A 115,343-nucleotide genomic window follows, 5' to 3' on the forward strand; every position below is an offset into this window, starting at 1 on the left:
ACAGCATCGCTGGCATGACCAAAGGCGTTATTGTAGGTACTGACCACGGTGCTGAAGCGGTAACCGGATTCTTCACCAAATACGGCGATGGCGGCACCGATATCAACCCAATCTTCCGCCTTAACAAGCGCCAGGGAAAAGCACTGCTTAAAACACTGGGCTGCCCGGAACATTTATACCAGAAAGCGCCAACCGCTGATCTTGAAGATGACCGCCCTTCTCTGCCTGATGAAGCTGCCCTTGGCGTAACCTACGAGCAAATTGATGACTACCTGGAAGGCAAAACTCTGGACGATGCCACCAGCAAAATTATCGAAGGCTGGTATCTGAAAACCGAACACAAACGCCGCACGCCAATTACCGTGTTTGATGATTTCTGGAAATAAATAGCATCACGCCATCCGACCTGCTGCAGGTTTTCCAGGTCGGATAAGCGCAGCGTCATCCGACAATCCCTTTCTGGAAACACATGGACACCTCTGCAAAACGCGCCACGGCTTTTGGCCTGCTGGCGATCCTCCTCTGGAGCACCTCGGTCGGTTTACTGCGCAGTATCAGCGAGCATTTTGGCCCGGTGGGTGGCGCTGCGCTGATTTACACCGTCAGCGCATTTTGCCTGTGCATTGCGCGAGGATTACCGAAACTCCGTGAAATCCCTCCGCGCTATCTGTGGATTGGCGGTGCGCTATTCGTCACTTACGAAATTTTCCTCGCCTTAGCGATTGGGCTGGCGCACAGCCGCAGCCAGTCGCTTGAGCTGGGGATGATCAACTATTTGTGGCCAAGCCTGACCATCCTGCTGGCGCTGTTTATCAACCAACAACGCAGCAATTTGTGGCTCTGGCCGGGGCTGGCGCTTTCGCTAGCGGGCATCGTTCAGGTGATGAAAGGCGACGGTGACTGGTCACCGATTCAGATGTGGCACAACATTCTGGATAGCCCGCTGGCTTACGGCCTGGCGTTTGCCGCCGCGCTCATTTGGGCGCTGTACTGCAACATCACCCGCCGCTGGAGCGCAGGCAAAAATGGCGTGTCGCTGTTCTTCTGCGCCACCGCCACCGTGCTGTGGGTGAAATTCGCCTTTGTTAGCGAAGCGCCGATTCACTTCACGCTGCCTTCAACGCTGCAACTGCTATTTATGGGCGCTTCCACGGCGATAGCCTATTCAGCCTGGAACCACGGCATTCAGCGCGGGAATATGACGTTGCTGGCTACGGCATCGTATTTCACGCCGGTGCTTTCGGCGTTGATTGCGAGTTTGTGGTTGGGTTTACATCCGGGCTGGGGCTTCTGGCAGGGAGTGGCGATGGTAGTCGGCGGGTCGTTACTCTGTTGGCTCGCGACCCGACGTTATGGTTAACGCTTCATACTTCGAGCTGCAACTGCGTTGGCTGCTACCACAAACCCCAGTCACTTACTTTAGTAAGCTCCCGGGGATTTGCTCCTTTGCCGCCTTGCTGCAACCCGAATTATTTTGCGTTATGAATGGGTAGCATCGGTAGTTTCAGATCTTGCGCTTTCGCGCATTCAACAGCACTTTCATAACCCGCATCGGCGTGGCGCATCACGCCCGTTGCCGGGTCATTCCACAATACGCGACCCAAGCGCACCGCCGCTTCTGGCGTACCATCCGCCACAATCACCACGCCCGCGTGTTGTGAGAAGCCCATGCCGACGCCGCCGCCGTGATGCAAACTCACCCATGTCGCGCCGCCCGCGGTATTTAGCAGTGCATTCAGCAATGGCCAGTCGGAAACCGCATCAGAGCCATCCTTCATTGACTCCGTTTCACGATTTGGCGATGCTACCGAGCCGCAGTCCAGATGGTCACGGCCAATTACGATTGGTGCTTTCAGCTCGCCGTTACGCACCATTTCGTTAAACGCCAACCCGGCAAGATGACGTTCGCCAAGGCCTAACCAGCAAATGCGTGCCGGCAGCCCCTGGAAAGCAATGCGTTCCTGCGCCATATCCAACCAGCGATGCAGGTTCTGGTTATCCGGGAACAATTCTTTGAGTTTCGCATCAGTTTTCGCAATATCTTCAGGATCACCTGAAAGCGCTACCCAGCGGAACGGCCCTTTGCCTTCGCAGAACAGCGGGCGAATATAGGCGGGAACAAAGCCCGGGAAATCAAAGGCATTTTCCACTCCTTCATCAAACGCCACCTGGCGGATATTGTTACCGTAATCCACCGTCGGCACGCCCATCTCCCAGAAATCGAGCATCGCCTGAACATGTACGGCCATCGACGCACGAGCTGCTTTCTCAACCACTTTTGGCTGCGTGGAGCGCTCTTCCTGCCAACGATCCACATTCCAGCCCAGCGGCAAATAACCATTAACGGGATCGTGCGCTGAGGTTTGATCGGTCACAATATCGGGCTTAATGCCCCCCGCTTTCGCGCGTTTTACCAATTCTGGTAGCAGATCGGCGGCGTTGCCTAATAGACCGACGGAGATCGCTTTTTTCTCCGCGTTCGCTTTTTCGATCATTGCCAGCGCTTCATCAAGATTTGTCGCTTTATAATCGAGATAACGAGTACGCAGACGGAAATCAATGCGCGACTCCTGGCACTCGATGGCTAACACCGAAGCGCCTGCCAGCACGCCAGCCAGCGGCTGCGCGCCCCCCATACCGCCCAGTCCTGCAGTCAGGATCCATTTGCCACGCAAATCCCCACCGTAATGCTGACGACCAGCTTCGGCAAAGGTTTCAAAAGTGCCCTGCACGATGCCTTGCGCACCGATGTAAATCCACGAACCCGCGGTCATTTGCCCATACATCATCAACCCGGCTTTATCGAGCTCATGGAAATGATCCCAGTTTGCCCAATGCGGTACGAGGTTGGAGTTGGCAATTAGCACGCGCGGAGCATCAGCGTGAGTGCGGAAAATACCGACTGGTTTGCCCGATTGCACCAGTAATGTTTCATCGGCCTTGAGCGTACGCAGCGAGGCAAGGATCTGTTCAAAGCAATCCCAGTTACGAGCGGCTTTACCGATCCCGCCGTACACCACCAGATCTTCCGGACGCTCGGCGACATCAGGATCGAGGTTGTTTTGGATCATGCGGTAAGCTGCTTCAATCAACCAGTTTTCGCAGTGCAATGTCGTACCATGCGGTGCGCGTACCGTGCGGGCTACCGCCTGTTTTACAGATTCAGTCATTGTAGTGGCTCCCGGCATCAGGCCGACGTAGAAGGGAAAAGTTGTGTAATAACAGCAGGTAATTCGCCACTACAGCCCCACTGGCGCATGCTTTCGATATCCGGAGCCAGTAAGCGGTCTTTATCAAGGAAGGCAACACGTTCTCGCACGCCACTAAAGACCTGTTCCATGATTGGCGAACTGCGTAATGGGCGGGAAAACTCGATCCCCTGGGCAGCAGCCATCGCTTCAATCCCCACCACGGCGGCCGTGTTGAAACACATTTCCCCAAGGCGGCGCGCGGCATAAGTCGCCATTGAAACGTGGTCTTCCTGGTTTGCTGAAGTTGGCAGGCTGTCCACACTTCCCGGATGAGCCAATGACTTGTTTTCAGATGCCAGCGCGGCGGCTGTCACCTGGGCAATCATAAAGCCTGAGTTAATTCCGCCCTCTTTCACCAGGAATGGCGGTAAGCCAGAAAGACCGGTATCCAGCAGTAATGCCAGTCGACGTTCAGAAATCGCGCCAATTTCAGCAACTGCCAGCGCAATAATATCGGCGGCGAATGCCACAGGTTCAGCATGGAAATTCCCGCCGGAAATCACCTCTCCGGTTTCGCTAAATACCAGTGGGTTGTCCGACGCGGCGTTAGCTTCAATTTGCAATACGCGTGCTGCATGGCGCAGGTTATCGAGGCATGCTCCCATTACTTGCGGTACGCAACGGATGGAATACGGATCTTGTACACGCCCACAATGCTGATGAGAGTCAACAATTTCACTGTCGGCAAGCAATTCTCTGACAGCCGCCGCAACGTCGATTTGCCCGGTCTGCCCACGCGCTTCATGAATTCGTGCATCGAAAGGTTTCACTGAGCCTTTAATTGCTTCCAGTGATAACGCCCCGGCGACAAGGCCAGCACCAAACACTTTTTCGCCTTCAAACAGGCCGCGCAACGCCAGTGCAGTAGAAACTTGCGTACCGTTAAGTAACGCCAGCCCCTCTTTTGGCCCAAGCACCAGCGGCTCGACTCCGGCAATTTTCAACCCGGCGATAGCTGGAAGCTCTTCGCCATTGATACGCACATTACCTTCACCCAACAACATCAGCGAAAGATGCGCCAGCGGGGCTAAATCTCCCGATGCGCCAACTGAACCTTTTTCCGGGATAACCGGCATCACACCTGCGTTAAACAGGCGCAATAAACTGTCGATAACATCCATACGCACACCAGAGTGGCCTCGCGCGAGGCTAATAATTTTGCTCGCCATCACCAGACGTACCACATCATCTGGCAATGGTTGCCCAAGACCCACGCTATGCGAAAGCACCAGGTTGCGTTGCAATTCAGCCAGATGCTCTTTGGCAATGGTGGTTTGCGCCAGCTTGCCAAATCCCGTATTAATGCCGTAAACCACATCGCCATGATTGACGATAGCCTCAACGGTTTGCTGGGACTTAATGACCGCATCAATGGCCCTGGAATCAAGGCTCAAAGTCACGACCCCATGGTAGATTTCACGCAGTGTGGCGAGCGTTACGTGCCCCGGTGTAAGACAGCAAATCTTTTTTTGCAGCGACATAGCGACATCCTGATGGCATCAATTCATATGAACGTATAGAGTTGTATAGACAACCTAACTAATAAACCCAAATGACCGCCAGCGGGTCATAGGAAATTTTTATTGAACAGTGAGCGAGATCGCGCTTTCGCCGCAAAATGCAATTTTTAAGGAACCGTTGATGTCTGATATCCAACCTCTGGATCAATTGCGTGCCGCCATCAGTGATTTACCTGCGCCCATTTACCTACGGGTAAAACAAGGAATCATCAGCCAGATCCGCAGTGGGAACTGGCTCGCTCATCAGCGAGTGCCTTCGGAAACCGAACTGGTGAATGCGCTGAATGTCAGCAGAATGACTATCAACCGGGCGTTGCGAGAACTCACTGGCGAAGGCTGGCTGGTACGAATGCAAGGTGTGGGAACCTTTGTGGCAGAGCAAAAAGGCCATACTGCAATGCTTGAAGTGGGCAGCATTGCCGAAGAGATTACCGCGCGAGGTCATCACTACCGCAATCAGGTGGTAGCGCTTGAACAAGTTAAGGCAGATGAAAAACTGGCACATGCCTTTTCAGTCAACGTTGGCGAGCCGCTGTTTTATTCGCAGTTGGTTCACTACGACAACGATATGGCAGTACAGCTGGAAACGCGCCATGTGAACCCGGCGCTTGCCCCAGACTATCTACAACAAGATTTCCGCCTGGTAACGCCACACCATTATCTGAGCAAAGTCGCACCGCTAACTTCGGGTGAACATATTGTGGAAGCGGTGCTGGCAGATGAAACGCAGCAAGGATTGCTTGAAGTGACGGCCAACCAGCCTTGTTTATTGATTCAACGCCGCACCTGGCACCATTCACAGGTGGTGACTGTAGCCCGACTGCTGTATCCGGGCTCGCGTTATCAATTGGTCGGCAGTTTTACCGGGCAATGATCAGAGATAGGTAATTTCGCTAAACAGTAGCTTTCCTTCCGACTTCAGTAAGCGCAGGGTGTGGCGACCCTCTTGCCACCACGCACCTTGCTCTGGCGTCAGTAGTTTGTCACCCAGTTGCCACTCACCGCTGAGCACATAAACAATGCCGCCACGCGGAGCGAAGGTCGTAAACGTGCGGTCAGCGACACGCACTTTGGCGCGGCAACGGTCACGATGCGTCATGATATTGAAATCCATCGACATACCCTGCTTTAGCTCGGCTTTAACCGTGTAATCACCGGCAAAAGCAAAAGGCTGAAAGTGCTTTAGGGTATGACGAAACGCCTTTCCGGCATCCAGAACCACTTCCCCCCCTTCAAGCAAGGTGATGACACGGTCTACCTGAGGGAAAGCTGAAAACTCGCCGCTACTGGCGATTGACGCGATACTGGCGCGCCAGTTGAAATCGCGCGTAGCGGGCGGAAAACAGCAAATTTCGCGGGTTTCTCCGGCCCCGTTACGCCACAAGCTGACGGGCACTTTCCGTATATCAAAGAATTCCATCACCACTCCTGAAGAGTGCGCATCACCTGCGCAAACTGTGCATTACTTTGTTCATCGAGTGGGTGCTGCCTGTCGGTTATCACCTGTTTTCCAGCAACCCACACGTCTCGTATTTGTTCGCAGCGTCCACCAAACAACCAGCGGTTAAGAATCGCGTAATCTTCAACATGCGCAAGCCATGAGTCACGCTCGAGTACCAGCCAGTCCGCACGCTGCCCAGGAGCAATCATCCCCATCGTCACACCGCAGGCTTGTGCCCCGCCAACTGCAGCCTGCCGCCACAAAACCTCGCCGACCTGAGGCAATTCTGGCAACACAATGCGGTTGCGCCTTTTATCACGTAGGCGCTGCGCGTACTCAAGCCAGCGTAATTCTTCAAGCGCACTAACCGACACATGGCTGTCAGAACCCACTCCCCAATGGCCGCCCTGGGCGATGAAATTGGTTGCTGGGAAAATGCCATCGCCGAGATTTGCTTCGGTTGTTGGGCATAAACCTGCCACTGTGCGGCTTTCAACAATTTGGGTTAACTCTTCAGGCGACAGGTGCGTGGCATGAACCAGGCACCAGCGGTCGTCCACCGCAAAGCGGTTATATAGCCATTCCACCGGGCGCTCATTGCTCCAGGCAAGACAGTCGTCGACTTCTTTTTCCTGCTCAGCAATATGGATATGAACCGGCAAGCGGTAATCACTCGCTTCCAGAACATCTTCCATCTGCTCCTGTGTCACCGCGCGTAATGAGTGAAAACACAAACCGTGATTAATCAATGGATAACGACGTAATGCATTGCCCAACGCTTGTTGTTGGCGCAGATAACGATCGACATCCTGGATAAATCTTTTTTGCCCCGCGGCAGGTGGTTGTGCGCCAAAACCCGCGTGGCTGTACAACACTGGCAACAGCGTTTGCCCTATCCCACTGTTATCGGCAGCAAGCAGCAGTTGCTGTAGCATCAAATCACCTGACGCATACGGTTTTCCGTTAACGTCATGATGTAAATAGTGAAATTCAGCTACCTGAGTGTAACCACCCTTGAGCATATCAATGTACAAATGAGTGGCAATGGCACCGACTTGTTCGGGAGATAGTTTCTGCACCATGCGATACATCATGTCGCGCCACGTCCAGAAACTGTCCTGCGGATTGCCTGCCACTTCTGTCAACCCCGCCATCACCCGCTGAAACGCATGAGAGTGCAAGTTTGAGATAGAAGGAATCACTATGCCCGGTAGCAGTGTGGCATCTTCCCCTGAAGCACCAACTTCGACGTGAGTAATCGTTCCTTGTTCGTTGACGCTAATACGCACATTGTGCCCCCAACCTTGTGGGAGCATCACAACTGGAGCAAAAAATGCAGGCATGGATTTGATTCCTTCTTTTGCGATGCCAATGATTTAGCGATTAAATCAGACTAACGCAAACCAAATTTTAAACTTGTTTAACCCCGTCATAATTCGCATGACTGAAGTTGCCGAAAAGTACATGCTGCGCTAGCTTGTAGTCAATTGTCTATACAACCTGATGTGGAGAATGTCATGACTTACCCTCGCAGCATCGACAGCCTGTGGAGCGGTGCAACGCTTGTCACCATGGTGGATGGGCAATACCAGTTGATTGAAGATGGCGTTATCGCAGTGCATCAGGGGAAAATCGTTTGGCTGGGCGCTCGTGCTGATCTGCCCGACATTACAGCGCAAGCACATCACCACTTTGATGGCGGGATAATTACTCCGGGCTTTATTGATTGCCACACTCATTTGGTGTTTGGTGGCGATCGCAGTGCGGAATTTGAAATGCGGTTAACTGGCATGAGTTACGCAGAAATTGCCGCACGTGGTGGTGGCATTATTTCCACCGTTCGCAGTACGCGCGAAGCCGATGAAGATGAGTTGCTGCATTCTGCCCGCAAGCGTCTGCAACATCTTCTGCAAGAAGGTGTGACGACTGTCGAAATTAAGTCGGGATACGGGCTGGATATCGACAATGAAATCAAAATGCTGCGCGTTATTCGCCGACTGGGCGAAACCTTACCGGTTGAAGTTTACGCCACCTGCCTTGCGGCTCACGCCGTTCCTCCTGAATTTAGCGGTGATAGCGACAGATGGGTTGAAGTGGTTTGCGAACAGTTACTTCCGCGTGTAGCACAAGAAAAACTGGCTGATGCCGTAGACGCATTCTGTGAGCATCTGGCTTTTAGCCCGGCACAAACCGAGAAGGTTTTTAGCGCCGCCCGCACTCTGGGAATGCCTGTAAAACTCCACGCCGAACAACTTTCAGCACTCGCTGGCAGCACTCTTGCCGCTCGTTTTCAGGCGTTATCTGCCGACCACCTTGAATACGCAACCGAGGCTGACGCGCAAGCAATGGCTGAAGCCAATACCGTTGCCGTATTGCTACCAGGAGCGTTTTATCTGTTACGTGAAAAGCAACAACCGCCGGTTGCTGCATTCCGCAAACATGGTGTACCGATGGCGGTCGCAAGTGATGCCAACCCAGGTACCTCGCCTGCATTATCATTGCGTTTAATGCTCAATATGGCCTGTACTCTGTTTGGTTTAACGCCTGAAGAAGCGCTGGCAGGTGTCACGCTGCATGCCGCACAGGCATTAGGTATCCGTGAAAGCCACGGCAGCCTTGAGTGCGGAAAAGTTGCTAACTTTGTGCACTGGCCCGTGGCACGTCCCGCAGAACTGGTCTATTGGTTAGGGGGGCAATTGCCCTGCACCGTTATTTATCAGGGAGAGAAACGTGACAGCACCTTTTAATTTCAGTCGTGGGAAACTGCCCATCCTTATCAGCATTCCACACGCAGGCACCGCACTCACACCAGAAGTTGAGTCGGCCCTAAGCGATGCAGCAAAACCATTGCCTGATACCGACTGGCATATCCCGAAGCTTTATGATTTTGTTCACGCATTGGGTGCAAGCGTTATTACCGGTAATTATTCGCGTATGGTTATCGACCTCAACCGACCGGCGGACGATAAACCGCTCTACACCACTGCCACAACCGGTCTGTATCCTGAAACGCTATTTGATGGCACTCCGGTGTTTATTCCGGGCAAAGAACCGACTCCAGTTCAGCGCAAAGCCGCACTTGAGACAATTTGGCAGCCTTACCACCAGCAGTTACAAAGTGAGCTGGAGAGAATGAAAGCGGAGCATGGATACGCGCTGTTGTTCGACGCGCATTCTATCGCCAGCCATATTCCGCGTTTGTTTGAAGGTAAGCTTCCGGATCTTAATTTCGGTACTAACGGCGGTAAAAGCTGTGATGAGTTGATAGAAGAGCATCTGGTGGCTTGTGCGGCATCGCAAAAGCCATTTAGCTGGGTGGCGAACGGGCGCTTTAAAGGCGGGTATATCACGCGTGCTTATGGGCAACCATCACAGGGGATCCACGCGGTGCAGTTAGAGCTAGCCCAATGTAATTATATGGATGAGCAACCGCCGTTCGCATGGCGCTCCGATCGTGCCGCGCAGTTACAACCGCTGCTTGAGTTGCTTATCCGTTCAATGTTGAACAGCGCGCAGCAGATAGCCTGATCTGAAAAACTGGTGGATGACGCCTGCGGCTTATCCACCCTACAAAACCTGAACATCAAAAATTTACCCTAAATAATTCGAGTTGCAGGAAGGCGGCAAGTGAGCAAGTCCCCAGGAGCTTACAAAAGTAAGTGACTGAGGTTTGCGAGTGCAGCCAACACACCTGCAGCTTGAAGTATGAAGGGTAAAAAGAAAACCGCCGGTTCTGTCCGCAGCAATAACGCTATTATGGACAAAACCGGCGGTCTTAAGTCAGTCGATCAGTTATTCCTGATCAGCAGGCATTTTACCTTCATGTTGCGGACGTTCTGTCAGACGCTTCTCAAAATTGGCATTAAATTGTTTTTTCTGTTCCGGCGTCAGAATGTTGTAGATCTTATTCTGTGTTTCCATATGAGCCATCATGCGAGCTTTATTCTGCTCAGCCATTTTATCTACCTGAGCCTGCGCTTTAGCCTTATCGAAGCTGTCGCTGGCAATAATGCTGTGTGCCGCACGGCGCTCTTCTAATGAAGGACGCTCCATTTTACCGCGCTGCTCTTTCATGATGTCGCGCACTTGTTGTTTCTGCGCGTCAGTCAGGTTTAAATCCTTAAACATCATATCGTGGTGACCACCACGCATACCTTTATGGTGCGTCATGGTTGCATCAGTTTTTGCAGCGGTAGTGGTATCAGCCGCATGAGCCAGGTTCGCCGCGCCGAGAGCCAGAGTTGAAGCAACAAAGAGAGCTGTTAATTTACGCATATTGTTTATTCCTATTCTGATTTCTATTACGACAAGGTTTGCCGCGTTGACGAAATTAAGTTTACGGGGTTGTGCGTCAAGTAATAGTCCCCGTCGGTAAAGCATTGAAAGGGTAAAAAACAAAATTGCAGCAATTATGAAGAGAATAAGGATAAACAAAGGGGAATTGAAACAGAATACAACAAAGCAATGATTTTAAAGGAATTATGAAGAGAGTGTATAGCAATACGCAGAATGGATAAAGCCGCCAGCTAAGATTTATCTGTATATTGTTGTTTGCCCGTTGATTATTTATTGGCCCCACTACTGAGGCCAATACATATTAAATTTCGTGCAGCATTAATCCTGCACGTAATCCCAGCGCAACATTAGGATTAGGGAATAAAACAAACTCGACATCTTCTTTCACCACATATTGCGTGTCGCCATCTTCGGCCAGCAATGTGCCTTTCGGGAATGCGGTGAAGTTCTGTGTTTGCGCTGACATATGCAACACAAAGGCATCACTGTGTCGCGTGATTTGCTGCGCCACTTTATAGCGTAACGGTTTACCTTCAATGGGCTCTGGCGCCTCACCGCTTAGCAATGCCTGCAATGCCTGTTTTGTCACCTCAAACTGGCTGAGATCGTTTTCGCCAAACGGCTGTGCTTTACCCAACTCGAGTGTGCAACTGAGCGCATTGAAATGTTCGCTGCTGAAATGGGTAAAAGTGCCACCAGGTTCCTGATGAAACACCAGCGCCTGTAATCCCGCACAGCCCAGCCAGGAGAGAAATTCCTCATCATATGGCAATGGACGCGAAGGCAAGACGCCGAAACGCGGGTGATAAGAGCTGCGAATGGCAGTATGCATATCCAGATGCCAGCAGATGGTCTCTTCACATTCGGCCAAAAACAGATCCAATGCATGCTCCAGTCGGCAGGCACGTTGTGTTTCAATGCTTTCAGGGAATTGCTGCCAACCACCGCTAAACATACGATTCATATCGCTGTGCTGATAGCGCTGATTGCTGCGCAGTGCCGCAGGATTGCCCAGAATCACCAACAACCGCCACTGCAACGCTATTTCACCGGCAACCAGGCTATCCACCAGTTGCGCAAGTATTTCTACCGGCGCAGTCTCGTTTCCGTGGACTCCTGCCGACAACACCAGTGTCTTTTGCGTCGCCTGATGTGGGGCCAGTGTCAAAATACCTTCATCCCACCACTGCCAATGCAGATGGGCATTTTCTCCGGCGCTCGGAGTTGGCACTTTACCCGCCAGGGTTTGCGCCAAAAAATCCAACATTGTGCCTCCTGTTAGAGCCTGCCAGGCAGGCTCTTAATGTTGAAATGGATAAACAGAACCTAAGTCTAGTATACGGGTTAGTTCATCGAGTGCTTCGCGCCCTTCTCGCAACAACTGTGGGTCAGCTAAATCAGCCTGAGTCAGTTGGTCACGATACCAACGGTCCACCCAGTTATTGAGCGTGACAAACAACGTTTCGTTCATCATCACCGCTGGGTTTAACGCTTTTTGTTCCGCTTCGTTCAGTACAACTCGCAGGCGTAAACATGCCGGGCCGCCGCCATTTGCCATGCTTTCGCGTAGGTCAAACACTTTGAGTTCACTGATTGGGTTATCGGCTGCCAGCACTTCGTTGAGATAATGCCAGACGCCTGCATGCTGCCGGGACTCTTCAGGCAAAATCAGCGTCATGCTGCCATCGTCACGGCTTAATAACTGGCTGTTAAACAGATAAGTTGCGACCGCATCGGCCACTGAAACTTTATTTGCGGGAACTTCAATAGGCGTGAATCCGGGCACTTTAACACGCAACTGCTCGTATAACGCATGTTGATGAAGAAATGCCTGTTCGTGGCAGAACAATACCTGGCGGTTGGATACCGCGATTACGTCGTTATGGAACACGCCCTGATCGATAACCGTCGGGTTTTGTTGCGCGTAAACCACTAAGTCCGGGTTAACCTGGTTGAGTCTGACAACAGCCTGACTTGCTTCGAGCGTCTGGCGAGCCGGGTAGCGTGCAGGAACCAGCCCTGCTTTTGCCTCTTCGCGGCCATAGACAAAAAGCTGTGTCGATGGCTCGCCATACGCACCACCGAGGCGGTTATGGTTTGCCGCCCCTTCGTCACCAAACATCGCCACCTGTGGAAGTGCACCGTGAACAGAAAAATACTGTTCATTTCGGAAGATAGCCCGTAACACGTTTTCTGTGGTCGGCGCTTCACTGGCACGGTGGAACTTGTTGTTCAGGTTCGCCACGGTGAAGTGGACTTTGCCATCGAGGCTATCTGCTGATGGGCTGACTGTCGCGGCATTTGCTACCCACATTGAGGAAGCCGAACTCACCGCCGACAGCAGTTGTGGCGCTTGTTTTGCTACGCGTTTAACAATCTGTTCATCGCTGCCGCTAAAACCCAACTGGCGCAACAGCGGAATATTAGGTCGCTCTTGAGGAGGGATAACCCCTTGTGCAAACCCGGCATCCGCCAGCGCTTTCATCTTCAGCAAACCTTGCTTCGCGGCAAGCTTCGGGTTGGAAACGCGGAACTGATGCCTGGTTGATGCTTCATTCCCGAAAGAAAGCCCGGCGTAATGGTGGGTCAGACCCACCAGTCCATCAAAATTAACTTCACGCGCTTTCATGATTATTCCTCACCGCTAAAATCAAGTCCCGGACTCAGGGTGGCTGGCAGCGGGAATGACGGACTTTCCAGCGTCGCCATCGGCCATGCGCAGTAATCAGCCGCATACCAGGCACTGGCGCGGTGGTTGCCAGATGCGCCCACGCCACCAAACGGTGCAGCACTCGACGCGCCCGTTAACGGTTTATTCCAGTTAACAATCCCGGCGCGAGCTTCGAGTAATAACTGGTCAAACTGCTCGCGATGCGGAGATATCAGGCCGCTTGCCAGCCCATAACGTGTGTCATTCGCCATCGCGATAGCATCATCGAAATCGGCATAACGGTATACGGTCAGTAACGGCCCAAACACTTCTTCGTCTGGCACATTCGCCACGCCGGTTAATTCAACAATTCCTGGGGTGAGCAGCGATGTGCCTGCTTTTACCAGTTTCGGCTCGAGCAGTGATTTGCCGCCACGCGCGATATGTTCCTGCCAGCCAGTTAGCACGCGCTCTGCCGCCTGAACGGAGATAAGCCCGCCAATAAACGGCTGCGGTGTGGCATCCCACGCGTCCGGGCGAATACGCCCCGCTACTTCTACCAGACGTTGTAAGAATGCATCGCCCTGAGCACCCTGTTTTACCAGCAAACGACGCGCACAAGTGCAGCGTTGCCCGGCGGTAACAAACGCCGACTGAATGACCAGGTGAACTGCACCGTCGATATCTTGTGGATCTTCAACGATCAGCGGGTTGTTGCCACCCATTTCGAGGGCGAGAATTTTTTCTGGCTGCCCGGCAAACTGGCGATGAAGTTGGTAGCCGGTATTAGCGCTGCCGGTGAATAACAGGCCATCCAGCGTCGATTGCTGCGCCAGTGCCTGTCCGGTTTCGCGCCCGCCCTGCACCAGGTTCAGCACGCCATCCGGCACACCCGCCTGCTGCCACAGCTTCATCACTTGCTCACCAATCAGCGGCGTCAGTTCGCTAGGCTTGAATACGATGGTATTTCCCGCCAGCAGACCCGGCACGATATGGCCGTTCGGCAAATGGCCGGGGAAGTTGTACGGGCCAAAGACCGCCAGAACACCGTGTGGACGGTGGCGCAATGTCGCTGCACCATCTGGCATCGGAGTGTGCGTTTCTCCGGTGCGGGTGTGGTAAGCCTTAATCGAGATGGATATTTTATTCACCATCGCGGTAATTTCAGTCGCCGCTTCCCAGCGCGGCTTGCCAGTTTCCTGGGAAATAGTCACGGTCAGGGCTTCTTTGTTGGCTTCAAGCAGGCTTGCAAACTTTTCGACGATAGCCTGACGCTCGGCAAACGGGCGTTTTGCCCATGTCGGGAATGCGCTACGCGCAGCAATACACGCCTGTTCTACCTGCGATGCGTTAGCCGCAACCCCTTCCCACAGCAAATCACCGTTTACCGGGTTATGTTTTTGTAATGATTCGCCTTGCCCGGAAAGCCATTGTCCATTAATCCACTGAGTCATACTTTTTTCTCCTCGGGGCACAAACGCACCAGACGTACTTTATCGCCAGCACTACATTTCAGGGCATCTGCGGTAACGGCATCAATCACAAGCCGGTCACCTTTTGGATTTGCCTTAATCAGCATGGCGCGGAAATCGTTATATTTTTCATTGGCTACCAGGCACATCGGCAGCTCTTCGGTTGCTGGTTGGCCAATAGCAATTTCAACCAGACGGCTTTTGCGAATCGCCCTTACGCGGTCGATATCGCACTCAAGTGTTGGGCCACCGTCAAAAATATCCACGTAATTGCGATAACGGAAACCTTCGGCTTCCAGCACCGCCCGTGCAGGCGCAGTTTGCGGGTGGACTTTGCCTATCACTGCCTGCGCTTCAGGCGAGAGGAAATCGGTGTAAATCGGGTGTTTAGGCATTAATTCGGCGATAAACGCTTTTTGCCCGGTGCCACACAAGTAATCGGCACGGCTAAATTCCATAGAGAAGAAACGGTTGCCTAAGCTTTCCCAAAACGGTGAATGACCATGCTCGTCAATCACGCCACGCATCTCGGCCACCACTTTTTCGTTAAAGCGATCGCGAAACGCTGCCATAAACAGAAAGCGTGATTTGGATAGCAGGTAGCCATTGCCCTCTTTACGCCAGTCAGCGTCGAGGAATAGCGTGCAAAGCTCGCTGCTGCCGGTGTGATCGTGGCTGAGAAACAGCGTTGGTAATGCATTGTAAATATTCAGCTCTTTGGAAGCATGAACATGGGTACCCACGTGGTAGTTGTACCAGGGGTCGTTTAACCCAACCGCCACTTCGATGGCGCAAATCCCCACCACGCGTTCGATGGCGGTATCTTCCAACACGAAAACATAGCCCTGGTCGCCTTCTGGCAGGCCACCCTGCCAGGTATTCATTGAGCGTTCGATACGTTCAGACAGCGTTTTTTCATCCGCAGGCAGTGAAGTCAAGCCGCCGCCTGTTTTACCCGCCATCTCCAGCAGCCCGGATAAATCACCGCGCTCAACCGGACGGATAATCATCATGATTGCTCTCCCGCAATAAAGCGTTCACAGGCGCGCTCAAAACGATCCAGCCCTTTTTGCACTTCAGCTTCGCTGACTATCAACGCTGGTGCAAAACGTATGACGTTCGCCCCGGCGATAAGCATCATCAAGCCTTCGACGGCGGCGGCCTGTAAGATAAGTTTAGCCTTTCCGCTGTATTCCGGTTGCAGCACGCAGCCAATTAACAGCCCCAGACCGCGCACTTCACTAAATAGCTGATGTTTCTGGTTTATCTTGTTTAAACGCTCAACAAACCAGGCGTGACGCTGTTTAACACCGTTGAGTACTTCAGGTGTATTAATGATTTCCATTACCCGGCCTGCCACAGCACCTGCCAGCGGGTTGCCGCCATAAGTTGTGCCGTGCGTGCCTACTACCATCACTTTGGAGAATTTATCGGTGGTCAGCATCGCGCCAATCGGGAAGCCACCGCCCAATGCTTTAGCCGTAGAAAGCACATCCGGGGTGATGCCGTAATGCATATAAGCGTACAGCTCACCCGTACGGCCAACGCCGGTTTGCACTTCATCAAAAATCAGCACCGCGTTGTGGCGGTCACACAGTTCGCGCAAACCTTGCAGGAACGTTGGATCCGCAGGTACCACACCGCCTTCACCCTGAATTGGCTCCACAATCACCGCGCAGGTATTTTCGTTAATCAGTTCACTGGCAGATTGCAGGTCGTTATAAATGGCGTGGCTGATTTGCGGCGGCAATGGCGCAAAGTCTTGTGAGTAAGCAGGCTGTCCACCCGCCGAAACCGTAAACAGCGTGCGGCCATGGAAAGCATTTTTGAAAGCAACGATGCCGCTTTTCTGTGGGCCAAAATTATCGTGCGCATATTTACGCGCCAGTTTTAATGCCGCTTCGTTAGCTTCCGCCCCTGAGTTACAGAAGAACACTTTGTCGGCAAAAGTGGCATCAATCAGCTGTTTTGCCAGGCGCAGAATCGGCTCGTTGGTGTAGCCGTTGCCGGTATGCCAGAATTTTGATGCTTGTTCTTCCAGCGCTTTGCGCAGTTCCGGGTTAGCGTGACCCAGAGCGTTCACCGCAATCCCACCCGCAAAGTCGATATAATCTTTGCCTTGCTGATCCCACAACGTCGACCCTTCACCACGTACCGGAATAAAAGAAGCTGGGGCATAAACGGGCATCATCCATTCGTCGAAATTCTGGCGGGTAATTGACTGCGACATAGCGACCTCTTCCGGTAAATAAAAAGTTATTTATATGTTAATTAATTGGGTGTTTGCGCTGTAAATGTAGATTGCACGCTTCGTGCCAGCCAGCGATATAAATGAATAGCAGAGAGGCTGGATTGTTAAATCAATAGCTTACGCACCATGGCTATTCACATAAAGTGAATATATAGTGCATAGTTTTACGGTGCCGCTTGGATCGCCAGATAAAAACAAGAAAGATTATGCAGTGGGAAAATATAATACTGGATTTGTGATCGATGATGGGGTTTGCACGTTGTTTACGCCCCAAAACGGGGCGGCGTGGCGTATTTTGGTGCAGATTTTGCTCAGTTCAAATTCGCCCAGGGAAAAAATTGGCCATCAGTCTCACTTCCCCGCTTTTTCTGCTACCATCCTGCAACATTGTTAAGCAACCACGGCAGCGACTTATGAAATTCGTCTCTTTTAATATCAACGGCCTGCGCGCCCGCCCACATCAACTTCAAGCCATTGTGGAACAACATCAGCCTGATGTTATCGGTTTGCAGGAAACGAAAGTCCACGACGATATGTTCCCGCTCGAAGATGTCGCAAAACTGGGCTACAACGTCTTTTATCATGGTCAGAAAGGCCATTACGGTGTGGCGTTATTAACCAAAGAGACGCCGATTTCAGTACGCCGTGGCTTCCCGGGTGACGATGAAGAAGCACAGCGCCGCATCATTATGGCGGAGCTTCCAACGCCATTAGGCAACCTGACGGTGATTAACGGTTACTTCCCGCAGGGCGAAAGCCGCGACCACCCGACCAAATTCCCAGCCAAAGCGAAGTTCTACCAGGACCTGCAAAACTTCCTCGATAGCGAACTGAATAAAGACAACCCGGTGTTGATTATGGGTGATGTGAATATCAGCCCAACCGATCTGGATATCGGCATTGGCGAAGATAACCGCAAGCGTTGGTTACGTACCGGTAAATGCTCATTCCTGCCAGAAGAACGTGAATGGATGGATCGCCTGAAAAGCTGGGGCCTGGTTGATACTTTCCGCCACGCTAACCCGGAAACTAACGACAAGTTTTCATGGTTTGATTACCGCTCAAAAGGCTTTGATGACAACCGCGGTCTGCGTATCGATCTGCTTCTGGCAAGCCAACCGCTTGCCGAACGTTGTATCGCGACCGGCATTGATTACGATATTCGTAGTATGGAAAAACCTTCTGACCATGCACCAGTGTGGGCTGAATTTAAACTGTAAGGACGTTGTATGAACATCACCTGGCGCTACGGTTTCTTGCCCAATGCGTAAGTTACTTTTTGCCGCTCTGGTGGTTGTTTTTATCCTGCTAATTATCTTCCTGCCGCCGGGTAGCCTGGCGGCACTGCAACATTACCAGGCACAATTCTCTACCTGGCATCAGCTGCATCCGCTGCAAACGGCAATGGCATTTTTTGTAATTTATGTTGTGGTCACCACCCTTTCGATTCCCGGTGCCACACTATTAACGCTGCTGGCAGGTTCGCAATTTGGTTTGATTCAGGGAACCGTGCTGGTGGCGCTGGCTGCAACCTGTGGTGCAACACTCGCAATGCTCATCAGCCGCTATTTGTTACGTGACTGGGTACAGCTTCGTTTTGCTGCGCCGATGTCGTCGATTAACCGCGGCATGGAGCGCGAAGGGTTGTACTATCTTTTTGCGCTACGACTAACGCCTGTTTTCCCGTTCTTTCTGATAAATTTGTTGATGGGCCTGACGCCAATCAAAACGCTGCGCTATTTTGCCGTTAGCCTTGTCGGGATGCTGCCGGCGATCGTGGTTTATCTCAACGCTGGGCGCCAACTAAGCCAGTTGCGTACCCTTAGCGATATTCTTTCACCCGGCATGATCGTGATGTTTATTTTGTTGGGTTTGCTGCCGCTGGCGTCACGCCGGTTAGTCCGCATGCTCCGAAAATCATAAGGACCCCACTTTGCGCCTTTTAACGCTTTTGCTGTCGCTTGTTGCGTTCAGCTTCACAACCTTTGCACAACCCACCAACTGGAACACTCTGCGCGAGCAGGCGAACGGTCAGACCGTTTACTTCAACGCCTGGGGTGGCGACCCGGCGGTAAACAGTTATCTCGACTGGGTAGCAAGTGAAATGAAGCAGCAGTACGGCGTGACGGTAAAAGTGGTGCGCCTGGCTGATGCCGCTGATGCGGTAAAACGCATTCAGAGTGAAGCCGCCGCCGGACGCAAAGAAAATGGTTCGGTTGATTTACTGTGGGTCAACGGTGAAAACTTCCGCACATTGAAACAAGCGGGATTGTTGAAAGAAGGCTGGGCATGGGAATTACCCAACTGGCGTTATGTAGACCAGAAGAAACCGGTGCGCGAAGATTTCTCCCAGCCTACGGACGGTGCTGAAGCCCCCTGGGGCAGCGCACAGTTGATGTTGATTGGCAACGAACAACCTGATGTGAAATTCCCGCGTAGCGCAGCCGAACTACTGGTATTCGCCGAAAAAAACCCAGGTAAACTGAGCTATCCTCGCCCACCCGATTTTACCGGTACCGCATTTATCGAGCAGTTACTGATTGTGCTGACCCACGACACACAGGCGCTACGCCTGCCGCCGGATCCCGCGACCTTTAAGCAAGTCACTGCTCCACTGTGGGAGTACCTGGATAAACTGCATCCTCTATTGTGGCGCGAAGGTAAAGCTTTCCCACCAACACCCGCGCGTATGGACCGTATGCTGGCAGATGGTGAGTTGCTGTTTTCTGTGACATTCAATCCCGCACACGTCGATAACCTTATCGACCGCAAACGACTGCCGAAAACAGCACAAGCCTTTGGCTTTGAAAAAGGCATGTTGGGCAATGTCCATTTTGTGACTATTCCAGCCAATGCCCGCGCCCAGGCAGGAGCTCAGGTGCTGGCAAATTTCCTGATGTCGCCACAAGCGCAAATTCGCAAAGCTACCCCGGTAATCTGGGGTGATGCCACCATTCTGGATAGCGCAACGCTACCTGCGCCATTAAATGAACAGCTTGATGCGCAAAAACCAGGCCATCAGCAAGCGGTGCCATATCTGGCTGAACCTCATTCTGCCTGGGTTGATGCGCTAGAAAAAGAGTGGTTACAGCGCTACGGAGCGAAGTGAGTAACCGCTGGCTGCAACGCACATTAGCCTTGCTCGCAGTGGGGTGCGTTTTTGCTCCGCTGCTACCAGGCTTAGTGATGATGGCAAAACCAATGTTGATGCCCGATATCTGGCGTCAGCTTTGGGCCGACAACCAGTGGCCAGATGCGCTGCAGGCGACACTATATTCGACCATGATTAGTGTTATCGGCTCGTTGACTCTTTGCCTTGTACTGCTTTGCGGCTTATGGCCAGGCGCGCACTGGCAACGTTTGACCTCGCGACTGCCGCTACTTTTAGCGCTACCACACGTCGCTTTTGCCAGCGGTTTTTTATTCCTGCTTTCCGATAATGGCTGGCTGGCGCGTCTATGCGGCGTGTCGTTTCATCTTGATGAAAATGGTGTTGGGCTGGGTATCTTACTGGCGCTGAAAGAGTGCTGGTTCCTGCTATGGATTGCCAGCACACAGCTCAACCAACGGTCCCTTTCCCAACAGCTTACCGTGGCACAAAGCCTGGGCTATGGCCCATTGCAAAGCCGCATGCGGGTGCTGGTCGCACAGTTATTGCCGCGCCTGAAATGGGCGTTGTTAGCGGTGGTGGCTTACAGCCTGTCTGTCGTGGATGTGGCAATCATTCTGGGTCCATCCAATCCACCAACACTCGCCGTTCTGGCCTGGCAGTGGCTCAACGATGCCGATCCACAACGTGTGGCAATGGGCATGTTGACGTCAATGCTGCTGGTGGTGATGCTGGTAATTTTTACTACCGTTGGTTACGCCATATGGCGGTTCAGCCGCCGCTGCCTGGGACAATTTTCCGGGAAGCGCCATCAACTCAGCATTCAGCCTCTGGCATTAGGATCAGGTTTTATCATGACCCTCACAGGCGTTGCAGCGATAGCAATGCTGGTGATGTGGTCATTTGCAGACGGCTGGTTTTACCCGGCACTCTTGCCCGATGCCTTCGCCCTTTCCGGCTGGCAAGCGGCTGAACTGTCACCTTTAATCACCACGTTAGTGCTGGCGCTGGCAAGCAGCCTGACAGGTTTACTGGTGGTTGTTCTGTGGCTGGAAGGGGGAAGTTCACGCTTTGATCTCTGGCTTGCGCTCCCGCTTTTCTTACCCGCTCTACCGCTGGTTGCTGGGCAATATCAGATATTGCTGGTTATGGAGCAGGACGGTCGTTGGCTGGGCGTTATCTGGAGCCATTTGCTGTGGGTTGTCCCCTACATGCTTCTGGTCGCACGCCCCGCATGGCAACAGTTTGACTCGCGCCTGGCGATTACTGCGCAAACATTTGGCTGGTCACCGTGGAAGATTTTATGCTGGGTTAAGCTGCCATTGCTTACCCGACCGCTACTGGCAGCACTGGCTGTCGGGTTTTCGGTGAGCGTCGCGCAATATTTACCGACGCTGTACGCAGGTGCCGGGCGCTTTACCTCCGTCACAACAGAAACTGTGGCACTCAGTAGCGGCGGCGACCCGCAGCAGCAGGCCATTCAGGCGTTGCTACAAATGCTACTTCCGGCAATCATGTTTATTGTGATGCGACAGCTCAGCAGTTTGTTCACCCATTATCGACAAGGATTACGCTAATGCTGCGTGTTCAGGATTGTTCCATTTCTAATGCCACCCGCTCGTTGATTCAAAATATAAGCTTCACAGTCTCTCCCGGTGAAGTATTGACGCTGATGGGCCCCTCCGGGGCAGGAAAATCGACATTTCTGAGTTGGATGATTGGTGCGCTGCCTGTGGAATTTAGCGTTACAGGAGAGCTGTGGCTGAATCAGCAACGCCGCGATACGCTCCCAACCGCGCGGCGAAATATTGGCATTCTTTTTCAGGATGCCCTGCTGTTTGCGCATTTGAATGTTGGACAAAACCTGGCGATGGCCCTTCCCGCAACAATTAAAGGGCGCGAACAACGGCAGTATTATGTCGAACAAGCGCTGGCAAATGCGCAGCTAACCAATTTTTCTCGACGCGACCCTGCAACACTTTCCGGTGGTGAGCGCGCGCGCGTTAGCGTGTTGCGGGCATTACTGGCGAAACCCGAAGCGTTATTGCTCGATGAGCCGTTTTCACGATTGGATCAAACCTTACGCGAGCAGTTCCGTCAGTTCATCTGGCAGCAGGTTGAGCAACAAGCCATTCCGGTGGTACTGGTAACACACGATCCGCAAGATATTCCCACGGGCGGGCATATTATTACGGTCAATGATTCCGGCTATTAATTTGTCATACATAATTATGCGTTATCGCAAGGAATAGCCGCCGTTATTCGGCAAGAATAGCGGCTCTTTTTTTCTCTTCTTTTCAGGTTATAAGATGAAACGTGTTTCTCAACTAACCGCCGCCTTGATGTTATCCGGGTTGGCGCATATGGCTTTCGCCGCAGGTCAGCCTTCTCAGATGACTTTCTCCAATCTTCAGGCGCAAAAAGGCGTGGTAATTGATACACGTCCAAGTGCCTTTTATAACGGCTGGCCACAAACCGTTCATGGTGTGGGTGGGCATGAACCTGCTGCACTGAATTTGTCTGCCAGTTGGTTAGGTATGATGAACGATGAGCAACTGCAACTGTGGGCAAAGCAACACAGCATCGCACCAGACAGCCTGATTGCGCTGTATGGTCAAAGCGCTGAAACCCAAGCAGTTAAAGAGCGTCTGGCTAAGCTGGGCTACTCGCATATCGCGCTGCTCTCCGATGCTTTGCAACAGCCTTCGCGTTTGCAGAAAATGGCGCACTTCGAGCAGCTCGTTTACCCACAGTGGCTGCATAACCTGATGCAGAACAAACCCGTTGCGGCGAAGCCCGCGGGCGAAGTTAAAATCATCGAAGCCGCCTGGGGCGCGCCTAAGCAGTATTTGCTGAGCCATATTCCTGGCGCGGATTACATCGATACCAACGATATCGAAAGCGAGCCGTTGTGGAATAAAGTATCCGACGACAAGCTCAAGGCTTTGTTAGCCAAACACGGCATTCGCCATGACACCACCGTGGTGATGTACGGGCGTGATGTCTACGCTGCGGCACGCGTTGCGCAAATTCTGCTGTATGCAGGTGTGAAAGATGTGCGTTTGCTTGATGGCGGTTGGCAGAGCTGGTCTGACGCCAAACTGCCTGTGGAACGCGGCTTACCGAGTGACGTTAAACCTGCGGCAGACTTTGGAGCGCCAATCCCAGGCCAGCCACAGCTGATGCTTGATACAGAACAGGCTCGCGGGTTGCTCGGCCGTAAAGATGCTTCTTTGGTGAGTATTCGTTCATGGCCAGAATTTATCGGCACTACCAGCGGCTATAGCTATATCAAGCCAAAAGGTGAAATTGCCGGGGCGCGCTGGGGTCATGCAGGTTCAGACTCCACCCATATGGAAGATTTCCATAACCCAGACGGCACCATGCGTTCTGCTGATGACATCGCAGCAATGTGGAAAAGCTGGAACATTACGCCGGATCAGCACGTGGCGTTCTATTGCGGCACCGGCTGGCGCGCATCAGAAACCTTCATGTATGCCCGTGCGATGGGTTGGCAGAATGTGGGCGTGTACGACGGTGGCTGGTATGAGTGGAGCAGTAATCCGAAGAACCCGGTTGTGAGTGGGGAGCGGAAGCCGGAATAGGCTCCGTTTTTGCCCATATAGTAGGACGGTGATTTTCCGTTCACCTGTAAGTTATTCGCTCCCATAAATTCCAGTGCACGGTGAACGTGCCAAGGAGAGAACGCCCTCTCCTTGGCACGTTCACCGTTAACAACAGTTGTAGAGATAACCAGACGTTCGGGTGAACGGAAAAACCTCCCATCTTACAGATCCCTCTCAGGGGATAAGGTCGGGATGAGGGACCAGGTTATATCACCCTCCGCAACGTCTCATACCCACTCCACACCCGCGTAAACGTCGTCATCCAACACAGCGCACCAAACACCCACGCGAACCAGACAAACCACTGTGGAAACAGGCAACTCAACACAAATAATGCAATTGTCTCTGTGCCCTCGGTCAACCCGCCCAGATAGTAAAACGATTTATGCGCATAGCCTGGGTTATCAAGCTGGTGTTTTTGCGCCACCGCTGCAAAAGCCAGAAAACTACTGCCGGTGCCAATAAACGCGAACAGCAGCCAGCCGCCCGCCAGCGCATTTTGTGCAGGGTCGGCGAGAATAAAACCAAAGGGCACCAGCGCGTAAAACAGAAAATCCAGAGCGATATCGAGAAAACCACCAGCATCAGTCAAGCCGCGCCGTCTCGCCAGTGCGCCATCTAATCCATCGAACAGTCGATTGAGGACGATGGCAACGAGCGCTGCGCCATACCATTGCAGTGCAAGGAAAGGTAGAGCCAGTACTCCGATGGCAAAACCAAACATCGTCAGCCCATCCGGGGTGATGACACTTTTGTCCAGTTTGGCTGCCAGGCGTTCTAGTGAAGGTTTTATGCGCGGATGAAGGTAGCTATCAAACATTCGGCTTTTTCCCTGGTTCGCTCACACATAACCCTTGCGCCGGAATATCCAGCGCGGCATTAAAGCGTGCAGATAGGTTTTGAAAAGCAATTAGCGCGGTTAATTCTGTGATGGTTTTCTCATCGTAATGCGTTTTCAGTTCGGCTTTTAGCGCATCACTGATTTGCGGAGGTGTTGCGGTCATGGCGTCAGCATAGGCCAACGCAGCCTGCTCCTTGGCTGAAAACAATGTTTCTTCACGCCAGTTAGCCACCGCCAGCACTTTGTCCATCGAACCACTGCGCTCCGCCAGCCGTAAACTATTGGCATCAATACAGAATTCACAACAGCACTGCTGGGAAACACGGGTCATCACCAGCGAGCGCACCACCGGGTCGATACCAGAGCGGCGTCTTTCAAGAAACCCAACAAACAAAGCCACCAGCCAGAATAGATAAGGAAAACGCCCCCACCAACGTGTAGGGTTCAGCACCGCACCGAAGTGCTTTTCCTGCATTGAGATAATAGGCCGCAAACTGGCAGGCAATTTTTTAAGCGGCATCACCCATGGAGAGCTGTTTTTAATCATAATTCGGGTAGATCTTCAGATAATCTTTGGTGGCGCGTATTATGCCACGCCCATAGACAAAGAACGGATTGGTATCATGAAAACCATTGATGTTGTGGCGGCAATCATTGAGCACAACGATAAGATTCTACTCGCTCGTCGGCCGCAAGGCGGCGATCAGGCGGGTTTGTGGGAGTTTCCCGGTGGCAAAGTCGATGCGGGGGAATCTCAACCTCAGGCGTTGGTGCGGGAACTGAAAGAAGAGTTAATGATTGAAGCGTTAGTGGGCGATTATATTGCCAGCCATAAGCGTGAAGTATCAGGAAGGATCGTTCATTTACATGCGTGGCATGTAAGCGAATTTAGCGGGGAGCTAACAGCACTTTGCCATAGCGAACTGGCCTGGTGTTTACCTGCCGAGGCATTTGATTATGATCTCGCCCCGGCAGATATTCCGTTACTTGAAGCGTTTATGTCTTTACGCGACGCCAAACTAAAGGGTTAGTGCTAAGCGTTTTTTCATCTCGCTGGCATTGCAGCAATACGCCTCCATCAGCTTTCACCACAGCCCCTTCAGAATAGTTTTGATCCTGATAAATGCAGCATTGGTTACAGGGTGCAGCACGCTGCCCCTGAGGGCTGAACACTTCCGGCGGCACCGAGATATCTACCTGCGGATCAAGACGCTGCGCCATCACTGGCAGAGTCACCATCAGCGCTACGGCGGCGGCGAGCAGGCTTCTTAGTTGCATTATCACTTCCCTCTTTTTTCGCCCATTGCTTACGCGATTTTTTCTGCTCGTCAGGCGCTTTAACACCTTTGAAAGCATGATGAACCGGCCTGGTTCGAGCCTGGTGAATCAGGTCATACAGCGTTTGTACCAACGGTTGCATGAAGTCCTGATAACGGCACTGCTTTTCGCTGATTTGCGTCAGCGTCGATTCCCATTGCGCCGTCATATCCGGCCTTGCGGCCAGTTCCGGGAGTGAGTGAATTAACGCTCGTCCGGCATCCGATGAATGAATATAGCGGCCTTTTTTGACCAGAAACGTTCGCTTAAACAAAAGCTCAATGATCCCGGCGCGGGTCGCTTCAGTGCCCAGTCCGTCTGTGGCGCGCAGGATCTTTTTAAGATCTTTATCCTGCACAAAACGCGCAATCCCGGTCATCGCTGACAGCAGTGTCGCATCAGTGAAGTGGCGCGGTGGCTGGGTCTGGCGTTCAATCACCTCGCCTTTTTCACACAGCAGTTCATCACCTTTGGCCACCACCGGAAGCGGTGTACCATCGTTCTCTTCATCGCGTTCTTTGCCGCCAAGCAGCGTGCGCCAACCGGCTTCGGCGAGGAAACGCGCTTTGGCGTTGAACTTGCCGCCTGCGATATCGAGATCAATGGTGCATTTGCGGAACACTGCATCGGCACAGAACTGCATTAAGTATTGTCGGGCAATCAGGTTGTAAACTTTAGCTTCATTTTCAGAGAGCGAAATTTTGGAGCTACGTGCGGTAGGAATGATTGCGTGGTGAGCATCGACTTTTTTGTCATCCCAGCAGCGGTTACGCAGGTCGGTATTCAGCGCAGGCTGCGGGAATAGATCGGGCTGATGCACACTAATCGCATTCAGTACTGCGTGACGCCCGGCAAAATGCTCATCCGGTAAGTAGCGGCTATCCGAGCGCGGATAAGTAATCAGTTTGTGGGTTTCGTAGAGTTTCTGGCAGATATCCAGCACGTTCTGCGCACTTAGCCCAAAACGCTTTGCTGCCTCGATTTGTAGACTCGAGAGCGAGAACGGCAGCGGAGCGACTTCTGATTCCCGTTTATCATTATAGGCAGTGACAATAGCTGGTTGCCCGCCGATGCGGTTGACCACATGTTCGGCTAGCGGACGATGAAGCAAGCGCCCTTCTTCATCTTGATACGGTTCGCAAGATTCGCTGGGGATCCAGGTGGCGATAAAACGCTCATCGGCAGGCGTGACGATATGCGCTTTCACTTCAAAGAAATCTTTTGCGATGAAATTCTCGATTTCTTCATCGCGACGCACCACCAGCCCAAGCACCGGCGTTTGTACGCGCCCAACCGAAAGCACGCCCTGATAACCGGCGTTGCGCCCAAGAATGGTGTAGGCGCGGGTCATGTTAATGCCGTAAAGCCAGTCGGCACGCGCACGGGCGAGTGCGGAAACACACAAGGGTATAAATTCGCTGTTCGCACGCAGACGGCTGATAGCGCGTTCAACGGCTTGCGGGTTGAGATCGTTTATCAGGCAGCGTTGAACCTGCTGGCGCTTTGCCGGTGCAAGATCGAGATAGTCGAGAACTTCATCCACCAGCAACTGCCCTTCGCGATCCGGGTCACCCGCATGAACCACTTCGTCAGCCTGGACGAGTAGTTTTTTGATGGCGTTGAGCTGTTTGGTGACTGATGGACGCGGCTGCAACTGCCATTTTTCCGGCACGATTGGCAGGTCGGCAAGGTTCCAGCGCGCGTATTTCGCATCGTAAGCATCCGGCTGAGCCTGTTCCAGCAGGTGACCGATACACCAGGTCACCACTTGCCCATTCCCACACTCAATGAACCCATCGCCACGACGATGGGGTTTTGGGAGCACATCAGCAATAGCGCGAGCGAGGCTGGGTTTTTCGGCAATAAACAGACGCATCAGACTAACGAATCTCAATCATCGGGCGGCCTGCGCGGGCGGTTTTTAGCTCACCAATAGCAGTCAGTTTGATGCCATTTCTTTCGGCAACGGCGGCAACCGCGTCTTCTGCGTTGGCTTCAACAGCTAACAACAAACCGCCGGAGGTTTGCGGGTCGCAGAGTAGATCACGCTGTGCCTGGGTCATTTCGCCCATCAGATAACCGTAGCTTGCGAAGTTGCGCGAAGTACCACCAGGAACACAGCCCTGCGCGATGTAATCTTCAACATCAGGTAATTTCGGCACTTTATCAAACCACACTTCGGCCTGAACGCCTGCGCCCTGGCACATTTCGCTGAGGTGACCCAGCAGGCCAAAGCCGGTGACATCGGTCATGGCGGTAACGCCTTCGATGTCGGCAAATTCGGCACCCGGCTTATTCAGCTGGCACATCACTTCTGCCGCAAGGCCATAATGCTCAGGTTTTAGCAGGGATTTTTTCTCAGCAGTGGTCAACACGCCAATACCGAGCGGCTTGGTGAGGAACAGTTTGCAGCCTGCTGTGGCTGAGCTGTTTTTCTTCACGCGATCGGTCGGCACAATCCCGGTGACGGCAAGGCCAAAAATAGGTTCCGGTGCGTCGATGGAATGACCACCCGCCAGGGAAATACCGGCTTGCTGGCAAACAAAACGGCCGCCTTCAATCACTTTGCGGGCAATTTCTGGTGCGAGAGTGTTAATCGGCCAGCCGAGTATAGCGATAGCCATAATCGGTTTGCCGCCCATCGCGTAAACGTCGCTAATCGCGTTGGTGGCAGCAATGCGCCCAAAGTCGAACGGATCGTCGACGATCGGCATAAAGAAGTCGGTGGTGCTGATGACACAAGTGCCGTTGCCCAGATCGTAAACCGCAGCGTCATCACTGGTTTCGTTTCCGACCAGCAAGTTAGGGTCGACAAATTTAGCCTGCTCGGAATGCAGAATAGTTTGCAGGACTTTCGGGGAAATTTTGCAGCCGCAACCAGCTCCGTGGCTGTACTGCGTCAAACGAACGGTTTGCTCACTCATGGACTACTCCTGTCATTGGCAATGCCACTATGGTAACTCTTACGCCTGGGAGTAGTAAGTATCAGTGTCTGAATTGGGCCATTGCTGGTCACAATCCAGACAGCTTTTGCGTGATTGCTTAGAATCTGTGCACAAATGGCGTGATGTCTGGCACGCTAACGGTGGTAGACGCTTTAAGCTGCGGCGTTCCCAGATACAGGAAACCGACCACTTCATCTTGCTCACGACACTTGAGCGCGTCGCGCACGGCTTCACTTTCAGTCCAGATGCCAGTACGCCAGATCCCGTTGAATCCCTGCGCTACTGCAGCCATCTGCATTGCCATTACCGCACAACCGGCAGAAACAACCTGTTCCCAGACCGGAACCTTATGATTGTCATCACAATGCGCAACGACCGCTATAATCATAGGAGCACGGAACGGAGCGGTACGGGCTTTTTCGATACCCTTTTCGTCTTGCTCTTCAGCAATTGCAGCTTCTTCCATGACCTTACTGAAACGCTCACGGCCTTCGCCTTCAATGACAATGAAGCGCCATGGTTGCAAGGTTCCATGATCAGGGGCACGCATACCTGCACGAATGATATTTTCCAGCGTTTCACCTGCTGGAGCAGGTTCCGCCAGGCGGGAAGCGCTGCGACGGTTAAGAAGTAGTTCAAGTGCATCCATTTGATAACTCCTGCAATGAAATTTAGCGCCGAAATTAACACAGCCGTAGATTTTGTTACAGCGCGGGGCAGATTTCCTACTGACTTTTGCCCTGGGGGTATTTAGGATAGCGGTCACTTAAGCTGTTATATGCAGCTTGCCAGATATTACGGAGAATACATGCGCACCATTGGGCGATTTGTTGCCGGTTTTTTTAAGTGGACCTGGCGTCTGCTTAACTTTATTCGAGAATTTATTCTCAACCTATTTTTAGTGTTGCTGGTGCTGGTTGGCGTAGGGATCTGGATGCAGATTAACAGCGCGCCAGCAGAACCTGCACGCGGTGCGTTGTTGCTGGATATCACCGGCGTGGTGGTCGATAAGCCTTCTGTCAGCAATAAACTGGGTGTGATTGGCCGCCAGTTGCTTGGCGCAAGCTCAGACCGCCTGCAGGAAAATTCGTTGTTTGATGTGGTTGATACTATTCGACAGGCCAAAGATGACCGCAATATCACCGGGATTGTGCTGGACCTGAAAGAGTTTGCCGGTGGCGATCAGCCTTCTATGCAATATATCGGCAAAGCACTGCGTGAATTCCGTGACAGTGGTAAACCGGTTTATGCCGTGGGCGATAGCTACAACCAGGGGCAATATTACCTGGCAAGTTTTGCCAATAAAATTTGGCTCTCACCGCAAGGCGTGGTGGATCTTCACGGCTTTGCCACCAACTCGCTCTATTACAAAACGCTGCTCGATAAGCTGAAAGTCTCCACGCATATCTTCCGCGTCGGCACTTACAAGTCTGCCGTGGAACCGTTTATTCGTGATGATATGTCACCTGCTGCGCGTGAAGCGGATAGCCGCTGGATTGGCGAGCTATGGCAAAACTATCTCACCACCATTGCAGCTAACCGCCAGATTACGGCGCAGGAAGTGTTCCCGGGTGCGCAGGGTCTGCTTGATAACCTGCAAAAACTGGGGGGCGATACCGCGAAATATGCCCTGGATAACAAACTGGTTGATGAACTTGCCAGCAGCGCCACCATCGATAAAGCCATGGTGAAACAATTTGGCTGGAACAAAGAAAACAAAGATTTCAGCTACACCAGTATGTATGACTATGTAGTGAAAAAACCGGCTGATACCGGCGATGCGATTGCTGTCATTATCGCCAATGGCGCAATTATGGATGGCGAAGAAACGCCAGGCCAGGTTGGTGGTGACACCACTGCAATGCAAATTCGCGAGGCGCGCCTTGACCCGAAAGTGAAATCGATTGTTCTGCGCGTAAACAGCCCAGGCGGCAGCGTCTCCGCATCAGAAGTGATTCGTGATGAGCTGGAAGCGGCACGCGCGGCGGGTAAGCCAATTGTGGTTTCAATGGGCGGTATGGCGGCTTCCGGCGGTTACTGGATTTCAACTCCAGCCAATTACATCGTGGCAAGCCCGAATACGTTAACCGGATCAATTGGCATCTTTGGCGTCATCAATACCGTTGAAAACAGCCTCGATTCGATTGGTGTTCATACTGATGGAGTGGCGACTTCACCATTAGCCGATGTTGCGGTGACCAAATCACTGCCACCGGAAGTTCAACAGATGATGCAGTTGACCATCGAGAACGGTTATAAGCGCTTTGTGAACCTGGTTGCAGATTCCCGCAAGAAAACGCCGGAGCAAATTGATGCAATCGCTCAGGGTCATGTCTGGACAGGTCAGGATGCAAAAGCAAACGGCCTGGTAGACAGCCTGGGTGATTTCGATGATGCCGTAGCGAAAGCCGCTGAGCTTGCAAAACTTAAAAGTTGGCACCTGGTTTTCTGGCAGGATGAGCCAAGCGTGCTTGATATGGTATTCAACAGCGTGAGCGGCTCGGTACGTGCCATGCTGCCACAAGCATTACAGGCATATTTGCCAGCACCGTTGGCGGATGCGGCTTTGGCGGTAAAAGCGCAAAACGATAAGTTTGGCACGATGAATGACCCGCAAAACCGATACGCCTTCTGCCTCACCTGTGGTGACGTACGATAATCTAAATCCAGCCCGGTATTTACCGGGCTGATTTTTTTGCCCCATCCCATTATACTGCGGCCAATCACGCCAACTCTCTGAGTTTATTCATGCAAAAAAAATCCATTTACGTTGCCTATACCGGCGGTACTATCGGTATGCAGCGTTCAGAGCACGGTTACATTCCTGTTTCCGGCCATTTACAACGCCAGTTGGCTTTGATGCCAGAATTCCATCGCCAGGAAATGCCTGATTTCACGATTCACGAATATCAGCCATTGATGGACTCCTCCGACATGACGCCAGAAGACTGGCAGCACATTGCTGATGACATTAAAGCCAATTACGACAAGTACGACGGTTTTGTGATTCTGCATGGCACCGACACCATGGCGTTTACCGCCTCGGCGCTCTCCTTCATGCTGGAAAACCTCAGCAAGCCGGTGATTGTGACTGGTTCGCAGATTCCCCTGGCTGAGCTTCGTTCTGATGGGCAGATTAACCTGCTTAACTCTTTGTACATCGCTGCCAATTTCCCAATTAATGAAGTCACTCTATTCTTCAATAACCGTTTGTATCGCGGTAACCGCACCACCAAGGCGCATGCCGACGGTTTTGATGCCTTTGCCTCACCCAATCTGGCACCGTTGCTTGAAGCGGGTATCCACATTCGCCGCCTGAATACGCCAGCCGCGCCACACAGCGAAGGCGAGTTAATTGTTCACCCGATTACCCCACAGCCGATTGGTGTGGTGACGATTTACCCAGGGATTTCAGCAGACGTTGTCGGCAACTTTTTACGCCAGCCGGTAAAAGCGCTGATCCTGCGTTCTTATGGTGTGGGTAATGCTCCGCAGCACGGCGCATTCCTCAGAGAGTTACAAGAAGCCTGTTCACGCGGCATTATCGTTGTAAACCTGACGCAATGTATGTCCGGTAAAGTCAATATGGGTGGCTACGCGACGGGTAACGCACTGGCTCAGGCTGGTGTGGTTAGCGGCTATGATATGACTGTAGAAGCGACGTTGACTAAGCTTCACTATTTGCTCAGCCAGAATCTGGGTGTGCAGGCCATTCGCGAGGTCATGACGCGCAACTTGCGTGGTGAACTCACCCCAGACGAGTAAGGAGACGCCATGAAACGTGCTTTGTTGATGGTTGATATACAGAATGATTTTTGTGCCGGTGGTGCCCTTGCTGTCCCTGACGGGGATAGCATCGTAGATGTAGCAAATGCGCTGATTAGCTTTTGCAAAACGCGCGGGGATGCAGTTGTTGCCACACAAGACTGGCATCCAGCTAATCACGGAAGCTTTGCCAGCGTCCAAAAAACCGAGCCTTACACCCAGGGTAAACTTGACGGGTTGAGACAAACCTGGTGGCCTAATCACTGCGTACAACACAGCGAAGGTGCAGAACTTCACCCTTTGCTGAATACTCAGGAGATCGATGCTATTTTTCGCAAAGGCGAAAACACTCAAATTGATAGCTACAGTGGCTTTTTCGATAATGGGCATCGCCAGAAAACGGAGCTTGACAGCTGGCTATTTCGCAATGAGATCAAACAGCTAGTGGTGATGGGTTTAGCAACCGATTATTGCGTGAAGTTCACAGTACTCGACGCCCTGACATTGGGCTATGACGTGATAGTGATTACAGATGGTTGCCGGGGTGTGAATCTTCATCCTCAGGACAGCCTGAAGGCATTCCAGACTATGTCTGCAGCAGGTGCCACTTTAATGACGTTTGCTGATTTTACTTACTAAATTCCTCCAGGGCGCAATCGCGCCCCTCCCCTTTTCTCGATTCCGCTCTCATTCTGAACTTTTATTGCTCGCTCATTCTTGAGAGCGCTCTCATAATGAATTTGTTTATTAATGCAGCATGTTAGCTGTGTTTTTTACCTGACGCCCCGCTGGGTTACGTCAGGCTTTTAATCGATATTGCTCGTCAAAGAGGAACTACCCTATGGTCTTCACGCGTAAACTGCTGCCCTTGCTGGCAGTAATACAAATCGCTTGTGCCGGTGTGGCTCAAGCAAGCTCTTACCTCTCCGTCGGTTATTTCAATGGTGGCGGTGATGTTACTGCCGGGCCTGGTGGTGATATCAATAAACTTGATGTGCGCCAGATAACCCACCTCAACTACTCATTTGGCCTGATTTACAACGATGAGAAAGACGAAACCAACGCGGCACTGAAAGACGCATCAAAACTGCATCAAATTTGGCTCTCGCCAAAAGTCATCTCAGACCTTGAAAAGATCCCTGCTCTGCGGAAACAAAATCCGCAGTTGAAGGTTTTACTGTCGGTTGGCGGCTGGGGAGCACGTGGTTTTTCAGGCGTTGCCGCAACACCTGAAAATCGTGCAGTGTTCATCCGTTCGGCACAAGACGTTATTGCCAAATACGGGCTGGATGGTATTGATTTGGACTGGGAATATCCGGTCAACGGTGCGTGGGGTCTGGTAGCCAGCATGCCGGAAGATCGCGCTAACTTCACTTCGTTGCTCAATGAGTTACGTACTGCGCTGGGCAAACAAAAATTACTGACCATTGCAGTGGCTGCAAACGTGAAAGGCCCGACCGAATGGGTCGATATGAAAGCCATTGCGCCAGCGCTTGATTACATCAATCTGATGGCCTACGACATGGCGTACGGCACTCAGTATTTCAACTCGAATCTTTATGACTCGAAAGCTTGGCCAACAGTTGCGAAAGCGGATAAGTACAGCGCTGATTATGTGGTGAGTAACTACATTGCTGCGGGCATGAAACCGGCGCAGCTAAATCTGGGTATTGGTTTCTATGGCCGCGTACCTAAGCGCGCAGTGGAGCCAGGCATTGACTGGGATAAACCAGACGCAGCTAAAAACCCGGTCACCCAACCCTATTTTGGCGAACCGGAAAAAACCGTGTTTACATCGTTTGGGCTGGATCTGTCGAAAGACACTTATCTGAAATACAACGATATTGTCAGCAAAATGCTCAACGATCCGCAAAAACGTTTTACCGAGCACTGGGATAACGACGCGCAAGTGCCTTATCTGACAATGAAATCTGCCGAGGGCAAAGATCTCTTTGCTATCTCGTATGAGAACCCACGTTCAGTGGCAGCCAAAGCGGAGTACATCAAAGCTAAAGGATTGGGTGGCGCGATGTTCTGGGAGTATGGCGCAGATGACAATAATCAGTTGGCAAAAGAGTTAGCGAAAGATTTGGGTATTAAAACAGAGCATTAATTTTAAAATCAAACTGGGCGGCAACTATGCCACCCAGTTTTTTGAGTTTACAGCTTCACGGTCATAATCGGCGCAGGCTCAATGCCGAACTCAGCTTTAAGTTGCTGCTTACTCTTCATCACGATGTTGCCATCAGTCCCGATGGTCATATGCTGCGGGTCAGTGTTATGACGCGTCTGCCACATCATCACTAACTGCAAACTGTTCTCTTTTTGATCGGGCGTCAGTGCCACACCGTCTGGCCATTTTCCCAGCTCAACGGCGGTCACCAGACGTTGATAAACTTCCGGTGTCATTGCTTCTAACATCTCGTCCAGGTTCATCATGTGGCAAGTTCCTGTGGAATAATTTGCTGAATCGATTTTTCAACCTTCGATTTGCTCACCGTTTTGGTCGTCGGTGAAGTTTAATGAGGCTGAATTCACGCAGTAACGTTCACCTGTTGGCTGCGGGCCATCCGGGAAAACATGGCCTAAGTGGGCTTCACAATTGCCGCAGCGGATTTCAATCCGCTCCATACCATGTGAGAAGTCCTTGATGTAGTTAATAGCGCTGTCGCTTACTGGTTCATAGAAGCTAGGCCAGCCGCAGCCTGAGTCATACTTAGACTCTGACATAAACAACGGTGCGTCGCAGACCAGGCAGTGATACACCCCTTCCCGTTTGTTATGCAGCAGACGCCCGGAAAACGGTGGCTCAGTGCCATGCTTCTGGGTGACATAAAACTGCATCTCAGAAAGGTTTTTTTTCGATAAATCAGGAGGTAATTGGTTAGCCATATGCGTACATCTCGGGCAGTGGGAACTGTAACTGATAACAGCATGATTCTAACAAAAAATTAACAACGCCGTGCTGTTTTTTGTTCTAAACTTAGCCCTGAATTTCTGGCGCAGCGTCAATTGTGATCGCCGTCACATTCTTGTTGGAATGGTCCTTTAAAATTCCTCGCATCGTCCCCATTTGGATAAAGAGCCAAAAGGGAAGCGCGAGGCGGTTCAGTCGTTCAAATGATGTCCATAGGATTGATTTGTCGCAATGATTGACACGATTCCGCTTGACGCTGAGTAAGGTTTTTGTAATTTTACAGGCAACCTTTTATTCACTAACAAATAGCTGGTGGAATATATGACTATCAAAGTAGGTATCAACGGTTTTGGCCGTATCGGCCGTATTGTTTTCCGTGCTGCTCAGGAACGTTCTGACATCGAGATCGTTGCAATCAACGACCTGTTAGACGCTGAATACATGGCTTACATGCTGAAGTACGACTCAACTCACGGTCGTTTCAACGGCACTGTAGAAGTCAAAGACGGCCACCTGGTTGTTAACGGCAAAACTATCCGTGTTACCGCAGAACGTGACCCGGCTAACCTTAAGTGGAACGAAGTCAACGTAGACGTTGTTGCTGAAGCAACTGGTCTGTTCCTGACTGACGAAACTGCTCGTAAGCACATCACTGCTGGCGCTAAAAAGGTTGTTCTGACTGGTCCTTCTAAAGACAGCACTCCTATGTTCGTTAAAGGTGCTAACTTCGAGAAGTATGCTGGCCAGGATATCGTTTCTAACGCATCTTGCACCACTAACTGCCTGGCTCCACTGGCTAAAGTTATCAACGACAACTTCGGTATCGTTGAAGGCCTGATGACCACTGTTCACGCAACTACCGCTACTCAGAAAACTGTTGATGGCCCGTCTCACAAAGACTGGCGCGGCGGCCGCGGCGCAGCTCAGAACATCATCCCTTCTTCTACGGGTGCTGCTAAAGCTGTAGGCGTTGTACTGCCAGAGCTGAACGGCAAAATCACTGGTATGGCGTTCCGCGTTCCAACTCCAAACGTGTCTGTAGTTGACCTGACCGTTCGTCTGGAAAAAGCTGCGTCTTACGAAGAAATCAAGAAAGCAATCAAAGCGGCTTCTGAAGGCCCAATGAAAGGCGTTCTGGGTTACACCGAAGACGACGTTGTATCTACTGATTTCAACGGCGAAATCTGTACTTCTGTGTTCGATGCTAAAGCTGGTATCGCACTGAACGACCACTTTGTGAAACTGGTTTCCTGGTACGACAACGAAACTGGCTACTCAAACAAAGTACTGGATCTGATCGCTCACATCTCCAAATAAGTTGAGATGAGCTATTAGTCCTGAAGGCGACCCATGCGGTCGCCTTTTTTTTGCCTTCGATTGATAGGTGAGTCAATGATTAACAAAATTTTTGCCCTTCCAGTAGTTGAACAAATCACTCCTTCTATTTCCCGCCGTCAAATTGATGAGCTGGAAGTTATCGTGGTTGAACATCCACAAGCTCGTGGTGCTGTGACTTTGCAAGGCGCACACCTGTTGTCCTGGAAACCAGCAGGTGAAGAAGAAGTGCTTTGGCTTAGCGGCAATACACCGTTCAAACACGGCACCGCTATTCGTGGCGGCGTGCCAATCTGCTGGCCATGGTTTGGCCCTGGTGCACAAGCAGACCTGCCAGCACATGGTTTTGCCCGCAACCTGCCATGGACTCTGACTGCGCATAACGAAGATGAAAGTGGCATAGCCCTGACCTTCGAATTGCAAAGCAGCGATGCGACTCGCAAGTACTGGCCACATGACTTTACCCTGTATGCTCGTTACAAACTGGGTAAAACCTGTGAGATGGAACTGGAAGCGCACGGCGAGTTCGAAGTTAACTCCGCTCTGCATACTTATTTCAACGTTGGCGATATTGCTGATGTGAAAGTGAGTGGTCTGGGTAAAAAATATATCGATAAAGTGCTTAACGCTTCTGAAGGTCAGTTAACCGACGGCGTGCAGACCTTCCCGGATCGCACAGACCGTGTTTATCTGGAACCAGAAGAGTGCAGCGTCATTCATGATGCGAGCCTGAACCGCACCATCGACGTTGTTCACCACCACCACGTCAATGTGGTTGGCTGGAACCCAGGCCCGGCACTGTCTACTTCAATGGCAGATATGCCAGATGATGGTTACAAAACTTTCGTGTGTGTTGAAACCGCATGTGCAAGCGCAACGCAGAAAGCGACCGCTGATAAACCAGCTCGTTTAGCGACAACTATTCGTGTAGCGAAAAAAGCTTAAACCATATCTAAAGGCGTTTTGCGGCCCGGTGCCGGGAACGCCTTTTCCATCAGTGCTATTTCTTCCTGACTCAAGGCAATTTCGAGTGCCGCCGCATTTTCTTTCACATGCGCCACACTCCCCGCTTTCGGAATGGCCATCACACCATCATGGTGAATGACCCACGCCAGTAATAGCTGCGCGACGCTCACACCCTTACGGTTTGCCAACTCATTGAGCGCCGGATGGTTCATCAACCCACTACGCAAACGTCCAGCTTGAGCTAACGGGCAATAAGCCATAACAGGCATATGTTGTTGCTGGCACCATGGCAATAAATCATGTTCAATCCCACGAGATGCAAGGTGATAAAGCACCTGGTTGGTAGCACAACCACGCCCACCAGACGTACTCCATAACTCCTGCATATCTACATAGTCGAGATTCGAAACACCCCAGCGGCGAATTTTGCCTTGCTCAATCAGTTGCTGCATAACACTGACCGTATCCTGCAGGGGGATCTCACCACGCCAGTGCAGTAAATAGAGGTCGAGATAATCTGTTTTTAGCCGTTTCAGGCTCGCCTCGCAGGCGGCAATTGCCTGCTGCCCCGACGCATTCCATGGGTACACTTTTGAAACGAGGAAAACGTCATCGCGTCTGCCGCTAATAGCTTCACCCACCACTTTTTCCGCCTCGCCATCAGCATACATTTCAGCGGTGTCAATAAGCGTTAAGCCGAGATCAAGGCCCGTTTGGAGCGCACGCACTTCATCCGCACGTTGCGAGGTGTTTTCACCCATATACCAGGTACCCTGCCCGATACCAGGCAAAGGTTTTGATGCAGAAAAAGAAATTTGATTCGCCATGACAACTCTCCTTAAATCATTGCACCACCATAATGAAAACGGGGCGCAAGCGCCCCGTATTAATGCACAAATTGCACCATCAGAAACTGTAGGTCACGCCAGTCAGCAATACCCCAGTCCACTGCTTATCGATCATTGGGCTGTCAGTAACTTCGTCTGCCAGACGAACATAACGACCCATACCGAATACATTCCAGCTGTCTGTCAGCTTGTAATTCACTGACAGCTCAACATACGGTGACCAACTGCTTTCAGCTTCGTAAGAACTCAGGCCACTGCGGCTGGACTCTTTCTTGCTGACACCATAGTAGTAATCGTTCTGGTTATCGCTACTCCACTGCACACCGATACCTGGTGTCAGAGTCAATCTGTCGCTGTTGTAGCGATATAACCATGCGGTATCCCAGGTGATGCCATTACTGTTGTCCAGGGTATCACCTGCAAGCACGGTACGCAGGAAACCATAATCGGTGTAATGCACATAAGAAAGGCCAGCCATCAGCGTCGCGTGACGATTGTCCAACTGACGCATACTTTTTGAATCACTGTCTTTCGCACGGAAGAAGAGCGGTGAATAATACGCAGTCACAGACAATTTATCGGTCTTGTCATTCCACAGGTAGTAACCCGCATTTAAACCACGTAAGTAAAAACTATCACCTTCGTAACCCACCATCGGAACTGGATACACACGATCCTGATCGCCTTTATATGGGTTTGGGGTAACGAGGGCTGCAGCGCCTAAAGACCATGGGCCGTCAGCGGCATGCACAACAGAAAAAGATGAGGCAAGCAATGCCCCTAATGTCAGAATTTTGAATTTGCTCACAATCCATTAAGTCCTTTAATCAAATAATCAGCGGTAAGAGTGTAACCTCCGAAGCTCCTCACCCCAAATTTTTTACTCAAATTAAACCTAAAAGCAACTTATCAACATCTCGCATACAGGTTTCACCTTCTTTTCATTTTTATGAACGACATATGAACGCCGTAGCTTCCTTTAACAACAAAAGGAGAAATAAATGGATGAGTTATTGATATGTCATTGAAATTGGCTTGTGGCCGTATGCAAGTTTTGCAAATGCCATCTACGCTTTATTTTAGGAAGATGAAATACGCTGAACGCAGCAATAAAACTGCCACTAACGAAGTTGGCATAAGGGTTGCTCAAGATTCAGGAGACGTCTTCCGGGAGCCCCCATTACTATTACCTTCGGCTCTCTAACCTGTGCTAAAAACGAAAGGACGGCATGCCATGAATATATTCGATCACTATCGCCAGCGTTATGAAGCTGCCAAGGACGAAGAGTTCACACTGCAGGAGTTTCTTGCTGTATGTAAGCAAGATCGCAGTGCCTATGCTAACGCGGCAGAAAGGCTATTGATGGCCATTGGTGAGCCAGTGATGGTGGATACTGCCACTGAGCCACGGCTATCCCGTCTCTTTTCGAACCGTGTGATTTCCCGATATCCGGCGTTTGAAGAGTTCTATGGCATGGAAGAAGCCATCGAGCAGATTGTTGCCTATCTCAAACACGCAGCCCAAGGGCTGGAAGAGAAGAAACAGATACTCTATTTACTCGGGCCGGTCGGTGGTGGTAAGTCCTCACTCGCTGAACGTCTGAAAGCATTGATGCAGCGTGTGCCGATTTACACATTGAGTGCCAATGGCGAACGCAGCCCGGTGAATGACCACCCGCTGTGTCTGTTCAATCCGCAAGAAGATGCCTCGATTCTTGAAAAAGAGTACGGCGTCCCAAACCGCTATCTCGGCACGATTATGTCACCGTGGGCGGCAAAACGGCTGCATGAGTTTGGTGGCGACATCACCAAATTCCGCGTGGTAAAAGTCTGGCCGTCGATTCTGGCGCAAATTGCCATCGCCAAAACCGAACCGGGTGACGAAAACAACCAGGATATTTCGGCGCTGGTCGGTAAAGTGGATATCCGTAAACTGGAAAACCACGCGCAAAACGATCCTGATGCTTATGGTTATTCCGGTGCTTTGTGCCGCGCAAACCAGGGCATCATGGAATTCGTGGAGATGTTCAAAGCCCCAATTAAAGTGCTCCACCCGTTGCTGACTGCAACTCAGGAGGGGAACTATAACGGGACTGAAGGTATCTCCGCCCTGCCGTTTAACGGCATTATTCTGGCGCACTCCAACGAATCTGAGTGGGTGACGTTCCGTAATAACAAAAACAATGAGGCGTTCCTTGACCGTGTTTACATCGTCAAAGTGCCTTATTGCCTGCGGATTTCCGAAGAGATCAAAATCTACGAGAAACTGCTGACTCACTCTGAATTGATGCACGCGCCATGTGCCCCTGGCACGCTGGAAACGCTGTCACGCTTCTCGATTCTGTCGCGTTTGAAAGAACCGGAAAACTCCAGCATTTACTCCAAAATGCGGGTATATGACGGTGAAAGTCTGAAAGATACCGACCCGAAAGCGAAATCCTACCAGGAGTATCGTGATTACGCCGGTGTAGACGAAGGCATGAACGGGCTGTCGACACGTTTTGCGTTCAAAATCCTCTCCCGTGTGTTCAACTTTGACCACGTGGAAGTAGCTGCCAACCCGGTACACCTGTTCTACGTCCTGGAGCAGCAGATAGAGCGCGAGCAGTTCCCGCAGGATATTGCAGAGAAATATCTTGAGCACTTGAAAGGCTATCTGATCCCTAAATACGCTGAATTTATCGGTAAAGAGATTCAGACGGCATACCTCGAATCTTACTCAGAGTACGGGCAAAACATTTTCGACCGTTATGTAACCTACGCTGACTTCTGGATTCAGGATCAGGAGTACCGCGACCCGGATACCGGCCAGTTGTTTGACCGTGAATCCCTGAACGCGGAACTGGAAAAAATTGAAAAACCGGCTGGCATCAGCAACCCGAAAGATTTCCGTAATGAGATCGTTAACTTCGTCTTGCGTGCCCGAGCCAACAATAATGGTCGTAACCCTAACTGGACCAGCTACGAGAAACTGCGCACGGTTATCGAGAAGAAAATGTTCTCGAACACCGAAGAGCTGCTGCCCGTTATCTCGTTCAATGCCAAAACCTCGACCGACGAGCAGAAGAAACACGATGACTTTGTCGATCGTATGATGGAGAAAGGCTATACCCGCAAACAAGTCCGTCTGCTGTGCGAATGGTATCTGCGGGTGCGCAAATCTTCATAACGTCTAAGTCAAAATGGGTGCCACAACCGTGGCACCCCTGCGCAGTTGGCAAAGAAGTTTGGGGGAAATATGGCCTATTTTATTGACAGGCGACTGAACGGAAAAAATAAAAGCGCGGTAAATCGCCAGCGTTTTTTACGCCGTTATAAAGCACAGATTAAACAGTCGATTTCCGAGGCCATCAACAAGCGTTCGGTAACCGACGTGGACAGCGGCGAATCCGTCTCTATCCCAAGTGAAGATATTAGCGAACCGATGTTTCATCAGGGGCGTGGTGGACTGCGCCATCGTGTTCACCCAGGTAACGATCACTTTGTACAGAACGACCGTATCGAGCGCCCGCAAGGTGGTGGTGGCGGTTCAGGGGGTGGCCAGGGCCAGGCAAGTCAGGATGGTGAAGGCCAGGATGAGTTCGTCTTTCAAATCTCTAAAGATGAATATCTCGACTTATTGTTTGAAGACCTGGCATTGCCGAATCTGAAGAAGAATCAGCATCGCCAGATAACCGAGTTTAAATCACACCGTGCGGGTTATACATCGAATGGCGTACCGGCGAATATCAGCGTTGTTCGTTCATTGCAAAACTCACTGGCACGCCGCACTGCAATGACTGCCGGTAAACGGCGTCAGTTACACGAACTTGAAGACAGTCTTGAAACGGTGAGCAACAGCGAACCCGCCCAGTTGCTTGAAGAAGAACGCTTGCGCAAAGAGATTGCCGAACTGCGCGAGAAAATAGCCCGTGTGCCGTTTATCGATACCTTCGATTTACGCTACAAAAACTACGAAAAACGCCCTGAGCCTTCAAGCCAGGCGGTAATGTTCTGTTTGATGGACGTTTCCGGTTCGATGGATCAGGCAACCAAAGATATGGCAAAACGCTTTTATATTTTGCTCTATCTGTTCCTGAGTCGAACCTATAAAAACGTGGAAGTGGTTTATATTCGCCACCACACCCAGGCCAAAGAGGTCGATGAGCACGAGTTCTTTTACTCGCAGGAAACGGGGGGTACGATTGTCTCAAGCGCCCTGAAACTGATGGATGAAGTCATGAAGGAGCGCTACGACCCGGCACTGTGGAATATTTACGCCGCACAAGCTTCTGATGGTGATAACTGGGCTGATGATTCGCCGTTGTGTCATGAATTACTGGCGAAGAAATTACTGCCAATGGTGCGTTATTACAGCTATATCGAAATTACGCGCCGTGCACACCAAACCCTGTGGCGTGAATATGAGGATTTACAATCTACATTTGATAACTTCGCGATGCAGCATATTCGCGACCAGGATGATATCTACCCTGTATTCCGTGAGCTTTTCCAAAAGCAGGCGAGTAAAAGTTACAACTAACCCCAAAATCAGCCAGCCTTATACTGGCTGATTTTCTTTATATCCCTCAAATAAAGTCATTTGTTTTTTTATATTCCTCAGCAAAGACATAACCTGCGAAAAACCTGCAATATCAATAAACATCATGCATTTGCACAAAAGCACAGGGAATAACTTAAAAAGGCTGACGCCATAACCCTCGTGCGCGTAAAGTGGTTAATAACAATAAAAATAGTTTTCTCTTATTATATTTCGCAAGGAACAAAAATGATTTTCGACTCCACGTTATTAATCCTGCTGGCTCTCGCCGGGCTTGGGTTTGTCAGCCATAACACCACCGTTGCTGTATCAATTCTGGTACTGATTATTGTCCGCGTAACGCCTTTAAGTCATTTTTTCCCTTGGATTGAAAAGCAGGGTCTGACTGTGGGGATAATTATTCTGACTATCGGTGTGATGGCCCCGATTGCCAGTGGCACTCTGCCCGCCAGTACCCTTTTGCACTCTTTCACCAACTGGAAATCGCTGGTTGCTATCGCTGTGGGTGTATTTGTTTCATGGCTTGGCGGACGTGGCGTTACGCTCATGAGTAGCCAGCCGAGTTTAGTGGCGGGCCTATTAGTAGGCACTGTTCTTGGCGTAGCTCTATTCCGCGGTGTACCTGTAGGGCCGCTTATCGCAGCCGGACTGGTTTCACTAATCATAGGGAAACAGTAACAGCGCTACTGTGGTTCCAGTGATGCAAGGTAACGCCCTGGCGTGTTGCCAAGCGCTTTCTTAAACATGGTGATAAAGGCGTTGGTCGACTCATACCCGAGTTCGCTCGCTACCTGTTGCACAGACGAACCACTAATTAATAACCTCAGCGCGATGATTAATTGCAGCTGTTGCCGCCAGCGCCGAAAACTAAGCCCTGTCTCTTTCACCACCAGGCGGGCCAGATTGCGCTCACTCATCGCCAGTTGTGAAGCCCATTGTTGCAGAGTCTGACGCTGCTGCGGATGCTGCGCCAGTTGGTCAGCAATAAAGCGAATCTTCGGATGCCCTGACATCGGTAAATGCAGTGGCTCTACCGCCTGGCGCGGCAATTCATCAAACAACACCTGCACCAGTCTTTGAGTTGTGGGCTGCGATAAATCACCTTCATGTTGTTCAGTCAGATGCAGGATAAGCTCGCGGACCAACGGTGAAATTCTCAGTGTGCAGCATTGAGCGGGCATCTCTACCGCCCCCGGTTCAATAAACAGAAAACACAGGCGTGCATTAGCCGTAGCCCGGTTACTGTGAGGCATTTCTCCGGGGATCCAGACCGCATGCTGAGTTGGCACCATCCACAGCGCCTGTTCAACTTCGCAGGTAATCCCACCGTGCAAAGCCAGAATCAATTGCCCTTTTCTATGCTGATGGAAGGCAATTTCGTTCTCACTTTCTGACACCAGGATACGAAATGCCTGCGCAGGATGGCAATTGCTATCAGGGTCGAAACCTTCGAGGGCTAAACCGCGCTCCATAACCTTGTCCGAATTTAGGGATAAACTGGCATTTTACGTTGATTCCATCCATTCCTAAAGCGTGTATCTTGAGCGCTTCGTATTAAGGGATATTTCTATGACGTCAATTTCTTCCACAAGCGTGAAAAAACACGGCTTGTTGCTGCTCGGCATTTTAATGATTGCCACAACCCTTCGCGTTACGTTTACCGGTGCAGCACCATTGCTGGATATGATTCGCGATACTTTTGGGCTGACTACGGCACAAACGGGCATTCTTACCACTCTCCCGCTATTAGCGTTTGCGATAGTTTCTCCACTAGCTGCAGGTATTGCCCGCCGCTTCGGTATTGAACGCAGCCTGTTTGCTGCCATGGTGATTATCTGCGGGGGGATAGCACTTCGCTCTGCAGGAAATACTGCACTGTTATATATCGGTACCGCTGTTATTGGCTGCGGGATTGCGATGGGTAATGTGCTATTACCCGGCCTGATTAAGCGTGATTTTCCAGGTCAGGTCGCACGCCTGACTGGCGCGTACTCTCTGACCATGGGCGTTGCGGCGGCGATTGGCTCAATGATGGTGGTCCCGATCGCACAGCATGGTTACGGCTGGCCCGGTGCACTAATGGCGTTAATGATTTTCCCAATAGTCGCTTTGCTTATCTGGCTGCCACAGCTATCGAACCACACCAAAGCTGCGTTGAGTTCAAGTAACGCTCTCCATAGCCGTGGGATCTGGACATCCGCGCTGGCGTGGCAGGTCACGCTTTTCCTGGGTATTAACTCGCTAATTTATTATGTCGTGATTGGCTGGTTGCCTTCGATACTTATCAGCCACGGTTATAGCGAAGCGCAAGCCGGTTCACTCCACGGGCTGATGCAACTGGCGACCGCCGCACCGGGTCTGCTGATTGGTTTGATGCTAAGCCGCCTGAAAGATCAACGAGGGATCGCGATCCTGATGGCTTTGCTGTGTGCGGCCAGCGCCATCGGCTTACTGTTTATGCCAGCTCTTGCCAGCCTCTGGGTGGTGTTATTTGGTTTTGGCACGGGTGCGACGATGATCCTCGGCCTGACGTTTATCGGGTTGCGTGCTAACAGTGCGCACCAGGCGGCGGCGCTGTCTGGCATGGCACAATGCGTCGGTTATTTACTGGCGGCGTTCGGCCCGCCAGTCATGGGGAAAGTTCACGATATTACTGGCCAGTGGAGCCTGCCGTTACTTGGCTGCGCGGTGCTGGCATGCGTGATGGCGGTATTCGGTAGCCTTGCCGGGCGTGATGCAGAGATCAGCCCAGCTCGTTCTCATCACTCTTCCTGACTAACGCTGCGCCGCTATGAGCAACGCCTCAACCAGCGGCGCAGGTTTGTCCTTCAGGGCGTTACGCTCATGCTGGAAAAGCGTTGCGACGAAAAAGGGATGCCCGCTTAACTCAACGACACGAATATCACCTTGTCCATCCCACCCAGTAGCATGTAGTTGAGACTGATTCAGCTGTTCGGCAAAATTTTCGGCTATCCCATAATTACAATGGTAGCCTTCCTCAATTCTCCCCCTGCCATACGCTTTAGCAATTATTGAGTTGGCTTCGAGTTTTATAACGTCAGATTTCTCTACCAGCGAGCAGATGAGTGGCGTAATAACCAGTCGGCCCTGGCTTTCAGTTTCCGCATGACCAGCATCTTCCCAGCCCATTACGTTCCGTGCGTACTCGATAATTGCGTGCTGGAACCCACCGCAGGTTCCCAGGAATGGAATCTGGTTCTCTCGGGCAAAACGAATTGCCAAAAAAGCACCCTCCTCATTCTGATAAGGACTGGCTGGAACACACCAGATAGCGTCATACCCTATCAGGTCTTCCGGACTTGTGACTTCTGGAGTTGGCAACCAATCGTAGTCAACAGTGACGCCAACATATTCAGCAGCATTATCTAAAGCAAGAGGAATAGCCTGATGTGCAATGACCGACCGGTTATAGTCACCAACCAGCGCAACGCGAAGGGTTTGTTTCAAAGGTAATGGAGGCATTTAATTGATTATCCTTATGTTTAACAGCATCTACTACATAAGGAATGATAGAGTATGCCATTACCTTTTTCCCTGCAACGCCCAAAATTAGCAGGGTGGCGTAAGCACAACATACTGTAGTAACGTGCTCTGTCTCTCACTTCCGCGTGATGTAATGAAAACAAAAATACTGGTCAGTGCCTGCCTGATGGGCTTTAAAATTCGCTATAACGGTCAAGATAAGCCGCTGATTGCAGAGGTGTTAGCTCGCTGGCAGCAAGAGCAACGTCTGGTCGTTCATTGTCCTGAATTAGCCGCGGGGCTTGCAACGCCGCGACTCCCGGCAGAGTTGGTTGGCGGCGGCGGGCAGGAAGCACTAAAAGGCATGGCAACCATTCTGGAAAGTGATGGGACGGACGTTAGCCAGCACTATTTATTAGCCGCATGGCTTGCGTTAAAAACCGCACAAGATTCCGGGTGCCAGCTGGCTTTAATGACGGATGGCAGCCCTACCTGTGGCAGTCAGAAAATTTATGATGGTTCTTTTCAGGGGGTAACGCAGCCTGGAATGGGCGTTGCAGCCGCATTGTTGCGACAGCACGGTATCGAAGTTTATGCGGAAACTGAACTCGTCGAACTGATTGCCAGAGTCGACGAGCTAGATAAGGCTAACGGCTGATAGTCGTGAATGAAGGCAATAGTTGCGAGTAGCTCACCTCCTCTGCCTTCATACTCTTTAATAAACCACCTGCGCTTCATCAACCTCAGGCAATAATGTCTTATCCAGTGGCATCAAATATTCGCCGCGAACAAAGGTATAACCTTCGCGACCATCAAATGCCACGACATTGCCCGTGACCAGCCACAGCGGATAATTCGCATCATGTGGGAGTTGTGTCACCACACCGGTTACTGGGTTCAAAAAGCTTTCACCCGGCTCACACAGCCCAAAAAGCTCGACTGATTTGCCCACATTCACACGCCCGGCGGCAGTACGGGAACCGATGATTATTGCCAGCATTCCCGGTTTTAACTGAAACATAAAGTAACTCTGTAGCTCATTAAATAATTGGCTATATCAGAACATTCTTAGGCGAAAATGTAAACAGGGTGGTGAAGAGTGGTAATGGGAGGAACGCGGCAAGTGGGGTTACCGCTCGTACGTTACGCCACTTTATATAGTTTGCGTAACGTACGTAAAAAACTAGCCTGCGTGTTTTATTTTATTTATCGCGGCTTTGCACCCAGAACGCATGAATCAGGCCAGGGATGTAACCCAGTAGCGTTAGTACAATATTCAAAAGAAATGCCCAACCGAACCCTTTACCCAGCAAGACACCAAGCGGTGGTAAAATAATCGTAAAAACAATACGCCAAAAGCCCATAAAAAAACTCCAGTTATTAATGCATGCGAAGCTGAAATAAGTATATTTCACTGGAAGCATAGTCTACCTGGTGTAAACCTACTGAGGGTGCAGCGTTATTTAATGTAAATAATTGAGTAACCACAGAAGATATATGGCATTGATAATAAGGAAAAAAGGTGGGATTCAGGAAAATCAGACAACAAAAAACCCGCACCAGGCGGGTTTATTCACTTCGACTTAACGGCTCGGGTTATTCACCGTCTTCGCATGCGTCAGTCTTAGTATGCGTTAGCAGTCTTACAGAGCAACAACGTTAGTTGCTGATGGACCTTTAGCGCCGTTCTCAACAGAGAACTCAACTTTCTGGCCTTCGTCCAGAGTTTTGAAATCATTGCTCTGAATGGCAGAGAAGTGAACGAACACATCTTTGCTACCATTGTCAGGAGTGATGAAGCCGAAACCTTTTTCTGGGTTAAACCATTTTACTAAACCAGTCATTTTAGACATAGATACTTCCTCGATATTTTATAGCCATTTAATATGGCGAACGTGGTCTGTATTGCAGAACGTTTCTTATTTAGGCACTTAGGAGGAGACTCACGAAGAAGGGTATCTGATGACTTGATAGCGCTTGAACTGAGGACTGCTTTACTAAAACTGCTTTCATAAGGTCTGTCTTCCAAACCGATGACGCATTTACTCATAGACGCTCATTGGAAGCAAGAATTATTTTCAAATAATAATTTTCTCATCCAGGCGGCAGACCGTTCTCTGTGACTCTCACTCCAATCATAAATCGTGCATTTATTAATCAAGCCATCATTGTGCAAGCTATAGTTAAACAGTACCCGGCTGGAAGGCTTAGATGGTGTAGCCATGATCCGCTTGCTGTTGGTAGTACTATTGATCACCACGTTTTTGCCGATGACGCACGCAGCCACCGAAGACCCCCCTTTGAAATTCGAAACCAAAGTTAATACCGTTCTGGGCGACTTTGATGTGATGCAAAAAAGGCGCGTCGTGCGCGTATTGATTCCATACAGTAAAACTTTCTACTTTATTGATAACGGCGGCACACAACGCGGCATCATGGTCGAACTGATGCAAGAGTTTGATAAACAGATTAATAAGGGCTTAAAACCCTCTCAGAAAACACATCTTCTATTTATTCCGACCGCACGCGATCAACTTATCCCTCAACTTGTCGCCGGGCGTGGCGATATAATTGCGGCTAATATGACGATTACAGAGGAGCGCGAAAAACTCGTCGACTTCAGCGCGCCATTGGCGCAAAACGTCCGTGAAGTCGTTATTGCCAGTAGCAAAGCGCCTGAATTAAAGAATGTTGAATCCCTGTCGGGTAAGTCTCTGTTTGTGAATCCTTCGACCAGTTACATTTCCAGTATTGATGCACTGAATAAAAGCTTAGTAGCGAAGAAACTCCCTCCAGCGGTCATCACTAAAGCCCCTGGTAATTTTGAACCAGAAGATATTCTTGAGATGGTGAATGCGAACCTTGCGGATTACACCGTTGTCGACAGGTACCTGGCACTATTATGGAAGCAAATTTATCCCAATCTAGTGGTATATGAAGACATTACTCTTCGTGATGATGGTTCTATCGCGTTGGCAATGCGCAAAAACTCCCCTCTCCTTCGTAAACAATTAGATAAATTCACCACCGCACATAAAATTGGTACTTCATTCGGAAATCAACAAGTTTATAAATATTTGCGTAATACAAAATGGGTGAAAGACTCCCGTTCACAAGAGGAGTTAGATAAGTTTTACCAGGTAACCGAAATTTTCCGCAAATATGGCGAACAATATAATGTCGACTGGCTATTGATGGCAGCGCAAGGCTATCAGGAGTCTCGCCTTGACCAGAAGGTGCGCAGTAAAAGCGGTGCGATTGGCGTAATGCAAGTGCTCCCCACGACCGGGAAAGAGTTAAAAGTCGGTGATATACGGTTAATCGACCCAAACATTAACGCGGGTGTGAAATATATCCGCTTTATGTGCGACCGCTATTTTGCAGACCAGCCCATGACCGAAATGAACAAACTGCTGTTCACCTTTGCTTCCTATAATGCAGGGCCAGCTAAAATTGCCCGGCTACGTAAAGAAGCCGAGGCCAAAGGTCTTGATCCCAACGTCTGGTTTGATAATGTCGAACGCATCGCACAACTGCGCATTGGCAATGAAACAGTGCAATACGTGAGCAATATCTTCAAGTATTACATTGCTTATCAATTAATCATGGAACAGATGAAAGCACGTGAACATGAGACTCCGCTAACAGGAGTTAAAGCAGAATAACCCTCACCTCACCTCTGCACACACTGTGTTTTTTGGGAACAGGCTTGCCTTAAATACCGATATTTATTACTGTATATAAATACAGCTTTAGAAGGAGCATTTTAATGTTCGTTGAATTGGTTTACGACAAACGAAATGTAGCGGGCCTTCCCGGTGCAAATGAAAAAATTCTTAATGAACTGACTCGAAGGGTTCAGGTCATTTTCCCCGATGCCGATGTCAGGGTAAAACCGATGCAGACTAATGCAGTTCACAGCGACTGCACCAAGAATGAAAAAGAAAAGATTAACCGTCTGGTTGAAGAGATGTTCGACGAAGCCGATTTTTGGTTGGTTTGCGAAGAGTAAAACCAAACCTATTCAGTAAACAACGTTAGGTTTTCCGTCTTCAACTCCTGATATCATCCTCGCCACTCATCATCAGTTGTTTTAAACGGGTTTCGCAGTTATGAGAAAAACAACCATCGTATTAATAGTGGTAGCAATTCTTGTATGGCTTGCAAGCCAGCAGGGTTGGATCTAGGAAATAAGAAGGAAGTGCTATCAACAGCTAGCCTTCCTTTTTCACTAAAATACAGACGAAAAAAAACCACCTAAAAGGTGGCTTTTTTAATGTATGGTGCCGACTACCGGAATCGAACTGGTGACCTACTGATTACAAGTCAGTTGCTCTACCTACTGAGCTAAGTCGGCGTGGAAAACATATTATACAAAGCCGAGGCGCTATGCAAACCCCTGTGAATCGTTCGCTCAAAAATTCAACTTATTGATTTTAAATGAACCATTTCAGGCATAAAAAAGCAGCAAAGCATTTAAAAAGGGCTAAATTATTCAAAACCAAAGCACCATTTGCAGATTAATATCTCATGATGCGAGTAACCCGTGAAGTTAAACTCCATAGCGAAACGTGTTATCTTATTATTACAATGCATTACAAATAAGACGTTTTATGAAACTCATTCTCTTAATTACCCTTCTGGGTTTTGCTCAATCTTCCGCTTTTGCTGCTACAGCGACCCAGCTTTCATGCCCCCAACGCGAAAATGTAGTGATATCACGGTTTAGCCACAATCTTTCGACAATGAAATGGGACGATCACTTTATGGTTGCGTCTGGCATCAGGGTAACCAAAACAAAAAATGACATTCCCTTTCGCGTAACTAGTTTCCAGAATGGAGATGATCTGGTTTTCTTCCCGGAGAAACAGCAGTATTTTTTGTTTTATTCAGGAATACCGACGCCGGACAGATGCACCATCGAAAGCACGAAAGTTTATCAAGTCACCCAATTGCCACGTTACGAAAAACCTGAAGTATAAATTTGCCCATAAAAAACGGGAGCACCAGGCTCCCGTTTTAGCATTAGCAAACTTTACTAATTACATATGTTCGATCATTGCATCGCCAAACTCTGAACATTTCAGCAGCTTAGCGCCTTCCATCAGGCGTTCGAAATCGTAAGTTACGGTTTTCGCGTTAATCGCGCCTTCCATACCTTTAACAATTAAGTCAGCAGCTTCGAACCATTCCATATGACGCAACATCATCTCAGCGGACAGAATAATAGAACCTGGGTTCACTTTATCCTGGCCAGCATATTTTGGTGCGGTGCCGTGGGTGGCTTCGAACAGGGCACATTCATCACCGATGTTCGCGCCTGGTGCGATACCGATACCACCAACCTGAGCGGCCAGAGCGTCGGAGATGTAGTCACCGTTCAGGTTCATACAAGCGATAACGTCGTATTCAGCCGGACGCAGTAGAATCTGTTGCAGGAATGCATCAGCAATCACGTCTTTAACGATAATCTCTTTGCCGGTGTTAGGGTTTTTCAGTTTCACCCATGGGCCGCCGTCGATCAGCTCGCCGCCGAACTCTTCACGCGCCAGTTGGTAGCCCCAATCTTTGAAAGCACCTTCGGTGAATTTCATGATGTTGCCTTTGTGAACCAGGGTCACGGAATCACGGTCGTTGGTGATTGCGTATTCGATGGCTGCACGAACCAGGCGTTTGGTGCCTTCTTCTGAGCAAGGCTTGATGCCGATACCGCAATGTTCCGGGAAACGAATTTTCGTCACACCCATTTCATCACGCAGGAATTTGATGACTTTTTCAGCTTCAGCGCTGTCAGCCTTCCACTCGATGCCCGCATAAATATCTTCTGAGTTTTCACGGAAGATAACCATGTTGGTCAGCTCTGGGTGTTTAACCGGGCTTGGTGTGCCCTGGTAGTAACGCACCGGACGCAGGCACACGTACAGGTCAAGTTGCTGACGCAAAGCAACGTTCAGAGAACGAATGCCGCCGCCAACTGGCGTGGTCAGTGGCCCTTTAATCGCCACACGGTAATCACGAATCAGGTCCAGAGTTTCTTCTGGCAGCCAGACGTCCTGGCCATAAAGTTGGGTAGATTTTTCGCCGGTATAGATTTCCATCCAGGAAATTTTCCGCTCGCCTTTGTAGGCCTTCTGCACGGCGGCATCAACCACTTTAATCATAGCTGGCGTCACGTCCACACCGATACCATCACCTTCAATGAAAGGAATGATTGGGTTGTGAGGAACATTCAGTTTGCCATCTTGCAGGGTGATCTTTTTACCTTCCGCCGGAACAACTACTTTGCTTTCCATTAACCTTCTCCTTCGAGCGCTTCTTTTTGTTAATGATTTGTAATGTGCGTGTCAATACTACTTGAATATCAGGCCCGCGCCAATCACTGGTGATTTCCGTTATAATGCGTTAATACCTAACGTCTGAAAACACTATGAATAAAACTTCTTTTAGAAACCAGCAAGTTAAACGATTCAGCACACAACGACCTGCCAAAAAACCACAGCATGGCGGACCGAAGCGGCTGGTTATCTTCAATAAACCCTATGATGTGCTACCGCAATTTACCGACGAATCCGGGCGCAGCACGCTGAAAGATTACATACCGTTACAAGGAATTTACGCGGCGGGCCGTCTGGACAGAGATAGCGAAGGTTTGCTGGTGTTAACCAATGACGGCGTATTACAGGCAAAACTGACTGAGCCAGGTAAACGCACCGGTAAAGTTTATTTCGTGCAGGTTGAAGGCGTACCGACGGAAGAGGCGCTGGAATCGTTGCGAAATGGCGTGACGCTCAACGATGGTCCGACTCTGCCAGCAGGCGCTGAGTTAGTTGATGAGCCAACATGGATATGGGCACGTAATCCTCCAATTCGTGAGCGTAAAGCCATTCCAACCAGTTGGTTAAAGATAACGTTGTATGAAGGCCGTAATCGCCAGGTTCGGCGGATGACGGCGCATGTCGGTTACCCGACTCTGCGCCTGGTGCGTTATGCAATGGGGACGCTGGAACTGGCAGATTTAGCGCCGGGTGAATGGCGCGAAATCCCCATCGACACGCTATAAAAGGTGTTGAGTATTCACGCCGTGTTGAGTGACATGCGAAACGCGGCTACTGAGGAAAGCATCGCCATCAGGCACGGTGATTTCCAATGCCTGCTCAAAAAGCGACGAGTGAATCAAAAAGTTAGCGCTACACGCGTTGCTGGCAATCGGGATATTCCAGGCCGTTGCCAGCCGCATCAAAGCTTTGACATCAGAATGATGTGGCACCGCGCTGAGCGGGTCCCAGAAGAAAATCAGCACATCTATCTGGCCTGATGCAATCAGATATCCTAGCTGTTGGTCGCCCCCTATCGAACCACTCATCAGCGCCAGAACGGATAACCGAGTGTGCGCCTGCAATAAGTTTCCGGTGGTGCCAGTTGCGTAAATGATATGTTGGCTAAGAGCCGTCTGGTTATCAACCGCCCAGTTCAGCAAGTCGGGTTTACAAGGATCGTGAGCTACTAAAGCGATACGTTTCTGTTGCGGCATAATACGCGTGGTAAGCTGCATGATGGTACCCTCGTGGGATTTTTGAAATCCAACAGAGTATAGGTCACAGAAAAAATATGTGATCCAGATCACTTTCTAATGATCGCACTAACGAATTTGAGACAGGAAGAATAACGATGTTTAAACCGCACGTTACCGTCGCCTGCGTGGTTCAGGCACAAGGGAAATTTTTGGTTGTTGAAGAAACAATCAATGGCAAAGCCACGTGGAATCAGCCTGCCGGGCACCTGGAAGCTGACGAAACGTTAATAGAAGCTGCTACGCGCGAATTATATGAAGAAACCGGTATTTGTGCGCAACCGCAGACGTTTATCCGCATGCACCAGTGGATAGCCCCGGATAAAACCCCTTTCCTGCGATTCCTGTTTTCCATCGATCTCGACGAACAACTCCCGACAACGCCACACGATAGCGACATCGATCGTTGTTTATGGCTTGATGCGCAACAAATTGTTAACGCTGATAATTTGCGCTCACCGCTGGTTGCCGAAAGTATCCGCTGCTACCAACGTGCTGAACGTTATCCGCTCAGCATTCTGGGTGCATTTAACTGGCCGTTTAGTTAGGGGTGATAGCTTTGGGGATGCGTGATAGAATACGCCGCCTTATAAGTTCAATGTCGTGAGTTACTCCAATGTCTGAAAGCCCAAAAAAAGTGATCGTCGGGATGTCCGGCGGTGTCGATTCCTCCGTTTCCGCGTACCTGTTGCAACAACAAGGTTACAAGGTGGAAGGCCTGTTCATGAAGAACTGGGAAGAGGATGATGGCGAGGAGTACTGCACTGCAGCTGCTGATTTAGCGGATGCACAAGCCGTTTGTGACAAACTCGGCATTGAACTGCACACCGTAAACTTTGCCGCAGAATACTGGGATAACGTGTTTGAACACTTCCTGGAAGAGTACAAAGCCGGGCGCACACCAAACCCGGATATTCTGTGCAACAAAGAGATCAAATTTAAAGCTTTCCTCGAATTTGCCGCCGAAGATTTAGGTGCCGATTACATCGCCACCGGTCACTACGTGCGTCGCGAAGATGTGGACGGTAAAAGTCGCCTGTTGCGCGGCTTAGACAGCAACAAAGATCAGAGCTACTTCCTTTATACACTGGGGCACGAGCAAATCGCACAAAGCCTGTTCCCGGTCGGTGAGCTGGAAAAACCAGAAGTTCGCCGTATTGCTGAAGAGTTAGATTTGATCACCGCGAAGAAAAAAGACTCCACCGGTATCTGTTTTATCGGCGAGCGCAAATTCCGTGAATTCCTTGGCCGTTACCTTCCTGCGCAGCCGGGTAAAATCGTCACCGTTGATGGTGAAACCATTGGTCAGCACCAGGGTTTGATGTACCACACTTTGGGCCAGCGTAAAGGTCTGGGCATTGGTGGCACCAAAGACGGTAGCGAAGAGCCGTGGTACACCGTCGATAAAGACGTTGAGAACAATATTCTGGTGGTTGCCCAGGGTCACGAGCACCCGCGCTTGATGTCTGTGGGTTTAATTGCCCAGCAGCTGCATTGGGTTGACCGTGAAACGTTGACCGAACCACTGAAGTGCACGGTCAAAACCCGCTATCGTCAGACTGACCTTCCATGCGTGATTACACCGCTGGATGCAGACCGTATTGAAGTGCGTTTTGATGTACCTGTTGCTGCCGTCACACCAGGCCAGTCTGCCGTGTTCTATCTCGGTGAAGTATGCCTCGGTGGTGGTGTTATTGAGCAGCGTCTGCCGCTCACTGTTTAAAAATTGTCAGCAAGGAAGAAGCTCCGTGGCCAAGAATTACTATGACATCACCATCGCACTGGCAGGGATCTGCCAGTCTGCCCGTCTGGTTCAGCAATTGGCACACCAGGGGCATTGCGATAACGATGCGCTGCATGTCTCGTTGAACAGCGTTATCGATCAAAACCCAGGCTCCACGCTGGATGTTTTTGGTGGCAACGAAGCCAATCTTAAACTCGGTCTGGAAACCTTGCTCGGCGTGTTGAACGCCAGTAATCGCCAGGGTCTGAACGCTGAACTGACGCGCTACACATTAAGTCTCATGGTGCTGGAACGTAAGCTTCACGGCAGCAAAGGCGCCATGGACAAACTCGGCTCAAGCATTGCTGGGTTGCAGCGTCAGCTTGATCATTTTGACCTTGAGTCCGATACGCTTCTGAGCGCCATGGCCGGGATTTATGTTGATGTTATTAGCCCACTTGGCCCACGTATTCAGGTCACCGGCTCCCCTGCTGTGCTGCAAAGCCCGCAGGTGCAGAGCAAAGTTCGCGCCTCACTGCTGGCCGGTATTCGCGCCGCCGTGTTGTGGCATCAAGTCGGCGGTGGCCGCTTGCAGTTAATGTTTTCTCGTAGTCGCCTGTGTGCTCAGGCCAAACAAATTCTTGCTCAATGTTAACCTCTCTGGAGTTGTAACTTATGGAATTATCCTCACTGACCGCCGTTTCCCCCGTTGATGGACGTTACGGCGACAAAGTCAGCGCTCTGCGCGCTATTTTCAGCGAATTTGGTTTGCTGAAATTCCGCGTACAAGTCGAAGTACGTTGGCTGCAAAAACTGGCCACGCACGCAGCGATCAAGGAAGTTCCTGCTTTTGACGCAGACGCAATCGGTTACCTTGATAAAATTGTTGCTGAGTTTAGTGAAGAAGATGCCGCACGCATCAAAACCATTGAACGCACCACCAATCACGACGTAAAAGCGGTTGAGTATTTCCTGAAAGAAAAAGTAGAGGCCGTTCCAGCCCTGCATGCGGTATCTGAATTTATTCACTTCGCCTGTACTTCTGAAGATATCAACAACCTGTCCCACGCGTTGATGCTGCAAACTGCACGCCAGGACGTGGTGCTGCCGTACTGGCGCAAAGTGATCGACGCGGTGAAAGATCTGTCGGTTCAGTATCGTGATATTCCTCTGCTTTCCCGTACCCACGGCCAGCCAGCTACCCCATCGACCATGGGTAAAGAGATGGCAAACGTGGCATACCGTATGGAACGCCAGTTCCGTCAGTTAGAGAAAGTGGACATTCTGGGCAAAATCAACGGCGCGGTGGGTAACTATAATGCCCACATGGTTGCTTACCCGGAAGTTGACTGGCACCAGTTCAGCGAAGAGTTCGTGACTTCACTGGGCATTCAGTGGAACCCGTACACCACACAAATCGAGCCGCACGATTACATCGCTGAGCTGTTTGACTGCATCGCACGCTTTAACACCATTCTGATCGACTTCGATCGTGACGTCTGGGGTTACATCGCGCTGAACCACTTCAAGCAGAAAACGATTGCTGGCGAAATCGGCTCCTCCACCATGCCGCACAAAGTTAACCCAATTGACTTCGAAAACTCCGAAGGCAACCTGGGCCTGTCTAACGCGATGCTGCAACATCTGGCGAGCAAACTGCCTGTTTCACGCTGGCAGCGCGACCTGACTGACTCCACCGTGCTGCGTAACCTGGGAGTTGGTATTGGCTATGCGCTGATTGCATACCAGTCAACCCTGAAAGGTGTGAGCAAGCTGGAAGTGAACCGTGACCGTCTGCTGGCAGAACTTGATCTCAACTGGGAAGTGTTGGCTGAGCCAATTCAGACCGTGATGCGCCGTTACGGCATTGAAAAGCCTTACGAGAAGCTCAAAGAACTGACTCGCGGCAAACGCGTTGATGCGGAAGGCATGAAGCAGTTTATCGACAGCCTTGAGCTGCCAGAAGAGGAAAAAACTCGCCTGAAAGCGATGACCCCGGCTAACTATATTGGCCGCGCCATCACCATGGTTGACGAGCTGAAATAACCTTCCTACGCCACCCTCCGCGGTGGCGTTTTTTTCATCCCCGCCTGTTTATACATGGTTTATGCCCCCTCGTTGATAATTAGCGTTAAACTATCAATGCCGTTTATATTCTGGGGGATAAAGAATGCGAGTTCTGGTTGTAGAAGATAATGCTCTGTTACGTCACCATCTCAAGGTTCAGCTTCGTGAGTCCGGGCATCAGGTCGATGCTGCTGAAGATGCCAAAGAAGCTGACTATTTCCTGAATGAACATACCCCCGATATTGCCATTGTCGATTTAGGCCTGCCCGATGAAGATGGCCTGAGCCTAATTCGCCGCTGGCGCAGCCACGACGTGACAATTCCTATTCTGGTGCTTACCGCGCGTGAGGGCTGGCAGGACAAGGTCGAAGTGCTGGGAGCAGGTGCTGATGATTACGTGACTAAGCCGTTTCATCTTGAAGAAGTGGTCGCACGCATGCAGGTTTTAATGCGCCGCAACAGCGGCCTGGCATCACAGGTTATTTCCCTGCCCCCTTTCCAGGTCGATTTGTCACGCCGCGAGCTGCTTATCAACGACAACCTTATCAAGCTCACTGCCTTTGAATACACCATTATGGAAACGCTGATCCGCAATAATGGCAAAGTGGTCAGTAAAGATTCACTCATGCTCCAGCTTTACCCCGATGCCGAACTGCGCGAAAGCCACACCATTGATGTATTGATGGGACGTCTGCGCAAGAAGATCCTGGCTGAATACCCGCACGAAGCCATCACCACGGTGCGCGGTCAAGGTTACCGCTTCGATCTGCGTTAACCATGAAATTCATCCGACATTTTTTACCGTTATCGTTACGAGTTCGCTTTTTACTCGCAACCGCCGCCGTCGTTTTGGTGCTGTCACTGGCCTACGGCGTTGTGGCACTGGTGGGTTATAACATCAGTTTTGATAAAACGACTTTCCGTTTGCTGCGTGGGGAGAGCAACCTGTTTTATACCCTCGCGACCTACGAGAACGGCAAGATAAATGTCGTGATTCCTGAAAACCTTAATCTGAAAACTCCGACTATGGCCCTTATCTACGATGATAAAGGCAAGCTGATGTGGGCTCAGCGTGATTTGCCGCATGTGGTGCAGCAAATTAAAAAAGAGTGGCTCGTCACCGACGGTTTTCACGACCTGGAAGCCAATTTTGATACCAGCCATGACTTGTTGGGCAACGACCAAAATCTCCAGAACCAGCTAAAAGATTTTTATGATGGCGACTACAGCGATGAAGTCAGCCACTCCGTAGCGGTCAACAAATACCCGGCAATGGGCAAAATGCCCGCTTTAACCATTGTGGTGGTCGACACCATTCCAATCGAGTTAAAACGCTCGTATACGGTCTGGAGTTTGTTTACCTGTGTTTTCCTCGCCAACCTATTGTTGGTTATACCGTTGCTTTGGTTAGCCGCCCGCTGGAGCTTGCGCCCTATCGAAGAGTTGGCAAAAGAAGTACGTGAACTGGAAAAACACGACCGTGACAGCCTGAACTCCGAAACCACACGCGAGTTAACCAGCCTGGTACGTAATCTCAATCGCTTGCTGCGCACTGAACGCGACCGTTACGATAAATACCGCACTACTCTGACCGATTTAACGCACAGTCTGAAAACACCGCTGGCGGTTTTACAGAGCACCTTGCGATCGATGCGCACGAAGAAACTGAATATTGAAGAAGCGGAACCGTTGATGCTGGAACAAATCAGCCGAATATCACAGCAAATTGGCTATTACCTGCATCGCGCCAGCATGCGTGGCGACAGTGCGCTTATCAGCCGTGAGCTTCATCCGGTGGCACCGCTACTTGACAGCCTGTGTTCCGCGCTTAACAAGGTTTATCAACGCAAAGGCGTGAATATCACGCTGGATATCTCCCCTGAAATCACTTTTGTGGGCGAGAAAAATGACTTTATGGAAGTGATGGGTAACGTGCTGGATAACGCCTGCAAATACTGCCTCGAATTTGTTGAGATATCAGGCCGCCAGCTCGATGACACGCTGCATTTAATCGTTGACGACGACGGCCCAGGAATCCCGGAAAGCAAACGCAGCATGGTGTTTGACCGTGGGCAACGCGCAGACACCTTGCGACCTGGGCAAGGTGTCGGATTATCCGTCGCTCGTGAAATCGTGGAGCAATACGACGGCGAGATTCAAACCTCGACCAGTGAACTGGGTGGTGCACGTATGGAAGTGATTTTTGCGCGCCAGCGTCCAGACCGAGAAGAAGATTGAAAATACTCCCGTAACGGCGGGCACCATCCGTTATAATCCTCGGCAGGCTCCTTCACCTGCCGGATAATAATATGGACTATCAACTCGACCTAAACTGGCCCGATTTCATCGCAAACTACTGGCAAAAACGCCCGGTGGTTCTAAAACGTGGCTTCAAAAATTTCATCGACCCTATCTCCCCTGATGAACTGGCAGGCCTTGCCATGGAAAACGAGGTGGACAGCCGCCTGGTCAGCCATAACGACGGCAGATGGCAAGTCAGTCACGGTCCATTCCAGAGCTACGATCACCTGGGCGAAAACAACTGGTCTTTACTGGTTCAGGCGGTTAACCACTGGCATGAACAAAGTGCCCGCCTGATGCGCCCATTCCGTGCCCTGCCCGACTGGCGAATTGACGATCTGATGATCTCTTTCTCGGTTCCAGGCGGCGGCGTTGGCCCGCATTTCGACCAGTACGACGTGTTTATCATTCAGGGCGTTGGCCGCCGCCGCTGGCGTGTCGGGGAAAAAGTCGCCCTGAAACAACACTGCCCGCATCCTGATTTGCTGCAAGTAGAACCGTTCGACGCCATCATCGACGAAGAGCTGGAGCCGGGCGATATTATCTATATTCCACCTGGTTTCCCGCACGAAGGTTACTCGCTGGAAAACTCGATGAACTACTCTGTCGGTTTCCGTGCGCCAAGTGGCCGTGAACTGATCAGTGGTTTTGCCGATTACGTGCTGCAACGCGAACTGGGCAGCCAGCGTTATACCGACCCTGACGTACCTGCGCGCCAGCACCCGGCTGATGTTCTGCCACAGGAAATGGACAAGTTACGCGAAATGATGCTGGAGCTCATCAACCAGCCAGAGCATTTCAAAACCTGGTTCGGCGAGTTTGTTTCCCAGTCACGCCACGAACTTGACGTCGCGCCACCAGAGCCGCCATATCAGCCTGACGAGATTTATGACGCCCTGAAACAAGGTGATGCCATTACTCGCCTCGGTGGATTACGCGTGCTGCGTATTGCCGATGAGATTTACGTCAACGGCGAGAAAATTGACAGCCCGCATCGCCCGGCGCTTGAAGCATTGGCGAGCAATATCACACTGAAAGCAGAAATGTTTGGTGATGCGTTAGAAGACCCGTCGTTCCTTGCCATGCTGGCAGCGCTGGTGAATAGCGGGTACTGGTATTTCGAAGATTAAATAGAAACGTATGGGTGGATGTCGCTTGCGTTAATCCACCCTACATCAGTCTTCCGTAGGTCGGATTAGCGCAAGCGACATCCGACTTATGTTTACCCCCGCTTAGCCACCAGCTCCGCAATCCTCACAATCACCGCTACCGCTTTTTCCATCCCCTCCAGCGTCACAAACTCGTGTTTGCCGTGATAGTTATAGCCGCCGGTGAACAGGTTAGGACAAGGCAAACCTTTAAACGACAGTTGTGCGCCATCGGTGCCACCGCGAATCGGTTTCATGATCGGTTCGATGTCGCAGTCACGCATCGCCTGCTGCGCCACTTCAATAATATAAGGATGCTCGGCGACTTTTTCGCGCATGTTGTAATAGCTGTCGTCGATCACCAGCTCGATATAGCAATCCGGGTGCAGGCCTTTGCCGACTTTTTTGGCGATATCCATCATCTTGCGTTTACGTGCTTCAAATTGTTCACGGTCAAAATCGCGGATGATGTAGTGCATTTCCGCTTTATCAACCGAGCCTTTAATGCCGTGCAGATGGTAGAAACCTTCATAGCCATCGGTGCATTCAGGGCTTTCATCGGCCGGGACTTCTGCGTGAATGCGCGCGGCAATCGAAAGTGCGTTGACCATCACCCCTTTCGCAGAGCCAGGATGAACATTGTTGCCGACAATTTTAATGGTTACAGACGCCGCATTGAAGTTCTCGCACTCCAGTTCACCGACACCACCGCCATCAACGGTATAGGCCCAGCGTGCATCAAATGCGTCAACGTCAAAGTGCTTAGCACCTTTGCCCACTTCTTCATCCGGAGTGAACGCCACACGAATATCACCGTGCGGGATTTTTTTCTCCTGGAGTACCGCCAGAGCGGTCATGATCTCAGCAATACCGGCTTTGTCATCGGCACCAAGCAGCGTCTTGCCATCGGTGGTAATCAGCGTTTGCCCAAGTAACTGGTGTAAAACCGGGAACATCACCGGTGATAGCACTTCATCGCCAATGCCTAGCGCGATATCACCACCACGATAGTTTTCGACAATCTGCGGATTAACGTTCTTGCCCGAAAAGTCAGGCGCGGTATCTACATGAGAGATAAAACCAATAGCCGGGACTTTTTTATCGACGGTAGACGGAAGTGTTCCCATGACTGTGCCATGCTCAGCAATAGTCACATTCACTAAACCCATATCTTCCATTTGTTCTTTTAGCAACCGCAACAACTTCCACTGACCTTCAGTGCTGGGAACTTGTTTTACGCCGGATTTGGACTGCGTATCCAAAGAGACATAATGTAAGAAACGTTCAAGTAATTTATCCATGTCGCGCTACCCTCAATTTTTGTGACTTCATTATCAGTAAGCCACAGATGCAAATATTGCGTTAGGTCACTTTTAGCCTGGTAGTGTTGAAAATAGTCACGAATGTAATGCAATGCGAGAGGATTTGGTGTTTGCTGCTTTAAACATCTTCATAATCAATCCCCAGGAAAGCATCAAGGATTGGCGATTTCAATGCTTTGCCGTAGAATGCCTGCCCTTACTTAAACGTGCAGAAACCGCAAGGTGGTTAATCACAAACCCCGCATCAGCCCGCAATTTGATGCGTCTTATATGGGACAGCGTAAAAAATTGAATAAACAGCAATGTTCGCTCTCTCCGCTGGTAGAACTGGTGGGAGTAAGAAAGAGCTTTGATGGTAAAACCGTTATTTCTGATTTATCTCTCACCATTAATGATGGTGAATTCCTGACACTCCTTGGCCCTTCCGGCTGTGGCAAAACTACTGTGCTGCGCTTAATTGCCGGACTGGAAAGCGTTGACTCCGGGACTATCTCTCTTGAGGACCTGGACATTACACGGGTTCCGGCTGAGCATCGCCACGTCAACACCGTCTTCCAGAGCTACGCTCTTTTCCCTCACATGACCGTTTTTGAAAACGTGGCATTCGGTCTAAGAATGCAAAAAACACCCGCTGCCGAGATACCTCCGCGCGTGAATGACGCGTTGAAAATGGTGCAGCTTGAGGAATTTGCGCAGCGTTTACCGCATCAGCTTTCTGGCGGCCAGCAACAGCGCGTGGCGATTGCGCGTGCGGTAGTCAACAAACCCCGTCTGTTGCTGCTTGATGAGTCACTTTCCGCACTCGATTACAAATTGCGCAAGCAGATGCAGAACGAATTAAAGGCGCTGCAACGTAAACTCGGAATCACCTTTGTCTTCGTCACTCACGACCAGGAAGAAGCATTGACCATGTCCGACAGGATTGTGGTGATGCGTGATGGTCACATTGAGCAAGACGGCACGCCGCGTGAAATTTACGAAGAGCCGAAAAACCTGTTTGTGGCGAGTTTCATTGGTGAAATCAATATCTTCGATGCCATCGTCATTGAGCGGGTTGACGAGCAGCGCGTGCTGGCGAACGTTGAAGGCCGCGAATGCCATATTTACGTAACGATGCCAGTCACCGCAGGCCAACGGCTGAAAGTGCTGCTGCGCCCAGAAGATCTGCGTGTTGAAGAGATCAACGATACCCACGTTGCCGATGGTTTAATTGGCTATGTGCGTGAACGAAACTATAAAGGTATGACGCTGGAATCTAACGTTGAGTTGGAAAACGGCAAAATGGTGATGGTCAGCGAATTCTTCAATGAAGACGATCCTGATTTTGACCATACACTTGATCAAAAGATGGCTGTGAATTGGGTTGAAAGCTGGGAGGTAGTGCTGGCAGATGAAGAGCTCACGTAAGTTCCAGAATCTGGTGATCGCCACCATCGTCGGTTGGTTGCTGTTGTTTGTGTTCTTGCCCAACCTGATGATCATTGGGACAAGTTTCCTGACGCGTGATGATGCTAATTTCGTCAGCATGGTTTTCACGCTGGATAACTACACCCGGCTTGCCGACCCGCTGTATGCACAAGTGCTACTTCACTCGCTAAATATGGCGGTGATAGCCACCCTCGCCTGCCTGGTGCTGGGCTATCCGTTTGCCTGGTTCCTTGCTCGCCTGCCAGAACGCGTGCGCCCGCTGCTGTTGTTTTTGCTGATTGTTCCCTTCTGGACTAACTCACTGATTCGCATTTATGGGCTGAAGATTTTCCTCAGCACCAAAGGTTACATGAATGCGTTCCTGCTGTGGCTCGGCGTGATTGATACCCCGATTCGAATCATGTACACCGAAAGCGCGGTCATCCTCGGCCTGGTTTATATCCTGCTACCGTTTATGGTGATGCCACTCTATTCGAGCATCGAGAAGCTCGACAAACCGCTACTGGAAGCGGCGCGTGATTTGGGTGCGAGCAAACTACAGACCTTTATCCGCATTATTGTTCCACTCACCATGCCGGGAATTATTGCCGGTTGTCTGTTGGTTATGCTTCCTGCAATGGGGCTGTTTTACGTGTCAGACCTGATGGGTGGCGCGAAAAACCTGCTGATCGGCAACGTGATAAAAAGCCAGTTCCTGAATATTCGTGACTGGCCGTTTGGGGCGGCCACCAGCATTACACTGACACTGGTGATGGGTCTGATGCTGCTGATTTACTGGCGTGCCGCCAGATTGCTGAATAAAAAGGTGGAATTAGAATGATGGGTCGCCTGCTCCGTGGCGGCTTTATGACCGCCATCTACGCGTATCTGTACATCCCGATTATCATTTTGATCGTCAACTCATTTAACAGTTCGCGTTTCGGTATTAACTGGCAAGGCTTTACCGGCAAGTGGTATAGCCTGCTGATGAACAACGATAGTCTGCTGCAAGCTGCTCAACACTCGCTGACTATGGCGGTGTTTTCTGCCACCGCGGCGACGTTAATTGGCTCGTTAACGGCCGTGGCGTTATACCGCTACCGTTTTCGCGGCAAGCCTTTCGTCAGCGGTATGTTGTTTGTGGTGATGATGTCGCCCGATATTGTGATGGCGATTTCACTGTTGGTGCTGTTTATGCTGCTGGGCGTTTCGCTCGGATTCTGGTCGCTGCTGTTCTCACACATCACCTTCTGCCTGCCGTTTGTGGTGGTGACCGTCTATTCCCGCCTCAAAGGGTTTGATGTACGGATGTTAGAAGCGGCGAAAGATTTAGGTGCCAGCGAACTGACAATTCTGCGCAAGATCCTCTTACCGCTGGCAATGCCTGCCGTTGCCGCAGGCTGGTTGCTCAGTTTTACGCTCTCGATGGACGATGTAGTGGTTTCATCGTTTGTTACCGGGCCAAGTTATGAAATTTTACCGTTGAAGATTTACTCAATGGTGAAGGTCGGTGTTTCACCCGAGGTGAACGCACTTGCGACCATTCTGTTAGTACTCTCGCTGGTCCTGGTTGTTGCCAGTCAGCTTATTCTTCGTGATAAAACTCAGGGGACGTTAAAATGACTAAATGGCCACGCCACCTGCTCGCTGCGGGCGCTCTGGTACTGGGTATGGGCGCTGCACATGCCGACGATAGCAAGACGCTCTACTTCTATAACTGGACCGAGTATGTGCCGCCAGGACTGCTTGAGCAGTTCACTAAAGAAACCGGTATTAAGGTGATTTATTCGACCTACGAGTCGAATGAAACCATGTACGCCAAGTTGAAAACCTATAAAGAAGGTGCCTACGATTTAGTGGTGCCATCGACCTACTTTGTCGCGAAAATGCGCAATGAAGGCATGATCCAGAAGATCGATAAAAGCAAACTGAGCAACTTCAAGAATCTCGATCCGGAAATGCTCAACAAGCCCTTCGACCCGAATAATGACTATTCCATTCCTTATATCTGGGGTGCTACGGCGATTGGTGTTAATAGCGACGCCATAGACCCGAAAACCATCACCCGTTGGGCCGATTTATGGAAACCGGAATATAAGCAAAGCCTGTTGCTGACTGATGATGCACGCGAAGTGTTCCAGGTCGCTCTGCGCAAGCTCGGCTACTCCGGCAATACCACCAATCCAAAAGAGATTGAAGCGGCGTACCACGAGCTGCAAAAACTGATGCCAAACGTCGCGGCATTTAACTCGGATAACCCAGCCAACCCGTTTATGGAAGGCGAAGTGAATCTTGGGATGGTGTGGAATGGCTCCGCTTACGTTGCCCGTCAGGCGGGGACTCCGCTGGAAATTGTCTGGCCAAAAGAAGGCGGGATTTTCTGGATGGATAACCTTTCTATCCCGGCAAATGCTAAAAACGTCGATGGTGCGCTGAAACTGATTAACTTCCTGCTGCGCCCGGACGTGGCAAAACAGGTGGCTGAAACCATAGGCTACCCAACGCCAAATCTTGAAGCACGCAAACTTCTGCCGAAAGAAGTGTCTGGTGATAAAACGCTCTACCCGGATGAAGCGGTGCTGAAAAATGGTGAGTGGCAGAACGATGTCGGTGATACCAGCACGATTTATGAGAATTACTATCAGAAGCTGAAGGCGGGACGTTAATTTTTATACCAGGCGGGGCAATCGTCCCGCCTTTTTAATTCATCCTTTCGCCTTATGGCATCACTTCCCTCTCTTTCTACGCTTGAATGAGCGCCTGACTGTTGCCGTTATCTCACTACCCGCTCGTTGCAGACTGAGTGAAAATCGTGATGAATACATTCTTTATACTCGCCCAACTGCTCAACCTTGGTATTTTCACCGCGTTTATTCTCGCGAGGAAAGAGAAGCCCGATGCTAAATCACTGATTGATGTCAGAGCGATACAACTCTTACGGCTGACTTATTTACTGCCAATAATCGCCTTCGCCTGGAGCCTTTTCCTTGTGGAATACGTTACGCCGCTGGATTGGGTTTGTTTGCTGATAGCAATTGCAGGAACCGTTCTGGTGGTGAAAGGGAAAATCGATTTAGGGACACATCATACCTGGGCGGGGTATTACCTTCCTCATGCGCAGCGAATACACAGCGGGATCTTTTCGTGGATAGCTCACCCCATGTACGCGGGAATCATTATGGTGATCCTCTCTTGCAGCGCAGTGTATGTGACCCGATTGCCGTGGTATATCAGTGCATTGGCATTACTTTGTTGCGCGTATATTTCGCTATTTTTGATTGTCGTGGCTTTGCGGGAAGAGAAGTTATTTGTCACGGCGAAAGCGTAATTTGTTGATATTAATAGGCGGGCAGCATCGGCTACCCGCTATTTGTTATAGACCTTTCAACAAGCGGTCGACATACTCAGGCACCACTTCACTGGCTAAGCCGTAGAATTTTTCCTCGAACTCACTGCCAACCTGGCTCGGTTCAAGATTCAGCTCAACCGTATGCGCGCCTTGCAAACGGGCTTCGTGTACGAACCCGGCAGCTGGGTACACATGGCCCGAGGTGCCGATAGCAATAAAGTAGTCAGCTGTAGCAATAGCCTGATAAATCTCATCCATACCCAGTGGCATTTCGCCAAACCACACCACATGTGGGCGAAGCGGTGCAGAAAGCTGGCAGCAATGGCAGCGGTCTTCCCGGGTAATATCCCCTTTCCACTCCAGCACTTGCCCACTGCGCGCACAGCGAACTTTCAGCAGTTCACCATGCATATGGATAATGTTTTTATTGCCGGCTCGTTCATGGAGGTTATCAATATTCTGCGTCACCAACAGGAAGTGATCACCCAGCTCTTCTTCCAGACGAGCCAGTGCCAGATGGGCAGCATTCGGTTTAATTTCCGACTGCTGAAGTTGCTGGCGGCGAGCGTTATAAAACGCCTGTACCAATTCAGGATCGCGTGCGAAGCCTTCAGGCGTCGCAACATCTTCAACCCTATGCTCTTCCCACAAACCATCAGTGGCGCGGAACGTTCGAATGCCTGACTCAGCGGAAATTCCCGCTCCGGTCAGAACCACAACTCTGGGTTTTTCCATCGCTTCGGGTCCAGGTATATCTCTGAAAAAAGCACGCTGACGTAAACGCTGACGGAGCAGGCGCTTAGTTTTGCGAAACCGGCTTAGCCGATGTTGACGACGCGATAGCATAATTTACTCCGTGAGATGGAGGAATGCCGCACCACGCATACCACCGGCATCACCATGACGCGCAGGTTCAATACGCGGTACTTTTGCCACAGGCAGAAGATACTTAGGCAGACGCTCAGGCAGTTGCTGGTACATCTCAGTAAAGTTAGACAACCCGCCGCCGATCACGACCAGATGCGCATCAATGGCCGTTAACAAGCTGCCAAGGCAGCAGGCCAGCAGCTCAACGAAGCGATCGACATGGGCTACAGCCTTTTCATCACCTGCGCGGTAGCGGGCAACAATTTCTTTAGAGTCCAGTGGTTCAGAGTAGAAGTGCTGATAAACCCACGCAAATCCACGGCCAGAAAGATAGTTTTCAATACAGCCATGTTGCCCGCAACCGCAGCGCGTGAGGGGAATATCACGGCCCAGCACGTTAAGTGCATCAACTGGCAGGCGGGTATGACCAAATTCGCCGGTAATATAGTTGCGCCCGGTAATGGATTTACCGTTGACAATGATGCCACCACCAACACCCGTACCGAGAATCAGGCCCATAACCACCGGGTAATCACGAAACTCATCGTCCCAGGCCTCAGAGAGCGCAAAACAGTTCGCATCGTTGTCCATGCGTACATCACGCCCGAGCATCGCGCTCAGATCTGCCTGTACCGGTTTCCCGCTGGCTGCCGGGACATTCGCTGCGTATAACGTGCCATCATCTGTGACGGGCATTCCGGGGATACCAATACCCACCGAGCCTTTAATACCAAAACGGCTATCGGCTTCCTGTACCATGGAAGCGATAGCCGCTAAAAAGTTCTCATAACTGTCATGCGGGGTGGGAACACGTTTTTCCCATTGCAGACGACGCTCACTGTCGTAGACCCCAAGAGCCATCTTGCTGCCACCAATATCAAATCCGTAATACATCGTTTCTCCCTATACCCGTCAAACTTCAAGCTGCAGGAGTGCCGCCTACCTGCAACTTGAATTATTCGGGGTATATATTTTTGGTGAAGAATTTATTGTCCGCTTAATACTCGCGCCGGATCGATATTACTGGCTCGACGCGCCGGATACCAACTGGCAAGTAAACTCAGTAGCAATGCTGTGATCAGGACATAAAATACATCCAGCCAATGCAGTTCAGATGGCAAGAAATCAATGAAGTAGATATCGCCTGACAAGAACTGGTGACCGATTAATTTTTCAATCACGTGGATAATATTGGTCAATTGCCAGGAGGCCAGCACCCCAACAATCACACCACTTACACTACCCAGCAACCCCGCCAGCAGACCGTACCAGACGAAAATGGCGCGAATCAGACCATCTTTTGCCCCAAGGGTACGCAATACAGCAATGTCGCTACTCTTGTCTTTAACCGCCATGACAAGCGTGGAAACGATGTTAAAACAGGCAACGCCGATAACCAGCACCATCGCCAGATACATGATGGCGCGAATCATTTGAATATCGCGATACATATAGCCGTAGGTGCCAATCCAGCTTTTGATATAAACGTAAGCATTAGTCACTTCGCCCGCATCACGCACAAGCTTATTGGCATTGAAGACGTCATTGACCTTGATAGCGATACCGGTGACGCTATCGCCCATATCCAGATAGCTCTGTGCATCAGCCATTGGCACCATTGCCAGGCTGTGGTCAAGCTGACCACTGAGAGCCAGTATTCCAGTGACATGCAGGCGAACACGTTTCGGTTGCAGAAGTTTGGTACCACCATCACTGTTCGGAATCATGATGGAGACCCAGTCGCCCTGCTTCACCTTCAGCGCATCGGCAACACCTTTACCAATAATGATTTGCTGCTGACCCGCTTTAAAATCCTTCCAGCCATTGTTCTGCACATATTCTGGCAACGCGCTCAGGTGAGTTTCCTGTTGCGGATCGACACCTTTTACCACGATGGCTCGCAGGTTCGCACCGCTTTCCACCAGGCCAGTGAAGTTGATGTATGGCGCAGCTGCAACGATGCCTTTAACCTTCTCGACACGTTGCAACACACCTTTCCAGTCGTGGAATGGCTGATTAACCGGCTCGATTTCACCATGTGGCACAACGGCAAGCACGCGATTATTCAGCTCGCGCTCAAAACCGTTCATCGCACTCAGGCCCACAATCAGTACCGCTACACCTAATGCGATACCTAACGTGGAGATAATGGAGATGAGAGACACCATGCCGCTGCGACGACGCCCGCGGCTAAAACGTAAACCAATCAGCAGTGACAGTGGCGAAGCCATTAATCGGCTCCCATCAAAGTCAGCTCATGAGTCAGCCGACCATCTTGCATTTCTAACTGACGAGACATGCGCTTCGCCAGTTTGAGGTCGTGAGTAACCACTAAGAACGCGGTTCCCTGACGCACATTCAGCTCGCCCAGCAGTTCGAAAATGCTATCTGCATTTCGTGCATCGAGGTTACCAGTCGGTTCATCAGCCAATACCAGACGCGGGTTATTTACCAGTGCACGAGCAATCGCCACACGCTGGCGCTCGCCACCTGACAACTCTGACGGACGGTGATTACTGCGGTGATCAAGCCCTACCGCTTTTAGCATATCCAGAGCACGTTGCTTTGTTTCATCGGTATTCTTTTTGCCGATGAGCAGTGGCATGGCGACGTTTTCCATCGCGGTAAAATCAGGCAGCAAATGGTGGAACTGATAAATAAACCCCAGTTCCCGATTGCGCAGTTCCGCTTTTGCGGAAGAGGACATTGAACTCATTGCTTTGCCATTAAAAATGACATCGCCTGACGTTGGCGTATCCAGGCCGCCCAACAGGTGAAGCAAAGTACTTTTACCAGAACCAGAGCTGCCGACAATCGCCATCAACTCACCGGTATTGATGCTGAAGCTGACATCATGCAACACGTCCGTTTGCACTTTGCCTTCCTGATAGCGTTTGCACAGCTTGTCACACTGCAACAGGACAGAATTACTCATAACGTAAAGCCTCAGCGGGAAGTGTCGCGGCGGCACGCCACGATGGATAAAGCGTGGATAACAAAGCGACAGCCATAGCAATAATCGCAATCACAATAACTTGTACAGGGTCGATAGCGACCGGCAGCGCAGCACCATCGAGCAACGCGCCAATAATCGGCATCAAGTTGTTCAACTGGCTGGCAAGTAGCGCGCCAAGTAACGCACCCAGCAAAGCGCCGATAACACCCGCACTCGCCCCCTGCACCATAAACACTGCCATGATTTGGCGACGCGTAAGCCCCTGAGTCTGGAGAATGGCAACTTCGCCTTGTTTCTCCATCACCAGCAAACCGAGCGACGTGATGATGTTAAATGCGGCAACGGCCACAATCAGGCTCAGCAGCAGCCCCATCATATTTTTTTCCATGCGCACAGCCTGGAACAGCTCACCTTTACGCTCGCGCCAGTCTTTCCACTCGGTGCCCTGAGGCAAGGTTTGCTGGCTCAGGACATCCACCTTGAGTGGTTCAGCCAGCCACAAGCGCCAGCCGGTAATATTGCCTAGCGGGTAACGCATCAGGCGTGATGCATCTTGCTGGTTCACCAGCATTTGATAACCGTCGACTTCACTATTAGCCGCGAAGGTACCAATCACATTAAACAAACGCTGACTTGGTAAACGTCCCATAGGCGTAAACTGACTGGCGGAAGGCACCATCACGCGGATGCTATCGCCACGCTTAATACCCAATTGCCCGGCAAGCTGTTCGCCGAGAATAATGTTGTACTGCCCAGCGACCAGGTCTGTTTGTTTCACGTTGACCAGGAACGGCGAAAGCGGATCTTTTTCTTCCGGATTAACCCCTAGCATGACGCCCACAGCAACGCTGCGCGCACTCTGCAGTACTACGTCACCCGTAGTAATCGGTGCGATGCGCGTAACACCTTCGAGTTTTAGGTCTTTCGCAGGAAGTGTTTCAGGGTTAATAGAACCACTGGTTGAGGTGATTACAGCTTGTGGCATCAAGCCAAGAATGTTGTTTTGCAGCTCACGTTCAAAGCCGTTCATCACGGAAAGCACCGTGACCAGCGCCATTACGCCAAGCGTAATGCCAATAGTCGACAGCCAGGAGACGAAGCGACCGAAGCGGTCAGCTGCTCGCCCACGCATGTAGCGCAGGCCTATAAATAACGCGACAGGTTGATACATGTATTCCGTCTTGTGGCAGTTGCGGATGCAAAGTTGGCAAGAAGTATATAAGCGATACCGTATCAAGTAAATGAAACGTAACGTTTTTTTGATATTTCAGAACATGTGAAATACCAATTAAATCATACTCATAACATCTTGTTTTCGCTGTAAAGCCACATCAATTCGGTTATTAATTAATCATGCGGAATTTCTGAATTGTTCCTGATTCTTACAAAAACAGACAAATCAGGTAAAAAAATGCCCGACGATCTTCCACCCTGAAAGCAAATACAGGCCAACAGAAGATTAAGCCCGCGCATGAAAAACAAACAACTGTGGATCAACCATATCAAGGGGCTATGTATCTGCCTTGTCGTTATCTATCACTCGGTGATCACCTTTTACCCGCATTTAACGCAACTCGAAGCTGGTCTGCCTGAATACATTGCGAAAAGTTGGATCTACCTGAATCTCTATCTGGCACCTTTTCGTATGCCAGTGTTCTTCTTTATTTCTGGCTTTTTGATCACTCGCTATATCGAGTCGGTGAAATGGCGTGACTGCGTGGATAAGCGCATCTGGAATATTTTCTATGTCCTGGTTCTATGGGGGGTTTTGCAATGGTTGGGGATTTCGCTTATCAACCAGTGGCTTGCCCCCGACCTGGTACGCAACCCCACGTCTAATGCTGCATACTCGGAAACCCTGTGGCAATTTGCCACCAGCATGGCAAAAGCCAGCACCAGCCTTTGGTATCTCTATGCGCTGATAATCTATTTCGCGATATTCAAAAGCCTGCGTCGCTATAAAGTTCCGGTCATCATCATGCTGCTTGGAGTAAACGTGGCAATCAGCTTTATGCCGTTACCGTGGTGGGGCATGAACAGCGTGGTGCGCAATATGTGTTATTACGGTTTGGGCGCATGGTTCGGCCCACAATTGATGACGTGGATGAAAACGACCCATTTCCGCCGACATCCGTTGCTGTGTACGGCAGTCGCTCTGCTCTGCGTGGCGCTGTATCTGGTGAATATCCCTGTAGTGATTTCCGTGGTGTCGATTTTTGTCATCATGAAGCTGTTTTATATTCTGGATAGTTGGCGCGAGAGCCGTTCCGATGCATTTCTGAATATTGTTGGTTCAAACACCATCGCTATTTACACCACCCACCGCATCATCATCGAAGCGTTGAGTTTGTTTATGATCGGGCAAATTAACGCAGACAGAATCTCCGATAACCTGCTGATCGTCGTTTTACTGGTGTACCCGTTTGTCAGCCTGGCAACCTGCACTCTAATAGGTTTGGGATTCAGGAAATTATCACGCGCGCTATGGGGCGATATGCTTTTTACTCCTCCGGCTAAAATGGCGTACGCGGCTGGCATACGTTAAGCGGTCTCGATTGGGTTGCTAATACAAAACGATCGCGGATAATAAACAACATTGTTTTCGAGTGCTTATCAATACCCTGCAGCTTGATAGATGAAGGGTAAACACGGCGCAACCTGAGAGATGCTGACGTCCACCATGTCTGAAAATTATCGCTATTCCTTACCTGTTAAAGCTGGCGATCAGCGCCAGCTTGGAGAACTCACCGGTTCAGCTTGTGCGACCGAAGTTGCCGAGATCGTCGAGCGCCATAGTGGGCCTGTGGTACTGATTGCCCCTGATATGCAGAATGCCCTGCGTCTGCATGACGAAATTAGCCAGTTTACGGATAGCCTGGTGGTGAATCTTGCCGACTGGGAAACGCTGCCGTACGACAGTTTTTCACCGCATCAGGAAATCATCTCTTCGCGTTTATCCACGCTGTATCAATTGCCAACCATGCAGCGCGGCGTGCTGATATTGCCAGTCAACACCTTGATGCAACGCGTTTGCCCGCATAGTTATTTGCATGGCCACGCGCTGGTGATGAAAAAAGGTCAACGTTTATCGCGTGATAACCTACGTAGCCAATTAGAACAGGCAGGTTACCGCAGCGTTGATCAAGTCATGGAACACGGCGAATTTGCTACCCGTGGTGCATTGCTAGATTTGTACCCGATGGGCAGTGAGCAGCCTTATCGCATCGACTTTTTCGATGATGAAATCGACAGCCTGCGTGTGTTTGATGTCGATACACAGCGCACACTCCAGGAAGTTGATGCCATCAACTTACTCCCTGCTCACGAATTCCCGACCGATAAAACGGCTATTGAGCTGTTCCGTAGCCAATGGCGCGACAAGTTTGACGTGAAGCGCGAGCCTGAGCATATTTACCAGCAAGTCAGTAAAGGCATGCTCCCGGCAGGGATTGAATACTGGCAGCCGCTGTTCTTTAGCGAGCCACTACCGCCGCTGTTCAGCTATTTCCCGAAAAATACCTTGCTGATAAACACCGGCGATATTGAAAGCAGTGCCGAGCGCTTCTGGCAGGATACGTTCGCCCGCTTCGAAAACCGTGGTGTTGATCCAATGCGCCCTCTGCTGCCACCGGAAAGTCTGTGGCTGCGCGTTGATGAACTCTTCAGCGAGTTAAAAGCCTGGCCGCGAATCCAGCTAATAACCGACTCTCTGGCCGATAAAGCCGCGTTTACCAATCTGGGTTATCGCGCCCTGCCGGATCTTTCTGTTCAGGCGCAGCAAAAAGCGCCGCTCGATAACCTGCGTAAATTTCTTGAGTCTTTCGCCGGGCCGGTAGTGTTTTCCGTAGAAAGCGAAGGCCGCCGCGAAGCATTGGGCGAGCTGTTAGCTCGCATTAAAGTGGCACCAAAACGTATTTACCGTCTCGATGAAGTGACGGATAAAGGCCGCTACTTAATGCTTGGCTCCAGTGAGCATGGTTTTATCGACACGCTGCGCAACCGCGCGTTGATTTGTGAAAGCGATCTGCTGGGCGAGCGCGTTAGTCGTCGACGTCAGGACAGCCGTCGCACCATTAACCCGGATACGTTGATTCGTAACCTCGCAGAGCTGCGTACCGGGCAACCGGTCGTGCATCTTGAACATGGCGTTGGCCGATATGCCGGTTTAACTACCCTTGAAGCGGGTGGCATAACAGCTGAATATTTGATGCTAACCTATCATGGCGATGCAAAACTGTACGTGCCGGTTTCGTCGCTACATTTGATTAGCCGCTATGCAGGCGGTGCCGAAGAAAACGCGCCACTGCATAAACTCGGCAGTGATGCCTGGTCCCGTGCGCGCCAAAAAGCCGCCGAGAAAGTGCGTGATGTGGCGGCAGAATTACTCGATATTTATGCCCAGCGTGCCGCAAAACAGGGCTTTGCCTTTAAGCATGACCGCGTACAGTATCAGTTGTTCTGCGATGCCTTCCCATTTGAAACCACGCCAGATCAGGCACAAGCCATCAATGCGGTATTAAGTGATATGTGCCAGCCGCTGGCGATGGACCGACTGGTATGTGGTGACGTGGGCTTTGGTAAAACCGAAGTCGCCATGCGCGCCGCATTCCTTGCGGTTGAAAACCATAAGCAAGTTGCGGTGCTGGTGCCAACCACCCTGCTTGCCCAGCAGCATCTCGACAACTTCCGTGACCGCTTCGCCAACTGGCCAGTGCGCATTGAAATGCTGTCACGTTTCCGTACGGCTAAAGAGCAGGCGCAAATCCTCGAAGAAGCACGAGAAGGGAAAGTCGATATTCTGATCGGTACGCATAAGCTATTGCAGAATGACGTGAAGATGAAAGATCTCGGCCTGCTGATTGTCGACGAAGAACACCGCTTTGGTGTGCGTCATAAAGAGCGCATCAAAGCCATGCGTGCCGATGTCGATATCCTGACGCTAACTGCCACACCAATTCCACGTACGCTGAATATGGCAATGAGCGGAATGCGCGATTTGTCGATTATCGCAACGCCTCCGGCACGCCGACTGGCAGTTAAAACCTTCGTTCGCGAGTACGACAGTCTGGTGGTTCGCGAAGCAATCTTGCGTGAAGTGCTGCGTGGTGGCCAGGTCTACTATCTCTATAACGATGTAGAAAACATCCAGAAAGCAGCAGATCGCCTCGCCGAGCTTGTACCGGAAGCACGTATTACTATCGGCCACGGCCAAATGCGCGAGCGCGAGCTGGAACGAGTGATGAACGACTTCCACCACCAGCGGTTTAACGTGCTGGTGTGTACCACGATCATCGAAACGGGTATCGATATTCCGACTGCGAATACCATCATTATTGAACGCGCAGACCATTTCGGTCTTGCACAGTTACACCAGTTGCGTGGCCGCGTCGGGCGTTCGCATCACCAGGCTTATGCATGGCTTCTGACGCCACATCCGAAAGCAATGACCACCGATGCGCAGAAACGCCTGGAAGCTATCGCATCGCTAGAAGACCTGGGTGCGGGCTTTGCGCTGGCGACTCACGATCTTGAAATTCGCGGTGCGGGTGAATTACTTGGCGAAGGCCAGAGTGGTTCGATGGAATCTATCGGGTTCTCGCTGTACATGGAGATGCTGGAAAACGCCGTCGATGCGCTTAAAGAGGGTCGCGAGCCGTCACTTGAGGATTTGACCAGTAGCCAAACCGAAGTTGAACTGCGTATGCCCGCGTTGTTGCCGGATGATTTCATCCCGGACGTCAACACCCGTCTGTCGTTCTATAAGCGCATTGCCAGTGCCAAAACGGCGCATGAGCTTGATGAATTAAAAGTGGAATTGATTGACCGTTTTGGCCTGTTGCCGGATGCCGCTCGTAATCTGCTGGATATTGCGGCATTGCGCCAGCAGGCACAAAAACTCGGCGTACGTAAGATTGAAGGCCATGATAAAGGTGGTGTGATTGAGTTTGCTGAGAAAAACCACGTTGACCCGGTTTGGTTGATTGGTTTGCTGCAAAAACAGCCGCAACATTACCGTCTGGATGGGCCAACCCGACTCAAATTTATTGAAGACCTCGCAGATCGTAAAGCGCGTATGGACTGGGTACGTAACTTTATGCATCAGTTGGCGCAGAACGCTGTAGCGTAGTTCTCATGATGGCGGGTAGCGCTTGCGCTTACCCGCCATCCCCCATTTAATCGTAACATTTACACATCCTTTCAATCCGCCAGGATTTCCCGACATCCCCCCCTGCCATAATCATCGATTAACTTTTTTATAACATTAACCATAATACTTATAGGGTTTATCGTGATTACCTCTTTGAGCGTTTTATCATCTCGCAAGGCACGCGCTATGCGTTGGCTGGCGTCGATTATGCTGCTTAGCGCAGCATTCACCGCTTTTAACGCGAATGCCAACTCTTATCCTCTGCCAGCAGAAGGCAGCCGTCTTATCGGTCAGAACTTTTTCCATGAGGTAAAAGATGACGGTGGTTCACTTGAGGCTATCGCAAAAAAATACAATGTTGGCTTCCTTGCTTTATTACAGGCCAACCCTGGTGTGGATCCCTATGTTCCCCGTGCGGGCAGTGTTTTGACCATTCCGAGCCAAATGATATTGCCGGATGCGCCACGTGAAGGGCTGGTTCTCAATCTTGCCGAGCTACGCGTTTACTATTATCCCAAAGGAAAGAACAGCGTGACGGTTTATCCGATTGGTATCGGCCAACTTGGCGGTGATACGGTAACGCCAACGATGGTGACCAGTGTTTCAGATAAACGAGCCAATCCAACCTGGACTCCAACTGCAAATATTCGCGCTCGTTACCTGGCAAATGGCATCAAGCTTCCAGCTGTTGTTCCTGCCGGGCCGGAGAACCCAATGGGTCACCATGCGATTCGTCTCGCAGCCTTTGGCGGTGTTTATCTGCTGCACGGAACTAACGCAGATTTCGGCATTGGTATGCGTGTCAGCTCGGGCTGTATTCGTCTGCGTGATGACGATATTAAAGCGCTGTACAAAGATATGCCTGTCGGAACGCCCGTTCGCATTATTAATACCGCGATTAAAACGTCCATCGAGCCAGATGGCAGACGTTTAGTTGAGGTGCATCAGCCACTGTCGAAAAATATTAATGATGATCCTCAAGTGCTGCCGATTACGCTGACTGAACAAATGAAACAGTTCCAGGCCGCACCTGAAACTGATGCGACAGTTATGGAACAGGCGATGCAACACCGCTCGGGCATGCCAATTGAAGTAAATGCTCATACCGTTGCAACCAACGAAATATAATTTCTTCGAATAGAAAAAGGCCCTGCTTTTGTTAGCAGGGCCTTTTTTATTGAACTGGGCGCAACCAACACCGCTGCAACTTGAAGTATGAAGGGAATGCTTATTTATAAATTACCGCAGTACCGTGCAAAGTGTTCGGGCCGGTAACTGAAGTAATACGGAATGAGCTGGCACCCATTTGATCGGCTTTCTCAGCCAGTTGATCTTCCAGCGACCCCAGGTTTGTCCCCGCAGTTGCGGTGATTGTGCCGACTTTCTGTTGACCGGTTGGCGTCGCCTGAACTTCAACAGCCGCAAAACTTGCAAAAGACAGGGAGCTAAGAACAGCAGCAACGATCAGAGTTTTTACGTTTTTCATGTTATTTACCTTGAGCAGATTATTTGGAAGACCGTTAAATCTATTTACTTAACGTTCGATAAGTAAATATTAAACGTGATCTGAATCACGGTCAAATAATTTTTATAATGATCGTTAATTATTTTATAAAAACACTATTTTTCATAAAGATAGAATTAATTTATTTTTATACCTAAAGCCTCTGGCTCCTACATGATATTATTTTTATAATGATCGTTCACTAAACAGACAAAGGTTAAACGGTTCCCATGTCCACTGACACTAGTTGCATTAAAAAAAGCCGTGGCCGACCGAAGGTGTTTGATAGGGAAGCTGCACTTGACAAGGCCATGGCTTTGTTCTGGAAACACGGCTACGAAGCCACCTCTATGGCACATTTAGTTGAAGCAACAGGTGCAAAAGCGCCAACGCTTTATGCAGAGTTCACCAACAAAGAAGGTATGTTCAAGGCAGTATTAGATCGCTATATCGCACGAGTAACGCAGCAGCGTGAGACTTGCCTTTATTGCGAAGATCGTACTCTGGAACAGACCCTGGAAGATTATCTCTCTTTGCTGGCAGAGATGTTTACTGACAAAGAGACACCATCAGGCTGCTTTATGATATGTACCTCTGCGGTGCTGGCCGTCTCTTCGGAAGATATCTCCGCGATGATAAAAATGCGTCAGTCGATGCAGGAAGCAACTCTGGTTCACTTCCTTGAGCAGCGACAGCAAAAAGGTGAAATTCCGGCAACCACAAGCGTACGCAATCTGGCGAAATATCTCTGTTGTATCATTCAGGGGATGTCGATCAGTGCAATCGAAAATGCCAGCTATGAAGAGCTGATGCAGATCGTGAAAACCACACTACGATTGTTGCCGGAACTAAAGAAAATCTAACCATGGGCGGCTTTGCCGCCCTTTTTGTATTAACGCTCTCGCCCTTTGCTCCAGTAGGCCATAAAGTTGATAGCGTCATGGCTCACACCGCATTCTCCAATTAAGTAACGGCGCAGCATTTTCACAACCGATGATTCCGCCGCAACCCAGCCGTAAAAAGCGTTACTGGCCGTTGTGGCTTTATCCCACAACAGTTCACCTTCAGCTTCTTCATTAACTGTTTCTGTAATCCCCGCAGCTGTAGGGAGTTTGGCACATTCACTCACCGCCTTGAGTAAGCACTCCCCATGCCTTGCGTTGACAGCCTTTCGCGGCAACCAATGAATTTTCGCAAAACCAAATTCACTTAAATCCACGCAATCCCCCTGCTCCGGGACTTCAAAAAACGCCTGAATTTCTGGCGGATCTTGCTGTTTCGACAGAAGTTCAAGTATGCCTCGCGCCGCAGGCATTGCAGTTTCATCAGCAATAATTAACCCCTGGCGCAAACCCGCAGGTGGCGTCCATTCATAACCGCCGCTGTCTGCCGGGTAATCGGCATTCGGTGCGACAATTTGTATTTTTTCACCGGGTTGCGAGCTAATCGCCCATGCGGAGGCAGGCCCTTCCGTGCCGTGACTGACGAATTCAACCGTCACTTGCTGACGCTCGCGGTCAACGTGGCGCAAGGTATAAGTGCGCACAATCGGCCGCTTTTCTTTGGGTAATTCTTGCAGCAACGAATACCACTGCCCATGTTCTGGCAAGCTCGGAATTGAGCCATCTTCAGACGGGAACAACATTTTGATTCGCTGGTCGGGTGAATCACATTTCATGTTTGCCACATCCGGACCGCCGAATACCAGACTCAACAGCGAAGGTGAAACGTGTGATTTATGCAATAGCTGCACATTAAACAATCTGTAGCTTTGTACCTCTGCCATTTCAACTCCTTTGCCTGGGCTTGCCATCAACAAATAAATAACACACAGAAATCATATGATTATTCATAAGATTAATTTGAGAAATACTATCAATTGAGATTGATAATGAGAACTGTTATCGGCAGAATTCAGCTCGTTCTTATTTCAAAACATTTTCAAATGTTAATATTTCCCCATCCAAGGAATGATGATGATGCATAACAACGCACGCTGGGTGCTTAACCCGTTGCTTCTGGCGATGATGGCCCCGGCTTTCGCGCAGCAAACTTCCGAAGAAAATATTCTGGTTTCTGCGAACCGTATGCACCGTACGGTAGCTGAAATGGCGCAGACCACCTGGGTTATTGAAGGTACCGAGCTTGAGCAACAGATTCAGGGAGGCAAGGAGCTGAAAGACGCACTTGCACAGTTAATTCCCGGTCTGGATGTCAGCAGCCAAAGCCGTACCAATTACGGTATGAACATGCGTGGCCGTTCTATCGTGGTTTTAGTGGATGGCGTTCGTCTGAACTCTTCCCGTACCGATAGCCGCCAACTCGACTCTATCGACCCTTTTAACATCGAACACATCGAAGTTATCTCTGGTGCAACTTCGCTGTATGGCGGTGGTAGTACTGGCGGTCTGATTAATATCGTGACGAAAAAGGGCCAGCCTGACACTCAGGTCGAATTTGAAACTGGGATTAAGTCTGGTTTTAACAGCAGTAAAGATCATGATGAACGTGTCGCCAGCGCCATTTCTGGCGGTAACGATAATGCCTCTGGCCGTTTATCTGTGGCTTATCAGAAATTTGGTGGCTGGTTTGATGGTAACGGCGACCAGACCTTGCTTGATAACACGCAAACCGGTTTACAGTATTCCGACCGCCTGGATGTGATGGGTACCGGCACGATAAACATTGATGAAACCCAGCAACTGCAGGTGGTGACACAATATTATAAGAGCCAGGGAGACGATGATTACGGGCTGAATCTGGGTGAAAACTTTTCCGCAGTGACCGGTAATGGCAAAGCGTTTGTCAGTGACAATCTTAATTCTGACCGCATTCCTGGTACCGAACGCCATCTGATTAGCCTGCAGTACTCCAACAGCGACTTCCTCGGCCAGGAAGTGGTTGGGCAGATTTACTATCGTGATGAGTCTCTGACCTTCTATCCTTTCCCGACGCTAACGCGTGGAGCCGTAACCAGTTTCTCGGCCTCCCAGCAGGATACCGATCAGTACGGTGCGAAACTGGCTCTGACCAGCCAACCGCTGGATGGCTGGCAGATTACCTATGGCGTCGATGCCGATCACGAGAGCTTTACCTCGAACCAGATGTTCTTTGACCTCGCAAAAGCCAATGCTTCTGGTGGTATGAATAACCAAAGTATTTACACAACCGGTCGTTATCCGGGTTACACCATCACTAACCTCGCTCCGTTCCTGCAAAGCAGTTATGACATCAACGATCTATTTACCGTAAGCGGCGGCGTGCGCTATCAGTGGACCGAGAACAAAGTCGATGATTTTGTTGGCTTTACTCAGCAACAAGGTATTGCAAACGGCATCGCTCAGTCTGCGGACGCAATCCCTGGCGGCAGTACGGATTATGACAATGCGTTATTCAATGCCGGTCTGTTAATGCATATTACTGACCGCCAGCAAGCGTGGTTTAACTTCTCGCAAGGAGTGGAGCTTCCTGACCCTGGCAAATACTACGGTAATGGCACTTACCGACTGGTGAATGGCCATTACCAACTGGTAAATAGCGTGAATGTCGGGCAGTCAAAACTTCAGGGGATCAAGGTCGATTCTTATGAGCTGGGTTGGCGTTATACCGGCGATAACCTGCGCAGCCAAATTGTGGCGTACTACTCGTTGTCTGACAAGTCCATCTCCATCAACCGTGCAGATATGACCATCAATGTGGAAGATGACAAGCGTCGTATTTACGGTGTTGAAGGTGCTGTGGATTACTTTATTCCAGACTCGAACTGGAGCACCGGCGTTAACTTTAACGTGCTGAAGTCCGAAACTAAAGTGGATGGCAAATGGCAGAAATGGGACGTGATTTACGCAAGCCCTTCAAAAGCCACCGCGTATGTTGGCTGGGCGCCAGATCCATGGAGCCTGCGCATTCAAAGCCAGCAGACCTTTGATTTAACCGATGCCAGCGACAATAAGATCAATGGTTATAACACCGTCGACTTTATTGGCAGCTACGCTCTACCGTTAGGCAAACTCAGCTTCAGCATCGAAAACCTGCTGGATAAAGACTACACCACCGTGTGGGGCCAGCGCGCACCATTGCTTTACAGCCCAACTTACGGCAGCCCTTCGCTGTACGAATATAAAGGGCGTGGGCGCACTTACGGTGTGAATTACTCCCTGCAATTCTAAATTGACCACAACAGGCTGGCTAAAAACCAGCCTGTTTTTTACTCTCCTACACAAAATCCTTCTCGACCAAAACCCAGTAGTCATTTAAAACATAGGGACTCTAATGATAGGTACAGCTTATATTTGGTAGGATTATCTTATGTTGGCAGGTTTAATCGGTTTAGGTTCAGTCATCGAAACAGCATATCTTCCGGCGCTACGCCGCATCTCGCCCCCCTTGCTCGAATGTTACGGTTATGACGCTGACCCAGCGCGTCAGATTGACGGCATTACCCGTTGTGATTCCCTGGATGCACTTTTAGCAATGCCGCTCGACGTGGTGCTAATCACGACTTCTTCTCTGCATCACCTTCCCGTGCTTGAGCGAGTCTTGCAAAGTGATGTGCCCGCGATTGTGGTAGAAAAACCGGTTGCTGCCACACTTGCACAACTTGAGACACTTAAAAAGCTGCTCGCGAAACCAAAAAATGCCGCGCGTGTTCTGGCTTTGGATCACTGGATGGTTCGTACTCAAGCCTGTAATCACATTCACAGAATCAATGAAATAAAGTGCATCGAAGGTTTTCTACTGGAGCCAAGTGGTTTTAATGCCGCGGGTGAACCTATTGCCCTGAACTTTGCAACGGGTGAAGCGGACACCCGCCAGTTGCGTCATCCTGACGGTGTCATTGTGGATATCGGCACACATACTCTCGCCATGATGCGTGAAACTGTTCATCAGTTAGGTGGTAATGACCAGCTCATGGTGGAGCTCAATTACGCACGCGACCGCCTGGGGAATGCAATTGCGGCGGGTGACTTCACTACCGCGGAAGGTGAAGCGCTGTTAACCGGAACGATGAGCGGCATTCCCTTTACGCTCCATCTTAATAAATATGCCGGGCCTGCTGGCGGCCAAAAAGGGATGCGAATTCATCTTCATAACGGGCAAATTATCAATATCGATCGTCAAGGTTTGAATGAGGTAGTTGAACGGATTTCTGAACCGGGAACCGAGCGTAACACCCTCGCAGGGCCGCTTTACGACCGTTGTTTACATGATGTCGTCTTTGGCGAGCAAAGGCTGTTCTTGCGCACGCCTGAAGAAATACCAGCCTACACTCAGCGCCGGATAGCAGAAGTCACTGCGTTGCTGGAGTTGCAACAGCAGCTACGCGGCACACATTGATGGGATTTTCAGGGAGCGAAAGAACAACTTTATGGATTGCCAGAGACCGGCTATTTGTTTGTGGAAAATATTTGACTGATCGTTCCATAATCAATACTATGCCGCTTCAACTCATTTCGAGTCACCCTTCCCTATGAGTGTCGAAAAACCAACTTATCCTGGTCGTCCAAGAACGTTCGAAGACAAGGATGTCATTGATGCCGCTGTAGCTGTTTTTAGTACTCATGGTTACGCGGGCACCTCTGCGCAAGATTTATGCAATGGCACCGGATTAGGGCGGGGAAGCTTATATAATGCCTTTGGTAGCAAGCAGGCTCTGTATGAGCAAGCTTTGTTGCGTAGCCATGAGCAAACAATGTCGGCACAGCTAGCAATTCTTACACAATCTGGTCCGGTGAAAGAACGATTACATACCCTTCTGCTCTGGGGTATTACCGAAGATCTCTCGCAGCCAGAACAACATGATGCAATGGTCCTTTTTTCTGCTCTGGAGCAAGGCAGTAAAGACGGAACAGTTGCCAACCTGAACAGGGAATATCGCCAGCGTTTAGAACAAACTTTGGTATTGGTATTTTCCGAGGGTCAACAGAATGGTGAACTAAGCAATAAAGCTTCTGCTATAGAAATGGCCAGAGGTTTTATGGCGGGTTACTATGGTTTACGTGTTCTAAGCAAAAATATTTCAGATAGAAAAACCCTCGAAGATGTCGTCGTTGGCCTGTTAATCAACTTGTAATTACCATCTAAAACATTCATCTATTTTCACCTTTCATTTTGTAACGATCATTCCAATACATGGAGAAAATTAAAAATTATGCCGTTAGTTGTTTATATTTTAGGATTGGCTATTTTTTCACTTGGCACTGCTGAATTAATGGTCGCGGGTATGATGTCTACCCTATCAGAAGCATTCGATATTACGGTGGGTGAAGTCGGGCATCTCATCTCTTATTATGCTTTTGGCGTGATGCTGGGCGGCCCAATATTAACCTACGTTTTTCTAAAATTTAAAGCTCCCTATAGAACAACATTATTATGGCTATTAGGGCTGTATGTTATCGTTCAAGGATTCAGTGCGTTTGTCTCGGATTACAATGTTCTGGTCGTAATACGAATTGTGACAGGTATTTTGTGCGCGGGTTGTTTGAGTCTGTCTTTGGCAACAAGCATGGCACTCGTGCCAGTGGAGAGCCGTCCACGCGCGGCTTCAATCGTCATCGCTGGCTTTATGGTATCTAACGTTTTTGGCGTCCCGCTTGCGACTATCATTGATCAGCAATGGGGCTGGCGAATGAGCTTTGGATTAGTCGCCATTCTTGTCTTCATATGCCTGTGCGCATTAGTGCGTTTACTACCGCCTATGGCTGGCGGTAGTACCATCAAAATGGCAGAAGAAATCAAAGCCTTTAAAAACAAAGCTTACTGGAAAGCCTGTACCACAAGCTGCTTAATTTTAGGTGCCAGTTTCGCAGCCTTTAGTTATTTCGTACCCGTATTGGTTGATGTGTCTGATTTTAATATGCAGACAGTTCCCTTTATTCTGATGCTCTATGGGCTGGCGAATATTGTGGGTAATATGATAACCGGAAGGCTGGCATATCGTCATAGCTTAGCCATTATGGTTGTCGGGTTAATTGTTTTAAGCATTTCATTATTAGGCATGGCCTTATTCGCACAATATCAATCGATTGCAATTGTGGCAGTCATATTTATCGGTTTATCTGGTGTTCCTATGAATCCGGCTATGATGGCACGTATTGTTAGTGTGGCTCATCCAGGTCCGATGGTAAATGCGGTTCATACTTCGGTAATTAATATTGGTTTGGGTGGCGGTTCTTATTTAGGTGGAATGGCTATTTCATCTGGGTATGGATTACGTTCAGCTTTATGGATTGGTCTGATATTAGCTCTTCTGGCTTTATTGTCTGTTTTACCTTATGCACGCCGTGGAAAACAGGGATGGAATTAATCTACTGAATCGTAACTAAAACGCCCGGTTCATTAATGAACCGGGCGTTTAGCGATCAATTTAAAACAGTTAGATTTTGTTTAAAACTAACTGGCCATTGTCATTGAGCGGAATCTGCGTACCAGGGTCTTTATCCATACGGATTTTGCCCTGCTGATCGCCAATGCGATAAGTTACATCATAACCGATCATTTTCTCTGATTTGTCATAGACGGTTTTGCATTTCTGCTGGCTAGTTGTGTAGGTGTCGCGGTCTTGCATTGCGCCCTGAACCTGGTTACCTGCGTAACCACCACCTAATGCACCGGCCACCGTTGCAACATCTTTACCACGGCCGCCACCAAACTGATGGCCAATCACGCCGCCAGCAACCGCACCCAACGCGGAACCGAGCAGACGGTTTTCATCCTGAACCGGACGCCGATGAGTGGTGGTAACGTTACGGCATTCCTGGCGTGGTGTTTTTACTGTTTCCTTAATTGGTGTCGCTGACACCACCTGTGCGTACTGAGGGCCACGGTCAAAAACATTCATGCTGGCAACCGCTGCCACACCCAGTGCTGCGGCCACACCGATACCTATACCCGCTAACATTGATTTATTCACAGGACATCCTCCTGATTGTGCAATTGCTTACAATTTTGCAGCCAAAGGAGGCTTTCCACAAATCAGACAACGGATGAAAAATGCGGATTCATAGGCTGAAACTATGTGTTTGAGAGAAATCCTAAGCATGAAATGTTCATTTATGGATTTTTATACTGCCATGTATAAAAAAACCCGGCTCAAGGCCGGGTTTGAATATCAATCTTAATCGCGATTAGTGCAGTTTCAGGCGCGGACGAATCACGCGGTTAATACTACCTACCAGCATCATCAAGCCAGTTTTGAAGTAGCCATGCAGTGCGACCTGATGCATACGGTAAAGCGAGATATAGACGAAACGTGCCATACGCCCTTCTACCATCATCGAGCCTCGCATCAGGTTACCCATCAGGCTGCCAACAGTTGAGAACTTAGACAGCGACACCAGTGAACCGTGATCCTTATAAACATAGGACTTCAGCGGTTTATCTTTCATCTGCGCCAGAATATTGGTCAGAACCAATGAGGCCATCTGGTGGGCCGCTTGTGCCCGTGGAGGCACAAAGCCGCCTTCAGGACGTGCGCAGGATGCACAGTCACCAATCGCGAAAATATCAGGGTCGCGGGTGGTTTGCAGAGTAGGCTCAGTCACCAGTTGATTGATACGGTTAGTCTCAAGACCACCGATATCTTTCATAAAGTCTGGTGCTTTGATACCTGCAGCCCAAACCATCAGATCTGCTGCGCTATATTCACCATCTTTGGTATTGAGTCCACCAGCATCCGCAGAAGTCACCATGGTTTGCGTCAGAACACGCACGCCCAGTTTAGTCAGCTCGCTGTGAGCTGCTGCTGAAATACGTGGTGGCAGCGCAGGCAGAATACGTTCACCAGCTTCCACCAGCGTTACATTTAGCGCTTCGTTCGTCAGGCCTTTGTAGCCGTAGCTATGCAGCTGTTTCACTGCGTTATGCAGTTCGGCAGACAGCTCAACACCGGTTGCCCCGCCACCCACGATAGCAATATTCACTTTGCCACTGGCACCCAGATTTGCAGAATACTTGAGGAACAAATTCAGCATTTCAGAGTGGAAACGACGCGCCTGATGCGGGTTATCGAGGAAGATACAGTTATCTTTCACGCCCGGCGTGTTGAAGTCGTTGGAAGTACTACCCAGCGCCATCACCAGCGTGTCGTAAGGGATTTTGCGTTCAGGAACCAGCAACTCGCCTTTGTCGTCACGCAGTTCTGACAGCGTCAGCGTTTTGCTTTCACGGTTGATATCAACCACTGAACCAAGCTGGAACTGGAAGTGATGGTTACGGGCATGAGCCAGATAGCTAAGCGCGTCCACACCTTCATCCAGTGAACCAGTTGCCACTTCGTGCAGCAGCGGTTTCCATAAATGGCTGTGGTTACGGTCGATAAGCGTAACCTTCGCTTTCTTTCCACGACCCAGTTTTTTACCTAACTGAGTGGCCAGTTCAAGTCCGCCAGCACCACCACCGACAATGACAATCTTTCTTAATGGCGTAGTCAAAGTGACCCCCTTAAAATATTAACCAATTGTTAATTAAAGGTTATGTAAATAGCATTTAATTAACAACAAGTTACCTAAACAAACTCACTAATGTGACCAAAGAATAACATGGATGGTGTATTGGTCATACCAAAATTGATGTGCATCAAATTTTTATGCCGAAAAGATAAACAAAAAGGGCCAGCACATGGCTGACCCTTTCATTTTCACGCCTTTAAGCCCCGGTTAGCCGAGGGTTTTGAAAGCTTTTATACGTTGCAAATGTGGTGAGATATTTTTGAATTTATGGGTCTGTTCCTGATCCCATACAATTTCATAATAATGATGCAGTAATTCTGCGGCACGGGCATTATCCAGCGCTTCGTCATTACGCGACAAAATCGCCAGGCAACGATCGCGATTTTTCTCGCGGAAGTTTTGCACGCACTTAGTCGAAATGTCGGTGTACTCTTCAGGACGGTCTATTTTCCCTTCCATGTTCTCTTGCGGGAACAAATTCGGGTTAAAGATCACTTGACGAATATCGCACAAGAAACCGATGCGTTCCGCCCAGAAACCGCCAAGCCCTACGCCACAAATCAGTGGGCGCTCATCGGCACTCAGTTGCAGCATCTTGTCGACTTCTTTGAGTAGATGCTGCATGTCGTGTTTCGGATGCCGCGTGCTGTAGCTGATAAGCCGCACGTCCGGGTCGATAAACTGGAGTTGCAAAACCTTTTCATGGTTACCAGGACTGTTAGAGTCGAAACCGTGTAAATAGATAATCATTACATCCATCCTCACCACACGAATTCAGGCCTTCTGGCCTGAGGAGTTAAAGACCCGCCTTGTGGGCTTGCCACTGCTCATGCAGCGCCTCAAGTTGCTGGTTTGCTGCCTTCCAGCGCGCTGATGACATCAGCTCCTGACGGGTAAATGAACCTTTATGATACAAACCTGTAACACGCTCTGCTTTGACCGGAGACAGGTTATCTAACACGCTCACTGCACCATTACGATTATTGCAGACCAGGATCATATCGCAACCTGCATTCAGTGACGCCTGGCCACGTTCCGCATAGCTGCCCATAATCGCCGCCCCTTCCATCGACAAGTCGTCAGAGAAGATAACGCCATTAAAGCCAAGCTCACCACGTAACACGGTTTTCAGCCAGTGTGGGGAACCACTCGCCGGAAGTGGGTCAACATCAGTGTAGATAACGTGTGCAGGCATAATGGCATCAAGTTTGTTTTCGGTGATAAGCGTACGGAAAATCTGCATGTCGTGCTCACGGATAAGCGCTTCATCGCGCGGGTCGCGCGGCGTTTCTTTATGTGAGTCGGCAGTAACCGCACCATGCCCCGGAAAGTGTTTGCCGGTAGTTTTCATGCCTGCAGCATGCATGCCATCAATAAAACGTGTCGCCATAGCCAATGCTTTGCGCGGATCTTCATGATACGAACGCTCGCCAATGGCCGCGCTGATATGGCCAATATCCAGCACTGGCGCGAAGCTGATGTCGATATCCATAGCGATCATCTCGCTCGCCATCAACCAGCCTGCTTCCTGAGCCAGTTTGCCGCCCTGCTCAAGCCCATGTAACGCAGCAAAAGATTGAGCCGCCGGTAGAAGGGTAAAACCTTCACGGAACCGCTGAACACGTCCACCTTCCTGATCAACGGCAACCACCAGACGATTGCGGGAAGCCTCGCGGATTTGACGCACCAATTCACGCAGTTGCTCGGGATCGTGATAGTTGCGGGTAAACAGAATCAGCCCACCGACCAGTGGGTGTTTTAGAATTTCACGCTCTTCGGCATCCAGCTCAAAGCCTGCCACATCTAACATTACCGGACCCACATCAACCTCTCTTTATCAATTCTTATCCTGCAGCTGGCTCCAGGCCTCGTCTGCAAGAGTTATAAATGTTCTATCCTGCGTTTGCGACCAACGGCATTCATACCAGGATGCCATCAGCATGATGACCCAAGGTTGCCAACGTGCGACCTGTCGGGCTAACGCCTCTGGCGGAATATGGCTTAACTGCGCGTAAGCATGAAGCAACCGCTCACTATCAACATTACTAGCCAGCGTGATTGCCGCCAACTCTAGTGCCACATCCCCATCACCGGCATATTCCCAGTCGATAAGCTTGATACCGTCCGGCTGATTTACCAGATTTCCGGCATGCACATCCATATGCAGTGGTGCCAGACGCAGTGGCTTCGGCTCACCCTGCCGCTTCATTTGTTTCAACAACCGCAACCAGAGCAAACTTCTTCGTTCTGATGCGGCGTTTTTCCAATAATGCTCAAGCAATGGCAACAGACTGATTCGCCAGCCAAAACAGTGTTGACGATGCAAATCATACAGCAACGAAGTGAGCGCTTGCAGTGAGGGGAGTTCCGATTTCACCTCCCCATTCAGCCATTCAACAATAAGCCAGCCTTCTGCCAGACAAACGGGCCGAGGCCCTATTCCGGTAGGAATACGCCTCAGTGCCCGATATTGTCTGCTGAGAGAAACCCCAGGCATTGGCGCCGCAAGCTGATGCCGGGCAACATACTCTTTCCTACCAAGGGTGAAATGCAGACTGCCGCCGCTTAATCCCTGAAGATGAGAAAAGCAACCGGCGGCCTGAGCCGCCGGAAGGTATTTCTCAATCACACATTGCAGTGTCGAATTATTGAGTTTGTTGTACAGCACCGCTTCCTGACCAGATAATTTCGCCAGTTTGTACCAACATCAACTGCATTTTCAGCGTTGGGTCGTTCACATTACCGCTGGCGTTGCTGTAGAGCACGTATTGCGCGCCAACATTACGGGCAATGCCAATCGCTTTACTGCGCGATCCAAGACTGTCTTGCGGTGATAGCCCTAATTGCTGTTTCGCCAGCGAAAGCTGTTGTGCTGAAACAAGGGTAAATTTGGCATTGTTTTCCAGCGCACCACGTAGTGCTTCTGTCGCTTTGCTGGTTTGCAGTGAACCATTAGTGTGGTTATTTACGCTGTCCACCAGTAAGACTCCACCAGCTGTCACACCATCGGCTTGCAGCATTTTTCCAACCATCGGCTGCATGGTGCTGCCCCAATCGTAGCTGCGCACTTTTGGTGTCGCAGGAATGGTTGGCTGTGGTTGTTCAATCGGGCCTGGCTGAGTGGGTACAGTTGGCACTGTTGGAACAGTTGGTTGCGGCTCTACTGGTTGCTGCGGAACAGGTTTTACTTCTTCCACAGGTGCAGGCGCTTCACCACGGTTAATACACCCGGATAAAATCATCGCCGCAGCGAGAATAACCAGATAACGATAGATTCCCTTAATCAAAATTCACCCCTTACAAAGAGAGAGAAAGACGAACTTTATGTGCGTCTGGATAACTGGCTATGGATGACACCGAAACGCTTGATTTCGCTGGTAACGTAATCGTACGCGGCTGCTCGAGAGGATGAATCTCAAGACCCTTTTCGTCATACCAATAGAAACGATAGTTGATGATGACTGGGTTAGACTGTTCATTATATAGCTGGCTGCGAGAAACAGTGGCGCCCTTGTCAGTTGAAATTTCAGGTTTTTCAGCACTGACTCCCGCCGCCAGCACAGATGCCTCCATGACCAGCGTTTGCCCATCGTTGACAGGGATAGCAGGTTTAGAGCTACACCCTGCCATCACAACGACGGCTAATAGCATTAACAGCGGGTTATTTTTCATCAACTTATCCTTTATGCGCCAACATCGGCCCCAACACGCGACCGCCCAGCAGATGCATGTGGATATGATAGACTTCCTGCCCGCCATGACGATTACAGTTCATGATCAGACGATAGCCATCTTCAGCAATCCCTTCTTGCTCAGCAATTTTTGCAGCAACGGTCAACATGCGCCCCAGCGCCAATTCATGCTCGGCAGTGACATCGTTCACTGTTGGGATCAGTATGTTCGGAATAATGAGGATGTGGGTAGGTGCCTGCGGCGATATGTCACGGAATGCAGTAACTAACTCATCTTGATAAACGATATCTGCCGGAATTTCGCGGCGAATAATTTTACTGAAAATAGTTTCTTCGGCCATGACGTTACCTTTATTCATTAATTGCTGGCTATTTGCTCGTTTAAGCCACTGCGCGCACAGGCTTAAAGGCATAACGTAAGAGTATGAGCGAGTTACTCGTGCTCTTTCAACCTTAACCCATTATTTCTTTATCACTCTTTGGGCAACCAGCTTCTCAGATCTTTCGTAAACCCTGCACTTCTCGTGATTAAAACGATATTTCATTTGGGCTGTAACATATGTTTACAGCCTGTCAATGAATGAGTATATTTCTCATTTGCATTTTCATTCGTATGACATATGTAAAATCGCAAACAATCAATGTACTCCGTGACCGGACTCCTTTGGCACTGAGACACAACCTCCAACAATTCATAAGGGTTTTAAGATGTCTTTAACCATTTCTACCAGGGATGGGCAGCGCGCACCTGCCAGCGCTATTTCTATGCTGGCATCCTGTATTGCTTTCGCACTCCTTCCTTCTACCGCTTTCTCCGCCACTCAAAATGCAGAAGAAACGCTGGTTGTCGAAAACTCGGTGTCCAATACACCCGATATAGAAGATAAGGATTACAGTGTTAAAACCACCACCAGCGGGACGAAAATGTTGCTGGTACCGCGTGATATTCCGCAGTCCGTTAGCATCATCAGCGAACAGCGCATGCAGGACCAGAATCTGGAGTCACTGGGCGATGTACTGAGAAACACCACGGGTATATCCGAAAGTGTTGCCGACTCCGACCGTAGCAACTTCTACTCGCGCGGATTTTTAATAGACAACTACATGGTCGATGGTATCCCAACGCTGTTTGAATCGCGCTGGAACCTGGGCGACGCCCTGACCGATACCGCGATGTATCAGCAGATTGAAGTTGTCCGTGGTGCTAATGGCCTGATGACCGGTTCCGGTAACCCTTCAGCCGCCGTCAATATGGTACGTAAACATGCCGATAGCCGTGAATTCCAGACCAACGTTTCGGCAGAGTATGGAAGCTGGAATAAACAGCGCTATGTTGCTGATATGTCTACGCCACTGACCGACAACGGTAATGTTCGCGGCCGCATGGTTGCAGGTTACCAGGATAACGACAGTTGGCTTGACCGCTACAATCAGAAGAAAAAATTCTTCTATGGTGTGCTCGATGCGGATTTGACCGAGGCCACCAGTTTCTCAGTCGGTTATGACTATCAGGAAACCAACGTTAACAGCCCGACCTGGGGTGGCATTCCGCGCTGGAACACCGATGGCAGCAAAACTGATCCGGATCGCAGTTACAGCACGGCCCCTGAATGGGCTTACAACGACAAAGAATCGCAGCGCACCTTCGTCACTCTGAAGCAAAAGTTGGGCAATGACTGGCAGCTCACGGTGAACGGTACGCACACGGAAATGGACCTCGAGAGTAAGCAGCTTTACCTGGATGGACTGGTAGATAAGAACAGCGGCATGATGGTTAGCCCATATGGCGCATCCTACCCCTATGTGGGTGGCACGGGTTACAACACAGGTAAACGCAAAGTTGATGCTCTCGATACCTTTGCCAATGGCTCTTATGAGCTCTTTGGCCGCCAGCATGAACTAATGATTGGCACCAGCTATACCAAACAGAACAACACCTATTACAGCTCCTGGGAAAATATCAGCGATACCCAGCTAGGTAATTACAATGACTATGACGGTAACTTCCCGGAAACCAACTGGACGCCGTTGAGTCTCGCTCAGGAAGATACGGTTCGCCAGAAGTCTGCTTATATGGCGACTCGTATTACTCTAGCCGACCCTTTGCACGTGATCCTCGGCGCACGTTATACCAAATACAACCTGCATACCCTGACCCAGGAACTTGAAAAAAATAACACCTCGCCTTACGCCGGTGTGGTGTTTGATATCAATGATGACTGGTCAACTTACGCAAGCTATACCTCAGTCTTTAAGCCGCAAACCGAACGCGATGAGCAAGGCAACTACCTCACCCCCATCACCGGTAATAACTATGAAGCAGGTGTGAAATCAGACTGGATGAATAGCCGCCTGACCACGTCTCTTGCCATCTTCCGTATTGAGCAAGATAACCTCGCGCAATCGACCGGCATGGTAATTCCAGACAGCAACGGTGAGACAGCCTACCGTGAAGCTGATGGTACCGTAAGTAAAGGTGTGGAGTTTGAGATCAACGGCGCGCTGACTGATGACTGGCAGATGACATTTGGTGCAACACGCTATGTTGCAGAAGACAGCGATGGTAAAGCGGTTAACCCTAACCTGCCTCGCACTTCAGTTAAATTGTTCACCAGTTACCGCATCCCGACACTGCGCGAGCTAACAGTGGGTGGTGGTGTTAACTGGCAAGATCATGTGTGGGCGGATGTTCCAGTACCGGGTGGTACTTTCCGTTCGGAACAAGGCAGTTATGCGTTGGTTGATTTGTTTGCCCGTTATCAGGTTACAAAAGCATTCTCCATGCAGGCGAACCTCGATAACCTGTTCGATAAAACTTACGACACCAACATCGACAGCCGTTCCATCGTCTACGGCGCACCACGCAACTTCTCTGTAAGCGCTAATTACGCTTTCTAGTCTTCTCCATGGCGGATGACGCAAGTTATCCGCCCTACAAAGCAAATTAATTTCCACAATATTGCCTAAATAATTCAGATTGCAGGTAGGCGGCAAGAGAACGAATCCCCGGAGCTTACTAAAGTAAGTGACCGGGGTGAGAGAACGCAGCCAACACCCCTGCGACTTGAAATATGACGGCTATGTGATGGCAATAAAAAAGGGAGGCCAATGGCCTCCCTCAGTTCTCCCCAACGACTTCTTAGCTGTTACGGATCCACTCATCCATTTCAGTTTTCAGGTTATCGGATTTAGTACCGAAGATTGCCTGAACACCTGAACCAGCTACAACTACACCTGCTGCACCCAATTTCTTCAGGCCAGCCTGGTCGACTTTAGAAATGTCGGCCACGCTAACACGCAGACGGGTAATACACGCATCCAGGTTAGTGATGTTTTCTTTACCGCCGAAAGCGCTAACCAGAGCTGGTGCCATTTCGCTTGTGGAAGTGGTCGTAGTCTCTGAAGTTGCGTCTTCACGACCTGGAGTTTTCAGGTCCAGCGCTTTAATCAGCACACGGAACACGGTGTAGTACACAGCCGCGTAGCACAAGCCAACGATTGGGAACAGCCACAATTTGCTGCTGTTACCGCTCAGCACGATGAAGTCAATCAGACCGTGTGAGAACGAAGTACCGTCACGCATACCCAGCAGGATACAGATTGGGAACGCCAGGCCTGCCAGCACCGCGTGGATGAGGTACAGGATTGGAGCGACGAACATGAAGGAGAACTCGATTGGCTCGGTAATACCGGTCAGGAACGAGGTCAACGCAGCGGAGATCATGATACCGCCGACTTTTGCACGGTTCTCAGGTTTAGCTGAGTGCCAGATTGCGATAGCCGCAGCAGGCAGACCGTACATTTTAAACAGGAAGCCACCAGACAGTTTGCCCGCAGTTGGGTCACCTGCCATATAACGTGGGATATCGCCGTGGAATACCTGACCTGCAGCGTTGGTGTATTCACCAATTTGCATCTGGAATGGAACGTTCCAGATGTGGTGCAGACCGAATGGTACCAGGCAGCGCTCGATGAAGCCGTAGATACCAAACGCAACAACCGGGTTCTGGTATGCAGCCCACTGAGAGAAGGTCTGGATAGCCGTACCGATTGGAGGCCAGATGAAGGACAGCACAACGCCCATGAAGATCGCAGCCAGACCAGAGATGATCGGCACGAAACGTTTACCGGCGAAGAAGCCCAGATACTCAGGCAGCTTGATACGGTAGAAACGGTTAAACATGTAGGCCGCGATCGCACCCGCGATGATCCCGCCCAGAACACCGGTATCAGCCAGGTGTTTTGCGGTGATCTCTTCTGCAGGAAGATGCAGAACCAACGGTGCAACAACTGCCATGGTTTTAACCATGATGCCGTAAGCGACTACAGCAGCCAGCGCAGAAACGCCATCGTTATTCGTGAAGCCTAACGCCACACCGATAGCAAAGATAAGCGGCATGTTGGCGAATACTGAACCGCCCGCTTCCGCCATAACATGAGAAACCACTGCTGGCAGCCAGCTGAAGTTTGCAGAACCGACGCCCAGCAGGATACCTGCGATAGGCAGTACGGATACTGGCAACATCAGCGATTTACCCACCTTTTGCAGGTTAGCAAATGCATTCTTAAACATAATTGAGAGTGCTCCTGAGTATTTGTGCTTTTTTTTACGCGTTATGCGCATCGGTCTGGGGGGAGATCCAGCCCATTAACAGGCATCTAAGTGCCTTTTGATTTATTACGCAGAGTAAAATAAATCGAAGAAAGTTTGTTTGACGGCTATCACGTTTCTCAAACAGCCCAGTGAAAAACTTTCATAAGTTTACATTATGCGTATCTGAATGTTACAAAAACAGCCTTCACCGCCATTTTTATGGCGGTGAACTTTACTCGCTTAGATAATTAATTACGAGCTTTAAAATAAGTCTGATTTATCATGCGGATTGCAAGCGGGAGTCAGGAATATGGAACAAAGTGGCGAAGTTTTTTGTCGTCGCAACGGCCAATTCCTCAAGTGAAACACCTTTCAGTACCGCCATATATTCCGCTACATCGCGCGTCATTGCCGGTTGGTTTTCCTTACCGCGGTGCGGTACTGGCGCAAGATAAGGTGAATCAGTCTCCACCAGTATGCGATCCAGTGGCACATAACGCGCCGCATCCCTGAGTTGTTCAGCATTGCGGAAGGTCACAATGCCGGAGAAAGAGATGTAAAAGCCCATGTCGAGCAATTTTCCAGCAGTTTCTCTATCTTCCGTAAAACAGTGTAGTACCCCACCGCAGTCTGTCACTTTCTCTTCGCGCAGAATGGCCAGGGTATCGGCACGAGCATCACGGGTATGAACAATCACTGGTTTGTTAAGCTCGCGGCCAATCTGGATGTGATGGCGGAATGATTCCTGCTGGCGTGGCTTGGTTTCCGGAGTATAGAAATAATCCAACCCGGTCTCCCCCATTGCCACCACACCCGGATCTGCGGCCAGGCGGCGAAGTTCTTCAACATCATATTCTTCGGCCTGGTTTAGCGGGTGTACACCACACGAATAAGCTACGTTCTGGCGCTCGCCCACCAACTGACGCATATCGCGATAACCTTCTAGCGTCGTCGCAACTGCAAGGCAGAACTTCACATCGCGCGCGGCAGCTTTTTCCAGGACATCATCGACGCTTTTGTGTAGGGATTGATAATCGAGGCCATCAAGATGGCAATGTGAGTCAACCAGGAACATACAAATACTCTTTAAAGATGGAAGGTAGGAAGGACAGCACCCGGTTGCATTAAACGCTCCCAGGTGAGCAATTGTTCAGTCAGCATTAATTCTCGGTTCACACCCACAACACTTAACAGTGTTTCACGGCATGAAAACCAACTATGCAGTATAGCTTGTAGCATCGCGGGGGTTGCGCTGGAGGCAAGGTTTGCTACCAATGTGTGTTGGTCATCATTGGTCAACCAAGGTGTAGCCCCTTGCTGCCATTTTAGTGCATCAACCAAAAGAGAGCATAACCAGTGAACACGGACAGCTGCATCATCGCTATTTAACGCAGGCAATAACGCCAGCATGTTTTTAGTCGCACAGGCCTCATTGAGTTTGTCACACAGCAACTGCCGATGTTTCCACTGCTCGGGTTGCAGCAACGCCAAAGCGCCTGCTGGTGCTCCAGAACTTAAACGTAACGCAGCACGCAATTGTGCGTTATCAAGCGTGATTTCCCGTGCCAGCCAGGCAAGGGCAAAATTTTCATCCGGTGGAGTCAAATACCAGTACAGGCAGCGGCTTCTGAGCGTGGCGGGTAAACGAGCCGGTTCGCGGCTACCCAGGAAAAACCAGGTGTTCGCTGGCGGCTCTTCAAGCGTTTTTAACAGCGCATTGGCGGCCGCTTCAGTAAGCAGTCCGGCATCTTCAAGCCAGACGACTTTTGCCCCGCCCTGCTGAGCGTGGCTGTAAAGCTTCTCTGTAATTTCGCGGATGGCGTCAATCCCGAGACTTGATTTGCCTTTCTCGGGTGCAACCACATAGCTGTCCGGGTGCGTACCGGCCTGCATCAACTGGCAACTGCGACACTGGCCGCAGCTTTTACTCCCTTGTGGTTTCTGGCACATCAACCAGCGGGTGAGCGCGTAAATTAACGCGTCATCACCCATACCGGACAATGAATGAAGCAGTAATGCATGGTGCCCACGCCCGGCCTGATACTGGCTGAGTATTTGCTCAAACGGCGCGCGTAACCATGGATACCATTTCATTACACCAGCCCCTTAGCCCACTCAAGTACGGCGTTACGCACGTCTTGCGACACTTCATCCAGCGATTGTGTTGCATCAATCGTATGAATACGGCTGTCGGCTGCTGCGAGTTCAAGGTAACGCGCACGGGTGCGGTTAAAGAAGTCGACAGACTCCTGTTCGATGCGGTCTAGCTCGCCACGCGCACGCGCACGTGTCAGACCCACTTCTGGCGTGACATCGAGATAAATCGTCAGGTCCGGATAAAAATCACCAAGCACGGTGTTACGCAGCGCCATCAGTAATTCCTGATCGATGCAACGACCACCACCCTGATAAGCCTGAGTAGAGAGATCATGGCGATCGCCTATCACCCAGGCACCACGTGACAATGCCGGTTTGATAACCGTTTCCACCAGTTGCACACGTGCCGCGTAGAACATCAGCACTTCGGCTTTATCAGTAACGATTTCATCACCGATACCTTTGTTGTTCAGCGTCAGCTCGCGCAATCTCTCAGCAAGAGGGGTACCGCCGGGCTCACGCGTGAACACCAGATCGGTTACTCCCAGCTCTTTTAAAGTCGCAACTACCACGTTGTGCGCGTTAGTTTTCCCTGCTCCTTCGAGCCCTTCAATGACGATAAATTTACTGACCATTCTTATCCTTCAGCGCTTTGATATACACCTGCACAGCCTGGTTATGGCCAGCAAGGTTGGTATTGAATGTGTGGCCGCCCTTTCCATCAGCGACAAAATAGAGATACGGCGTTTTCGCAGGGTGAGCGGCAGCCTGTAGCGATGCATTACCTGGAATCGCAATTGGCCCAGGCGGCATACCGCTAATCACATAAGTATTATACGGTGTAGGCGTTTCAAGATCTTTACGTGACAGCTTACCGTTGTAGCTTTCACCCATGCCGTAAATTACCGTAGGGTCAGTTTGCAGACGCATGCCGATACGCAGACGGTTGATGAACACCGATGCGACCTGATCGCGCTCTGCTGCAACAGCCGTTTCTTTCTCGATGATCGAGGCCATAGTGACCAAATCATTTTGCGTTTTGTACGGTAGCCCCTCTTTTTTACCATCCCAGGCAACCTGCACCGCTTTGAGCATCCGCTCATGGGCACGCTTTAAGAGGGCAATATCTGTGGTGTTTGCGGTGTACAGCCAGGTGTCAGGGAAAAACCAGCCTTCAACCCATTCCGGGTTTTCGAATTTTAATGCCTCGGCGACGGTCGCATAGCTGTCATCTTTAAGCTTGTGTTGAATGTATGGCGCTTCACGCAATTGTTTAAGCCAGTCACTCAGGCGAGTCCCTTCCACAAAGCGAATAGGGAACTGCGCTTCTTTGCCGCTCGCTAACAGTTTGAGCATCTCACGCACTGTCATTTGCGGCGTAAAGCGGTAAGTACCCGCTTTAAATTTCGCGAGATCGGGTTCAGCTTTAAGCAGCCACTGGAATACACGCGGGCGGTTTAGCAGCTTTTCATCATAAAGCTGTTTACCCAACGCCAGGCGCCCGGTTCCAGGTTTAAGGGTAAAAATGGTTTCTTGCGCAATGGTCAGATGGCTGTTGGCGAGCTGACGGACTTTATATAAGCCAACGCCTGCCGCCACGCCAAATACCACTAACAGCAGCAGAAAGAAACGTAGCATCTTTTTCATCGTTAATCGGTTACTCACAAAGTGGTGCTAAAAATTGATAAAGCTCGCGAGATTCAAATCGCCATAATTCAGCCTGGTTCACAGGGACAACCGGCATCAATGCATTGCAAATGAGTAACTCGTCGGCTTGAGCCAGACTTTCAGGACGCTCCCGCACTTGCGTTACTTGCCAGGGTGAGTCTGCAAGACAGGCAATAATATGCTGGCGCATCGTGCCGTTTACACCAGATTTATCCATATAAGGGGTAAAGACCTGAGATCCTTTACGCCAGAATAAATTAGCGGCACAGCATTCCGTAAGCCACCCATCACTGTCAAGAACCAGGGCTTCCAGGGCTTGCGTCTGTTCAAGATGCGTACGAATCAGCACTTGCTCGAGCCGGTTCAGGTGTTTAATTCCGGCAAGATGCGGATTAATGCCCAATCGAATGGGGCTTAATGCCAGGGTAATCCCCTGCTCACGCCATCGTGGATAAAACGAAGGGTAAGCTGAAACGCTGAGTAGCCGTGTCGGATGTTGGCAATTTGCTGCACTGTAACCGCGCCCACCGCTACCACGAGTGATCATCACTTTTAGTACGGCTTGTGATTGTGACAATGCAAGCTGCTGCATTTCACTTTCCAGCACTGACCATTCGACAAACGGGATAAGAAGTTTTTCACAGGCTTGTTTTAAACGCCCAAGGTGCTGCGCTAAAAAGCGAACGCTACCGTCTTTGACCCGTGCCGTCGTAAAACAACCATCGCCAAACTGCACTGCGCGATCGTTCGCCGGTAGATTTGCCGTTAACTCACCATTGATTAAATACATCATCGCTCCTCAATGTTCCGTGAATTAAGAGTGCCAGTGTGGAAGATTTGCAGCAAGAGGGGGGAACTTTAGATGTATAAAGGGCCCGCAAGCGAGCCCTTTATTATTAGCAGGTTAGACCTTTTTAAAGATCAACGAGCCGTTTGTACCACCAAACCCGAAGGAGTTACACAGAGTGTATTCCATTCCTGTTACCTGGCGCGCTTCATGTGGGACAAAGTCCAAATCGCACCCTTCATCAGGATTATCGAGGTTAATGGTTGGCGGAATAGCCTGGTCGCGAAGTGCAAGAACAGAGAAGATTGACTCTACCGCTCCAGCAGCACCTAACAGGTGACCGGTCATAGACTTGGTTGAGCTCACCAGAACACGGTAGGCATCTTCACCAAAAATAGTCTTAACCGCTTGCGTTTCAGCTTTATCGCCTGCAGGTGTTGAGGTGCCATGCGCATTCACATAGCCCACCATGCCCGGAGTCAGACCTGCATCACGCAGAGCATTTTCCATGGCCAGTGCCGCACCCGCGCCGTTTTCTGGCGGAGAAGTCATGTGATAAGCATCGCTGCTCATACCAAAACCAACGACTTCTGCGTAGATTTTCGCGCCACGTTTTTTAGCATGTTCGTACTCTTCGAGTACCATCATGCCCGCACCATCACCCAGTACAAAGCCATCACGGTCTTTGTCCCACGGACGGCTCGCCGCTTGTGGGTTTTCATTACGGGTAGAAAGTGCACGCGCAGCACCAAAGCCGCCCACGCCCAACGGAGTACTGGCTTTTTCTGCACCACCTGCCAGCATAGCGTCTGCATCGCCATAAGCGATCATACGCGCTGCCTGACCGATGTTATGCACACCAGAAGTACACGCTGTAGCAATGGAAATACTTGGACCACGCAGGCCGAACATAATGGTCAGGTGACCTGCCACCATATTCACAATAGTAGACGGCACAAAGAATGGGCTGATCTTACGTGGACCACCGTTGACCAACGAGGAGTGGTTCTCTTCGATAAGACCCAGACCACCAATACCAGAACCAATTGCGGCGCCGATACGGATTGCATTCTCTTCCGTTACTTCCAGACCAGAATCCAGCATGGCCTGGTGGCCAGCAACAATTCCATATTGAATGAAGGCATCCATTTTGCGCTGTTCTTTGCGCGAAATGATGTCGTCACAGTTAAAATCCTTTACTAAGCCAGCAAATTTCGTTGCATAGGCGGTAGTATCGAAATGGTCGATTAGGCTGATGCCACTCTGACCGGCAAGGAGAGCTTTCCAGGTAGACTCTACGGTATTGCCGACAGGAGACAACATGCCCAGTCCGGTCACAACTACACGACGCTTAGACACGTTTGTCCTCCAGGGAGGGAAAAAATATTACTAGTGGGACACTTAGATAAAACTCAGGCGGTCGAATGACCGCCTGGAGATGTTCACTTACGCTTGGTGACCGTTGATGTAATCAATGGCAGCCTGAACGGTGGTGATTTTCTCAGCTTCTTCGTCCGGAATCTCAGTATCAAACTCTTCTTCCAGAGCCATTACCAGCTCAACGGTGTCAAGAGAATCAGCGCCCAGGTCCTCTACGAAGGAAGCGGAGTTGATAACTTCTTCCTGCTTAACGCCCAGTTGTTCGCCGATAATTTTCTTAACGCGTTCTTCGATAGTGCTCATACTCTTAAATTTCCTATCAAAACTCGCTTTCGCGATGGTTTTCGTAGTGTATAAAATGTTGAAAAAGATGCAACTAAATCCCGGCAGGTCATACCACGATTTTACGCTATTTTGCGGGCATTCGCCCAAATAACGCAAATAGTTTTATCTTGCGGTTAAACCATGTACATTCCGCCATTGACGTGCAGGGTCTCACCAGAGATGTAACCCGCCTCGTCAGAGGCTAAAAATGCAACAGCACTGGCGATTTCTTTTGCGTCGCCTAAACGACCCGCTGGAACTTCCGCCAGTATACCCGCACGCTGTTCATCAGAAAGCGCACGTGTCATGTCCGTTTCAATAAAGCCCGGAGCAACAACGTTTACAGTAATACCTCGTGACGCAACTTCACGTGCCAGAGATTTACTGAAACCGATCAGACCCGCTTTCGCCGCAGCGTAGTTAGCCTGACCAGCATTTCCCATGGTACCAACCACAGAACCAATAGTGATAATACGACCATGACGCTTTTTCATCATAGCGCGCATTACCGCTTTTGACAGACGGAAAACTGATGACAGATTGGTTTCGATGATATCGTTCCATTCGTCATCTTTCATGCGCATTAACAGGTTATCACGAGTGATACCGGCATTATTAACCAGAATGTCGACTTCGCCAAATTCTGCGCGAATATTTCCTAAAACAGCTTCGATAGAAGCTGGATCGGTGACATTAAGCATATAACCTTTGCCGTTATCGCCCAGATAGTCACTGATCGCCTGCGCACCGCTTTCACTGGTAGCAGTACCGATAACTTTCGCACCACGGGCCACTAAGGTTTCCGCGATTGCGCGGCCAATACCGCGGCTTGCGCCGGTTACCAGCGCAATTTTTCCTTCAAAACTCATGGTTTTCCTCGTCTTATTGCTCGAGCGCTGCTGACATCGCTACCGGCTCGTTAATGGCCGATGCAGTCAGTGTGTCAACAATACGTTTTGTTAGGCCAGTCAATACCTTACCAGGCCCTACTTCCAGCAACTGGGTCACACCCTGCGCTGCCATAAATTCTACTGATTTAGTCCACTGTACCGGGCTGTAGAGCTGGCGTACCAGAGCACTACGAATAGCTTCCGGGGAGGTTTCACATTTCACGTCAACGTTGTTCACAACCGGAACAACTGGAGTATTGAAAGTAATATCTTCCAGCGCAACGGCAAGTTTATCTGCCGCAGGTTTCATCAATGCACAGTGAGATGGCACACTAACAGGCAGTGGCAGAGCACGTTTTGCACCAGCGGCTTTACAAGCTGCACCGGCACGCTCTACAGCGTCTTTGTTACCCGCAATCACAACCTGACCTGGTGAGTTAAAGTTCACCGGAGAAACCACTTCGCCCTGAGCTGCTTCTTCACAGGCTTTTGCAATAGACGCATCATCAAGACCGATGATGGCATACATTGCGCCTGTGCCCGCTGGGACCGCTTCTTGCATCAATTTGCCGCGTAATTCAACCAGACGCACCGCATCTGCGAAATCAATGACGCCAGCACAAACCAGAGCAGAGTACTCGCCCAGGCTGTGTCCTGCCATCATTGCAGGGGTTTTGCCACCCAGCTGCTCCCAGACACGCCATAATGCGACAGAGGCTGCCAGCAATGCTGGCTGAGTTTGCCAGGTTTTGTTCAGTTCTTCAGCCGGACCTTGTTGAGTCAGCGCCCACAAATCATAGCCCAGCACATCTGAAGCTTCACGGAAGGTTGCTTCAACAACAGGATTCGCTGCTGCGATTTCTGCCAGCATACCTACCGCTTGCGAACCTTGCCCTGGAAAAACAAAAGCAAATTGAGTCATGGTTAAATCCCTAATAATCAAAAACGAACCAGTGCTGAACCCCAGGTAAAGCCGCCGCCGAAGGCTTCGAGCAATACCAGTTGGCCACGTTTAATCCGCCCGTCGCGTACCGCTTCATCCAGCGCTGCCGGAACAGAAGCTGCAGAGGTATTACCGTGACGATCCAGGGTAACGACCACATTATCGAGTGACATGCCGAGTTTTTTGGCCGTCGCGCTGATAATGCGCAGGTTAGCCTGATGCGGAACCAACCAATCCAGATCGGAACGATCCAGATTATTCGCCTCAAGGGTTTCATCAACAATGTGCGCAAGCTCTGTAACTGCGACTTTAAAGACTTCATTACCAGCCATCGACAGGTGAATCGAATTTTCAGGATTCACGCGATCGACATTCGGTAGCGTCAGCAGTTCACTATAGCTACCATCAGCATGCAGGTGGGTTGAAATGATACCAGGCTCTTCAGAAGCACTCAGTACAACCGCCCCTGCACCATCACCAAAAATAATAATTGTGCCGCGATCGGTAGGATCGCAAGTACGGGCCAGCACATCAGAACCAATAACCAGCGCTTTTTTTACTGCGCCGGATTTCACATATTGGTCTGCCACGCTTAATGCGTAGGTAAAACCTGCGCAAGCGGCTGCAACATCAAATGCAGGGCAGCCTTTAATCCCTAACATTGCCTGTACCTGGCAGGCAGCACTTGGGAAAGCGTGAGTTGAAGAAGTTGTGGCAACGATAATCAGCCCAATTTCAGACTTATCGATTTCTGCCATTTCAAGCGCACGCGTAGCCGCAGCAAAAGCCATTGTTGCAACGGTTTCATCTGGCCCAGCAATTCGACGTTCACGAATACCTGTGCGGGTGACAATCCACTCGTCAGAAGTATCCACCATTTTTTCCAGGTCGGCGTTGGTACGCACGTGTTCTGGCAGATAGCTACCAGTACCAATAATCTTCGTATACATGTACGTCAGTCACTCTTGGGTAATACAGATTCCAGGCGGGCAGCAATCCGTGTAGGGACTTGCCGCACCACCGCCTGCACTGCCTGTTCTATCGCGACAACAAACGCTCGCTGATTGGCCGCTCCGTGACTCTTAATCACTGTGCCGCGCAATCCTAACAGACAGGCGCCATTATACTGGTCGGGGTTGAGGTGACTGAATCGCCTTGTCAGGCTTTTTTGTAACCAATGCTTCAATATAATTAGCCACCACGACCTTTTTTTCCCTTCGCCCTGTGATTTCAAAAGCGAGAGGAACATCCTTGCAACCCCTTCCATCGTCTTGAGGGTGACGTTACCGACAAAACCATCGCAGACCAGCACGTCGGTTTTTCCCGTCAACAACTCGTTCGCTTCAAGATAACCAATATAGTTGATAGAAGGCATTGTTTTTAATAAAGCTGAAGCATCGCGAATGCTATCAAGACCTTTCGTCTCTTCTTCGCCGATGTTCAGCAATGCGACACGTGGAGAGTTGATGCCGAGGAGTTCCTCAGCCATCACTGAACCCATTATCGCAAATTGCACCAGCATATTACTGTCACAATCCACATTCGCGCCAAGATCAAGCACGACTGTTTTACCTTTTTGCTGATGCGGCAATACTGTCATCAACGCCGGGCGCTCAATCCCTTCAATCGGTTTGAGCAATAGTTTGGCCAGGCCCATCAGAGCACCGGTATTCCCTGCACTGACGCAAGCTTCTGCTCGCCCTTCTTTTACTAACTCAAGCGCCACTCGCATCGAGGATCCGCGACTATTTCGGATCGCATACGATGGTCTTGCATCACTGGCAATAACCGACTCTGCAGGAACTATCTGCGCACGAGAGCGTTTTTCAAAATCAGCTTTGGCAAGTAATGGCGTGATGGCGTCGGGGTCGCCGACTAATAGAAGGTTTAGCTGAGAGTTAGAGTCCAGTGCCTGCAATGCTGCAGGCACTGTCACGGAAGGACCGAAGTCCCCACCCATGGCATCTAACGCAAGGGTTAGACGTCTCAAGGTATCGCCAATTACTTAGCGATAACCTTGCGACCGCGGTAGAAACCGTCGGCGGTGATGTGGTGACGCAGATGAGTTTCGCCAGAAACTTTGTCCACGGACACTGCTGCTGTGGTCAGCGCGTCATGGGAACGACGCATGCCACGTTTAGAACGGGTTGGTTTATTCTGTTGTACGGCCATGGACCTTACTCCTTAATTACTTATGCTTTAAACTGGCTAATACGGCAAATGGGTTTGGTTTCTCCGCCTCGGAAGGCAGTTTGCCAAATACCATGTCCGCCTCGGACACTTCACAGTGTTCAGAATCATGCACCGGAACAACTGGCAAGGAGAGGATAATTTCATCTTCAACCAACGCCAGAAGATCGATTTCACCAAATTCGTTGACCTGAACTGGTTCATATCCTTCCGGGAGTGCTTCAGCCTGCTCGTCTTTGACGATCGGGCTAAAACAATACTGTGTGTAAACCTGATGGGCAAATGGCTTTCCGCAACGCTGACACGCCAATGTTACCGAAACTTTCGCATCACCAGTAAGAACTGCGAGGCGTTGGTTATCGATGGCAAATGACATATCGCATTCCACATCACTGTCTACACTGACTACAAACTCGGCGACACGCTCCACCTGAATAGGGGTGTAAACACCCGTGTAATCAAGGCGTTTTTGAGCCGTGCGAACCGGATCGAGAGTCAGGGGTAATTTTACTTTTTGCATAGGGCGCGCATATTAACTTTGTAACGTCATAGAGTCAAAGAAAAAGCCTGTAAACAGTGCCTTTTCTACTTATTCGCACACATTGCGGTGGCATAGTTTAAAATGCCTTTTCTCGGATCGCTATCATTAATGAAAAAAATATGACGCAAATTGTTCTGGCCTCAACTTCGCCATACCGTCGAGAGCTGCTTGAAAAGCTCGGCATGCCCTTTATCACCGCGGCCCCACAGGTCGATGAAACGCCAATTCCCGGTGAGGATGCTCGTCATCTCGTCATGCGACTGGCGCAAGCCAAAGCACAGGCGTTGAGCCCGGAGTACCCAAATCATTTGATTATCGGCTCAGATCAGGTCTGCGTTTTAGAAGGGAACATCGTCGGCAAGCCGCACACAGAAGAAAAAGCAGTCGAACAATTGCTGATTGCGCGCAACAGTATTGTTACTTTTTATACCGGCCTTGCACTTTATAATTCCTCCGCAGGGAATTTACAGGTGATTTGCGAACCCTTTGATGTGCATTTTCGTCATCTGAGTGAGCAAGAAATCCGCAATTACGTGCGTAAAGAACAGCCGTTGCAATGTGCCGGAAGTTTTAAGAGTGAAGGCTTGGGCATTACATTGTTTGAGCGGCTTTCAGGAAAAGATCCCAATACCCTGGTGGGCCTGCCGCTTATTAGCTTGGGTGAAATGCTGCGCAACGAAGGTGTCAATCCGCTGCTGATATAAGTGGCCAAGGGTGGATAGCTCCACCCTGGCAGCAACAACTAGCGCGCGTTGTTACGCAATACAGTAAGACAACGCTTTAGTTTCTCATCCAGCGGTGCTTCAACTCGCATAATTTCACCGGTGTTAGGATGAGTGAAGCGCAAGGCCGCAGCGTGCAAGAACAAGCGATTCAGACCCGTTCCTGCGAGTTGCTTATCAAACTCACGATCGCCATAACGATCGTCAAACGCAATCGGGTGGCCTGCATGCAGCGTGTGCACACGAATCTGGTGAGTTCGCCCGGTAATCGGGCTACAACGCACAAGTGTGGCAAACTCGTAACGTTCTTCCACTTTAAAACGCGTCTCTGAAGGTTTCCCTTCGCTATTTACGCGCACAATGCGCTCACCGCTTTGCAAAATATTCTTAAGCAACGGAGCCTGCACAGCTTTCACATGCGATTGCCATTGGCCCCGAACTAACGCCAGGTAATCCTTCTGCATTCCTTTTTCACGCAGTTGCTCGTGTAACGAACGTAATGCAGAACGTTTCTTCGCAACCAGCAAAATCCCGGAAGTATCACGGTCCAGACGGTGCACAAGCTCAAGGAAACGCGCTTCGGGGCGTAAAGCACGCAACCCTTCAATTACACCGAAGCTCAGACCGCTGCCGCCATGGACTGCCGTACCCGATGGCTTATTTAGTACCAGAATGTGGTCGTCTTCATAGAGAATCGCATCGGTCAATGCCGCCACTTTTTGCAGATGCGGGGAAACCGCCTCTTCTTCACGTTCAGCAACGCGAACTGGTGGAATACGGATTTCGTCACCATCCTGAATTTTATATTCAGGCTTGATGCGTTTTTTATTCACGCGCACTTCGCCTTTACGCAAAATGCGATAAATCATACTTTTCGGTACGCCTTTTAAGCGCGAGAGCAAAAAGTTATCGATACGCTGCCCGGCTTCGTCGGACGAAATGGCAACGATTTGTACTGAAGGTGTCTGAGTTTTCATGGTCGGCGATTCTAAATAGCGTGCGCGCATAGCGCCACTCATTTTTATGTGCTTAACTGAGAAATTGCCTGGTTTTAAGTCGCCTGACTCTCCTTTTTCAAATTTCTGCGACGCACAGCGAAAAAGTGAGTTAAAAAACTGTAAGAAACGAGGCATCAAAGGCAAAAGTCATCTTGCTATAATAAGGTTAGCAATGGAATAATGTTGCGGTTTTCCGTGTTGATACTTGTTAGAACAAGGAATTTTGCGGAATTACCAGTTTTGCCTGAATGTTCATCCACGCAGCAATGGCGTAAGACGTATTGTACTTTCAGGCAGTTAGCGGGCTGCGGGTTGCAGCCTGACCGGTAAAATGGAATCAACTCTTAAGAAATTTTCTAAGGTTATTCCCACGATAATTGCGCTGTATTTCCGTATGAAATACAGGCTACCGACACTTTGCGCCTCTCAGCAAGCGACAACCGTGAGGTTGGCGACTTAATGCGTTTAGTCACGAGGCCATCGGTTCACTCCCGGTCAGCGTCACCATGCCCGTAGCTCTGTCACCAATGTAAGAATAATGAGTAAGTTACGATGAAAAGAATGCTAATAAACGCGACTCAGCAAGAAGAGTTGCGTGTCGCCCTTGTAGATGGGCAGCGCCTGTACGATCTGGATATTGAAAGTCCTGGACACGAACAGAAAAAAGCCAACATCTATAAAGGCAAAATCACCCGTATTGAACCAAGTCTGGAAGCGGCATTTGTAGATTACGGCGCGGAACGTCATGGTTTCCTTCCCCTTAAAGAAATTGCCCGCGAATATTTCCCGTCTAATTATTCATCACATGGTCGTCCAAACATCAAAGATGTTCTGCGCGAAGGCCAGGAAGTGATTGTCCAGATTGATAAAGAAGAACGTGGTAATAAAGGCGCAGCCTTAACCACCTTTATTAGCCTGGCGGGTAGTTATTTGGTACTGATGCCTAACAACCCACGTGCTGGTGGTATTTCCCGCCGCATTGAAGGTGACGATCGTACCGAACTGAAAGAAGCACTGTCTTCTCTTGAACTGCCAGATGGCATGGGTCTGATTGTACGTACAGCTGGCGTGGGTAAATCCGCCGAAGCACTGCAATGGGACTTAAGTTTCCGTCTGAAGCATTGGGAAGCCATTCAGAAAGCGGCAGAAAATCGCCCGGCTCCATTCCTTATCCATCAGGAAAGCAACGTTATCGTCCGTGCTTTCCGTGATTATCTGCGTCAGGATATCGGTGAAATTCTTATCGATAACCCGAAAGTGCTCGAACTGGCTCGCCAGCATATCGGCGCGTTGGGTCGTCCTGATTTCAGCAGCAAAATTAAGCTCTACACCGGTGAAATCCCGCTGTTTAGCCACTATCAAATTGAATCGCAGATTGAATCCGCGTTCCAGCGTGAAGTTCGCCTGCCTTCCGGCGGCTCGATTGTTATCGACTCCACCGAAGCATTAACCGCCATCGACATCAACTCCGCGCGCGCAACTCGCGGCGGCGATATCGAAGAAACGGCATTCAATACCAACCTTGAAGCTGCTGATGAAATCGCGCGCCAACTGCGCTTGCGTGACCTCGGTGGCCTGATTGTTATCGACTTCATCGACATGACGCCTGTGCGCCACCAGCGCGCGGTAGAAAACCGTCTGCGCGAAGCCGTACGTCAAGACCGCGCCCGTATCCAGATCAGCCATATCTCTCGATTTGGCCTGCTGGAAATGTCTCGTCAACGTCTTTCCCCTTCTCTGGGCGAGTCCAGCCACCACGTCTGCCCGCGCTGTAGCGGAACAGGTACGGTGCGTGACAACGAATCCATGGCTCTCTCCATTCTGCGTCTGATTGAAGAAGAAGCGCTGAAAGAGAACACGCAAGAAGTTCACGCGATTGTTCCGGTGCCAATTGCTTCCTACCTGCTGAACGAAAAACGTGATGCGGTGAGCGCGATTGAAACCCGTCAGGGTGGTGTGAAAGCTATCATCGTTCCTAACGATCAGATGGAAACTCCACACTATTCCGTATTGCGCGTACGTAAAGGCGAAGAAAGCAAAACTCTGAGCTACATGCTGCCGAAGCGGTATGAAGAAGAGATGGCTGTGCCGTCTGAAGAAGAGTACGCAGAGCGTAAACGCCCTGAGCAACCTGCACTGGCAACCTTCGTGATGCCTGAAGTGCCGCCAGCTCCGCCTGAGTCAGCTCCTGCGGCAACTGCGGTGCAAACTCCAGTGACTAAACCAGTAGCTGCGAAAGTAGCAACAACAGAGCAGCCTGGCTTGCTTAGCCGCTTCTTCGGTGCGTTGAAAAACCTGTTCGCAGGTGAACCAACTACTGAAAGCAAAGAAGTTCAGGAAGCAAAACCTACTGAGACTGAAGGTCAACGTCAAAATCAGGATCGCCGTAATAACCGTCGCCAGAATAACCGTCGTGATCGTAACGACCGTGGCGATCGTAATAACCGCGATCGTGACAATCGTGGCGAAGGCCGTGGAGAAAATCGCAGCGAAAATCGTGACAACCGCGAGCCGCGTGAAAACCGTGACCGCGACGATAACCGCCGTAATCGCCGTCAGGGTCAGCAGCAAAATACTGAAGTGCGTGAAAACCGCCCTGCAGTTGCTGAAGAAATTGAGAAGCCAAAAGCACGCGACGAGCAGCAACCACGTCGTGAGCGCAACCGTCGTCGTAGCGATGACAAGCGTCAGGCGCAACAAGAAGTTAAAGTTCTGCAACGTGATGAAACTGTAGAAGTTGAAGTCGAGACTGAGCAGGAAGAACGCGTCCAGGTTATGCCTCGTCGTAAACAGCGTCAGCTGAGCCAGAAAGTTCGCTTCGAATCAGCTCAGGATTCTGCTGTTGAAGTTGTGGCTACCCCTGAAATCGCTGAAACAGTTGCAGCACCAGTTACCCACACTAAACTGGCAACTATCCCGTTACCAGCCGTTATCGAGAAGCCAGTTGTTGAGCAAGAAGACAACAACGATTCACGTAACGACTCTAACGGTATGCCGCGCCGTTCTCGCCGCTCTCCACGTCATTTACGTGTTAGTGGCCAGCGTCGTCGTCGTTACCGTGATGAGCGTTACCCAGCACAGTCGCCAATGCCGTTGATCGTAGCATGTGCTTCTCCTGAACTGGCCTCTGGTAAAGCCTGGATTAGCTATCCGGTTGCCCGTTCGCAAGAAGAGTCGCAGTACGACAACGTTGACCGTACCCCGGTCTTCGTCTCTCACGAGCAAGAAGTTCCAGAAGTGATTATTTCACAACCAGTTGTTGAGACTGCACATGTTGAAACGACACATCCGGAAGTGATTGCAACGCCAGTTAGCGAGCAACCACACCTGATTGCTCCTGAAGATGACGTTGTCGCTGAACAAGTGATTGACGAAGTTGCACCTGCACAAGATGAAGTAATTGTAGAAACTCATCCGCAGCAGGCCGCTGAAGTGGCTCAGGAAGCGCCGGTTATTGTTGCAGAAACTGTGCCAGTGGCTCCGGTTGAAGAAACAAAACCAGTCGATGTCGTTGAAGTGCAAACTTCTGTTACTCAAGAAGCAGCTGTTGCAGAAACTGCCGCTGAAACTGTGCCAGAAGTGAAAGCAGCCCCTGCAGAAGTAGCCGTAGTTGCTCACGCCGTTAAGCATGCGACGGCACCGATGACTCGTGCTCCAGCACCGGAATATGCGCCAGAATCACCACGTCAAAGTGATTGGGTACGCCCAACTTATGACTTTAGTGGTCGCGGTTCTGCCGGTGGTAGCAGTGCAACTCATCAGGCAGCAGCACCAGCAACACGCCCGCAAAGCACTGACTAATCGCTAAGCGTTGCTAAAAAGCCGACCAGGACTCTGGTCGGCTTTTTTATTTCTGCGTGTGCTGTCATGTAGCAACCCGGATCCTACCTACAAAAGCAATTTGTCTATTCATAGGGAAATTGCCAGCGCCCCCCTTACCCTCTATTTTTAGGCAAAAAAAAAAGCCCACTCTGGGGTGCAGAAGCGGGCATATAAAGCGTGCCCAGTTTCATGGCACACCCAAAATGTTAAAGCTTATTTGTTTAGCTGGAACAAGGACATCCCTTGCATATCGCTGAAAGCTTTATAAGAGGCCTGAAGAGCTGCCTGCTGCATCACATAAGAAGAAATAGCCGAGTTCCAGTCCACATCAACCAAATCACTCATTTGCTGAGCCTGGCCTAATGCGCGGTCACTACCTAGCTCATCAAGCTTATCCAGCTCGTTCAGCTGCGTACCGAGTTCAGCACGTACAGTCAGCACGTTATTGAGGGAGTTTCTCAACCCACGGTTGGTTTTATCAATAGCCGCGCCCAAGTCAGCTTTCTGAGTGTCATCCAGACCTTCTGTTGGAGTTCTCAGCGTCGCAATAGCTGAGTCAAGCATATTGAAAAGACTCTTCTCAGACGTACCAGTACCCGGTTCAGGCACCGCATTACTGGTCAGTGACTCGAAAATCTCTGAGCCCAGATGCCCTACGGTCATGGTGCGAGATGCGTCTACAGACTGAGTTACCGATGTACTACCACCGGTATAAGTGATGCTGTTGGCCCCACCGCTAAACGGTGCCGAATCCGTTTTATAACCCGCAAAAATATAGCGCCCGTTGCCGTCCGTACTGTTGGCAAGGTTCAATATCTGATTGCGGATACCTTCCAGATCGGTCGCCAGTGATGCACGGTCGTCATCGCTTAACGTACCGTTACCGGCGTTAACGATTCTTTCTTGTGCTGACTGGATAGCTGTTGTCACCTGCCCTAACACGTTTTCTTCCAGCGAAATCTTTTGAGTTGCAAAGGTACGCGCCAACGCATACTGGCTGTTTTGTGCCTGAGCCTGAGACAGCACTACGGCCTGCGATGCAGCAATCGGATCGTCAGAAGGTTTAGTAACTCGCTTACCGGTCGACATCTGCTCGCCATAACGCAACCACTCACTTTGCGAGTTAGTTATGCCGCGCATGTTCTGTTGGTACATCATTGCGGTACTGATACGCATACGCCAGATTCCTTAATTAACGAATGGACAGTAACGCATCAAACAGAGTTGATGCCGTCTGTAGTACCTGGGCATTGGCCAGGTAATATTGTTGGAAACGCTGCAAGTTACCGTACTCTTCGTCGAGATTGACGCCAGAGATAGACTGCTGTTGGTTACTCAACTGCGTGACCACGTTGTTTTGTGTGGTGCTGGTGACTTTCAGCGTGCTGGTTTTGTTGCCAACATCGCTTACAAGGCTCGCATACGCATCGTTAAACGATTTGTTACCGTTAACGATTTTGCCACTTTGCAAATCCAGCATTGCCTGGGCATTACGGTTGTCGCTTGCACCACCGCTGGTATTGCCGGTGCCACCATTAGGGTCACCCGCCAGGGCCAGCATACTTTCGTCGGTAATCAGCACGCCCATGTTCACAACAGCGTCAGAAACAGGTTTAACTATGAAGCTGTCATTTTCGCTCGGCGCCGTACCGCTAATATCAAGTTTCAGACCATCAAAGCTCATGCTTTTGCCATCAGTGGAGAGCGTGGCTTTGAATTGCTTATTATCCGCCAGGCGCGTGACTTGCCAGTCCTTGCCGTCATAGACCACTTTGTAGTCGCTGGCCTGCACTTCCGAGCTGTTCGTCATGCTTACTTTAAGCGAGGTATCTTTAGCGACATTGTTGGCATTCCCCCAGGCTGTCGGCCCACCGATTGAAAAGAACTTGCCGCCAGCATCACCATTGGCATCAACCCCTTTGCCATGTTGTTGATTTATCGCATCGGCAAATGTCAGAGCCAGTTGCCCCAGGCGGTTGCGAGCGCTATCAAGGTCTTGAGAACGGAAGGTCAACACGCCGCCCAGCGTACCGCTGCTCAATTGGTTTTCCGGGATTTCCTTAGTGCCGGAAACTGGGTCAACATACGCAACAGTAGTGCGTGAAGGGTCAGCACTGGAAGGGACTGCCGCCAGTTTATTGGCTTTATCACCCTGCACCAGGGACAAACCATTCGCGATGGAGACGTTATAAGTACCGCCATCCTGAACACTGACTTCAACACCGACAATCTGGTTTAACTCACTAACCAGTTGGTCGCGCTGATCGAGCAGATCGTTCGGGGCTGCACCTGCGCCCACACCCGTCAGGCG

Annotated in this window: 110 protein-coding genes and 1 tRNA gene (2 of these 111 cut by a window edge); 50 read left to right on the top strand and 61 right to left on the bottom strand. The window is 50.3% G+C overall.

Annotated elements, in window-relative coordinates; translation table 11 throughout:
- Both nadE and yddG read left to right on the top strand, forming a co-directional pair.
- On the top strand, window positions 1-386 hold the end of the coding sequence (gene nadE / locus LVQ77_RS04725) for an NAD(+) synthase (protein WP_232903820.1). 439 nt of this gene lie to the left of the window's left edge; 386 of the gene's 825 nt are visible here — the last part of the coding sequence; its start codon lies off the left edge, out of view; it ends in the stop codon at window positions 384-386.
- A gap of 83 nt (window positions 387-469) precedes the next feature.
- Window positions 470-1,360 carry an aromatic amino acid DMT transporter YddG gene (yddG, locus tag LVQ77_RS04730; RefSeq protein WP_232903821.1) on the top strand — a complete coding sequence of 297 codons (891 nt, stop codon included), beginning with the start codon at window positions 470-472 and terminating at the stop codon, window positions 1,358-1,360.
- A 109-nt stretch (window positions 1,361-1,469) separates the two neighbouring features.
- Here the strand turns inward: yddG and hutU are convergent, their stop codons facing one another.
- Entirely contained in the window at window positions 1,470-3,170 is a 1,701-nt protein-coding gene (gene hutU, locus LVQ77_RS04735) for a urocanate hydratase (RefSeq protein WP_232903822.1), read from the bottom strand.
- A gap of 17 nt (window positions 3,171-3,187) precedes the next feature.
- Window positions 3,188-4,732: a histidine ammonia-lyase gene (gene hutH, locus LVQ77_RS04740; protein WP_232903823.1), complete on the bottom strand. Its 1,545-nt coding sequence runs from the start codon at window positions 4,730-4,732 to the stop codon at window positions 3,188-3,190.
- A 160-nt stretch (window positions 4,733-4,892) separates the two neighbouring features.
- Between hutH and hutC the strand changes: the two genes are divergently transcribed.
- Window positions 4,893-5,645, top strand: a complete 753-nt coding sequence (gene hutC, locus LVQ77_RS04745; protein WP_232903824.1) for a histidine utilization transcriptional repressor HutC — start codon at window positions 4,893-4,895, stop codon at window positions 5,643-5,645.
- On the opposite strand, the gene ves is transcribed toward hutC, so the two are convergent.
- The gene (ves, locus tag LVQ77_RS04750) at window positions 5,646-6,191 is read right to left on the bottom strand and encodes an environmental stress-induced protein Ves (RefSeq protein ID WP_232865474.1); all 546 of its coding nucleotides are present in this window, start codon (window positions 6,189-6,191) and stop codon (window positions 5,646-5,648) included.
- Window positions 6,191-7,555 (bottom strand): formimidoylglutamate deiminase, encoded by a 1,365-nt coding sequence (locus LVQ77_RS04755; protein ID WP_232903825.1) that lies wholly within the window; start codon window positions 7,553-7,555, stop codon window positions 6,191-6,193. Before LVQ77_RS04755 ends, ves begins: the two co-directional genes overlap by 1 nt.
- Window positions 7,556-7,729: 174 nt before the next feature.
- Here LVQ77_RS04755 and hutI point away from each other — a divergent pair, with 174 nt between their 5' ends.
- Both hutI and hutG read left to right on the top strand, forming a co-directional pair.
- Window positions 7,730-8,959, top strand: a complete 1,230-nt coding sequence (gene hutI / locus LVQ77_RS04760) for an imidazolonepropionase (RefSeq protein ID WP_232903826.1) — start codon at window positions 7,730-7,732, stop codon at window positions 8,957-8,959.
- Window positions 8,943-9,740 (top strand): N-formylglutamate deformylase, encoded by a 798-nt coding sequence (gene hutG / locus LVQ77_RS04765; protein ID WP_232903827.1) that lies wholly within the window; start codon window positions 8,943-8,945, stop codon window positions 9,738-9,740. Before hutI ends, hutG begins: the two co-directional genes overlap by 17 nt.
- Before the next feature lie 264 nt (window positions 9,741-10,004).
- Here the strand turns inward: hutG and spy are convergent, their stop codons facing one another.
- From spy to astC, 6 genes are all read right to left on the bottom strand, one after another.
- Window positions 10,005-10,487 (bottom strand): ATP-independent periplasmic protein-refolding chaperone Spy, encoded by a 483-nt coding sequence (gene spy / locus LVQ77_RS04770; RefSeq protein ID WP_232903828.1) that lies wholly within the window; start codon window positions 10,485-10,487, stop codon window positions 10,005-10,007.
- Between the two features lie 322 nt (window positions 10,488-10,809).
- A complete protein-coding gene (astE, locus tag LVQ77_RS04775; RefSeq protein ID WP_232865479.1) occupies window positions 10,810-11,775 on the bottom strand; it encodes a succinylglutamate desuccinylase in 966 nt (321 codons plus the stop codon).
- A 33-nt stretch (window positions 11,776-11,808) separates the two neighbouring features.
- Window positions 11,809-13,137 carry an N-succinylarginine dihydrolase gene (gene astB / locus LVQ77_RS04780; RefSeq protein ID WP_232903829.1) on the bottom strand — a complete coding sequence of 443 codons (1,329 nt, stop codon included), beginning with the start codon at window positions 13,135-13,137 and terminating at the stop codon, window positions 11,809-11,811.
- A gap of 2 nt (window positions 13,138-13,139) precedes the next feature.
- On the bottom strand, window positions 13,140-14,612 hold the full coding sequence (gene astD, locus LVQ77_RS04785) for a succinylglutamate-semialdehyde dehydrogenase (protein WP_232903830.1): 1,473 nt from the start codon (window positions 14,610-14,612) through the stop codon (window positions 13,140-13,142).
- On the bottom strand, window positions 14,609-15,643 hold the full coding sequence (gene astA / locus LVQ77_RS04790; protein ID WP_151995458.1) for an arginine N-succinyltransferase: 1,035 nt from the start codon (window positions 15,641-15,643) through the stop codon (window positions 14,609-14,611). Before astA ends, astD begins: the two co-directional genes overlap by 4 nt.
- A complete protein-coding gene (astC, locus tag LVQ77_RS04795) occupies window positions 15,640-16,860 on the bottom strand; it encodes a succinylornithine/acetylornithine transaminase (protein WP_232903831.1) in 1,221 nt (406 codons plus the stop codon). Before astC ends, astA begins: the two co-directional genes overlap by 4 nt.
- Before the next feature lie 434 nt (window positions 16,861-17,294).
- Here astC and xthA point away from each other — a divergent pair, with 434 nt between their 5' ends.
- The 6 genes from xthA (at window position 17,295) to LVQ77_RS04825 (ending at window position 23,595) form a co-directional block, all read left to right on the top strand.
- Window positions 17,295-18,101, top strand: a complete 807-nt coding sequence (gene xthA / locus LVQ77_RS04800) for an exodeoxyribonuclease III (protein ID WP_232903832.1) — start codon at window positions 17,295-17,297, stop codon at window positions 18,099-18,101.
- Between the two features lie 43 nt (window positions 18,102-18,144).
- Window positions 18,145-18,804 carry a TVP38/TMEM64 family protein gene (locus LVQ77_RS04805; protein WP_232903833.1) on the top strand — a complete coding sequence of 220 codons (660 nt, stop codon included), beginning with the start codon at window positions 18,145-18,147 and terminating at the stop codon, window positions 18,802-18,804.
- A gap of 10 nt (window positions 18,805-18,814) precedes the next feature.
- The gene (locus LVQ77_RS04810; protein WP_232903834.1) at window positions 18,815-19,990 is read left to right on the top strand and encodes an ABC transporter substrate-binding protein; all 1,176 of its coding nucleotides are present in this window, start codon (window positions 18,815-18,817) and stop codon (window positions 19,988-19,990) included.
- Complete coding sequence (locus LVQ77_RS04815; RefSeq protein WP_232903835.1) at window positions 19,987-21,567, top strand: ABC transporter permease; 1,581 nt, start codon at window positions 19,987-19,989, stop codon at window positions 21,565-21,567. The genes LVQ77_RS04810 and LVQ77_RS04815 overlap by 4 nt, the downstream gene beginning before the upstream one ends.
- A complete protein-coding gene (locus LVQ77_RS04820; protein WP_232903836.1) occupies window positions 21,567-22,205 on the top strand; it encodes an ATP-binding cassette domain-containing protein in 639 nt (212 codons plus the stop codon). Before LVQ77_RS04815 ends, LVQ77_RS04820 begins: the two co-directional genes overlap by 1 nt.
- A gap of 94 nt (window positions 22,206-22,299) precedes the next feature.
- Entirely contained in the window at window positions 22,300-23,595 is a 1,296-nt protein-coding gene (locus tag LVQ77_RS04825; protein ID WP_232903837.1) for a rhodanese-like domain-containing protein, read from the top strand.
- Window positions 23,596-23,821: 226 nt separating this feature from the next.
- Here the strand turns inward: LVQ77_RS04825 and LVQ77_RS04830 are convergent, their stop codons facing one another.
- The gene (locus LVQ77_RS04830) at window positions 23,822-24,436 is read right to left on the bottom strand and encodes a CDP-alcohol phosphatidyltransferase family protein (protein ID WP_232865489.1); all 615 of its coding nucleotides are present in this window, start codon (window positions 24,434-24,436) and stop codon (window positions 23,822-23,824) included.
- A complete protein-coding gene (locus LVQ77_RS04835) occupies window positions 24,429-25,004 on the bottom strand; it encodes a carboxymuconolactone decarboxylase family protein (RefSeq protein ID WP_233338098.1) in 576 nt (191 codons plus the stop codon). The genes LVQ77_RS04830 and LVQ77_RS04835 overlap by 8 nt, the downstream gene beginning before the upstream one ends.
- Before the next feature lie 76 nt (window positions 25,005-25,080).
- On the opposite strand from LVQ77_RS04835, the gene LVQ77_RS04840 reads away from it, so the two are divergent.
- Complete coding sequence (locus LVQ77_RS04840) at window positions 25,081-25,488, top strand: pyrimidine (deoxy)nucleoside triphosphate diphosphatase (protein WP_232865490.1); 408 nt, start codon at window positions 25,081-25,083, stop codon at window positions 25,486-25,488.
- Here LVQ77_RS04840 and LVQ77_RS04845 read toward each other — a convergent pair.
- The 4 genes from LVQ77_RS04845 to LVQ77_RS04860 form a co-directional block, all read right to left on the bottom strand.
- Entirely contained in the window at window positions 25,454-25,735 is a 282-nt protein-coding gene (locus LVQ77_RS04845; protein WP_232903838.1) for a YnjH family protein, read from the bottom strand. The genes LVQ77_RS04840 and LVQ77_RS04845 overlap by 35 nt on opposite strands.
- The gene (locus LVQ77_RS04850) at window positions 25,662-27,650 is read right to left on the bottom strand and encodes a DNA topoisomerase III (RefSeq protein WP_232903942.1); all 1,989 of its coding nucleotides are present in this window, start codon (window positions 27,648-27,650) and stop codon (window positions 25,662-25,664) included. Before LVQ77_RS04850 ends, LVQ77_RS04845 begins: the two co-directional genes overlap by 74 nt.
- 4 nt (window positions 27,651-27,654) lie before the next feature.
- Window positions 27,655-28,698, bottom strand: coding sequence for a selenide, water dikinase SelD (gene selD, locus LVQ77_RS04855; RefSeq protein WP_232903839.1), 1,044 nt, complete (start codon window positions 28,696-28,698; stop codon window positions 27,655-27,657).
- Between the two features lie 118 nt (window positions 28,699-28,816).
- Window positions 28,817-29,368 (bottom strand): NAD(P)H nitroreductase, encoded by a 552-nt coding sequence (locus LVQ77_RS04860; protein ID WP_154153098.1) that lies wholly within the window; start codon window positions 29,366-29,368, stop codon window positions 28,817-28,819.
- Between the two features lie 159 nt (window positions 29,369-29,527).
- Here LVQ77_RS04860 and sppA point away from each other — a divergent pair, with 159 nt between their 5' ends.
- From sppA to chiD, 4 genes are all read left to right on the top strand, one after another.
- Window positions 29,528-31,378, top strand: a complete 1,851-nt coding sequence (sppA, locus tag LVQ77_RS04865) for a signal peptide peptidase SppA (protein ID WP_232865493.1) — start codon at window positions 29,528-29,530, stop codon at window positions 31,376-31,378.
- 89 nt (window positions 31,379-31,467) lie between these two features.
- Window positions 31,468-32,484, top strand: a complete 1,017-nt coding sequence (gene ansA / locus LVQ77_RS04870) for an asparaginase (protein WP_232903840.1) — start codon at window positions 31,468-31,470, stop codon at window positions 32,482-32,484.
- 9 nt (window positions 32,485-32,493) lie between these two features.
- Window positions 32,494-33,123 carry a bifunctional nicotinamidase/pyrazinamidase gene (gene pncA, locus LVQ77_RS04875; protein ID WP_232865495.1) on the top strand — a complete coding sequence of 210 codons (630 nt, stop codon included), beginning with the start codon at window positions 32,494-32,496 and terminating at the stop codon, window positions 33,121-33,123.
- Window positions 33,124-33,325: 202 nt separating this feature from the next.
- Window positions 33,326-34,597, top strand: a complete 1,272-nt coding sequence (gene chiD, locus LVQ77_RS04880) for a chitinase ChiD (RefSeq protein WP_232903841.1) — start codon at window positions 33,326-33,328, stop codon at window positions 34,595-34,597.
- Window positions 34,598-34,644: 47 nt separating this feature from the next.
- On the opposite strand, the gene LVQ77_RS04885 is transcribed toward chiD, so the two are convergent.
- Both LVQ77_RS04885 and msrB read right to left on the bottom strand, forming a co-directional pair.
- Window positions 34,645-34,920, bottom strand: a complete 276-nt coding sequence (locus LVQ77_RS04885; protein ID WP_122974001.1) for a YeaC family protein — start codon at window positions 34,918-34,920, stop codon at window positions 34,645-34,647.
- 42 nt (window positions 34,921-34,962) lie between these two features.
- Window positions 34,963-35,376, bottom strand: coding sequence for a peptide-methionine (R)-S-oxide reductase MsrB (gene msrB / locus LVQ77_RS04890; RefSeq protein WP_151995474.1), 414 nt, complete (start codon window positions 35,374-35,376; stop codon window positions 34,963-34,965).
- A gap of 346 nt (window positions 35,377-35,722) precedes the next feature.
- On the opposite strand from msrB, the gene gapA reads away from it, so the two are divergent.
- Entirely contained in the window at window positions 35,723-36,718 is a 996-nt protein-coding gene (gene gapA / locus LVQ77_RS04895; protein WP_064518118.1) for a glyceraldehyde-3-phosphate dehydrogenase, read from the top strand.
- 75 nt (window positions 36,719-36,793) lie between these two features.
- Complete coding sequence (locus tag LVQ77_RS04900; protein ID WP_232903842.1) at window positions 36,794-37,681, top strand: D-hexose-6-phosphate mutarotase; 888 nt, start codon at window positions 36,794-36,796, stop codon at window positions 37,679-37,681.
- On the opposite strand, the gene LVQ77_RS04905 is transcribed toward LVQ77_RS04900, so the two are convergent.
- On the bottom strand, window positions 37,678-38,529 hold the full coding sequence (locus LVQ77_RS04905; RefSeq protein WP_232903843.1) for an aldo/keto reductase: 852 nt from the start codon (window positions 38,527-38,529) through the stop codon (window positions 37,678-37,680). The two genes, LVQ77_RS04900 and LVQ77_RS04905, sit on opposite strands and share 4 nt — an antisense overlap.
- A 79-nt stretch (window positions 38,530-38,608) precedes the next feature.
- The gene (locus tag LVQ77_RS04910; protein ID WP_232865499.1) at window positions 38,609-39,358 is read right to left on the bottom strand and encodes a MipA/OmpV family protein; all 750 of its coding nucleotides are present in this window, start codon (window positions 39,356-39,358) and stop codon (window positions 38,609-38,611) included.
- 426 nt (window positions 39,359-39,784) lie between these two features.
- Here LVQ77_RS04910 and yeaG point away from each other — a divergent pair, with 426 nt between their 5' ends.
- The 3 genes from yeaG (at window position 39,785) to LVQ77_RS04925 (ending at window position 43,768) form a co-directional block, all read left to right on the top strand.
- Complete coding sequence (gene yeaG / locus LVQ77_RS04915; protein ID WP_232865500.1) at window positions 39,785-41,719, top strand: protein kinase YeaG; 1,935 nt, start codon at window positions 39,785-39,787, stop codon at window positions 41,717-41,719.
- A 69-nt stretch (window positions 41,720-41,788) separates the two neighbouring features.
- Window positions 41,789-43,072, top strand: a complete 1,284-nt coding sequence (locus tag LVQ77_RS04920; protein WP_064518108.1) for a YeaH/YhbH family protein — start codon at window positions 41,789-41,791, stop codon at window positions 43,070-43,072.
- A gap of 249 nt (window positions 43,073-43,321) precedes the next feature.
- Window positions 43,322-43,768: a DUF441 domain-containing protein gene (locus tag LVQ77_RS04925; protein ID WP_151995523.1), complete on the top strand. Its 447-nt coding sequence runs from the start codon at window positions 43,322-43,324 to the stop codon at window positions 43,766-43,768.
- A gap of 5 nt (window positions 43,769-43,773) precedes the next feature.
- On the opposite strand, the gene LVQ77_RS04930 is transcribed toward LVQ77_RS04925, so the two are convergent.
- A complete protein-coding gene (locus LVQ77_RS04930; protein WP_232903844.1) occupies window positions 43,774-44,562 on the bottom strand; it encodes an AraC family transcriptional regulator in 789 nt (262 codons plus the stop codon).
- Between the two features lie 97 nt (window positions 44,563-44,659).
- Between LVQ77_RS04930 and LVQ77_RS04935 the strand changes: the two genes are divergently transcribed.
- The gene (locus tag LVQ77_RS04935) at window positions 44,660-45,865 is read left to right on the top strand and encodes a CynX/NimT family MFS transporter (RefSeq protein ID WP_232903845.1); all 1,206 of its coding nucleotides are present in this window, start codon (window positions 44,660-44,662) and stop codon (window positions 45,863-45,865) included.
- Here the strand turns inward: LVQ77_RS04935 and LVQ77_RS04940 are convergent, their stop codons facing one another.
- Window positions 45,866-46,573 carry a CTP synthase C-terminal region-related (seleno)protein gene (locus LVQ77_RS04940; RefSeq protein WP_232903846.1) on the bottom strand — a complete coding sequence of 236 codons (708 nt, stop codon included), beginning with the start codon at window positions 46,571-46,573 and terminating at the stop codon, window positions 45,866-45,868.
- A gap of 154 nt (window positions 46,574-46,727) precedes the next feature.
- On the opposite strand from LVQ77_RS04940, the gene LVQ77_RS04945 reads away from it, so the two are divergent.
- Complete coding sequence (locus tag LVQ77_RS04945) at window positions 46,728-47,231, top strand: 2-thiouracil desulfurase family protein (RefSeq protein ID WP_232865504.1); 504 nt, start codon at window positions 46,728-46,730, stop codon at window positions 47,229-47,231.
- Window positions 47,232-47,288: 57 nt separating this feature from the next.
- Here LVQ77_RS04945 and LVQ77_RS04950 read toward each other — a convergent pair whose 3' ends face one another.
- From LVQ77_RS04950 to cspE, 3 genes are all read right to left on the bottom strand, one after another.
- Window positions 47,289-47,594: a hypothetical protein gene (locus LVQ77_RS04950; RefSeq protein WP_232865505.1), complete on the bottom strand. Its 306-nt coding sequence runs from the start codon at window positions 47,592-47,594 to the stop codon at window positions 47,289-47,291.
- 181 nt (window positions 47,595-47,775) lie between these two features.
- Window positions 47,776-47,937 carry a YqaE/Pmp3 family membrane protein gene (locus LVQ77_RS04955; RefSeq protein WP_064518094.1) on the bottom strand — a complete coding sequence of 54 codons (162 nt, stop codon included), beginning with the start codon at window positions 47,935-47,937 and terminating at the stop codon, window positions 47,776-47,778.
- Between the two features lie 279 nt (window positions 47,938-48,216).
- On the bottom strand, window positions 48,217-48,426 hold the full coding sequence (gene cspE / locus LVQ77_RS04960; protein WP_034456078.1) for a transcription antiterminator/RNA stability regulator CspE: 210 nt from the start codon (window positions 48,424-48,426) through the stop codon (window positions 48,217-48,219).
- A gap of 369 nt (window positions 48,427-48,795) precedes the next feature.
- Between cspE and LVQ77_RS04965 the strand changes: the two genes are divergently transcribed.
- Both LVQ77_RS04965 and LVQ77_RS04970 read left to right on the top strand, forming a co-directional pair.
- The gene (locus LVQ77_RS04965; RefSeq protein ID WP_232903847.1) at window positions 48,796-50,238 is read left to right on the top strand and encodes an MltF family protein; all 1,443 of its coding nucleotides are present in this window, start codon (window positions 48,796-48,798) and stop codon (window positions 50,236-50,238) included.
- A gap of 104 nt (window positions 50,239-50,342) precedes the next feature.
- Complete coding sequence (locus LVQ77_RS04970) at window positions 50,343-50,585, top strand: DinI-like family protein (protein ID WP_232865507.1); 243 nt, start codon at window positions 50,343-50,345, stop codon at window positions 50,583-50,585.
- A gap of 269 nt (window positions 50,586-50,854) precedes the next feature.
- Here LVQ77_RS04970 and LVQ77_RS04975 read toward each other — a convergent pair.
- A tRNA-Thr gene (locus LVQ77_RS04975) sits at window positions 50,855-50,930 on the bottom strand.
- A gap of 256 nt (window positions 50,931-51,186) precedes the next feature.
- Here LVQ77_RS04975 and LVQ77_RS04980 point away from each other — a divergent pair.
- Window positions 51,187-51,555 carry a hypothetical protein gene (locus LVQ77_RS04980; protein WP_226812175.1) on the top strand — a complete coding sequence of 123 codons (369 nt, stop codon included), beginning with the start codon at window positions 51,187-51,189 and terminating at the stop codon, window positions 51,553-51,555.
- A 60-nt stretch (window positions 51,556-51,615) separates the two neighbouring features.
- Here LVQ77_RS04980 and icd read toward each other — a convergent pair whose 3' ends face one another.
- Window positions 51,616-52,866 (bottom strand): NADP-dependent isocitrate dehydrogenase, encoded by a 1,251-nt coding sequence (gene icd / locus LVQ77_RS04985; protein ID WP_064518026.1) that lies wholly within the window; start codon window positions 52,864-52,866, stop codon window positions 51,616-51,618.
- A gap of 134 nt (window positions 52,867-53,000) precedes the next feature.
- Between icd and rluE the strand changes: the two genes are divergently transcribed.
- Window positions 53,001-53,633 carry a 23S rRNA pseudouridine(2457) synthase RluE gene (gene rluE, locus LVQ77_RS04990; RefSeq protein WP_232903848.1) on the top strand — a complete coding sequence of 211 codons (633 nt, stop codon included), beginning with the start codon at window positions 53,001-53,003 and terminating at the stop codon, window positions 53,631-53,633.
- Here rluE and LVQ77_RS04995 read toward each other — a convergent pair.
- Window positions 53,628-54,125, bottom strand: a complete 498-nt coding sequence (locus LVQ77_RS04995; protein WP_151995488.1) for a methylglyoxal synthase — start codon at window positions 54,123-54,125, stop codon at window positions 53,628-53,630. The genes rluE and LVQ77_RS04995 overlap by 6 nt on opposite strands.
- Window positions 54,126-54,241: 116 nt before the next feature.
- Here LVQ77_RS04995 and LVQ77_RS05000 point away from each other — a divergent pair, with 116 nt between their 5' ends.
- The 7 genes from LVQ77_RS05000 (at window position 54,242) to LVQ77_RS05030 (ending at window position 61,364) form a co-directional block, all read left to right on the top strand.
- Window positions 54,242-54,691, top strand: a complete 450-nt coding sequence (locus tag LVQ77_RS05000; protein WP_232903849.1) for an NUDIX hydrolase — start codon at window positions 54,242-54,244, stop codon at window positions 54,689-54,691.
- A 68-nt stretch (window positions 54,692-54,759) separates the two neighbouring features.
- Window positions 54,760-55,866: a tRNA 2-thiouridine(34) synthase MnmA gene (gene mnmA / locus LVQ77_RS05005; protein ID WP_232903850.1), complete on the top strand. Its 1,107-nt coding sequence runs from the start codon at window positions 54,760-54,762 to the stop codon at window positions 55,864-55,866.
- A 25-nt stretch (window positions 55,867-55,891) separates the two neighbouring features.
- Window positions 55,892-56,521 (top strand): high frequency lysogenization protein HflD, encoded by a 630-nt coding sequence (hflD, locus tag LVQ77_RS05010; RefSeq protein WP_134183377.1) that lies wholly within the window; start codon window positions 55,892-55,894, stop codon window positions 56,519-56,521.
- A 20-nt stretch (window positions 56,522-56,541) separates the two neighbouring features.
- Complete coding sequence (gene purB / locus LVQ77_RS05015) at window positions 56,542-57,912, top strand: adenylosuccinate lyase (RefSeq protein ID WP_154153033.1); 1,371 nt, start codon at window positions 56,542-56,544, stop codon at window positions 57,910-57,912.
- A 124-nt stretch (window positions 57,913-58,036) separates the two neighbouring features.
- Window positions 58,037-58,708 carry a two-component system response regulator PhoP gene (gene phoP, locus LVQ77_RS05020; protein ID WP_151995492.1) on the top strand — a complete coding sequence of 224 codons (672 nt, stop codon included), beginning with the start codon at window positions 58,037-58,039 and terminating at the stop codon, window positions 58,706-58,708.
- A 2-nt stretch (window positions 58,709-58,710) separates the two neighbouring features.
- Window positions 58,711-60,171, top strand: coding sequence for a two-component system sensor histidine kinase PhoQ (phoQ, locus tag LVQ77_RS05025; protein WP_232903851.1), 1,461 nt, complete (start codon window positions 58,711-58,713; stop codon window positions 60,169-60,171).
- A 71-nt stretch (window positions 60,172-60,242) separates the two neighbouring features.
- A complete protein-coding gene (locus LVQ77_RS05030) occupies window positions 60,243-61,364 on the top strand; it encodes a ribosomal protein uL16 3-hydroxylase (RefSeq protein ID WP_034456094.1) in 1,122 nt (373 codons plus the stop codon).
- A gap of 92 nt (window positions 61,365-61,456) precedes the next feature.
- Here LVQ77_RS05030 and pepT read toward each other — a convergent pair whose 3' ends face one another.
- Complete coding sequence (pepT, locus tag LVQ77_RS05035; protein WP_232903852.1) at window positions 61,457-62,683, bottom strand: peptidase T; 1,227 nt, start codon at window positions 62,681-62,683, stop codon at window positions 61,457-61,459.
- A 291-nt stretch (window positions 62,684-62,974) separates the two neighbouring features.
- Between pepT and potA the strand changes: the two genes are divergently transcribed.
- From potA to LVQ77_RS05060, 5 genes are all read left to right on the top strand, one after another.
- The gene (gene potA, locus LVQ77_RS05040; RefSeq protein ID WP_034457169.1) at window positions 62,975-64,111 is read left to right on the top strand and encodes a spermidine/putrescine ABC transporter ATP-binding protein PotA; all 1,137 of its coding nucleotides are present in this window, start codon (window positions 62,975-62,977) and stop codon (window positions 64,109-64,111) included.
- Window positions 64,095-64,952: a spermidine/putrescine ABC transporter permease PotB gene (gene potB, locus LVQ77_RS05045; protein ID WP_232903853.1), complete on the top strand. Its 858-nt coding sequence runs from the start codon at window positions 64,095-64,097 to the stop codon at window positions 64,950-64,952. The genes potA and potB overlap by 17 nt, the downstream gene beginning before the upstream one ends.
- Window positions 64,949-65,734, top strand: coding sequence for a spermidine/putrescine ABC transporter permease PotC (gene potC / locus LVQ77_RS05050; RefSeq protein ID WP_232865515.1), 786 nt, complete (start codon window positions 64,949-64,951; stop codon window positions 65,732-65,734). The genes potB and potC overlap by 4 nt, the downstream gene beginning before the upstream one ends.
- Complete coding sequence (gene potD, locus LVQ77_RS05055) at window positions 65,731-66,777, top strand: spermidine/putrescine ABC transporter substrate-binding protein PotD (protein ID WP_232903854.1); 1,047 nt, start codon at window positions 65,731-65,733, stop codon at window positions 66,775-66,777. Before potC ends, potD begins: the two co-directional genes overlap by 4 nt.
- Window positions 66,778-66,926: 149 nt before the next feature.
- Complete coding sequence (locus tag LVQ77_RS05060; RefSeq protein WP_232903855.1) at window positions 66,927-67,439, top strand: methyltransferase; 513 nt, start codon at window positions 66,927-66,929, stop codon at window positions 67,437-67,439.
- 45 nt (window positions 67,440-67,484) lie between these two features.
- On the opposite strand, the gene cobB is transcribed toward LVQ77_RS05060, so the two are convergent.
- The 5 genes from cobB to lolC all read right to left on the bottom strand — a co-directional run bounded on the left by cobB (window position 67,485) and on the right by lolC (window position 72,454).
- Window positions 67,485-68,306, bottom strand: a complete 822-nt coding sequence (gene cobB / locus LVQ77_RS05065; RefSeq protein ID WP_064517967.1) for a Sir2 family NAD+-dependent deacetylase — start codon at window positions 68,304-68,306, stop codon at window positions 67,485-67,487.
- Between the two features lie 3 nt (window positions 68,307-68,309).
- Window positions 68,310-69,221 (bottom strand): N-acetylglucosamine kinase, encoded by a 912-nt coding sequence (nagK, locus tag LVQ77_RS05070; RefSeq protein ID WP_232865518.1) that lies wholly within the window; start codon window positions 69,219-69,221, stop codon window positions 68,310-68,312.
- Between the two features lie 92 nt (window positions 69,222-69,313).
- Window positions 69,314-70,558, bottom strand: coding sequence for a lipoprotein-releasing ABC transporter permease subunit LolE (gene lolE / locus LVQ77_RS05075; protein ID WP_151995503.1), 1,245 nt, complete (start codon window positions 70,556-70,558; stop codon window positions 69,314-69,316).
- Complete coding sequence (gene lolD / locus LVQ77_RS05080; protein ID WP_064517961.1) at window positions 70,558-71,262, bottom strand: lipoprotein-releasing ABC transporter ATP-binding protein LolD; 705 nt, start codon at window positions 71,260-71,262, stop codon at window positions 70,558-70,560. Before lolD ends, lolE begins: the two co-directional genes overlap by 1 nt.
- Window positions 71,255-72,454 carry a lipoprotein-releasing ABC transporter permease subunit LolC gene (gene lolC / locus LVQ77_RS05085; RefSeq protein WP_151995504.1) on the bottom strand — a complete coding sequence of 400 codons (1,200 nt, stop codon included), beginning with the start codon at window positions 72,452-72,454 and terminating at the stop codon, window positions 71,255-71,257. Before lolC ends, lolD begins: the two co-directional genes overlap by 8 nt.
- Window positions 72,455-72,754: 300 nt before the next feature.
- Between lolC and LVQ77_RS05090 the strand changes: the two genes are divergently transcribed.
- From LVQ77_RS05090 to ldtC, 3 genes are all read left to right on the top strand, one after another.
- Window positions 72,755-73,828 carry an acyltransferase family protein gene (locus tag LVQ77_RS05090; RefSeq protein WP_232903856.1) on the top strand — a complete coding sequence of 358 codons (1,074 nt, stop codon included), beginning with the start codon at window positions 72,755-72,757 and terminating at the stop codon, window positions 73,826-73,828.
- Window positions 73,829-73,963: 135 nt separating this feature from the next.
- A complete protein-coding gene (gene mfd / locus LVQ77_RS05095; RefSeq protein ID WP_232903943.1) occupies window positions 73,964-77,410 on the top strand; it encodes a transcription-repair coupling factor in 3,447 nt (1,148 codons plus the stop codon).
- 207 nt (window positions 77,411-77,617) lie between these two features.
- On the top strand, window positions 77,618-78,559 hold the full coding sequence (ldtC, locus tag LVQ77_RS05100) for a L,D-transpeptidase LdtC (RefSeq protein WP_232865521.1): 942 nt from the start codon (window positions 77,618-77,620) through the stop codon (window positions 78,557-78,559).
- Window positions 78,560-78,659: 100 nt separating this feature from the next.
- Here the strand turns inward: ldtC and bhsA are convergent, their stop codons facing one another.
- A complete protein-coding gene (gene bhsA, locus LVQ77_RS05105) occupies window positions 78,660-78,917 on the bottom strand; it encodes a multiple stress resistance protein BhsA (RefSeq protein WP_232865522.1) in 258 nt (85 codons plus the stop codon).
- Window positions 78,918-79,165: 248 nt separating this feature from the next.
- On the opposite strand from bhsA, the gene LVQ77_RS05110 reads away from it, so the two are divergent.
- A complete protein-coding gene (locus tag LVQ77_RS05110; RefSeq protein ID WP_232865523.1) occupies window positions 79,166-79,798 on the top strand; it encodes a TetR/AcrR family transcriptional regulator in 633 nt (210 codons plus the stop codon).
- Window positions 79,799-79,827: 29 nt separating this feature from the next.
- Here the strand turns inward: LVQ77_RS05110 and LVQ77_RS05115 are convergent, their stop codons facing one another.
- Window positions 79,828-80,721: a siderophore-interacting protein gene (locus LVQ77_RS05115; RefSeq protein ID WP_232903857.1), complete on the bottom strand. Its 894-nt coding sequence runs from the start codon at window positions 80,719-80,721 to the stop codon at window positions 79,828-79,830.
- Between the two features lie 193 nt (window positions 80,722-80,914).
- On the opposite strand from LVQ77_RS05115, the gene LVQ77_RS05120 reads away from it, so the two are divergent.
- The 4 genes from LVQ77_RS05120 (at window position 80,915) to LVQ77_RS05135 (ending at window position 86,241) form a co-directional block, all read left to right on the top strand.
- Entirely contained in the window at window positions 80,915-83,104 is a 2,190-nt protein-coding gene (locus LVQ77_RS05120) for a TonB-dependent siderophore receptor (protein ID WP_232903944.1), read from the top strand.
- Window positions 83,105-83,243: 139 nt separating this feature from the next.
- Window positions 83,244-84,272 (top strand): Gfo/Idh/MocA family oxidoreductase, encoded by a 1,029-nt coding sequence (locus LVQ77_RS05125; RefSeq protein WP_232903858.1) that lies wholly within the window; start codon window positions 83,244-83,246, stop codon window positions 84,270-84,272.
- Between the two features lie 133 nt (window positions 84,273-84,405).
- Complete coding sequence (locus LVQ77_RS05130) at window positions 84,406-85,008, top strand: TetR/AcrR family transcriptional regulator (protein ID WP_064517944.1); 603 nt, start codon at window positions 84,406-84,408, stop codon at window positions 85,006-85,008.
- Window positions 85,009-85,086: 78 nt separating this feature from the next.
- Entirely contained in the window at window positions 85,087-86,241 is a 1,155-nt protein-coding gene (locus LVQ77_RS05135) for an MFS transporter (protein WP_232903859.1), read from the top strand.
- 69 nt (window positions 86,242-86,310) lie between these two features.
- On the opposite strand, the gene LVQ77_RS05140 is transcribed toward LVQ77_RS05135, so the two are convergent.
- The 8 genes from LVQ77_RS05140 to hinT form a co-directional block, all read right to left on the bottom strand.
- Window positions 86,311-86,847, bottom strand: a complete 537-nt coding sequence (locus tag LVQ77_RS05140; RefSeq protein WP_151995512.1) for a glycine zipper 2TM domain-containing protein — start codon at window positions 86,845-86,847, stop codon at window positions 86,311-86,313.
- 214 nt (window positions 86,848-87,061) lie between these two features.
- Window positions 87,062-88,366, bottom strand: coding sequence for an NAD(P)/FAD-dependent oxidoreductase (locus tag LVQ77_RS05145; protein ID WP_232903860.1), 1,305 nt, complete (start codon window positions 88,364-88,366; stop codon window positions 87,062-87,064).
- A 225-nt stretch (window positions 88,367-88,591) separates the two neighbouring features.
- On the bottom strand, window positions 88,592-89,134 hold the full coding sequence (gene ycfP, locus LVQ77_RS05150) for an alpha/beta hydrolase YcfP (protein ID WP_034494636.1): 543 nt from the start codon (window positions 89,132-89,134) through the stop codon (window positions 88,592-88,594).
- A gap of 46 nt (window positions 89,135-89,180) precedes the next feature.
- Window positions 89,181-90,206, bottom strand: coding sequence for a beta-N-acetylhexosaminidase (gene nagZ / locus LVQ77_RS05155; RefSeq protein ID WP_232903861.1), 1,026 nt, complete (start codon window positions 90,204-90,206; stop codon window positions 89,181-89,183).
- A gap of 15 nt (window positions 90,207-90,221) precedes the next feature.
- Window positions 90,222-91,052 (bottom strand): thiamine kinase, encoded by an 831-nt coding sequence (gene thiK / locus LVQ77_RS05160; protein WP_232903862.1) that lies wholly within the window; start codon window positions 91,050-91,052, stop codon window positions 90,222-90,224.
- Entirely contained in the window at window positions 91,030-91,626 is a 597-nt protein-coding gene (gene lpoB, locus LVQ77_RS05165) for a penicillin-binding protein activator LpoB (RefSeq protein WP_232903945.1), read from the bottom strand. The genes thiK and lpoB overlap by 23 nt, the downstream gene beginning before the upstream one ends.
- 55 nt (window positions 91,627-91,681) lie before the next feature.
- Complete coding sequence (locus LVQ77_RS05170; protein WP_151995516.1) at window positions 91,682-92,056, bottom strand: YcfL family putative periplasmic lipoprotein; 375 nt, start codon at window positions 92,054-92,056, stop codon at window positions 91,682-91,684.
- A gap of 4 nt (window positions 92,057-92,060) precedes the next feature.
- Window positions 92,061-92,417, bottom strand: coding sequence for a purine nucleoside phosphoramidase (hinT, locus tag LVQ77_RS05175; RefSeq protein ID WP_034494554.1), 357 nt, complete (start codon window positions 92,415-92,417; stop codon window positions 92,061-92,063).
- Window positions 92,418-92,784: 367 nt separating this feature from the next.
- Between hinT and fhuE the strand changes: the two genes are divergently transcribed.
- A complete protein-coding gene (gene fhuE, locus LVQ77_RS05180) occupies window positions 92,785-94,974 on the top strand; it encodes a ferric-rhodotorulic acid/ferric-coprogen receptor FhuE (protein WP_232865531.1) in 2,190 nt (729 codons plus the stop codon).
- A 241-nt stretch (window positions 94,975-95,215) separates the two neighbouring features.
- Here fhuE and ptsG read toward each other — a convergent pair whose 3' ends face one another.
- The 14 genes from ptsG to yceD all read right to left on the bottom strand — a co-directional run bounded on the left by ptsG (window position 95,216) and on the right by yceD (window position 107,469).
- A complete protein-coding gene (gene ptsG, locus LVQ77_RS05185; RefSeq protein ID WP_232865532.1) occupies window positions 95,216-96,649 on the bottom strand; it encodes a PTS glucose transporter subunit IIBC in 1,434 nt (477 codons plus the stop codon).
- 301 nt (window positions 96,650-96,950) lie between these two features.
- The gene (locus tag LVQ77_RS05190; protein WP_151992586.1) at window positions 96,951-97,745 is read right to left on the bottom strand and encodes a metal-dependent hydrolase; all 795 of its coding nucleotides are present in this window, start codon (window positions 97,743-97,745) and stop codon (window positions 96,951-96,953) included.
- An 11-nt stretch (window positions 97,746-97,756) separates the two neighbouring features.
- Entirely contained in the window at window positions 97,757-98,764 is a 1,008-nt protein-coding gene (holB, locus tag LVQ77_RS05195) for a DNA polymerase III subunit delta' (protein WP_232903863.1), read from the bottom strand.
- Complete coding sequence (tmk, locus tag LVQ77_RS05200) at window positions 98,764-99,402, bottom strand: dTMP kinase (RefSeq protein ID WP_151992588.1); 639 nt, start codon at window positions 99,400-99,402, stop codon at window positions 98,764-98,766. The genes holB and tmk overlap by 1 nt, the downstream gene beginning before the upstream one ends.
- Window positions 99,392-100,414 (bottom strand): cell division protein YceG, encoded by a 1,023-nt coding sequence (gene yceG / locus LVQ77_RS05205; RefSeq protein ID WP_151992589.1) that lies wholly within the window; start codon window positions 100,412-100,414, stop codon window positions 99,392-99,394. The genes tmk and yceG overlap by 11 nt, the downstream gene beginning before the upstream one ends.
- A 10-nt stretch (window positions 100,415-100,424) precedes the next feature.
- The gene (gene pabC, locus LVQ77_RS05210) at window positions 100,425-101,225 is read right to left on the bottom strand and encodes an aminodeoxychorismate lyase (RefSeq protein ID WP_232903864.1); all 801 of its coding nucleotides are present in this window, start codon (window positions 101,223-101,225) and stop codon (window positions 100,425-100,427) included.
- Window positions 101,226-101,339: 114 nt separating this feature from the next.
- A complete protein-coding gene (gene fabF, locus LVQ77_RS05215; protein WP_232865534.1) occupies window positions 101,340-102,581 on the bottom strand; it encodes a beta-ketoacyl-ACP synthase II in 1,242 nt (413 codons plus the stop codon).
- Window positions 102,582-102,668: 87 nt separating this feature from the next.
- Entirely contained in the window at window positions 102,669-102,905 is a 237-nt protein-coding gene (gene acpP / locus LVQ77_RS05220; protein WP_034456161.1) for an acyl carrier protein, read from the bottom strand.
- 155 nt (window positions 102,906-103,060) lie between these two features.
- Window positions 103,061-103,795, bottom strand: coding sequence for a 3-oxoacyl-ACP reductase FabG (fabG, locus tag LVQ77_RS05225; protein WP_034456162.1), 735 nt, complete (start codon window positions 103,793-103,795; stop codon window positions 103,061-103,063).
- A 13-nt stretch (window positions 103,796-103,808) separates the two neighbouring features.
- Complete coding sequence (gene fabD, locus LVQ77_RS05230; protein WP_232865535.1) at window positions 103,809-104,738, bottom strand: ACP S-malonyltransferase; 930 nt, start codon at window positions 104,736-104,738, stop codon at window positions 103,809-103,811.
- Between the two features lie 17 nt (window positions 104,739-104,755).
- Window positions 104,756-105,709 carry a beta-ketoacyl-ACP synthase III gene (locus tag LVQ77_RS05235; RefSeq protein WP_232903865.1) on the bottom strand — a complete coding sequence of 318 codons (954 nt, stop codon included), beginning with the start codon at window positions 105,707-105,709 and terminating at the stop codon, window positions 104,756-104,758.
- 5 nt (window positions 105,710-105,714) lie between these two features.
- Window positions 105,715-106,749: a phosphate acyltransferase PlsX gene (gene plsX, locus LVQ77_RS05240; RefSeq protein ID WP_232865537.1), complete on the bottom strand. Its 1,035-nt coding sequence runs from the start codon at window positions 106,747-106,749 to the stop codon at window positions 105,715-105,717.
- 11 nt (window positions 106,750-106,760) lie between these two features.
- Complete coding sequence (gene rpmF / locus LVQ77_RS05245) at window positions 106,761-106,931, bottom strand: 50S ribosomal protein L32 (RefSeq protein WP_034456167.1); 171 nt, start codon at window positions 106,929-106,931, stop codon at window positions 106,761-106,763.
- A 16-nt stretch (window positions 106,932-106,947) separates the two neighbouring features.
- A complete protein-coding gene (gene yceD / locus LVQ77_RS05250) occupies window positions 106,948-107,469 on the bottom strand; it encodes a 23S rRNA accumulation protein YceD (protein ID WP_034456169.1) in 522 nt (173 codons plus the stop codon).
- Window positions 107,470-107,609: 140 nt separating this feature from the next.
- On the opposite strand from yceD, the gene LVQ77_RS05255 reads away from it, so the two are divergent.
- Window positions 107,610-108,194: a Maf family protein gene (locus LVQ77_RS05255; protein ID WP_232865538.1), complete on the top strand. Its 585-nt coding sequence runs from the start codon at window positions 107,610-107,612 to the stop codon at window positions 108,192-108,194.
- A gap of 38 nt (window positions 108,195-108,232) precedes the next feature.
- Here the strand turns inward: LVQ77_RS05255 and rluC are convergent, their stop codons facing one another.
- On the bottom strand, window positions 108,233-109,189 hold the full coding sequence (gene rluC, locus LVQ77_RS05260) for a 23S rRNA pseudouridine(955/2504/2580) synthase RluC (protein ID WP_232903946.1): 957 nt from the start codon (window positions 109,187-109,189) through the stop codon (window positions 108,233-108,235).
- Window positions 109,190-109,762: 573 nt separating this feature from the next.
- On the opposite strand from rluC, the gene rne reads away from it, so the two are divergent.
- Complete coding sequence (gene rne, locus LVQ77_RS05265) at window positions 109,763-113,011, top strand: ribonuclease E (protein ID WP_232903866.1); 3,249 nt, start codon at window positions 109,763-109,765, stop codon at window positions 113,009-113,011.
- Window positions 113,012-113,245: 234 nt separating this feature from the next.
- Here the strand turns inward: rne and flgL are convergent, their stop codons facing one another.
- Complete coding sequence (flgL, locus tag LVQ77_RS05270; RefSeq protein WP_232903867.1) at window positions 113,246-114,208, bottom strand: flagellar hook-associated protein FlgL; 963 nt, start codon at window positions 114,206-114,208, stop codon at window positions 113,246-113,248.
- A 16-nt stretch (window positions 114,209-114,224) separates the two neighbouring features.
- Window positions 114,225-115,343, bottom strand: the 3' portion of a protein-coding gene (flgK, locus tag LVQ77_RS05275) for a flagellar hook-associated protein FlgK (RefSeq protein ID WP_232903868.1). Its footprint extends 555 nt past the window's final position; the window shows 1,119 of its 1,674 coding nt (coding positions 556-1,674); its start codon lies beyond the right edge, outside the window; its stop codon occupies window positions 114,225-114,227.

It is taken from the genome of Buttiauxella cochleicola, from assembly GCF_021282435.1.
GTDB lineage: Bacteria > Pseudomonadota > Gammaproteobacteria > Enterobacterales > Enterobacteriaceae > Buttiauxella > Buttiauxella massiliensis.

Bases quoted from the DNA above. Each gene is read 5' to 3' on its own strand.
- yddG (WP_232903821.1), top strand. From the start codon at position 470: ATGGACACCTCTGCAAAACGCGCCACGGCTTTTGGCCTGCTGGCGATC.
- hutU (WP_232903822.1), bottom strand. From the start codon at position 3,170: ATGACTGAATCTGTAAAACAGGCGGTAGCCCGCACGGTACGCGCACCG.
- hutH (WP_232903823.1), bottom strand. From the start codon at position 4,732: ATGTCGCTGCAAAAAAAGATTTGCTGTCTTACACCGGGGCACGTAACG.
- hutC (WP_232903824.1), top strand. From the start codon at position 4,893: ATGTCTGATATCCAACCTCTGGATCAATTGCGTGCCGCCATCAGTGAT.
- ves (WP_232865474.1), bottom strand. From the start codon at position 6,191: ATGGAATTCTTTGATATACGGAAAGTGCCCGTCAGCTTGTGGCGTAAC.
- LVQ77_RS04755 (WP_232903825.1), bottom strand. From the start codon at position 7,555: ATGCCTGCATTTTTTGCTCCAGTTGTGATGCTCCCACAAGGTTGGGGG.
- hutI (WP_232903826.1), top strand. From the start codon at position 7,730: ATGACTTACCCTCGCAGCATCGACAGCCTGTGGAGCGGTGCAACGCTT.
- spy (WP_232903828.1), bottom strand. From the start codon at position 10,487: ATGCGTAAATTAACAGCTCTCTTTGTTGCTTCAACTCTGGCTCTCGGC.
- astE (WP_232865479.1), bottom strand. From the start codon at position 11,775: ATGTTGGATTTTTTGGCGCAAACCCTGGCGGGTAAAGTGCCAACTCCG.
- astB (WP_232903829.1), bottom strand. From the start codon at position 13,137: ATGAAAGCGCGTGAAGTTAATTTTGATGGACTGGTGGGTCTGACCCAC.
- astD (WP_232903830.1), bottom strand. From the start codon at position 14,612: ATGACTCAGTGGATTAATGGACAATGGCTTTCCGGGCAAGGCGAATCA.
- astA (WP_151995458.1), bottom strand. From the start codon at position 15,643: ATGATGATTATCCGTCCGGTTGAGCGCGGTGATTTATCCGGGCTGCTG.
- astC (WP_232903831.1), bottom strand. From the start codon at position 16,860: ATGTCGCAGTCAATTACCCGCCAGAATTTCGACGAATGGATGATGCCC.
- xthA (WP_232903832.1), top strand. From the start codon at position 17,295: ATGAAATTCGTCTCTTTTAATATCAACGGCCTGCGCGCCCGCCCACAT.
- LVQ77_RS04805 (WP_232903833.1), top strand. From the start codon at position 18,145: ATGCGTAAGTTACTTTTTGCCGCTCTGGTGGTTGTTTTTATCCTGCTA.
- LVQ77_RS04820 (WP_232903836.1), top strand. From the start codon at position 21,567: ATGCTGCGTGTTCAGGATTGTTCCATTTCTAATGCCACCCGCTCGTTG.
- LVQ77_RS04825 (WP_232903837.1), top strand. From the start codon at position 22,300: ATGAAACGTGTTTCTCAACTAACCGCCGCCTTGATGTTATCCGGGTTG.
- LVQ77_RS04830 (WP_232865489.1), bottom strand. From the start codon at position 24,436: ATGTTTGATAGCTACCTTCATCCGCGCATAAAACCTTCACTAGAACGC.
- LVQ77_RS04835 (WP_233338098.1), bottom strand. From the start codon at position 25,004: ATGATTAAAAACAGCTCTCCATGGGTGATGCCGCTTAAAAAATTGCCT.
- LVQ77_RS04840 (WP_232865490.1), top strand. From the start codon at position 25,081: ATGAAAACCATTGATGTTGTGGCGGCAATCATTGAGCACAACGATAAG.
- LVQ77_RS04845 (WP_232903838.1), bottom strand. From the start codon at position 25,735: ATGCAACTAAGAAGCCTGCTCGCCGCCGCCGTAGCGCTGATGGTGACT.
- LVQ77_RS04850 (WP_232903942.1), bottom strand. From the start codon at position 27,650: ATGCGTCTGTTTATTGCCGAAAAACCCAGCCTCGCTCGCGCTATTGCT.
- selD (WP_232903839.1), bottom strand. From the start codon at position 28,698: ATGAGTGAGCAAACCGTTCGTTTGACGCAGTACAGCCACGGAGCTGGT.
- LVQ77_RS04860 (WP_154153098.1), bottom strand. From the start codon at position 29,368: ATGGATGCACTTGAACTACTTCTTAACCGTCGCAGCGCTTCCCGCCTG.
- sppA (WP_232865493.1), top strand. From the start codon at position 29,528: ATGCGCACCATTGGGCGATTTGTTGCCGGTTTTTTTAAGTGGACCTGG.
- ansA (WP_232903840.1), top strand. From the start codon at position 31,468: ATGCAAAAAAAATCCATTTACGTTGCCTATACCGGCGGTACTATCGGT.
- pncA (WP_232865495.1), top strand. From the start codon at position 32,494: ATGAAACGTGCTTTGTTGATGGTTGATATACAGAATGATTTTTGTGCC.
- chiD (WP_232903841.1), top strand. From the start codon at position 33,326: ATGGTCTTCACGCGTAAACTGCTGCCCTTGCTGGCAGTAATACAAATC.
- LVQ77_RS04885 (WP_122974001.1), bottom strand. From the start codon at position 34,920: ATGAACCTGGACGAGATGTTAGAAGCAATGACACCGGAAGTTTATCAA.
- msrB (WP_151995474.1), bottom strand. From the start codon at position 35,376: ATGGCTAACCAATTACCTCCTGATTTATCGAAAAAAAACCTTTCTGAG.
- gapA (WP_064518118.1), top strand. From the start codon at position 35,723: ATGACTATCAAAGTAGGTATCAACGGTTTTGGCCGTATCGGCCGTATT.
- LVQ77_RS04900 (WP_232903842.1), top strand. From the start codon at position 36,794: ATGATTAACAAAATTTTTGCCCTTCCAGTAGTTGAACAAATCACTCCT.
- LVQ77_RS04905 (WP_232903843.1), bottom strand. From the start codon at position 38,529: ATGGCGAATCAAATTTCTTTTTCTGCATCAAAACCTTTGCCTGGTATC.
- yeaG (WP_232865500.1), top strand. From the start codon at position 39,785: ATGAATATATTCGATCACTATCGCCAGCGTTATGAAGCTGCCAAGGAC.
- LVQ77_RS04920 (WP_064518108.1), top strand. From the start codon at position 41,789: ATGGCCTATTTTATTGACAGGCGACTGAACGGAAAAAATAAAAGCGCG.
- LVQ77_RS04930 (WP_232903844.1), bottom strand. From the start codon at position 44,562: ATGGAGCGCGGTTTAGCCCTCGAAGGTTTCGACCCTGATAGCAATTGC.
- LVQ77_RS04935 (WP_232903845.1), top strand. From the start codon at position 44,660: ATGACGTCAATTTCTTCCACAAGCGTGAAAAAACACGGCTTGTTGCTG.
- LVQ77_RS04940 (WP_232903846.1), bottom strand. From the start codon at position 46,573: ATGCCTCCATTACCTTTGAAACAAACCCTTCGCGTTGCGCTGGTTGGT.
- LVQ77_RS04945 (WP_232865504.1), top strand. From the start codon at position 46,728: ATGAAAACAAAAATACTGGTCAGTGCCTGCCTGATGGGCTTTAAAATT.
- LVQ77_RS04950 (WP_232865505.1), bottom strand. From the start codon at position 47,594: ATGTTTCAGTTAAAACCGGGAATGCTGGCAATAATCATCGGTTCCCGT.
- LVQ77_RS04955 (WP_064518094.1), bottom strand. From the start codon at position 47,937: ATGGGCTTTTGGCGTATTGTTTTTACGATTATTTTACCACCGCTTGGT.
- cspE (WP_034456078.1), bottom strand. From the start codon at position 48,426: ATGTCTAAAATGACTGGTTTAGTAAAATGGTTTAACCCAGAAAAAGGT.
- LVQ77_RS04965 (WP_232903847.1), top strand. From the start codon at position 48,796: ATGATCCGCTTGCTGTTGGTAGTACTATTGATCACCACGTTTTTGCCG.
- LVQ77_RS04970 (WP_232865507.1), top strand. From the start codon at position 50,343: ATGTTCGTTGAATTGGTTTACGACAAACGAAATGTAGCGGGCCTTCCC.
- LVQ77_RS04980 (WP_226812175.1), top strand. From the start codon at position 51,187: ATGAAACTCATTCTCTTAATTACCCTTCTGGGTTTTGCTCAATCTTCC.
- icd (WP_064518026.1), bottom strand. From the start codon at position 52,866: ATGGAAAGCAAAGTAGTTGTTCCGGCGGAAGGTAAAAAGATCACCCTG.
- rluE (WP_232903848.1), top strand. From the start codon at position 53,001: ATGAATAAAACTTCTTTTAGAAACCAGCAAGTTAAACGATTCAGCACA.
- LVQ77_RS04995 (WP_151995488.1), bottom strand. From the start codon at position 54,125: ATGCAGCTTACCACGCGTATTATGCCGCAACAGAAACGTATCGCTTTA.
- LVQ77_RS05000 (WP_232903849.1), top strand. From the start codon at position 54,242: ATGTTTAAACCGCACGTTACCGTCGCCTGCGTGGTTCAGGCACAAGGG.
- mnmA (WP_232903850.1), top strand. From the start codon at position 54,760: ATGTCTGAAAGCCCAAAAAAAGTGATCGTCGGGATGTCCGGCGGTGTC.
- purB (WP_154153033.1), top strand. From the start codon at position 56,542: ATGGAATTATCCTCACTGACCGCCGTTTCCCCCGTTGATGGACGTTAC.
- phoP (WP_151995492.1), top strand. From the start codon at position 58,037: ATGCGAGTTCTGGTTGTAGAAGATAATGCTCTGTTACGTCACCATCTC.
- phoQ (WP_232903851.1), top strand. From the start codon at position 58,711: ATGAAATTCATCCGACATTTTTTACCGTTATCGTTACGAGTTCGCTTT.
- LVQ77_RS05030 (WP_034456094.1), top strand. From the start codon at position 60,243: ATGGACTATCAACTCGACCTAAACTGGCCCGATTTCATCGCAAACTAC.
- pepT (WP_232903852.1), bottom strand. From the start codon at position 62,683: ATGGATAAATTACTTGAACGTTTCTTACATTATGTCTCTTTGGATACG.
- potA (WP_034457169.1), top strand. From the start codon at position 62,975: ATGGGACAGCGTAAAAAATTGAATAAACAGCAATGTTCGCTCTCTCCG.
- potB (WP_232903853.1), top strand. From the start codon at position 64,095: ATGAAGAGCTCACGTAAGTTCCAGAATCTGGTGATCGCCACCATCGTC.
- potC (WP_232865515.1), top strand. From the start codon at position 64,949: ATGATGGGTCGCCTGCTCCGTGGCGGCTTTATGACCGCCATCTACGCG.
- potD (WP_232903854.1), top strand. From the start codon at position 65,731: ATGACTAAATGGCCACGCCACCTGCTCGCTGCGGGCGCTCTGGTACTG.
- LVQ77_RS05060 (WP_232903855.1), top strand. From the start codon at position 66,927: ATGAATACATTCTTTATACTCGCCCAACTGCTCAACCTTGGTATTTTC.
- cobB (WP_064517967.1), bottom strand. From the start codon at position 68,306: ATGCTATCGCGTCGTCAACATCGGCTAAGCCGGTTTCGCAAAACTAAG.
- nagK (WP_232865518.1), bottom strand. From the start codon at position 69,221: ATGTATTACGGATTTGATATTGGTGGCAGCAAGATGGCTCTTGGGGTC.
- lolE (WP_151995503.1), bottom strand. From the start codon at position 70,558: ATGGCTTCGCCACTGTCACTGCTGATTGGTTTACGTTTTAGCCGCGGG.
- lolD (WP_064517961.1), bottom strand. From the start codon at position 71,262: ATGAGTAATTCTGTCCTGTTGCAGTGTGACAAGCTGTGCAAACGCTAT.
- lolC (WP_151995504.1), bottom strand. From the start codon at position 72,454: ATGTATCAACCTGTCGCGTTATTTATAGGCCTGCGCTACATGCGTGGG.
- LVQ77_RS05090 (WP_232903856.1), top strand. From the start codon at position 72,755: ATGAAAAACAAACAACTGTGGATCAACCATATCAAGGGGCTATGTATC.
- mfd (WP_232903943.1), top strand. From the start codon at position 73,964: ATGTCTGAAAATTATCGCTATTCCTTACCTGTTAAAGCTGGCGATCAG.
- ldtC (WP_232865521.1), top strand. From the start codon at position 77,618: ATGCGTTGGCTGGCGTCGATTATGCTGCTTAGCGCAGCATTCACCGCT.
- bhsA (WP_232865522.1), bottom strand. From the start codon at position 78,917: ATGAAAAACGTAAAAACTCTGATCGTTGCTGCTGTTCTTAGCTCCCTG.
- LVQ77_RS05110 (WP_232865523.1), top strand. From the start codon at position 79,166: ATGTCCACTGACACTAGTTGCATTAAAAAAAGCCGTGGCCGACCGAAG.
- LVQ77_RS05115 (WP_232903857.1), bottom strand. From the start codon at position 80,721: ATGGCAGAGGTACAAAGCTACAGATTGTTTAATGTGCAGCTATTGCAT.
- LVQ77_RS05120 (WP_232903944.1), top strand. From the start codon at position 80,915: ATGCATAACAACGCACGCTGGGTGCTTAACCCGTTGCTTCTGGCGATG.
- LVQ77_RS05125 (WP_232903858.1), top strand. From the start codon at position 83,244: ATGTTGGCAGGTTTAATCGGTTTAGGTTCAGTCATCGAAACAGCATAT.
- LVQ77_RS05130 (WP_064517944.1), top strand. From the start codon at position 84,406: ATGAGTGTCGAAAAACCAACTTATCCTGGTCGTCCAAGAACGTTCGAA.
- LVQ77_RS05135 (WP_232903859.1), top strand. From the start codon at position 85,087: ATGCCGTTAGTTGTTTATATTTTAGGATTGGCTATTTTTTCACTTGGC.
- ycfP (WP_034494636.1), bottom strand. From the start codon at position 89,134: ATGATTATCTATTTACACGGTTTCGACTCTAACAGTCCTGGTAACCAT.
- lpoB (WP_232903945.1), bottom strand. From the start codon at position 91,626: ATGATTTTATCCGGGTGTATTAACCGTGGTGAAGCGCCTGCACCTGTG.
- LVQ77_RS05170 (WP_151995516.1), bottom strand. From the start codon at position 92,056: ATGAAAAATAACCCGCTGTTAATGCTATTAGCCGTCGTTGTGATGGCA.
- hinT (WP_034494554.1), bottom strand. From the start codon at position 92,417: ATGGCCGAAGAAACTATTTTCAGTAAAATTATTCGCCGCGAAATTCCG.
- fhuE (WP_232865531.1), top strand. From the start codon at position 92,785: ATGTCTTTAACCATTTCTACCAGGGATGGGCAGCGCGCACCTGCCAGC.
- ptsG (WP_232865532.1), bottom strand. From the start codon at position 96,649: ATGTTTAAGAATGCATTTGCTAACCTGCAAAAGGTGGGTAAATCGCTG.
- LVQ77_RS05190 (WP_151992586.1), bottom strand. From the start codon at position 97,745: ATGTTCCTGGTTGACTCACATTGCCATCTTGATGGCCTCGATTATCAA.
- holB (WP_232903863.1), bottom strand. From the start codon at position 98,764: ATGAAATGGTATCCATGGTTACGCGCGCCGTTTGAGCAAATACTCAGC.
- tmk (WP_151992588.1), bottom strand. From the start codon at position 99,402: ATGGTCAGTAAATTTATCGTCATTGAAGGGCTCGAAGGAGCAGGGAAA.
- yceG (WP_151992589.1), bottom strand. From the start codon at position 100,414: ATGAAAAAGATGCTACGTTTCTTTCTGCTGCTGTTAGTGGTATTTGGC.
- pabC (WP_232903864.1), bottom strand. From the start codon at position 101,225: ATGTATTTAATCAATGGTGAGTTAACGGCAAATCTACCGGCGAACGAT.
- acpP (WP_034456161.1), bottom strand. From the start codon at position 102,905: ATGAGCACTATCGAAGAACGCGTTAAGAAAATTATCGGCGAACAACTG.
- fabG (WP_034456162.1), bottom strand. From the start codon at position 103,795: ATGAGTTTTGAAGGAAAAATTGCGCTGGTAACCGGCGCAAGCCGCGGT.
- fabD (WP_232865535.1), bottom strand. From the start codon at position 104,738: ATGACTCAATTTGCTTTTGTTTTTCCAGGGCAAGGTTCGCAAGCGGTA.
- LVQ77_RS05235 (WP_232903865.1), bottom strand. From the start codon at position 105,709: ATGTATACGAAGATTATTGGTACTGGTAGCTATCTGCCAGAACACGTG.
- rpmF (WP_034456167.1), bottom strand. From the start codon at position 106,931: ATGGCCGTACAACAGAATAAACCAACCCGTTCTAAACGTGGCATGCGT.
- yceD (WP_034456169.1), bottom strand. From the start codon at position 107,469: ATGCAAAAAGTAAAATTACCCCTGACTCTCGATCCGGTTCGCACGGCT.
- LVQ77_RS05255 (WP_232865538.1), top strand. From the start codon at position 107,610: ATGACGCAAATTGTTCTGGCCTCAACTTCGCCATACCGTCGAGAGCTG.
- rluC (WP_232903946.1), bottom strand. From the start codon at position 109,189: ATGAAAACTCAGACACCTTCAGTACAAATCGTTGCCATTTCGTCCGAC.
- rne (WP_232903866.1), top strand. From the start codon at position 109,763: ATGAAAAGAATGCTAATAAACGCGACTCAGCAAGAAGAGTTGCGTGTC.
- flgL (WP_232903867.1), bottom strand. From the start codon at position 114,208: ATGCGTATCAGTACCGCAATGATGTACCAACAGAACATGCGCGGCATA.